Annotated in this window: 81 protein-coding genes and 1 riboswitch (2 of these 82 cut by a window edge); of the genes, 40 read left to right on the top strand and 41 right to left on the bottom strand. The window is 70.7% G+C overall.

What is annotated here, in order from left to right; genetic code table 11:
• From KGD87_RS32125 to KGD87_RS32105, 5 genes are all read right to left on the bottom strand, one after another.
• Window positions 1-1,020: the 5' portion of an LTA synthase family protein gene (locus tag KGD87_RS32125; protein ID WP_284664763.1), read on the bottom strand. 882 nt of this gene lie to the left of the window's left edge; the window shows 1,020 of its 1,902 coding nt (coding positions 1-1,020); its start codon is at window positions 1,018-1,020; the stop codon falls past the left edge of the window.
• Window positions 1,021-1,181: 161 nt separating this feature from the next.
• On the bottom strand, window positions 1,182-2,204 hold the full coding sequence (locus KGD87_RS32120; protein WP_284664762.1) for an ROK family protein: 1,023 nt from the start codon (window positions 2,202-2,204) through the stop codon (window positions 1,182-1,184).
• 118 nt (window positions 2,205-2,322) lie between these two features.
• Window positions 2,323-3,240, bottom strand: a complete 918-nt coding sequence (locus tag KGD87_RS32115) for a glycosyltransferase family 2 protein (protein WP_284664761.1) — start codon at window positions 3,238-3,240, stop codon at window positions 2,323-2,325.
• Window position 3,241: 1 nt separating this feature from the next.
• Entirely contained in the window at window positions 3,242-4,192 is a 951-nt protein-coding gene (locus KGD87_RS32110; RefSeq protein WP_284664760.1) for a glycosyltransferase family 2 protein, read from the bottom strand.
• Window positions 4,193-4,211: 19 nt separating this feature from the next.
• Entirely contained in the window at window positions 4,212-5,732 is a 1,521-nt protein-coding gene (locus KGD87_RS32105) for an oligosaccharide flippase family protein (RefSeq protein ID WP_284664759.1), read from the bottom strand.
• Between the two features lie 168 nt (window positions 5,733-5,900).
• Between KGD87_RS32105 and KGD87_RS32100 the strand changes: the two genes are divergently transcribed.
• The 5 genes from KGD87_RS32100 (at window position 5,901) to KGD87_RS32080 (ending at window position 11,461) form a co-directional block, all read left to right on the top strand.
• Complete coding sequence (locus KGD87_RS32100) at window positions 5,901-6,569, top strand: class I SAM-dependent methyltransferase (protein WP_284664758.1); 669 nt, start codon at window positions 5,901-5,903, stop codon at window positions 6,567-6,569.
• A gap of 9 nt (window positions 6,570-6,578) precedes the next feature.
• Window positions 6,579-7,727, top strand: coding sequence for a glycosyltransferase (locus KGD87_RS32095; protein WP_284664757.1), 1,149 nt, complete (start codon window positions 6,579-6,581; stop codon window positions 7,725-7,727).
• Window positions 7,724-8,914, top strand: a complete 1,191-nt coding sequence (locus KGD87_RS32090; RefSeq protein ID WP_284664756.1) for a glycosyltransferase family 4 protein — start codon at window positions 7,724-7,726, stop codon at window positions 8,912-8,914. The genes KGD87_RS32095 and KGD87_RS32090 overlap by 4 nt, the downstream gene beginning before the upstream one ends.
• A 139-nt stretch (window positions 8,915-9,053) precedes the next feature.
• A complete protein-coding gene (locus tag KGD87_RS32085) occupies window positions 9,054-10,313 on the top strand; it encodes a glycosyltransferase family 4 protein (protein ID WP_284668720.1) in 1,260 nt (419 codons plus the stop codon).
• Complete coding sequence (locus KGD87_RS32080; protein WP_284664755.1) at window positions 10,310-11,461, top strand: glycosyltransferase family 4 protein; 1,152 nt, start codon at window positions 10,310-10,312, stop codon at window positions 11,459-11,461. The genes KGD87_RS32085 and KGD87_RS32080 overlap by 4 nt, the downstream gene beginning before the upstream one ends.
• Window positions 11,462-11,474: 13 nt before the next feature.
• On the opposite strand, the gene KGD87_RS32075 is transcribed toward KGD87_RS32080, so the two are convergent.
• Genes KGD87_RS32075 through KGD87_RS32055 form a run of 5 tightly spaced genes read right to left on the bottom strand, consistent with a single transcriptional unit; the run spans window position 11,475 to window position 18,609 of the window.
• Window positions 11,475-12,617, bottom strand: a complete 1,143-nt coding sequence (locus KGD87_RS32075; protein ID WP_284664754.1) for a glycosyltransferase family 4 protein — start codon at window positions 12,615-12,617, stop codon at window positions 11,475-11,477.
• Complete coding sequence (locus KGD87_RS32070; protein ID WP_284664753.1) at window positions 12,586-14,046, bottom strand: hypothetical protein; 1,461 nt, start codon at window positions 14,044-14,046, stop codon at window positions 12,586-12,588. Before KGD87_RS32070 ends, KGD87_RS32075 begins: the two co-directional genes overlap by 32 nt.
• Window positions 14,043-15,179: a glycosyltransferase family 4 protein gene (locus KGD87_RS32065; RefSeq protein WP_284664752.1), complete on the bottom strand. Its 1,137-nt coding sequence runs from the start codon at window positions 15,177-15,179 to the stop codon at window positions 14,043-14,045. The genes KGD87_RS32070 and KGD87_RS32065 overlap by 4 nt, the downstream gene beginning before the upstream one ends.
• Entirely contained in the window at window positions 15,176-16,420 is a 1,245-nt protein-coding gene (locus KGD87_RS32060) for a glycosyltransferase (protein ID WP_284664751.1), read from the bottom strand. Before KGD87_RS32060 ends, KGD87_RS32065 begins: the two co-directional genes overlap by 4 nt.
• Entirely contained in the window at window positions 16,417-18,609 is a 2,193-nt protein-coding gene (locus tag KGD87_RS32055; RefSeq protein ID WP_284664750.1) for a GumC family protein, read from the bottom strand. Before KGD87_RS32055 ends, KGD87_RS32060 begins: the two co-directional genes overlap by 4 nt.
• Window positions 18,610-18,814: 205 nt before the next feature.
• On the opposite strand from KGD87_RS32055, the gene KGD87_RS32050 reads away from it, so the two are divergent.
• From KGD87_RS32050 to KGD87_RS32010, 9 genes are all read left to right on the top strand, one after another.
• Complete coding sequence (locus KGD87_RS32050) at window positions 18,815-20,161, top strand: bifunctional glycosyltransferase/class I SAM-dependent methyltransferase (protein ID WP_284664749.1); 1,347 nt, start codon at window positions 18,815-18,817, stop codon at window positions 20,159-20,161.
• Window positions 20,162-20,255: 94 nt separating this feature from the next.
• The gene (locus tag KGD87_RS32045) at window positions 20,256-21,962 is read left to right on the top strand and encodes a glycosyltransferase family protein (RefSeq protein WP_284664748.1); all 1,707 of its coding nucleotides are present in this window, start codon (window positions 20,256-20,258) and stop codon (window positions 21,960-21,962) included.
• A gap of 264 nt (window positions 21,963-22,226) precedes the next feature.
• Window positions 22,227-22,949 carry a hypothetical protein gene (locus tag KGD87_RS32040; RefSeq protein WP_284664747.1) on the top strand — a complete coding sequence of 241 codons (723 nt, stop codon included), beginning with the start codon at window positions 22,227-22,229 and terminating at the stop codon, window positions 22,947-22,949.
• Window positions 22,950-23,023: 74 nt separating this feature from the next.
• Window positions 23,024-27,397, top strand: coding sequence for a pilus assembly protein (locus KGD87_RS32035; RefSeq protein WP_284664746.1), 4,374 nt, complete (start codon window positions 23,024-23,026; stop codon window positions 27,395-27,397).
• Window positions 27,394-27,930, top strand: a complete 537-nt coding sequence (locus KGD87_RS32030; protein ID WP_284664745.1) for a type IV pilus modification PilV family protein — start codon at window positions 27,394-27,396, stop codon at window positions 27,928-27,930. Before KGD87_RS32035 ends, KGD87_RS32030 begins: the two co-directional genes overlap by 4 nt.
• Window positions 27,927-29,132: a PilW family protein gene (locus tag KGD87_RS32025; RefSeq protein ID WP_284664744.1), complete on the top strand. Its 1,206-nt coding sequence runs from the start codon at window positions 27,927-27,929 to the stop codon at window positions 29,130-29,132. The genes KGD87_RS32030 and KGD87_RS32025 overlap by 4 nt, the downstream gene beginning before the upstream one ends.
• A gap of 1 nt (window position 29,133) precedes the next feature.
• Window positions 29,134-29,778, top strand: coding sequence for a pilus assembly FimT family protein (locus tag KGD87_RS32020; protein WP_284664743.1), 645 nt, complete (start codon window positions 29,134-29,136; stop codon window positions 29,776-29,778).
• Between the two features lie 92 nt (window positions 29,779-29,870).
• A complete protein-coding gene (locus KGD87_RS32015; RefSeq protein WP_284664742.1) occupies window positions 29,871-30,200 on the top strand; it encodes a c-type cytochrome in 330 nt (109 codons plus the stop codon).
• 52 nt (window positions 30,201-30,252) lie between these two features.
• Window positions 30,253-30,570 carry a hypothetical protein gene (locus KGD87_RS32010; RefSeq protein WP_284664741.1) on the top strand — a complete coding sequence of 106 codons (318 nt, stop codon included), beginning with the start codon at window positions 30,253-30,255 and terminating at the stop codon, window positions 30,568-30,570.
• 18 nt (window positions 30,571-30,588) lie between these two features.
• On the opposite strand, the gene KGD87_RS32005 is transcribed toward KGD87_RS32010, so the two are convergent.
• Entirely contained in the window at window positions 30,589-32,028 is a 1,440-nt protein-coding gene (locus KGD87_RS32005; protein WP_350100547.1) for a PAS domain-containing sensor histidine kinase, read from the bottom strand.
• Between the two features lie 271 nt (window positions 32,029-32,299).
• Between KGD87_RS32005 and mfd the strand changes: the two genes are divergently transcribed.
• A complete protein-coding gene (gene mfd, locus KGD87_RS32000; RefSeq protein WP_284664739.1) occupies window positions 32,300-35,866 on the top strand; it encodes a transcription-repair coupling factor in 3,567 nt (1,188 codons plus the stop codon).
• Between the two features lie 105 nt (window positions 35,867-35,971).
• Here the strand turns inward: mfd and argE are convergent, their stop codons facing one another.
• The 12 genes from argE to KGD87_RS31940 form a co-directional block, all read right to left on the bottom strand.
• Window positions 35,972-37,108: an acetylornithine deacetylase gene (argE, locus tag KGD87_RS31995; protein WP_284664738.1), complete on the bottom strand. Its 1,137-nt coding sequence runs from the start codon at window positions 37,106-37,108 to the stop codon at window positions 35,972-35,974.
• Between the two features lie 74 nt (window positions 37,109-37,182).
• Window positions 37,183-38,715 (bottom strand): hypothetical protein, encoded by a 1,533-nt coding sequence (locus tag KGD87_RS31990; protein WP_502887975.1) that lies wholly within the window; start codon window positions 38,713-38,715, stop codon window positions 37,183-37,185.
• A gap of 74 nt (window positions 38,716-38,789) precedes the next feature.
• Entirely contained in the window at window positions 38,790-40,178 is a 1,389-nt protein-coding gene (gene hutF / locus KGD87_RS31985) for a formimidoylglutamate deiminase (protein WP_284664737.1), read from the bottom strand.
• Window positions 40,179-40,245: 67 nt separating this feature from the next.
• Complete coding sequence (locus KGD87_RS31980) at window positions 40,246-41,730, bottom strand: TraB/GumN family protein (RefSeq protein WP_284664736.1); 1,485 nt, start codon at window positions 41,728-41,730, stop codon at window positions 40,246-40,248.
• Between the two features lie 77 nt (window positions 41,731-41,807).
• On the bottom strand, window positions 41,808-42,293 hold the full coding sequence (locus tag KGD87_RS31975) for a DUF2383 domain-containing protein (RefSeq protein ID WP_163781447.1): 486 nt from the start codon (window positions 42,291-42,293) through the stop codon (window positions 41,808-41,810).
• Between the two features lie 121 nt (window positions 42,294-42,414).
• The gene (locus tag KGD87_RS31970; protein WP_284664735.1) at window positions 42,415-42,726 is read right to left on the bottom strand and encodes a PQ-loop repeat-containing protein; all 312 of its coding nucleotides are present in this window, start codon (window positions 42,724-42,726) and stop codon (window positions 42,415-42,417) included.
• 81 nt (window positions 42,727-42,807) lie between these two features.
• Complete coding sequence (locus KGD87_RS31965) at window positions 42,808-43,218, bottom strand: hypothetical protein (RefSeq protein WP_284664734.1); 411 nt, start codon at window positions 43,216-43,218, stop codon at window positions 42,808-42,810.
• Between the two features lie 76 nt (window positions 43,219-43,294).
• Complete coding sequence (locus tag KGD87_RS31960; protein ID WP_284664733.1) at window positions 43,295-47,032, bottom strand: FG-GAP-like repeat-containing protein; 3,738 nt, start codon at window positions 47,030-47,032, stop codon at window positions 43,295-43,297.
• Window positions 47,033-47,064: 32 nt separating this feature from the next.
• The gene (locus KGD87_RS31955; protein ID WP_284664732.1) at window positions 47,065-48,594 is read right to left on the bottom strand and encodes a hypothetical protein; all 1,530 of its coding nucleotides are present in this window, start codon (window positions 48,592-48,594) and stop codon (window positions 47,065-47,067) included.
• 14 nt (window positions 48,595-48,608) lie between these two features.
• The gene (locus tag KGD87_RS31950) at window positions 48,609-50,039 is read right to left on the bottom strand and encodes a DUF1501 domain-containing protein (RefSeq protein WP_284664731.1); all 1,431 of its coding nucleotides are present in this window, start codon (window positions 50,037-50,039) and stop codon (window positions 48,609-48,611) included.
• A gap of 17 nt (window positions 50,040-50,056) precedes the next feature.
• On the bottom strand, window positions 50,057-50,716 hold the full coding sequence (locus tag KGD87_RS31945) for a hypothetical protein (RefSeq protein ID WP_284664730.1): 660 nt from the start codon (window positions 50,714-50,716) through the stop codon (window positions 50,057-50,059).
• A complete protein-coding gene (locus tag KGD87_RS31940) occupies window positions 50,716-52,740 on the bottom strand; it encodes a DUF1585 domain-containing protein (RefSeq protein ID WP_284664729.1) in 2,025 nt (674 codons plus the stop codon). The genes KGD87_RS31945 and KGD87_RS31940 overlap by 1 nt, the downstream gene beginning before the upstream one ends.
• A gap of 170 nt (window positions 52,741-52,910) precedes the next feature.
• Here KGD87_RS31940 and KGD87_RS31935 point away from each other — a divergent pair, with 170 nt between their 5' ends.
• Window positions 52,911-53,474, top strand: a complete 564-nt coding sequence (locus KGD87_RS31935) for a DUF420 domain-containing protein (RefSeq protein WP_284664728.1) — start codon at window positions 52,911-52,913, stop codon at window positions 53,472-53,474.
• 9 nt (window positions 53,475-53,483) lie between these two features.
• Here KGD87_RS31935 and KGD87_RS31930 read toward each other — a convergent pair whose 3' ends face one another.
• The 3 genes from KGD87_RS31930 to KGD87_RS31920 form a co-directional block, all read right to left on the bottom strand.
• Complete coding sequence (locus KGD87_RS31930) at window positions 53,484-54,692, bottom strand: hybrid sensor histidine kinase/response regulator (RefSeq protein WP_284664727.1); 1,209 nt, start codon at window positions 54,690-54,692, stop codon at window positions 53,484-53,486.
• A 109-nt stretch (window positions 54,693-54,801) separates the two neighbouring features.
• The gene (locus tag KGD87_RS31925) at window positions 54,802-57,075 is read right to left on the bottom strand and encodes an ATP-binding protein (protein WP_284664726.1); all 2,274 of its coding nucleotides are present in this window, start codon (window positions 57,073-57,075) and stop codon (window positions 54,802-54,804) included.
• Complete coding sequence (locus KGD87_RS31920; RefSeq protein WP_284664725.1) at window positions 57,056-57,658, bottom strand: biliverdin-producing heme oxygenase; 603 nt, start codon at window positions 57,656-57,658, stop codon at window positions 57,056-57,058. Before KGD87_RS31920 ends, KGD87_RS31925 begins: the two co-directional genes overlap by 20 nt.
• A gap of 175 nt (window positions 57,659-57,833) precedes the next feature.
• Here KGD87_RS31920 and sitA6 point away from each other — a divergent pair, with 175 nt between their 5' ends.
• Entirely contained in the window at window positions 57,834-58,532 is a 699-nt protein-coding gene (gene sitA6, locus KGD87_RS31915; protein WP_284664724.1) for a SitA6 family polymorphic toxin lipoprotein, read from the top strand.
• A 33-nt stretch (window positions 58,533-58,565) separates the two neighbouring features.
• Window positions 58,566-59,288: a SitI6 family double-CXXCG motif immunity protein gene (gene sitI6 / locus KGD87_RS31910; RefSeq protein WP_284668718.1), complete on the top strand. Its 723-nt coding sequence runs from the start codon at window positions 58,566-58,568 to the stop codon at window positions 59,286-59,288.
• Between the two features lie 12 nt (window positions 59,289-59,300).
• On the opposite strand, the gene KGD87_RS31905 is transcribed toward sitI6, so the two are convergent.
• Both KGD87_RS31905 and KGD87_RS31900 read right to left on the bottom strand, forming a co-directional pair.
• Complete coding sequence (locus KGD87_RS31905; RefSeq protein WP_284664723.1) at window positions 59,301-61,865, bottom strand: S8 family peptidase; 2,565 nt, start codon at window positions 61,863-61,865, stop codon at window positions 59,301-59,303.
• A 70-nt stretch (window positions 61,866-61,935) separates the two neighbouring features.
• Window positions 61,936-66,276 (bottom strand): DEAD/DEAH box helicase, encoded by a 4,341-nt coding sequence (locus KGD87_RS31900; RefSeq protein ID WP_284664722.1) that lies wholly within the window; start codon window positions 66,274-66,276, stop codon window positions 61,936-61,938.
• 302 nt (window positions 66,277-66,578) lie between these two features.
• On the opposite strand from KGD87_RS31900, the gene KGD87_RS31895 reads away from it, so the two are divergent.
• The 3 genes from KGD87_RS31895 to KGD87_RS31885 are packed head-to-tail and all read left to right on the top strand — an operon-like array spanning window position 66,579 to window position 72,912.
• Window positions 66,579-68,615 (top strand): LodA/GoxA family CTQ-dependent oxidase, encoded by a 2,037-nt coding sequence (locus KGD87_RS31895; protein WP_284664721.1) that lies wholly within the window; start codon window positions 66,579-66,581, stop codon window positions 68,613-68,615.
• Window positions 68,612-69,778 (top strand): tryptophan 7-halogenase, encoded by a 1,167-nt coding sequence (locus KGD87_RS31890; RefSeq protein ID WP_284664720.1) that lies wholly within the window; start codon window positions 68,612-68,614, stop codon window positions 69,776-69,778. Before KGD87_RS31895 ends, KGD87_RS31890 begins: the two co-directional genes overlap by 4 nt.
• Complete coding sequence (locus KGD87_RS31885) at window positions 69,775-72,912, top strand: hypothetical protein (RefSeq protein ID WP_284664719.1); 3,138 nt, start codon at window positions 69,775-69,777, stop codon at window positions 72,910-72,912. Before KGD87_RS31890 ends, KGD87_RS31885 begins: the two co-directional genes overlap by 4 nt.
• Window positions 72,913-73,028: 116 nt before the next feature.
• Here KGD87_RS31885 and KGD87_RS31880 read toward each other — a convergent pair whose 3' ends face one another.
• The 4 genes from KGD87_RS31880 to KGD87_RS31865 form a co-directional block, all read right to left on the bottom strand.
• The gene (locus KGD87_RS31880; protein WP_284664718.1) at window positions 73,029-74,045 is read right to left on the bottom strand and encodes a hypothetical protein; all 1,017 of its coding nucleotides are present in this window, start codon (window positions 74,043-74,045) and stop codon (window positions 73,029-73,031) included.
• A 168-nt stretch (window positions 74,046-74,213) separates the two neighbouring features.
• On the bottom strand, window positions 74,214-75,269 hold the full coding sequence (locus KGD87_RS31875) for an ABC transporter ATP-binding protein (protein WP_284664717.1): 1,056 nt from the start codon (window positions 75,267-75,269) through the stop codon (window positions 74,214-74,216).
• Between the two features lie 66 nt (window positions 75,270-75,335).
• Entirely contained in the window at window positions 75,336-75,935 is a 600-nt protein-coding gene (locus KGD87_RS31870; RefSeq protein WP_284664716.1) for a DUF2378 family protein, read from the bottom strand.
• 66 nt (window positions 75,936-76,001) lie between these two features.
• A complete protein-coding gene (locus KGD87_RS31865) occupies window positions 76,002-77,462 on the bottom strand; it encodes an ATP-binding protein (RefSeq protein ID WP_284664715.1) in 1,461 nt (486 codons plus the stop codon).
• 176 nt (window positions 77,463-77,638) lie between these two features.
• On the opposite strand from KGD87_RS31865, the gene KGD87_RS31860 reads away from it, so the two are divergent.
• The 10 genes from KGD87_RS31860 (at window position 77,639) to KGD87_RS31815 (ending at window position 92,572) form a co-directional block, all read left to right on the top strand.
• On the top strand, window positions 77,639-78,604 hold the full coding sequence (locus KGD87_RS31860) for a PLP-dependent cysteine synthase family protein (RefSeq protein WP_284664714.1): 966 nt from the start codon (window positions 77,639-77,641) through the stop codon (window positions 78,602-78,604).
• Between the two features lie 78 nt (window positions 78,605-78,682).
• Window positions 78,683-79,090 (top strand): hypothetical protein, encoded by a 408-nt coding sequence (locus tag KGD87_RS31855; protein ID WP_284664713.1) that lies wholly within the window; start codon window positions 78,683-78,685, stop codon window positions 79,088-79,090.
• 127 nt (window positions 79,091-79,217) lie between these two features.
• Window positions 79,218-80,588 carry a TolC family protein gene (locus KGD87_RS31850; RefSeq protein ID WP_284664712.1) on the top strand — a complete coding sequence of 457 codons (1,371 nt, stop codon included), beginning with the start codon at window positions 79,218-79,220 and terminating at the stop codon, window positions 80,586-80,588.
• A complete protein-coding gene (locus KGD87_RS31845) occupies window positions 80,585-82,318 on the top strand; it encodes an efflux RND transporter periplasmic adaptor subunit (protein ID WP_284664711.1) in 1,734 nt (577 codons plus the stop codon). The genes KGD87_RS31850 and KGD87_RS31845 overlap by 4 nt, the downstream gene beginning before the upstream one ends.
• Window positions 82,305-85,505: an efflux RND transporter permease subunit gene (locus KGD87_RS31840; protein ID WP_284664710.1), complete on the top strand. Its 3,201-nt coding sequence runs from the start codon at window positions 82,305-82,307 to the stop codon at window positions 85,503-85,505. Before KGD87_RS31845 ends, KGD87_RS31840 begins: the two co-directional genes overlap by 14 nt.
• Window positions 85,506-85,624: 119 nt before the next feature.
• Window positions 85,625-86,461 carry a peptidoglycan recognition protein family protein gene (locus tag KGD87_RS31835; RefSeq protein ID WP_284664709.1) on the top strand — a complete coding sequence of 279 codons (837 nt, stop codon included), beginning with the start codon at window positions 85,625-85,627 and terminating at the stop codon, window positions 86,459-86,461.
• Between the two features lie 89 nt (window positions 86,462-86,550).
• Window positions 86,551-86,865 (top strand): hypothetical protein, encoded by a 315-nt coding sequence (locus KGD87_RS31830; RefSeq protein ID WP_284664708.1) that lies wholly within the window; start codon window positions 86,551-86,553, stop codon window positions 86,863-86,865.
• Between the two features lie 109 nt (window positions 86,866-86,974).
• Entirely contained in the window at window positions 86,975-88,237 is a 1,263-nt protein-coding gene (locus tag KGD87_RS31825; RefSeq protein ID WP_284664707.1) for a TolC family protein, read from the top strand.
• Window positions 88,234-89,433: an efflux RND transporter periplasmic adaptor subunit gene (locus tag KGD87_RS31820; protein ID WP_284664706.1), complete on the top strand. Its 1,200-nt coding sequence runs from the start codon at window positions 88,234-88,236 to the stop codon at window positions 89,431-89,433. The genes KGD87_RS31825 and KGD87_RS31820 overlap by 4 nt, the downstream gene beginning before the upstream one ends.
• Window positions 89,423-92,572 (top strand): efflux RND transporter permease subunit, encoded by a 3,150-nt coding sequence (locus tag KGD87_RS31815; protein ID WP_284664705.1) that lies wholly within the window; start codon window positions 89,423-89,425, stop codon window positions 92,570-92,572. The genes KGD87_RS31820 and KGD87_RS31815 overlap by 11 nt, the downstream gene beginning before the upstream one ends.
• A gap of 60 nt (window positions 92,573-92,632) precedes the next feature.
• Here KGD87_RS31815 and KGD87_RS31810 read toward each other — a convergent pair whose 3' ends face one another.
• From KGD87_RS31810 to KGD87_RS31795, 4 genes are all read right to left on the bottom strand, one after another.
• On the bottom strand, window positions 92,633-93,514 hold the full coding sequence (locus KGD87_RS31810; protein ID WP_284664704.1) for a hypothetical protein: 882 nt from the start codon (window positions 93,512-93,514) through the stop codon (window positions 92,633-92,635).
• Between the two features lie 152 nt (window positions 93,515-93,666).
• A complete protein-coding gene (locus tag KGD87_RS31805; protein WP_284664703.1) occupies window positions 93,667-94,758 on the bottom strand; it encodes a Rieske 2Fe-2S domain-containing protein in 1,092 nt (363 codons plus the stop codon).
• A gap of 88 nt (window positions 94,759-94,846) precedes the next feature.
• On the bottom strand, window positions 94,847-95,260 hold the full coding sequence (locus tag KGD87_RS31800; protein ID WP_284664702.1) for a four-helix bundle copper-binding protein: 414 nt from the start codon (window positions 95,258-95,260) through the stop codon (window positions 94,847-94,849).
• A gap of 126 nt (window positions 95,261-95,386) precedes the next feature.
• On the bottom strand, window positions 95,387-97,870 hold the full coding sequence (locus KGD87_RS31795) for a heavy metal translocating P-type ATPase (protein WP_284664701.1): 2,484 nt from the start codon (window positions 97,868-97,870) through the stop codon (window positions 95,387-95,389).
• A gap of 131 nt (window positions 97,871-98,001) precedes the next feature.
• Here KGD87_RS31795 and KGD87_RS31790 point away from each other — a divergent pair, with 131 nt between their 5' ends.
• Window positions 98,002-99,396, top strand: a complete 1,395-nt coding sequence (locus KGD87_RS31790) for a chloride channel protein (protein WP_284664700.1) — start codon at window positions 98,002-98,004, stop codon at window positions 99,394-99,396.
• A gap of 71 nt (window positions 99,397-99,467) precedes the next feature.
• On the opposite strand, the gene KGD87_RS31785 is transcribed toward KGD87_RS31790, so the two are convergent.
• Window positions 99,468-100,895: an ISKra4 family transposase gene (locus tag KGD87_RS31785; protein ID WP_350100530.1), complete on the bottom strand. Its 1,428-nt coding sequence runs from the start codon at window positions 100,893-100,895 to the stop codon at window positions 99,468-99,470.
• Window positions 100,896-101,105: 210 nt separating this feature from the next.
• On the opposite strand from KGD87_RS31785, the gene KGD87_RS31780 reads away from it, so the two are divergent.
• From KGD87_RS31780 to KGD87_RS31770, 3 genes are all read left to right on the top strand, one after another.
• Window positions 101,106-101,576, top strand: coding sequence for a hypothetical protein (locus KGD87_RS31780; protein ID WP_284664699.1), 471 nt, complete (start codon window positions 101,106-101,108; stop codon window positions 101,574-101,576).
• A gap of 349 nt (window positions 101,577-101,925) precedes the next feature.
• Entirely contained in the window at window positions 101,926-103,014 is a 1,089-nt protein-coding gene (locus KGD87_RS31775) for an MbnP family protein (RefSeq protein WP_284664698.1), read from the top strand.
• Window positions 103,011-104,087, top strand: a complete 1,077-nt coding sequence (locus KGD87_RS31770) for a cytochrome-c peroxidase (protein ID WP_284664697.1) — start codon at window positions 103,011-103,013, stop codon at window positions 104,085-104,087. The genes KGD87_RS31775 and KGD87_RS31770 overlap by 4 nt, the downstream gene beginning before the upstream one ends.
• A gap of 12 nt (window positions 104,088-104,099) precedes the next feature.
• Here KGD87_RS31770 and KGD87_RS31765 read toward each other — a convergent pair whose 3' ends face one another.
• From KGD87_RS31765 to KGD87_RS31750, 4 genes are all read right to left on the bottom strand, one after another.
• The gene (locus KGD87_RS31765; protein WP_284664696.1) at window positions 104,100-105,239 is read right to left on the bottom strand and encodes a methanobactin export MATE transporter MbnM; all 1,140 of its coding nucleotides are present in this window, start codon (window positions 105,237-105,239) and stop codon (window positions 104,100-104,102) included.
• Window positions 105,240-105,251: 12 nt separating this feature from the next.
• Entirely contained in the window at window positions 105,252-106,076 is an 825-nt protein-coding gene (locus KGD87_RS31760) for an MbnP family copper-binding protein (protein ID WP_284664695.1), read from the bottom strand.
• Window positions 106,077-106,221: 145 nt separating this feature from the next.
• Window positions 106,222-107,145, bottom strand: a complete 924-nt coding sequence (locus KGD87_RS31755; RefSeq protein ID WP_284664694.1) for a GIY-YIG nuclease family protein — start codon at window positions 107,143-107,145, stop codon at window positions 106,222-106,224.
• A 167-nt stretch (window positions 107,146-107,312) separates the two neighbouring features.
• Complete coding sequence (locus KGD87_RS31750; protein WP_284664693.1) at window positions 107,313-107,909, bottom strand: RNA polymerase sigma factor; 597 nt, start codon at window positions 107,907-107,909, stop codon at window positions 107,313-107,315.
• A 181-nt stretch (window positions 107,910-108,090) separates the two neighbouring features.
• A riboswitch (SAM-I-IV-variant riboswitch) is annotated at window positions 108,091-108,213 on the top strand.
• A gap of 294 nt (window positions 108,214-108,507) precedes the next feature.
• Between KGD87_RS31750 and thrA the strand changes: the two genes are divergently transcribed.
• From thrA to KGD87_RS31725, 5 genes are all read left to right on the top strand, one after another.
• Entirely contained in the window at window positions 108,508-110,994 is a 2,487-nt protein-coding gene (gene thrA / locus KGD87_RS31745) for a bifunctional aspartate kinase/homoserine dehydrogenase I (RefSeq protein WP_284664692.1), read from the top strand.
• 14 nt (window positions 110,995-111,008) lie between these two features.
• Entirely contained in the window at window positions 111,009-112,109 is a 1,101-nt protein-coding gene (locus KGD87_RS31740) for an aminotransferase class I/II-fold pyridoxal phosphate-dependent enzyme (RefSeq protein ID WP_284664691.1), read from the top strand.
• Window positions 112,048-113,178 (top strand): trans-sulfuration enzyme family protein, encoded by a 1,131-nt coding sequence (locus KGD87_RS31735; protein WP_284664690.1) that lies wholly within the window; start codon window positions 112,048-112,050, stop codon window positions 113,176-113,178. The genes KGD87_RS31740 and KGD87_RS31735 overlap by 62 nt, the downstream gene beginning before the upstream one ends.
• Before the next feature lie 108 nt (window positions 113,179-113,286).
• Window positions 113,287-114,222 carry an MBL fold metallo-hydrolase gene (locus KGD87_RS31730; protein ID WP_284664689.1) on the top strand — a complete coding sequence of 312 codons (936 nt, stop codon included), beginning with the start codon at window positions 113,287-113,289 and terminating at the stop codon, window positions 114,220-114,222.
• A gap of 31 nt (window positions 114,223-114,253) precedes the next feature.
• Window positions 114,254-115,343 carry the 5' portion of a M14 family metallopeptidase gene (locus KGD87_RS31725; RefSeq protein WP_284664688.1) on the top strand. 686 nt of this gene lie beyond the right edge of the window, so the window shows 1,090 of its 1,776 coding nt (coding positions 1-1,090); its start codon is at window positions 114,254-114,256; its stop codon lies beyond the right edge, outside the window.

The following is a 115,343-nucleotide window of genomic DNA, read 5'->3' as shown; positions in this document are numbered from 1 at the left end:
GTCCACGGGCCGGAGCACGTAGTGCTGGTAGGGAAACGCGCCATCCGGGGCGAACGACGAGGACATGCCCGTCAGGAGCTCGAACTCCGCGTTGGCCGTGCCGCCGCCGAAGGCGGGGCTGATGAGGTTGCCCGAGCTGTGGCCCCCCATGAGCGACCGCACGAAGGGCAGCGGGTCCTCGCTGAAGGGGATGCCCAGCCGCGTCGGGTCCCAGAGCGATTCGGCCATGAAGACGACGACGTCGACGGGCTCCTGGGGCGCGGTGGGCACCACCCCCGGAGGGACGCCCAGCGCCGCGTGCACCTGCGCCTGGGAGTACTCACTGCCCGGCTTCAGCCGCAGCCCCTCCCAGTTCCAGAGCATCATCAGCGTGAGCCCGTTCATCTGGAAGTTGGAGCGCTGGTCCCACACCTGGTCGTAGATGCCGAAGCGGTTGAAGACACGCCGCACGGGCAGGTGCTGCTGGAAGATGATGACCAGCAGGTACGCCACCGCCGCCAGCGCCAGGTTGCGGCGTCCGGACTTGGGCAACGGGTACCGGGGCGTGCCGCGCGCCACCGCGCGCCACATGACGGCGAGCATGGCCACCAGCAGCAGGCACGAACCGATGGCCGCCACCGCGCCGCCGCCGGGCAGCAGCGTGGGCGCCAGCGACGTCACCTGCCGCCACTCCAGGAAGTCCCAGGGCATCAGCGGCCGGTCGATGAGCTGCACCTTCCGGATGTGCAGGGTGACGGTGAAGAGCATCGCCGCCGCCACCAGGGCCCCCGAGATTCCCACCCGGTTCGTCACCGCCCACAGCAGGCCCGTCACCGCGGAGATGACCCCCACGCTGAGGAGCATGGAGTAGGTGTTGCGCTGGGTGATGCCCTCCAGTCCGGCGGACGAGAAGACGGCGATGGTCAGCTCCATGGCCCCGACGAGCACCGCCGAGGCCAGGATGACGCCCACCAGCGGCCACAGGTTGGAGGGCGGCTGCTGGAAGAACAAAGTCTGGGGAATCCGTGTGCGGAGTGCCAACGACAGGTGCCTCCAGTAGTCGACCAGGGAGCGGGAAGGCGCGGAGCCTACCTGACAGGCCCCCGGGCATTCCATGCGCCTGGGGTCGGGGTTTCCGCAGCCTGCCACGCTGCGTGTGGGCGGGCGTCCAGCGGAGCGCCCCAGGCCTCGTGTCCCGCGGCTCACTTCATGGGCGGCTGGGCCAGCAGCGCGGCGCCAATGGCACCGGAAAGTTCTCCCAGTTCCGCGACACGCACGGGCGGCTGACGCTCGGGGACGAAGAGGTGCGGGCGCATGGCCTCGTGGATGCGGCCGGCGAACTCGGGGCCCAGCCGCGTGCCCAGACCTCCGCCCAGGACGACGGCCTCCACGTCCAGCAGGTTGATGGCGGAGGCCAGCCCCGCGCCCAGCATCCGCACCGCGCGGCCGATGAGCCAGGTGGCCAGCGTGTCCTCCCGCGCCAGCGCCCCGGCCCAGACGCTGCTGGTCAACCGGGTGCGGCCCCGCTTCCGCATCAAATCGAAGAGGACCGTCGTCTCGCCCTGGCGCACGGCCTTGTGCGCCCGGCGCTCCATGGACGCACGGCCCGCGTAGGCCTCCAGGCAGCCGCGCCGGCCACAACCACAGCGGGCCCCGCCCGGCTTCACCACCATGTGGCCCACCTCGCCCGCCGCGCCCCGGCCCCGCCAGGGCACACCGTCCAGCACCAGCCCGCCGCCCACGCCCGTCCCCCACCAGACGCCCAGCAGGGAGCGGTAGGCGCGGCCCGCGCCCAGCCGGTACTCCGCCGCCACCGCCACCTGGACGTCGTTGCCCAGCACCACGGGCCGGCCCACCCGAGCGCCCAGGTCCCCCGCCACCGGGTAGGGTGTCTTCCAACCCCGGCCCACGTTGCTGACATGTCCCAGCGTGCCCTCGTTGGCGTTCACCGCGCCGGGCGCGCCCACGCCCACCCCCAGGAGCTGACGGGACGTCAGGCCCGCCGCGTGCGCCGCGCCCTCCAGCGTGTCGTGGATGGCGCGCACCACGTCGCCGGGCTCACCGTCGGCGGGCGTGGGCTGGCGCAGTGTCCCCAGGACGGCGCCAGCGCGGTCCACCACCACGGCCTCGATTTTCGTCCCGCCCAGGTCGACGCCGCCCCAGCACTCCCGGGCGTCGCGCTCCGCCGCCTTCCTTCGCGAGCCCACCGCGTTTGTTTCCCGCATGGCACGCCTCCCCAGCGAAGATGCGCAGTCCGCCAGGGACCGGGCGGAGGCGGCGGGAGGGCAAGGGAGCGACTGGCGCGCTAGAAAGGCGCTCCACACGGACGCTGAAACCGCGCCGTCAGCGGCCCGACACGCGCTGGCGCACGGTGGTGGCCAGCGCCCACGGCGGGAAGCCCAGCATGTAGCGCCAGCGCGGCGCCGCCAGGTGGAGCGGCAGGCCGCGCCGGTACAGGTCCAGCGCCAGGTCCACGCGGCGCTGGGACAACAACCAGTGCGTCACGTGGCGCAGGCTGTAGAGCAGCATCTCCAGCCGCTCGCGCCTGCGGGCCGTGCCTCCCGGGTAGCGCCCCAGGCGCTCCTGCTCCAATTGATACCGCGTGCCCTGGTAGCCGGACTCCAGCGCCGTGGACGTGGAGCCCGCGTGCTGGCGGTAGCCCACCACCGAGGGCGCGCGCACCCAGGCGAAGCCCGGCTCCGTGCCCAGCCGGTACAGCAAGTCGTAGTCCTCGCCGCTGATGCGCAGCGAGGTGAAGCCGCCCACGCGCCGCAGCGCCTGGGTGCGCACCGCCAGCACGCACGCGGTGCGCGGCGTCCGGTCCTCCGCGCTCGACAGGTAGTCCGCGAAGCGCAGCACCTGGAGCGGCTCGCGGACCACGGACGCCAGGGACTCGGCCCGGGAGAACAGCACCGCCGTGCCCAGCACCAGCGACGTCCCCGCTTCCGCCTCGAGCACCCGCCGGTACGTGGCCAGCGTCCAGGGGAACCACAGGTCGTCACTGTCCAGGAAGGCCACGTAGGTGCCTCGGGCCTCCTGGATGCCCAGGTTGCGCGCGGCGCCAGGGCCCGCGTTGCGCTGGCGCAAGACGCGCACCCGGTCGCCGTAGCGGGCCAGCGTCTCCAGCGTGTCGTCGGTGGAGCCGTCATCCACGACGAGCACCTCGAAGTCACGCTCCTCCTGCGCGAACACGGACGCGAGCGCCGCATCCAAGAGCCGCGCCCGGTTGTACGTGGGGATGATGACGGAGAAGAGCGGCATGTCACACGCGGGCGCGCAGGCCCATCTCGGAGATGCCCAGGAAGGTGGCCAGTTGCTTGCGGTACTCCGGCAGGCTCATGCGCCCGCGCAGCAGCGTCTGCGTCAGCACCGCCGAGTTGTACGGCAACGTCCCCACCAGGATGGCCCGCACGGCCGCCTCGTGCAGCCGGCCGTGGTGCTTGCGGAAGTACGCCAGTCGCGTGCGCCACAGCTCGATGCGCACCTTGTCCGCCCCGGTGTCGGACGGCCGGAACGAGCGGCTCGTCAGGTGCGTAATCACCGCCTCCGGACAGAAGGCCACCTCCCAGCCCGCCTTCCAGGCCCGCACGCACCAGTCGGTGTCCTCGGTGTTGCCCAGCGGGGACATCTGCTCGTCGAGCAGGCCCACCTCCGCGAGCGCCTCCTCGCGCACCACGATGCAGGCCCCCAGCACCCAGCTCACGCGGGCCTCGTCGTGGCCGTACTGCGCCGGGTCGATGGCCATCGCCTTGAGGAAGTGGAGGGGACGCGGCAGGAAGACGATGTCGAAGAGCTGCCCGGCCAGCGACATGGGCCGGAAGGTGCAGTTCTGGACAGTGCCGTCCGCGTTCAACAGCCGCGCGCCCGCCATGCCCACGCGCGGGTTCTCATCCATGAAGCGCACCAGCGCGTCGAAGGCGCCCTCGTGGACGATGGTGTCGTCATTGAAGATGCAGAAGTGGCGGCCCCGGGCCTGACGCAGCACCTGGTTGTGGTTGGCGGAGAAGCCCTTGCGCTCCGTGTTGAAGAGCCAACGCACCTGGGGAAAATCGCGCCGCATGGCGTCCACGCCGCGCCCGCCCGTGGCGTTGTCGACAATCCAGACCTCGAAGGAGCTGTCGCGCGTCGTCGCATGCAGCGTGCGCAGACAGTCGTGCAGCAGCTCCGGATTGCTGTGATTGACGATGGAGATGACCAGGTCGGGCTTCTTCATCGGGCCCCTCGCTTTCCGCTCACGTCGACGCCGGACTCACCGGAGCCGGCCTCGCGGCCCTCCGTGCCCGGACGAATTCGAGAATCTGCCTCAGCTCGCCCAGGAGTGGCAGCGTTCCCGGCAACCGTTCACGGCCCCACACCAGGATGGTGAACAGCGCCGCGCCCACCAGCGCCTGCGCCACCACACCCTCCTCCACCAGCCGCGGCGCCGCCAGACACGCGCCCAGCAGCAACACCCCCAGGGTGACGAAGGGCTCCACCACCTGCCGCGCCAGCCCTCGCATCGACGGGTTGAGCCGCTCCACCAGCCACGCCGTCACCCACACCTCGGCCAGCCCCACCCCCACGCCCACGGGCCCCATGCCCTCCAGGCCGAAGCGGTGGATGGCCCACGTCCCCAGCCCCCACTTCGCCGCGCCCACGCCCACGACGACGGCCAGCCGCTCCCAGGGCCTGCCGCCCGCGTTCTGCGCCGTGGCCAGCAGGCCCACCAGCGTGGTGAGGATGCACTCCATGCTGAACCACTGCACCAGCACCACGGCGGGCAGCCACCGCGCGCCGAAGAAGAGGGGCACCGCCACCGGCACGGCCAGCACCGCCAGGGGAATGGCGAGCAGCAGCACCGCGGACAGCCGGCGCAGCGACGTGCGCAGGTACTCGGCGAAGCCCTCCGGGTCATCCTGCAGTCGGCAGTAGGCGGGGAAGGCCACGCGGTTGAGCACCACGCTCAGCATCATCGGCGTGGAGGCCAGCGCCCAGGCCCAGTTGACCAGGCCCACCGCCTCCTTGCCCAGCACGTGCCCCACCACCAGCGGCACCCAGCCCGCCACCATCGCCGCCACCAGGGGCGGAAGCTGGAACGCCAAGCCAAAGCCCAGCAGCCGCCGCAGCACGTCCACGCGGAAGCGCCCCAGGGGACGCCAGGGGGACGCCCACCAGATGCACCCCAGCCCCACCCCGCCGCGCACCAGCCCGCCCAACGCCAGCGCCCACGCGCCGAAGCCCAGCGCCGCCAGGGAGATGGTGGTGATGACCTGCACCACGTTCTCAATCAACTCCGCGCGGGCGATGACGGAGAAGGCCAGCTGGCGCTCCAGCGCCATCAACGGAATCACGCGCAGCGAGGACAGGAACAGCCCCAGCGCCAGCGCCCACACCATGGGCACCGCGCCGTCTCCCAGCGCGTAGCCTCGCGTCAGCTGGGGGGCCAGCAGACAGACGGAGGCCACCACGACGGCGGTGAGCGCCTGGTGGCACCAGAAGATGGTGAAGGTCTCATCCCGCGTGGGCTCATGCGGCTGGCGGACCAACGCCGCGCTCAGGCCCAGGTCGCCCAGGAACACGCCCAGGGAGGCCGCGTAGGACACGATTCCGAACAGACCGTAGTCCGACGGGAAGAGCAGCCGGGACAGGAACAGCGCGCTCACCACGCGCAGCCCCTGGGACGCCGCGGTCCGGGCCGCCAGGACGAACATGCCCTTCAGGGCACGCGCCTTCACTTCGACGGAGGTGGCTTCAGGCGCTGCGGTCGCGTTCATGGGGCGGGGCGGCCCGCTCCGGGCAGCATGGGCAGGGGAAATGCTACCGACAGCGCCCAGGGCCTACAAGCAACGCGCGTTCCCCGCACGGCGGGAGGTCCCGCTCGCCTGCCTGGGCACCGCGCCAGGGTTGCCCTTCCCGAAGCGCCAGGGCTACGGTCCGACCACATGCGCCCCGGTGGAAACATCCTCCAGTTCCTGAAGCGCGAAGTCCTCGTGGGAGAGCACGAGGTGCTTCACCGCACCTTGAAGGAGGCGCTGGTCGGCACCTGCGACAGCGTGCTGGACATCGGCTGTGGCTCGCGCTCGCCGCTCCACAGCTTCTCGCACCTGCTCCCGCACACGGTGGGCGTGGATGGCCACCCCACCAGCATCGAGCGCAGCCGGGCCGCGGGCATCCACCGCGAGTACCACTGCATGGACCTGATGGAAGCGGGCCAGCGCTTTGGTCCGAAGAGCTTTGACGCCGTCGTCGCGCTGGACGTCATCGAGCACTTCGACAAGCCAGACGGCTTCCGGCTGCTGGAGATGATGGAGTCGCTGGCGCGCAAGCGCGTCATCATCTTCACGCCCAATGGCTTCCTGCCCCAGGACGAGTGGGACGACAACGTCCACCAGGTGCACCGCTCGGGCTGGGAGGTCTACGACTTCGAGCTGCGCGGCTACCGCGTCACCGGCATGAGCGGCTGGAAGCCCCTGCGCGGCGACTACGCGCTGCCGAGCATCCGGCCCTTCCGCCTGGGCAGCCGCCTGTCCATCCTCACCGAGCCCTTCGCCACGCGCTGGCCCCGTCACGCCTTCCAGCTCCTCGCCATCCGCGACATGGACGTGTCCTGACGCCGCGCCATGCCTCCTTCGCGCACCGCTCCCGCGTGGCACGTCCTCACCGGCGAATACCCGCCGCGGCCCGGCGGCGTCGGTGACTACACCCGGCAGCTGAGCCGCGCGCTGGCTGGCACCGGGCAGGAGGTCCACGTCTGGACGCCCGGAGAAGGCGGTGTCCGCGACGAGGACGGCGTCACCGTGCACCGTGCCCCGGGCCTCCTGACGCCCAAGGGGCTGCCCGGCCTGTCACGCGGGCTGGATGCGTGCCCCGGGCCTCGGCGCCTGCTGCTCCAGTACGTCCCCCATGCCCTGGGGCTGCGGGCGATGAACGTCCCCTTCTGCGCGTGGTTCGCCGCGCGGCGGCACGACGCGCGCTGGGTCTACATCCACGAGGCGGTGCATCCGTGGAGCCCGCGCGCCCCCTGGCGCCACCACGTCCTGGCGGGCGCCACGCGGCTGATGGTGCGCCTGGTGGCGAGCGCCGCGGACCGCGTCTTCCTGTCCATTCCTCAGTGGGCGGAGCACCTGCCCGCTCGCGCCCGGCCCCATGCGGCCTGGCTACCGGTTCCCAGCAATCTGCCCGTCGACGTCTCCAGCGACGCCGTGGACGCGCTCCGCGCGCAGTTGGGTGGGGGGCCCTGGCTGGGACACTTCGGCACCTTCGGGCGTCTCACCGCTGAATCCCTGGAGGCCTCGCTGGTGCCCCTGCTGCGTCGCGATGAAACGCGCAAGGCGATGCTGCTGGGACGGGGCAGCCGCGCCTTCGTCGAAGGCCTGGAGACACGCCATCCCGAGCTGCGAGGCCGGCTCGTGGCCAGGGACTCGCTCGCGCTCGACGACGTGGCGGTGCACATGGCGGCGTGTGACGCACTCCTGCAACCCTATCCGGACGGCGTGAGCACGCGGCGCACCACGGTGATGGCGGGGCTGGCACTCGGGCGCCCCGTCGTCACGAACACGGGGCACCTCACGGAGCCCCTGTGGCGCGAGCAGGGCGCGGTCGCCCTGGCGGAGGGCACGGCGCCCGCCGCCCTGGTGGAGCGCGCCGAGGCGGTGTTGTCGCTCGCGGACGCCGGGTGGGAGCTGGGCCAGCACGCCGCACGAATCTACCGCGAGCACTTCGCGCTGGAGCGCACGGTGGAAGCGCTGCTGCGCGCCGACCCGATATGACGCCCCGCCACGCGACGACGCGGACCGCGGCCCGGCTGGCGCTGCTCATGGACCCACGCGAGGAGGGCTGGCCCAGCATGGACCTGGTGGGCGAGGCCCTTCTGGGTGGACTGGCCACGCATCCCTCCAAGGTCCACGCGACGGCCGTGCGACCCGCCATGCCCGCGGTGCTGCGGCGACTTCCCCGCGTCGGCGCGCGCAACGCGGCGTTCAACGCGGACCGGCTCCTCACCCGCTTCGGCCTCTACCCGGGACGCGCGCTGCTTGCTCGGGGCCAGTACGACGCCTTCCACGTCGTGGACCACACCTACGCGCAGCTCGTCCACGCCCTGCCCGCGTCGCGCACCGGGGTCTACTGTCATGACCTGGATGCGTTCCGCTCCGTGCTGGAACCCCACCGCGAGCCGCGCCCCGCGTGGTTCCGCGCCATGGCCCGCGCCCAGCTCGCGGGGCTGGAGCGCGCGGCCATCGTGTTCCACAGCACCCAGGCGGTGCGCACGGAGCTGCTCGCGCACGGCGTGGTGCCGGAGTCGCGGCTCGTCTGGGCGCCATATGGCGTCTCGCCCGAGTACCGCCCGGGGCCCACGCCCGGGCTCGCGTCTGGAGCGCCCGACGCGAGCGAAACCGTGCTCTCACCGCTGGGGGGGCGGCCCTACCTGCTCCACGTCGGCAGCGCGATTCCTCGCAAACGCCTGGATGTACTCTTCGCCGTGTTCGCAGCGCTTCGCGCGCGCTACCCGGAGCTTCGGCTGGTGCAGCAGGGTGGTGCGCTGAACGACACGCAGCGCGCGCAGGTGGAAGCGCTGGGCATTGGCGATGCGCTGCTTCAGCCTCCCCCACAGGCGCGGTCCACGCTCGCGGGCCTCTACCGGCGCGCGTCGGCCGTGCTGGTGACGAGCGAGGCGGAGGGCTTCGGCCTCCCCGTCATCGAGGCGCTGGCCTGTGGCGCGCCCGTGGTGGCCAGCGACCTGCCAGTGCTTCGGGAGGTCGGAGCAGAAGCCTGCACCTACTGCCCCGTGGGGGACGTCCCCGCATGGGTGGACGCCGTGGCGTCGCTGCTCGCCGGCCACGGCGCGCAGCCCTCGCGCGAGGCACGGCTGTCACGCGCCGCGCGCTTCACCTGGGCCGCGCATGCCCGCACGGTGCTGGACGCCTACCTGCGGTTGCTGGGGGGCTCCACGCCTTGAGGCCGGCGCCCCCAGCCAGACGACGTGGACATGCCCGCGTTCACCACGAGAACATGGTGTGCAGCGGCGTCGGATGTCCTTCAAGCCCCCCGTGACGCGCCTTGACCCGGGAAGAGGTGTTTGCTTCGGTCCGTCCGCCGTGCGCGTCCTCTTCCTCAATCCCGTGGGCATCCTTGGCGGAGCCGAGCGCGCGCTCCTGGATTTGATGGCGTGCCTGAAGCAGCAGGACGCGACGCTGTCACTCCACCTGCTGGCGGGGACGGCGGGGCCGCTGCTCGACGAGGCGCGCGCCCTGGGCGTGGACGCGCGGCTGCTGCCGCTGCCGGAGCACCTGTCCACCCTGGGTGACAGCGCGCTCCGAGGACACGGTCCGCTGGAGGCGCTGCGCTTCGCCCGCCGCCTGGCACCCGCGCCCGGCCACCTCGCGGACCATGGACGCGCGCTCCGTCGCGACGTGGCCGAGGTAGGCCCCGACCTGGTGCATTCCAACGGCATCAAGACGCACCTGCTCAGCGCCGCCACCGCCGGGCTGCCCCTGAAGCGGGTGTGGCACATCCATGACTTCCTGGGCGAGCGGCCCCTGGTGCGCCGCGCGCTGAGGCTCCTGTCGCCGCTCGCGTCGGCGGCCATCGCCAACTCGCGGGCGGTGGGCGACGACACGCGCGACGTGCTGTTCCGGGTGCCCGTGCACGTCGTCTACAACGGCGTGGACACCGCGCACTTCTCCCCCGGGCGCGCGGACGGCGCGAAGTTGGACCTGCTGGCCGGGCTGCCCGTGGCCCCCGACGGCACCCTCCGCGTGGGGCTGGTGTCCACGTATGCCCGCTGGAAGGGGCAGGATGTCTTCCTCGAAGCCGCGGCGACGCTGACGCGCCTGCACCCCGCCCTGCCCGCGCGCTTCTACCTGGTGGGCGCGCCGCTGTACCAGACGCCCGGCTCGCAGTTCTCCGAGGACGAGCTGCGCAGGCTCATCGCTTCGCGAGGGATGTCCGAGCGCGTGGGCCTGGTGCCGTTCCAGTCCCATCCGGCCTCCGTGTACCGGGCCCTGGACGTCTTCGTCCACGCCAGCACCCGCCGGGAGCCCTTCGGACTCACCATCGCGGAGGCGCTCGCCTGCGGGCGGCCCGCCATCGTCTCCAGCGCGAGCGGCGCGGCGGAGGTGCTCACGAACGGCGTGGACGCGCTGCTGATACCTCCGGGCGACGTCCACGCGCTGGTCCAGGCGATGCGCGCCCTGCTGGAGGACTCGGCGTTGCGAGCACGGCTGGGCACGGCCGCGCGCGGCACCGCGGCGGCGCGGTTCTCACGTGAACGCTATGCCGGCGAGGTGCTCACCCTGTATCGAGCGCTCGCGCGGAGCACCCCCCTCCCTGAAGGCCGTGGAGCCCCCATCCCTTGAAGCAGTCACGCCGGCTCATCACGCTCTCCCACTCCTACGTCGTCGGCCTCAATCGGCGCCTCGCCAACGAGCTGGCGCGCGTGGGCGCGGGTGACTGGGACGTCACCACGGTGGCGCCCCGCTTCTTCCACGGAGACCTGAGCCCGCTCGCCTTGCGGCTCGAAGCGGACGAGCCCGCCAGGACGGAAGCCGTGCGCGCGTTCTTCAGCCGCTCGCTCCACGCCTTCCTCTATGGCCCGGAGGTGCGCGCCCACCTCGCGCGCGGCGCGGACCTGGTGCATGTCTGGGAGGAGCCCTACGTGCTGGCCGGCCTGGAGCTGGCGTTGCTCACGCCGCGTCGGGTCCCGCTCGTCTTCTGCACCGCGCAGAACCTGCCCAAGCGTTACCCGCCGCCCTTCGCCCAGGCGGAGCGCTTCGTCGTCCAGCGGTCCGCGGGCTGGGTGGCGTGGGGTGAAACCGTGAGGGACAACCTCCTCACCCGGCCTGGCTACGCGGAGCGTCCCGCGCGCGCCATTCCCATGGGCGTGGACGTAGACCTGTTCCATCCAAACCGCGCCGAGGGGGAGTCCTTGCGGCGCGAGCTCGGATGGGAGACATCGGGCCCGCCCGTGGTGGGCTTTCTCGGCCGCTTCGTCCCGGAGAAGGGTGTCCGTCTGCTGATGGCCGCGCTGGACGCGCTCGACACGCCCTGGCGCGCGCTCTTCGCGGGCGGAGGCCCCATGGAAGGCGTCCTGCGCGACTGGGCGGCGCGACATGGAGACGCGGTGCGCGTTCTCACCGGCGTCCCACACTCGGGCGTGCCACGCGTGCTCAACGCCATGGAGGTGCTCTGCGCCCCCAGTCAGACGACGCCCAGGTGGAGGGAGCAGTTCGGCCGCATGCTGGCGGAGGGCTTCGCGTGTGGCGTCCCCGTGCTCGGCAGTGACTCGGGAGAGGTGCCACGCACCCTGGGCGACGCGGGCCTCGTGCTGCCGGAGGCGTCCGTGTCCGCCTGGACGCAGGCGCTCGCGAGCCTGCTGGAGAGCCCCCAGCGCAGAGAGGAGCTGGCCACACGCGGAAGGGAGCGCGCCGTCACCCGTTTCTCGTGGTCCGTGGTGGCCAAGGCCCACCTGGACTTCTTCACCGAGGTGCTGGAGCGGCGCGGCTAGCGAGGCAGGCGCTTCAGCCCTCGCGCTCCACCACGTCCACGATGGCCTGGGCCATGGTGTCCCACGTCCGCGCCCGGAGCGCCTCCGACAGCGCGGCCACATGGGGCGCCCAGCTTGCCGCGTGCTCGCGCCAGGCCTCCAGGCGCCGCACCAACGCCTCCACGTCATCCGGCGCGTCCAGCAGCAAGCCCGCCAGCGTCTCTGGGTAGCGCTCCGCCACGCCCGCCGAGCGGCTCACCAGCGCGGGCAGCCCGGCGCACAGCGCCTCGTGGACGTTCAGCCCATACGCGTCATAGCGCGTGGGTGACACCAGCACGTCCGCGGCCGACAGCAGCAGCGGCACGTCGTCACGGAAGCCGAGGAACTGGATGCGCGTCCCCAGCCCCTTGGCCGCCGCTTCGCGTTCCCACGCCTCGCGCTCCGCGCCCGAGCCCACCACCTTGAGGTCCACGCCCCAGTCCGGCCGTGCGCACAGCCGCGCCCAGGCCTGGAAGAGGGTGTCGAAGCCCTTGCGGCGGTCCCCCAACGCGCCCACGAAGAGCGCCACGGGCCGGGACTCCGGCCAGCCCAGGGCCGCGCGGGTCGCGCGTCGCGCCTCGGGTGAGGCGGGGCGAAAGCGCTCCACATCGCCGCCGAGGTAGATGACGCGCACCCGGGACGCAGGAACGCCCGTGGCCGCCACCACGTCCTCCCGCGTGCGCTCCGAGTTGGCGATGATGACGCGCGCGCGCCGCAGCGCCTGCCGCTCCGAGCGCACGTAGTACCGGTGACTCACGTGGCCCTTGAGCTGGCGCAGCACGCCGCCCGTGGGCTCGGAGGAATAAGCGCCGTGGACGTAGTGGACCCAGTTGGCCGAGGCCACCGGGCAGTTGCCACCATTGGCCACGACACGCCCTCCCTCGGCGCGGGTGCGCAGCGCCCAGGCGCGCCCCACGGCGCTCAGTATCGGCTCGCCGAGCAGATAGGCATTGGCCGGCTTGGGCACGCGCACGAAGCGCACGTTGGGATGGCGCAGCAGGACGTCCGCCACCCGGTGCGCCACCAGCCGCACGGGGTGCCCCTGCTTCGCCAGCCAGAGCGCCAGCGCCAGGTTCGCCCGGTCCATGCCTCCGGTGTCCACGAAGTCACCGGCGATGAGCGTGTACGTTCTTCGCATGGGACAGGGCGCCGAAGAGCGCCGCGTTGAGCAACCAGAACTCCATGCCCGTCTGGCTCATGAAGAACGAATAGCTGAAGGTGAGCGCCAGGGCGCCCAGGTTGTACGCGAAGAGGACGCTGCCCCACAGCCAGAACTCGCTCCGCGGCCCATCCCGGCTGCGCGCGACCTGGAAGGCCCACCCCAGCGACATCAGCACGCCCAGCGGGTAGAACAACACACCCAGGATGCCGCCGTCGTAGACCCAGGCCGTCCACTGGATTTCCGCCCACAGTGGCGGGCGCTCGCGGTCGCTGTTGTCGCCGAAGTAGGCATTCATCATGCCGTAGCGGCCCAGGCCCGCGCCCAGCGGATATTCGGGCAGCACGTCCACGAAGGTGCCCGTCAGGAAGTAGCCGCGGTTGCGGTTGTACACCTCGTCGGGGCTCGACTCGAAGAGCGAGGACCAGCGATTCACCACCGCGTCGCCGCCCACCGCCACGGCCCAACCGAAGGTGGCCACGCCCGCGGTGCCCATCACCGCCAGCAGCGCCAGGAACCGCCCCACGCGGCCACTCACCAGGAGCACCGCCGCCAGGGCCACCAGGCACACCACCAGCATGACGGCGGTGGCGCGCACCTGGGACAGGTAGATGCCGAAGAGCCCCACCAGGATGCCGCCCACGCTCAGCGCGCGCGTCAGCCCCCGCCGGGACGACAGCAGGAAGCCGCCGCCCAGCAGCACCGCGTAGAAGCCGCCAGTGGAGGCGCCGCCCGGAAAGTCCGTCAGGCCCATGGGCCGGAACACGCGCACGCCGTCCGCGGTCTCGAACTGGAGGCTGCTCACATAACCTTCGCCCTGGCCCTGCACCGCGGACGACAGCGCGGGCTGGAAGCGCCCGGGGAAGTAGACCTGCAGCACGCCCACGCCCGCGCTGGCCGCGTTGAAGAAGAAGAGCAGCGCGAGCGTGCGACGAAACGTCTTCGGGTCGATGGCCAGCCGGGTTACCCACAGCAGCGGCGCGACGATGGCGAGTTGGAGACCCAACTGCGCCAGCGCCGCCAGCGGGGCGCCGGTGCCAGGATTGAGGAACTGGAGCGTGCTGACGCCCAGCGCGGTCAGGACGAAGGGAAGCGCCGGATGCTTCAGGCTCCGCCCCCGCACCAACGCCAGCAGCGCCAGGCTGACGCCGAAGGCCAGCACCCGCACCGCCACGCGCAGCGGCGCGATGGCCTCCACCAGCAGCGCGAGCTGGCAGCAGATGAGCAGACCGACGAAGAGCGGCACCAGTTGGGCTGAGGCCAGCAGGCCGCCGCCCATGCGCGCACCTCGCGCGACGGGAGGGGTGGGTGCGCCCCCCTCCGGGAGCGCCTCCAGCACGGCCCCCGGTGCGCGGCGCACGTACCGGCGCTTCAGCACGCCGGGGCCCTGGAGCTGGGGCGCCCTCACACCGGCACCGCCTGCTCGGCCAGCGCGCGCAGCGCCTCCTCCATTCCGCGAAGGAAGCCCCCCGCATCACTCAGCGCCGCGGCACGCGCGGGCCCCGCCGCGCCCAGCCGGACACGCGTCTGGGGGTCCTCGATGAGCCGCCCCAGGGCCAGCGCCAGTGGCTCCGGCTCCGGGTGGACGAACACCCCGCAGGAGGCATCCACGATTTCCAGCGCGCCCCCCATTGGCGTGGTCACCACGGGCAGGCCCGCCTGGAGCGCCTCCACGAAGACCAGACCGAACGCCTCTGGCAGCAAGTTGGGATGGCAGTGGATGTCCGCGGCGCGCAGCAACCGTGACACGTCCGAGCGCTGCCCCAGGAACCGCAGCCGTCCCTCGAGGCCCAGGTGCCTCGCCTGCGCCCGCAGCCCCTCCAGATAGACTTCCTCATCCAGACGCTGCGCGCCGCCAGCGAACCAGGCGCGCCAGCCCGGCACCGCCCGCAGCCGGCCCAACGCCTCCAGCAACAAGCGCTGGCCCTTCCGCTCCTGTATCCGGCTGGCGTGGAAGATGACGACGTCCCCTTCGGCGGCTCCCAGCTCCTCGCGCACGCGCGCGCGCTCGGGCGCCTCCAGCATGGGCGGCGGCAGGGGCAACGGACAGTGCGTCACGCGCCAGGGCACCTGGGGATAGACGGACACCAGCGTGCCCGCGGTGAAGCGACTGTTGGCCAGCACCAGGTCGGGCGGCGTGACGCGTGCCCACCGGTCCAACCAGTGTCGGCCGGACAGCGCGTCATGCTGGAAGAGGACCAGGGGAACGCCCACCGCGCGAACCGCCGGCCCGAACAACGCCTGGGGCCAGAGAGAATGGCAGATGACCGCGTCAAAGCGCCCCGAGCGCAGCAGCGCACGCAGCACACGCCGCGCGCGCCACACGGACCAGGGACGGCGGGTCCGCACGGGGCCCAGCAGGTGAAGCTCCGCGCCAGCGTCACGCAGCTCCGCCGCCAGCCGGCCCTCGAAGCAGAGCGCGAAGGCGTGCGACAGCGGCGGGTGCAGGCCCTGCTCGCGCGCCACCGTGTGCAGCAACGTCTCGATGCCGCCGTAGAGGTTTCCGCTGGAGAGGTGCAGCACGCGCAGGGGGCGGCTCATGCATTCCCCGCCAGGCGCTGAGGCGCCACGTCGGGCGCCGTCCCCGGCGCGGGCCGGCCCAGCGCCTCCGCGTACAGCGACAGGCTGCGCCAGGCCATGACGTCATCCCGGAACTCCGCCACCGCCCGCGCCCGGGCCTCACGCCCCAGCCGCTGCGCCAGCCCGGGCTCCTCCACGAGCCGCCGCGCCGCCGCCGCCAGCGCCGCCGCGTCGCCGACCGGCACCGTCAGCCCCGTCTGCTCGTGCAGGCTTACCCACGCGACACCCGAGTGCGCAATCGCCGTGTTCAGCACGGGCCGCCCGCTGGCCATGGCCTCCACCTGAGACAGCCCATACGCCTCGCTGCGGGCGTTGCCACAGAACCAGAGCGCGGTGGCCGCGTGCAGCGCGCCGACCAGCGCATCCGGAGGCAGATAGCCCGCCCACGTCACCCGGTCCGCGACGCCCAGCGCGCGCGCCCGGCGTCGGGCCTCCGCCTCCAGCGGCCCCTGCCCCACCACCACCAGCCGCCCGGACACCCGGCGCAGGGCCTCCAACGCGGTGAACAGGCCCTTGTAGTAGACGAGCCGCCCCACCATGAGCCACAGCGGCGCGCCCGCGGCCTGCGTCCGCCAGTGGGCCTCCGCCTCACGCGCGGCGGCGGAGGGCTGGAGGTACGGCGCCAGGTCGAGCCCCAGCGGCAGCGCCCGCACCTTGCCGCGAAAGGCGCGCAGCAGCGGCGAGCCCGGGACATAGGCCTCGCTGGTGGCCAGCACCCGCCGGGCCCGCGCATAGAGCAGCGCCTCGAAGGGCTTGAAGAGCGCGCCCGCCACCCTCTGCCGGATGACGTCGCTGTGGTGGGTGATGAAGACGGGAGGCAGCCGGCGCACCACGTCCAGGGCCAGCACCCAGGTCGGATTGGGCGTGTGCAGGTGCACGATGTCCACGCCCCGCGACAACGCGCGGCCCAGCATGCGCGGCAGGTCCGGCATCGCGTCCATGCGCGCGACGGAGGCCAGCCGGCCCAGGCGCGTCACTCGCACCGGCCCGTCCCACGTCTCGCGCGTGGGGCTGCGGCCCTGGAACTCGTGGCTGGTGCCCGCGCCGTCCGCGGTGTGGTTGGCGCACAGCACCTCCACCTGCGCGCCGAGCGCCGCCTGGGCCCGCGCCAGCGTCCGCACGTGGGCCTCCATGCCACCCGACGCGGGAGGATAGAACTTGCCCAGGTGCAGCACGCGCGGGCCCGCGGCTGGCGCGTTCACGACTGCGCCACCCCATCCTTGGCGTCTTCCGCGTACTGCCCGTAGCCCTGGTAGGCCAGATACGAGTCACCGTAGCGCGGCGCCGACAGGTCCACGTCGTTGAGGATGGCGCCGTACATGCGCGCCTGCACGTCCGCCAGCGAGCGCAGCGCGCGCCGCGCCGACTCACGGTTCGTCTTGGCCGCCTTCAGCACCAGCACCACGCCGTCGCACTTCGTGGCCAGCACCGCCGCGTCCGCCACCGCGTTGATGGGCGGGCTGTCCAGGATGACGCGGTCGAAGCGCTCGGAGGCGGCCTTCAGCAGGTCCGTGAAGGCCTGGGTGTGCAGCAGCTCCGCCGGGTTGGGTGGCAGCGGTCCGCACGGCAGCACGAAGAGACCCGGCACCTCGGTGCTCTTCGCCGCCGCGTCCAGCGTGCCCTCGCCCACCACCAGCGAGGAGATGCCCAGCTCGTTGGGCACGCCGAAGGCGCGGTGCAGACGCGGCCTTCGCATGTCGGTGTCCAGCAGCAGCACCCGGTTGCCGCTCTGGGCCATGGCCACGCCCAGGCTGACGCAGGTGGTGGACTTGCCTTCCTGCGGCCCGCTGGACGTCACCACCAGCGTCTTGAACGGGTTGTCCGGCGACATGAACAGCAGGTTCGTGCGGATGGCGCGGCAGCACTCCGCCGCCGTCGATTTGGGTTCGCGGTGGACGTGCAAATCCCTGTCGCGCTGCGCCTTGCTGGCGTCCAGCTGCGGCATCACGCCCAGGAAGGCCAGCCCCAGCCGCTCCTCCACGTCCGCCTGCGTGGTCACGCTGTTCTCCAGGAGCTCCAGCAGCACCACCACGCCCAGGCCGGCCAGCAGCCCCATCACCAGCCCCACCGCCAGGTTGCGGCGCACGTGGGGCTTCACCGGCACCACGACGGGCCGCGCCGGGTCCAGCACGCGCACGTTGCTGGTGCGCAGCATGCCCGACAGCTCGATGTCCTTCAGGCGCCTGGCCACCAGCTCGTAGAGGCGCTGGTTGTTGTCGGAGTCGCGCTTGAGCCGGTCGAACTCGATGGCCTTCTTGTTCACCAGGAAGGCCTCCGACTTCTCCGCGTCCAGCAGGCGCACCAGGTTCTTCTCCTGCGCCACCGACTCCGCCAGCGACGTCTCCGCGCCGCGCACCACGTTGTTCAGGCTCTTGAGGAAGTCCTCGCGCACCACCGACAGCTTGCGGTTGCACTCCAGGAGCTTCGGGTGCTCGGACAGGTAGCGCTCTCCCAGCTCCGCGCACGCCACGCGCAGCTCGGTGTAGCTGCGCCGCAGGTCCTGGATGGGCCCCTCCGAGGCGCCCGACAGCGCCTCCGCCCACGTCTCATCCTCCGGAGACGCCTTGCGCAGCCGGTGGATGGCCTCCACCCGCGCCTGCTGGGCGGCCATCTGGATGCGCACCTCGGTCAGCTTCAGGTTGAAGCTGTTGATGCGCTCACTGACGATGCTCATCCGCGACTCGAGCGACGTGGACAGCATGTCCGCGTCCTTCTTGAAGTCGTAGACGGCCAGCTCGCTCGACTTGGACTGCGACTCCAGCTCGGACAGGCGAGTCTCCAACCAGTCACGCGCGTCCTCCGTCGTCCGGAGCTTGAGGGCCAGGTTCTCCGCCATGTACGCGGTGGCCACCTCGTTGGCCAGCAGCGCCGCGCGCTTCGCGTCGAAGTCATCCACCGCGACGTTCATCACCCGCGAGTCCCGCGCGGGAATCACCCGGATGCGCGACTGGAGCAGCGCCACCGCGTCCGCGCCCTGCATCGCCTGCAGGCGCGTCTTCTCGTCGGTGACGTGCGCCAGGCCCAGGAAGTCCGCGTCCGTGGACAGGCCCAGCTTGTCCACCACCCGGCCCGCCACCGCGCGCGAGGTGATGATCTGGCTCTGGGTGGCGTAGTACTCCTTGTTGAACCAGTAGTTGCTGCGCTCCTCGCCCATCACCTCCTTCACTTCCCCATCCAGGAAGCGCGGCGCCATCACGTCGATGATGAGCGAGGCACTGGCCGAGTACACCTTGGGCTGGCGCAACGTGTGGGCGGCCGTGAGCGCCAACACCACCACCGCCACGCCAAGGACGACCCACTTGCGGCGCCACACCGCGCGCACGTGCTGCATGAGGCCCGCGGGCGTCAGGCCACCGGCGCCGCCGGCCGGGTCGAAACCGGTTCCATCCACGTCGCGTCTCCCTGCCGTCCCCAGAGCGATTCCACGGCCTGGCGGCACTCCGCCGACCTTCACCCACACGCGAGGGGACCGTGACGAGCGTGCCGTGTCCCCGCGGGGTTGTCCATCGTTCCGCGGTCGCCTGGATGCCCTCCATCCACGCTTCTTCGCGGGCGCTGACGCGCATGGCCGGGCCGCCTGTGCTAGTCAGCCCGGCGTGACGCCACCGCTTTCCTTCGTCCTCCCGTTCTCGCCCGACACCGCGGCGGCCGCTTCCCGCTTCGCCCACGCGTTGCCGCCCGGCGCGGAGGTCGTCCTCGCGGGAGAGGGCACCGTCGACGCCGCCTCCTCGCCCAACGTGCACGTCCTCACGGTGCCGGGCGGCAAGGGCGCCGCCATCCGCGCCGCGCTGGCGAAGGTGTCGGGCGCGGTGACGGTGCTGCAGGACCCGGACACCTCGTATTCGCAGGACGTCTATGACGCGCTGGTGCGCCCCATCCAGGCGGACACCGCGGACGCCGTCTTCGGTCTGCGCACGGCGCGGGGGCTGACGCCGGAGCTGCTGGCGGACAGGGCCCTGGGCCACGTCACCCGGTTCGTCACCGACGTGCCGCTGACGGACCCGCTCACCGGCCTGCGCGCCTTCCGCACCGAGGCGCTGCGCTCCGTCACGCTCACCAGCGACGACGACGCGGTGGACGCGGAGCTGGTGGTGAAGCTGGCCGCGCAGCTGTTCCGCCTCACCGAGGTGACGCTGCCGCCTGGCGAGGTGCCGCGCCGGACGCCCGCGGCGCACCTGTCCCGGCTCAAGACGCTGGTCCGCTACGCCACGGTGCGCGACGACGCGGACAACCAGCACGAGGGCTACACCACGCTGGAGCGCATGGACGGCGCCGTCCACTACAACCAGTGGCTGGGCCGCCGCTTCCGCGAGCACCTGGGCCGCCGGGTGCTGGAGATTGGCGCCGGCATCGGCACGATTACGCGTGAGCTGGAGTCGGGCCTGGAGCTGCTCATCGCGCTGGAGGTGGACCGCTTCTACGTGGACCGCCTGAAGAACCTCTTCCGCGGCAAGCCGCACATCCGGCCGTACCTGTCCGACGTGGCCCTGGCGGACTGGGAGTCGCTCAAGACGGAGCAGTTGGACACCATCGTCCTCTCCAACGTGCTGGAGCACATCCCGGATGACGCGTCCGCCGTCCGGCGCTTCAAGCAGATTCTGGCGCCCGGGGGCCGGGTGGTCATCCTGGTGCCCGCGCTCCAGCAGCTCTTCGGCGCCATCGACGAGGCCGTGGGCCACTACCGCCGCTACACGCCCTCCACGCTGCGCGCGGTGCTGGAGGAGAACGGCTTCCAGGTGGAGACCCTGGAGTGGATGAACCTGGCGGGCCTGCCGGGCTGGTTCGTCAACAGCCGCCTGCTGCGCCGCCGCTCGGTGCCCAAGCTCCAGCTCAAGCTCTACGACACGCTGGCGCCCCTGATTGCGCGGGCGGAGTCGCACGTGAAGCTGCCGGTGGGCATGAGCCTCTTCGCCGTGGCCCGCGCCACCGGGGGCGATGCGTAAGGCCGCTCCCCCGCGCGTGCCCCCCGGCTGTCCATCGCATGAATCGCAGCCGCCTTCCCGAGGCGGCCTCGCCCCAGAGCAGGGCCCCGCCGCCATGAACCCCACGCCCTTGCCCGCCGACTCGCCCCTGGAGCCCACCTCAAAGCCCCCTCCGGCCCCCACCCCCGAGCGCCAGGCCCTGCCATCCCGAGGCGCGCCGCGCGCGGTGTGGGCCGCCCTGGCGGCGCTGTACGTGTTGCTGTTCCCGTATCACCCGGGCCTGCGCTCGCCCAACGAGCTGTGCCGGCTGTGGCAGACGCGCGCGCTGGTGGAGTACGGCACCCTGCACATCAACCAGGCGCTGCACGACTACGGCAAGGTCGGTGACCTGTCCGTGAAGGACGGGAAGTACTACCCCAGCAAGGCGCCGCTGCTGTCGTTCGCCGCCGTGCCCCTCTACGCCGTGCTGCGCGCGGTGGGCGGCGGCCACCGGCATGCCGTGCCCGAAGTGCCCCTGGTCTTCTTCTCGCGCCTGCTGCTCACCGTGCTGCCCACGCTGGGCCTGCTGTGGCTGGTGCGTCGCTACCTGCGCGCGTCCCTGGAGCCGCTGGTCGCCGACGCGCTCACCGTGACGTACGGGCTGGGCTCGCTGGCCTTCAGCTACTCGCTGCTCTTCATGAGCCACCAGACGACGGCGGTGCTGCTCTTCGCCAGCTTCTACGCGCTGTGGCGCTGCGCGCGTGGCGAATGGCGCGAGCGGGGCTACGTCCTGGCGGGCGCCTTCGCGGGCGCCACCGTGGCCGCCGAGTACACCGGCGCGATGGGCGTGCTCGGCCTGGTGCTGTACGCGGTGCTCACCTTCGCCTTCCAGGACGCGCCCGCGCGTGTTCGCTGGGTGCGCCTGGGCCGGGCCGCGGGGCTGGCCACGCTGGGCGCCCTGCCCTTCCTGGTGGCGCTGATGGCCTACCACCAGGTGACGTTCGGCCACCCGCTGACGAGCGGCTACAAGTACCTCAACGACGCGGGCTACCAGCCCTGGCACCTGGGCGGCTTCCTGGGCATCCGCACGCCGGACCCGCGCGCCTTCGCCCTGTCCTTCTTCTCCCCGCTGCGGGGCCTGTTCACCCTGGCCCCCTTCCTCCTGCTGGCGCTGCCGGGGCTGGTGCTCGTGTGGCGCCGCCGGGGGCAGTCGTCGGAGGCCCGCGCGCTGGCGTGGCTGAGCGTGGCCCTGCTGGTGGGCTACACGTACTTCACCTCGTCGTTCTCCTACGACTCGTGGGGCTGGACGACGGGGCCGCGCCACCTCACCGGCCTGGTGCCCTTCCTCCTGCTGCCCGCCGGCCTCTTCCTGGAGCGCCAGCGCTCGACCGGACAGGGCGCGTGGGCCCTGGGCGTGGCCGCGCTCCTGTGCGCGGTGTCCATCATCGCCACCGGCGTGGCCACCTTCATCAACTACATCCCCGACGATGTCTCCAACGCCGTGGGCGCCCTGGCGCTGCCGCTGCTGCGCGCGGGCTACTTCCCGCCCGGCGTGCTGACCTTCCTGGGGCTGCCGGCGGGACTGGCGGGCGGGGTGATGGGGGCGCTGCTGCTGGGCACCGCCGCCTGGGTCTTCGTCAGCCTGGCGCGGAAGCCCGGCCAGCCGTGGCCCGCGGCGCCCGCGCTGGGGGCCGCCCTGGCGGTGCTGCTGCTGCTGGGCGCGGCGCATGGCTTCACCAGCCGGCATGACACCGCGGACCGCAACGCCGTGCGCTTCCTCAAATCCGTCTGGTTGAATGCCCCGGAGCGCGACGTGACGTTCTGGCCCCGAGGGCGCGGCTGAGACACGACGCTCCGTGTGACTGTCACGGAGCCACCACGCGTCTCGCCCTCTGGAACGAGCCCCACGGTCCGTCCCACTTTGTCGCTGACTCGCAACTTTTGCGAGGTCCGCAATCCGTGTCGCCTGAATCCGTGTCAGGCCTCACCCAGGGCTTGGGCCAAGCGGCTGGATGCATTGACATGGATGCGCCGCGAAAGCGGGCCTGGGGATTGCTGAGACAGACACCTGCGCTTCCCTGCTGCCCTCCAGGGCAAGGAGTCCCCGGTGCGCTGTCATCCGACCCGCAAGCCCGCACACGCCCCTGGCGCGCGGAGAGGCTTCACGCTGCTGCTGGCGCTGGGGCTCATCGCGCTCGTCACCGCGGGCGTGCTCGTGTCCCTCCGCGCGGTGACCACGGAGAGCGCGCTCCAATCCCATGAGCGCCGCTCGCGGGAAGCCCTGTTCGCCGCCGAGGCGGGCATGGCCGAGGGGCGCGCCGTCGTCCTGGCGATGATGAACAACCCCGTCTCGGGAGGCCTTGGCAGCTACAACCAGGACGTCCTGCCACGCCTGCAAGTCGTGTCCGAGCAGGGCTTGCCCGACGTCGCGGCGGGCGGCGTGCCCTGGCGGGAGCTCATTCCCCAGACGCCCTACACGCTGGCGCGGGGCACGGCCATCGACGACGCCGTGACGGGCGCCTCCGTTGAAATCAACGACGTGGAGGGCGAGCCCATCCGCGCCTATCCGGAGGCCCGCGGCGTCTCCTTCCGCGTCTTCGTCGTGGAGGACGACGACGACGACGCCGACCGCAACGCCGACGCCAACGGTCGCATCTGGCTGGTGTCCGTGGGCGAGGTCCAGCCCCCGGGCCCGGGCCTCCCCTACCGCACCATCGTCCGCTCACTCCTGGAGCACAGCAGCACCCAGGGAGGGCTCGCGTGCAGCTACGGCACGAAGATGGGGTGCCGGGGCACCGGCACCTCTACCAGCGGCCTCCCCACATTCTGACTTCCACGCCTTCAACCGCAATCCGTTGCACCTGAATCGGGCGGCCCTGAAGCACCGGCCGCCAGGGGGACATCATGCGCTGGACTCGAACCTGGATGGCCGCGGTGGCCGTGGCCGCCGCGGGAGCCGTGCTCGCCCAAAGTCCCGGCGGCGACACGGGCAGTGGCGGCGCGGATGGCGGCGCCAGCAGCCTCGCGCTGTGCATCGACACCACGGACCAGGACAAGCAACCCGACTTCAGCAGGGACGCGGGCATCCCCAGCGCCATCATCGTCACGGACGACGACCCGCCCAAGCTGCGGCTCAACACCAACCTCAACGTCCTGGACCCGGAGAAAATCATCCTGCCCTTCGAGCAGGAGCTCACCGCGCTCATCGTCGATGACCGCGCGGGCAGCGGCGCCTCCAGCACGCTGGGCTGGTTCTATTACGACGAGCTCATCGACGCCGAGTACATCGACGACAACGGCACGCGCGAGAACTCCGACGACGACCGGCTGCTGGACAAGAACAACAACGGCGTGCCCGACTTTCACGAGGACCTCTACAACCTCAACCCCACGCGCTACATCGGCAGCGAGGGCCCTCGCTGCAACCGTCCGTTCACCCACCGCCGCTTTGGGGACGCCGGCACGGTGACGCTGCGCGAGCCCGACCTGTTGACGGGCCGGTGCACCAGCGCGTCCAGCTACCTCGCCAATCAAGGGCCTCGGCGCTGGGAGAGTCTGGCGGACTATCCCGCGCAGCCAAGGACGGGCGGCGTGGTGGGTCAGCGCGTCCGGGACTTCGAAGCGGACCTGCTCCTCAACGAGCGGATGAACGACGGCTTCGACTACCTCAACCTCCGGGCCACCGCGATTCCAGAGCGGGTCGACACGTACTTCAGCGACCGGGGCCTGTTCCCGCACATCCCCAACCTGCTGGAGCCACGGCACTCGCTCAACGACAACCGAGGCATCGGCAACCTCATCTTCCTGTCCACGGACGATGACTCGAACCAATGCCGCCAGTCGGAGACCGCCGAGTGCTTTGCCCCCCGTCAGGGCTGGACGCTCGACGCCCAGGGGACCTTCACGCGCGTCACCGGCACCTGGGACAAATCCAGCGCTGCCGACGGCATCCCTGACTACAAGGCCAGCGCGTTCGACAGCGCGGGGCGGCTCATCACCGGCAGGGACCCGGGCGCGCCCATCACCAAGGCGGAGGACCAGATTGTCCCCATGGGACGGCTCGCGGGCGGCCGCGAAATCGTCTTCTTCCTCGTCACCTACGTGGAGCAGATCTACGGCCCCGCCACGGACTCCTGCTTCATCACCCGGCCCACCACGGACGGCCGGGAGGTGCAGTGCGACCTGTGGATGCACGGCGACATCAACGTCTTCTTCAGCAAGACGCCGCTCAACATGGACCTGCACCAGAGCCTCAACCCGCTGGTGGTGGACCGGAAGAACCTGAGCACCTGGCTGGGCGGTGGCGCCTATGCCCGCCTGCGAGACGACCCGGCCTATGGCCGCGTCGTCTTCCCGAACAACCAGACGCAGGACGTCCGCTCCGTGAACCGCCGCGCGGCGCACACGATTGTGGGCGCGCCGCGTGACAATCCCCTGGTCTGGATTCTGGGCTGGGAAGACCAGAACGCGGGCGGTGACCGCACGTACAGCGACATCGTCATCCTCATCAACAAGCAGAACAACGGCTCCTACCGCTCCGACGTGGTGTCGGACATCTCTCCGGACATCTCCCTGGACTTCACCATCACCGAGGTGACGTTCACCGTGGAGGACCAGCCCTACTACGCGGCGGACGGCGGCGGACTCGCGCCCTGCGCCATCTCCGTCCAACTGCCGGACGGCGGCACGGGCCAGCGCAGGCCGGACATCACCTATGAGGTGGCGCTGGACTGCAAGGTCTGCCAGGAGCCCTGCAACACCTCCAACCCCACGTATGTCGTCAACGACACGCCGAACTGGCTCCGGGTCCCCATCCCGGACAGCGACGGCGGCGTGCGCAACGAGACGGCGGTCCTCCAGGACTTCCTGGAGCAGGGCCGCGTGGGAACACAGCTGTGCTGGCGCGCGGTGCTGGAGAGCCCGGGTGAGTCCTGCCAGCCCACCATCCACAACATCAACGTCTCCTACAAAGCGCAGCGCAGCGGCGAATACGGCCGCGCGTCGCTCATCCCCATGGCCAACGCCGTCATCCACGGCGTCTATGAAACGCCCGGGCGCACCTGGGTGGCCGACGGAGGCGTGGACCAGGTCTCCATCCGCACCTACGACAACCGCCCGGACACCATCGACCGGGGCCACATCTACCTGAAGAAGCTCTACGAGCCCGCCACGCTGGCGCCCTATGAGCCCACGCAGGAGGTCTGGGACTCCGGCAAGTGGATGCGCGACCTGATGCGCGCGCTGGAGACCCGTCCCGGCGAGCCGCTCGACACGCGCAGGCTCATCACGCTCAATCCAGCGAACCAGCAGGCCATCGCCGTGAAGGACCTGATGGCGCGCGGCGACACCACCAGCCCCGTCTTCCCAGACACCTACTGCACGCGGCGCAACGGCAGCGTGTATCTGTATGACCTGGACGGCCGCAACGGCTGCACCGCGGATGACCGGGTGGCGCTGCGCGACTGGCTCTACGGCTGGGAGGACCGTCAGGCCTCGCTCGCTCGCAACCGGATGCGGACCTGGCCGCTGGGCGGAGTGAACCTGTCCACCGCGGCCGTCATCGGGCCGCCCAACGTGCCCGCGTGGCTGCTCGAAGGCCGCAACCTGGACACGGAGCGCCGCAAGTTCACGGAGAACTTCAGCACGGCCAACACGGGCCGCCCCACGGTGACGTATGTGGGCACCACGCAGGGCTATCTGCACGCGCTGGGCACGGGCGTCTTCCAAACGGGGGATGACCCCTGCACGCCAGGCCGCGTGGAGTATCAGGGTTACTTCGGCCGGGACGGCGGCTGCGCCAGCGGGCACGACTACGGCGAAGGCGACGAGCTGTTCGCCTACCTGCCGTTCAAGATGCTGCCCTACTACGTGGAGAACTACCGCCGCGCCAACGACGCGTACTCCACCGAGCGCGCCACCATGGACGCCACGCCCTCCGTGGCGGACGTGGACCTGCGGGGCAACGACTACCGCCCGGACACCGGCCATGACCCGCGGCAGACCGACGAGGCCTGGCGTCCCCGCTCGGCCCGGAACGAGGGCGCCAAGACGGTGCTGGCCAGCGCCACCGGCCCCAAGCAGAGCATCTTCTTCGCGCTCGACGTCACCAACCCCACGGCCTCGGGCTACCCCACGCCCCTGTGGGAGTTCGACATGAAGCGGGACCGCTTCACGTCCGCGGGCGCTCCGTGCGCAAACAACGGCAACGGCTGCAACCCGCTGCCGGCGCTCTTCACCGGCGCCACGCCCAGGCCCGACACACGCGGCTCGCGCCACGCGCCCTCGCTGGTGCGCATGGACTTCGGCCAGAATGGCGGCAAGAAGTGGGTGTCCATGTTCGGCACGGACTACTCGCCGGAGCCCGGAACGGTGGGCACCGTCTACCTGATGGACCTCAAGACGGGTCTGCCCGCGCAGGTGCCGGGCAACAGCGCGAAGGCGCGGCTGGCGGGCGTCGTCACGCTGGGCACCACCGCTGACGCGGACGAAGGCATCGGCGGAGAGCCCATTCCGCTGGACGTGAACGGCGACGGCAGCGTCGACGTCATCTACGTCCCGTCCACCTCGGGAAAAATCTACCGCATCAACCCCACCTACTCGAACACCGGGACGAACACGCCGCTGGGCAAGGTGCTGGCCGCCTGTGTCGTCGCGGACGCGCAGGCCGTGCCCGGCATCCGCAACCCCACCAGCCAGCGCATCTTCTCCACCATCTCCGCGTCGGTGGTGCCGGACAGCGGCTCACGCCGGGTGCGGCTGTACTTCGGCACCGCCAACAACCCGGACATCGCCAACGAGCCGGACGACACCGCCAGCCCGCGGCCCCGCTATCACCTGATGGCCTTCGAGGACCGCGACCCGGTGCCCACCGCGCGGCCCGGCGCCACCTGCCCCGCGCAACTCGAATGGGCACGCGAGCTGGGCGAGGGACAGGTCGTCTGGGGCGGCGTCTCCACCACCCAGGACGGGGTCTTCACCACCAGCGCCGTGGGCCGCGCCGCCAGCGCGTGCGACCTGGACAGCACCACCAGCGGCAGGGTCTACGCCTACAGCACCGCGGGCAACGCGCTCGCGGGCAACGACACCGCCATCGACGGCCACGGCACGCACGCGCCCGTGCTCTATGACAACCACCTGCTCATCGTGAAGAACGGGCAGGTGCGCGCGCTGGGAAGCGGGACGTACAACAACCCCACCTCGGAGTCGCCGCGAAGCAGCTCCCGGGTGCTCATCTGGGACGTGCAGTCCGGCTCACGCGTCCAGGAGGTGGTGCCATGAACCGGCGCCTGCTCCACGCCCATCCACGCGGCCTCAGCATCCTGGAGACCCTCGCCACCGCCGCGGTGCTCATGCTCGGCATCCTGGGCATCATGCTCACGCTGAGCACCGCGTCCCGTCACAACCGCCGCAACAACAACCTGGGCCAGGCGAACCTCATCGCCGAACAGGAGCTGGAGCGCGTGGTCAACCTCCGCTGCGTGGGCGAGCCGCTGAACGACCCCTGCGTCAACATCAAGCAGCTCGACAACACGGGGCGCGACGTGTGGTGGTCCGCCAATGGCCGCATGACGGAGACGCCGCCCCTCCCGGGCGCGACGCCGCGGATGGCCTACACGCTGACGCTGGACGTGGACCCGCCCTTCGAGGGCTCCGAGACAGGCGAGCCCGCGCTGAGCCGTGCCATTCCACTGCCCCACGCCAGCAGCCTGGCCCTGCACCAGGTCATCAACGTCCGCGTCACCGTGAGCTGGGCGGAGGAGCCCGGTGCTCCCCGCCGCGCGGTGGCCCTGCAGACCCGGATGGCGCCATGAAGCGACTTCGTTCGACGACGCCGCGCGGCTTCACGCTCATCGAGCTGATGGTGGCCGCCTCGATGTCCATGGTGCTGCTCGCCACCGCCATTGGCGTGAGCGTCCAGCTCCAGCGCCGGGGCCTGCTGGAAGAGCGCATCATGGAGACGCAGAACAAGGGCCGGGCCGCGCGGGACTTGATGGCGTTCGGCGTGCAGCGGGCGGGCGCGGGCATTGGCAGCGTCTCCCTCACCGGCGGCCGGATTCCCTCTGGCGAAGCGGACCTGTTCTACGCCGTGTGGGCCCGCCCCCAGGCCACGTTCCCGGATGACGCCACCTTCGTCCCCCCCGCCGATGCCGCGCTGCTGTCGGATGCCTTGGAGGTCTGGGAGACGGACCCGGCGCGCATGGTGCTGCTGGACCAGTGTCCCCTGCCGGCGACCGCGGCCTGGTTCGAGGACACGCTGTGCGTCGGAGGCCTGCCTCCCGCCTACCTGGACAACGCGGTCATCGCCGTCGTGTTCCCGGGCACGGAAGACGAGCGGGGCTGGGCCTGCGTGGGACAGGTGACGAACCTCGTGGCGGAGGGCGTGGAGTGGACCCCCGCCCTCCCAGGCCGGCCCGCGCCCGCTGATGGCCACTGTCATCCCGACGCCGTGACGCTCCCCGAGTCACCCTGGCTTGGCACACGGGCACCTCGCGAAGGCGGCATGTACCTGCTCCCGCTCACCAGCCGCGGCTACCGGGTGAACTGGCCCGAAGGCACGCCCGTGCTGGAGGTGGACCCGGATGGCCCCACGGGGCCCGCGGGCTACACCGCGGTGTCCCAGGACATCGAGCAGTTGCAGGTCCGGCTGGGCGTGGTGGCCCCCGACGCGCTCCCCGGCGCCCCCGTGCGCTTCTTCCCGGACGCGGAGGCCGGGCGCCCCTCATTGGCCACCTGCACCCAGGCCACCTGCGCCACGCACATCTCCTGGGCCTGGGATTCCGGCGTGCCCGCTGCGCCGGACCGCGGCCCGGGCAGCGCGGGTGACGAGCTGATGCGCCACCTGCGCGTGGTGGAGCTGTCCATCACCGCGCGCTCGCAGCGGGCCGAGCTGACGGGGAACGAAGCGCCCGGAGCGCGAGACGACGATGGCAATCCCCGGGATGGCTTCAAGCGCCGGCACAGCGTCGTCCGCCTGGCGCCTCGCAACTTCGCGTTCGTGGGAACGGGGGGCTGACATGCGGCCACGCAACCGAGGCATGACGCTGCTGGAGGTGATGGTCGTGGTGGCCCTGGTCGGCCTCTTCACCACCCTTTCCGTGTCCAGCTTCCAGGGCATGACGGAGCGCCAGCGCCTGGGCGCCGCGCAGCGCGAGCTGGTGCTGATGATGCAGGAGGCCCGTCAGAAAGCACGCGCGACCCACCAGCCCGTGCGGCTGGGCACTCGCGTCACGGATGAGCAGGGCGTCCAGGTGACGCGCATGCGCTGGGAGGCACTGGCCTGCAGTGATGCCTGGGGCACGGTGTGTCCCATGCCCGCGTGCCAGGACAACGCCTGCGGCGTGGGCGGCTGCGAGTGCCCGGAGCTGGGGCCGGAGCGGGTCATCCCGCCGAAGCTCGACGTGGACCTGCTGGTGGGCCTGTGCTGGCGGGGCAACCCCGGCGTCGGCGCGCCCGTCGTGGCCCCGCTGGCGCCTGGCGGAAGGGTGTGCGAGCAGGACGCCCCGCTGCCCACGACGCAGCGGCTCGTCCTCCTGCGCAACGGCGGGACGCTGGAAGCGCCGGACTGGAGACCGGAGCTGGTGTTCCAGGCGGACGGCCTGACGGCGGCCGTACGCCCCGTGGATTGTGACAAGCACGCCTCCACCCCAGGCTGCCAGTAGCCGCCGCCGCGCGTGCACACGGGCTGCTTCGGCGTATGCTCGGGGGTCCCGGGCCCAGGGCCCGGCGTGCCGTCCTCGAGGAGCCCCCGACGATGATGAAGCGGCTTGTCCTGGTCCTCAGCCTGGGTGGGGCCACCAGCGCCCACGCGGACGCCGTGGCCGACGTGTGGAAGGCGAAGTGCACCGTGTGTCACGGCGGTGACGGCAAGGCGCGGACGAAGATGGGCCAGAAGGAGTCCATCGGCGACATGAGCCGGCCCGACTGGCAGCGGGCACGGACGGACGCGGACCTCCGCGAGGTGATTGCCAACGGAGATCCAAGCAACCGCAAGATGAAGCCCTTCAAGGACAAGCTCACCCCGGCGCAGATTGACGCACTGGTGGGATACATCCGCACCATGAAGGCGCCCGCGGCCCCTTGAATTTCCCTTCGAAGCCGCGCGTCATCCCCCTCAAGAGAAACGGAGCCCCCCCATGAAGAACCTCACCGTCGCCGTCGTCTTCTGCCTCTCCATGGCCAGCCTGTTCACCTCCCTGCGCGCGGACGCGCTCTCATCGGTGCACATCGAGAAGGGATTGTCCCCGGCACCCTCGCTGTCCCTGCGCCCGGATGATGGCAAGGGCGGCGGTGACGACAAGGGCGACAAGGGCGGCGGTGAAGAGGACGAGGAGGAGTACCGCAAGCGCCGGTACGCCGGCCTGTCCCAGCAGGCCGCGATGGAGCTGGTGGACCCGGGCTCGCTGACGGACGTCCTCCGTCTGCGGGCCGCCGTGAAGTTCGGCCAGCGCTAGCAGGCCAGGGGCCGGGCCTCAGGCACTCTTGCCTGGCGGCCCCCCCAGCGGCCGGGTGACGCGAGGCAGCGTCACGGAAAAGCAGGTCCCCGTGTCCACCGACGACGCCACGTCCAGCCAGCCCCCGTGCGCGGTCACGATTTGCGACACGATGTAGAGCCCCAACCCCAGGCCCTGGTGCTTCGGCTTCGGCTGCCCCGGCTCGGGGGGCACCCCGTGGAACGGCGAGAAGAGCCGCGGGCGCAACGACTCGGGGATGGGCGGCCCCCCGTTGTGGACCTCCACGCGCTGGAAGAACGGGTCCTTCGCCGCCAGCCGCACCCGCACCGAGCTCCCCTCCGGACTGTGTTGAAGCGCGTTGCCCAGCAGGTTCGACAGCACCTGCCCCAGGCGCTCCTCGTCCCAGACGCCGCGTGATTCGCCGTCCACCTCCAGGCAGACACCGCACGCCGGATGCGCGGGCTCCAGCTCGGAGATGATGCGCCGGCACACGTCCTCCATGGACACCTCGTGGGGACGCAGCGGGATGCCGCCGGCCATGCGGGCGCGCGTGAAGTCGAGCAACTGTTTCACCAGCCGCGCCATCCGCTCGGCGCTGCCGTCGATTCGGGTCACCACGCGCCGGATTTCCGGGGGCAGCGTGTCCCGGGCCAGGAGGGCCGCGGAGGACAGCCGCACCGCGGCCAGGGGGTTGCCCAAATCATGGCCCAGCACGCCAATGAAGCGCTCCTGGAAGCGCGCCTCCTCCTCGCGCTCCAGCTCCTGGCGGCGCCGCGCGGTGACGTCCCGGCAGATGGCGAACAGGCCGTACACGGTGCCATCACCGCGGCGAAGCACGCCCTTCGTCGTGTGCCAGATGCGGTCCGTCCCCGGGCCGCCTTCCGCCCCTTCGTACGTGGCCGTCTGCCCGGAGCTCATCACCTCACGGTCGTGCGCCAGCGTCGGCGCGGCCCTCTCGGCGCCCAGCAGCTCCGCGTCCGTGCGGCCGAGGATTTCGCGCGGGGCCCGGTGGAAGGCGCTCGCGGTGGCGGGGTTGATGAGGATGTAGCGGCCCGACACGTCCTTCACGTAGATGGCGTCGGTGGCGCTCTGGATGACGGCGTGCAGCAGGTCATGGTCGCGCCGCAGGGCCTCCTCCGCGGCCATGCGCTCGGTGAGGTCCTCCAGGAAGAGCACCACGCCGTCGTCACACGGTGACACGCGCGCCTGGAGCCACACGGTGCCCATGGGCGACTGCCGGGACACCCGCGCGACGTCTGGCGCGCGGCGTGTCACCGCGCGGACACATGCACTGAAGAGGCCGCTGTCCCACGCCCACGGCGCTTCTTCCAGCAGCCGGTGGTGCACCAGGCGGCCCTCTTCTCCGCCGAGCCAGCGCTCCGCCTGCACGTTGGCGGAGACACACTCGAAGTCGACGATGCCGCCGACCGCGGAGCGCACGCTCCGCAAGACGGCCACCGCCTCGGAAAGAGGTTCGTCCCCTTCGGTGCCCAGGCACCTGTTGATTCCACGGCCAGATGACATGTCGGCGTGGCCCCCGATGCTGCCGTTGTGAGCCACCCTAACCCCGCAGACAGGGGCGGGGCCAACCGGTCCCCGGGGTGGCTGAACAGTGCCCGAGCTAACCAGAGCTTCCGATTTCTCCTGTTTCGCTCGACACCTGCGACGCTCCGTCGTTGACCTGACAGGGTGAGACTTCTAATTACCCTGGGGCCCTCAGGGTCCACTCATGGACACTCCCTTCAAACAGACGCAGGACGGCGGCGCGGCGGGTGACCCCTTCGCTCAGGTGGTTGACGGACTTCGGGCGGGGCAGCGCGTCCGGACGCAGGGGCTCAAGGGGGCCGCGCGCGGGCATGTGCTCGCCCGCCTGCATGGCGCGTTGAAAGCGCCGCTCGTCTGCGTGGCGGTGGACGAGGAAGCCGCCGACGCACTCGCGGCCGACCTGTCCTTCTTCCTGGGCGGCCAGGGCAGCCTGCTGGCGCCGCGCGTGCTGCGGCTGCCCGCGGACGAGGTGCTGCCCTACGACGAGGTGTCTCCCGACGCGGCGGCCGTCACGGAGCGGCTGGGCGCCCTCTTCCACCTGGGCCAGGGCACGCGCTTCCCCGCGCTGGTGCTGTCGGTGCGCGCGCTGCACCGCAGGGTGCTGCCGCTGTCGGTGATGCGCGCGCTGGCCGCGCGGGTGGCCGCGGGTCAGGACTTCGACCGCGACTCGCTGGCGCGCCGGCTGGTGCACATGGGCTACCAGAACAGCCCCTTGGTGGAGGACGTGGGCACGTTCAGCGTGCGCGGCGACCTGCTGGATGTCTTCAGCCCCCTCTACGACAAGCCCGTCCGCCTGGAGTTCTTCGGCGACACCATCGAGTCCCTCCGCGCCTTCGACCCGCAGTCCCAGCGCACGGTGGACGCGCTGAAGGAAGTGGACCTGGTCCCCGCGCGCGAGGTGCTGCTCACCGACGAGACGCGCCCGCGCGCCGAGTCCGCCGCCCGCGCGGTGGCCGACCGTATCAACCTGCCCACCATCAGGCTGCGCGAGCAGCTGGACGCCCTGCGCGAGGGCCTGCCCGGCTTCGGGATGGAGGGCCTGCTGCCCGGCTTCTTCGAGGGCGGGCTGTCCACGGTGTTCGACTTCCTGCGCGACTGGAGCCCTGAGGCGCCCGTCATCTACCTGGACGACCCGCTGGGCCAGGACCGCGCGGCGGACACGCTGTGGGAGGAGCTGGAGCGCTCGCACAGCGCGGCCGAGGCCCGGCAGGAGCTCATCTGTCCGCCGCTGGAGCACTTCCTCTCCCGTGAGGACGTGAATCAGCGGCTGCGGTCCTTCCGCGTGCTGGAGGGCGGTGGCCTGTCGCTGGCGCAGTCGGAGCGCCCGCCGGTGCACTTCAGCTTCGGCGGCACCCAGGATTTGCGCGAGGCCATCCTGGCGCACCACGGTGAAGAAGGCGCGCTGTCCCCGCTGGTGGAGCGGCTGGAGCGCTGGCGCGAGCTGCGCGTGGCCTGCGTGGTGGCGTGTGGCACGCTGAGCCAGGCGGACCGGCTGAAGCGGCTGCTGCTGGACCGCAACGTGGCGGTGAAGGTCCACACGGAGCCGCTGGAGGACGCGGTGGCGCTGTACGAGCCGTCCATCCGCGCGCACCTCTTCACGGGCGAGGTGAGCCACGGCTTCGTGGATGGACCGGGCGGGCTCGCGGTGCTGGCGGACGAGGAGATTTTCGGCGTGCGCGCGCGCCGGCGTCCCCGGCGCAGCAAGAAGCTGGACGCGTTCGGCTCCGGCTTCGGGGACCTGAAGGAAGGCGACCTCATCGTCCATACCGACTTCGGCATTGGCCGCTATGCGGGCCTGACGAAGATGGAGGTCAACGGCGTGCCCGGGGACTTCCTCGTCCTGGAGTACGCGGGCCGGGACAAAATCTACCTGCCGGTGGGCCGCATGCGGCTCATCCAGAAGTTCTCCGGCGGCGACCCCACGCAGGTGCAGCTGGACAAGCTGGGCACCACGAGCTGGGAGAAGACGAAGAAGCGCGTCAAGGAGCAGCTGCTCAAGATGGCGGCGGAGCTCCTCCAGATTGCCGCCGCGCGCAAGGCGCACCCCGGCCATGCCTTCAGCGCGCCGGACCGGTACTTCGCCCAGTTCGAAGCGGACTTCGAGTTCGAGGAGACGCCGGACCAGGCCAAGGCGATTGAAGACGTGCTGGCGGACATGCAGAAGCCGGAGCCCATGGACCGGCTCGTCTGCGGTGACGTGGGCTACGGCAAGACGGAGGTGGCCATGCGGGCCGCCTTCAAGGCCGCGCTGGACCGCAAGCAGGTGGCGGTGCTGGTGCCCACCACCGTGCTGGCGCAGCAGCACTACCTGTCCTTCAAGAAGCGCTTCGCTGACTACCCCGTCACGGTGGAGGTCATCTCCGGGATGAGGAAGGCGCCGGAGGTGCGGGAGGCCCTCAAGCGCGCCAAGGAGGGCAAGGTCGACATCCTCATCGGCACGCACAAGCTGCTGGGCGGCGAGGTGGCCTTCAAGGAACTGGGCCTGATGATTGTCGACGAGGAGCAGCGCTTCGGCGTGAAGCAGAAGGAGTCGCTGAAGAAGTGGCGCTCCCAGATTGACGTGCTCACGCTGACGGCCACGCCCATTCCCCGCACGCTGCACATGAGCATGTCGGGCGTGCGTGACATGAGCATCATCGCCACGCCGCCGCAGGACCGCCGGGCCATCCGCACCTTCGTGATGAAGCACGAGGACACGGTGGTGAAGGAGGCGATTGAGCGCGAGGTGGCGCGCGGCGGACAGGTGTTCTTCGTCCACAACCGCGTGGAGTCCCTGCCCTCCATCGAGACGCAGCTGCGCGCGCTGGTTCCCCAAATCAGCATCGGCGTGGCGCACGGGCAGATGGGCGAAGGGCAGTTGGAGAAGGTGATGCTCGCCTTCACGGAGAAGAAGTACCAGGTGCTGCTGTGCACCAGCATCATCGAGAGCGGCATCGACATCTCCAGCGCCAACACGATGATTGTGAACCGGGCGGACCAGTTCGGCCTGGCGCAGCTCTACCAGCTCCGGGGCCGCGTGGGCCGCTCCAAGGAGCGCGCGTATGCGTACCTGCTGGTGCCGTCGCGGCGCGCGGTGACGAAGGACGCGCAGCGGCGCCTGGAGGTGCTCCAGAACTTCACCGAGCTGGGCGCGGGCTTCTCCATCGCCAGTCATGACCTGGAGATTCGCGGCGCGGGCAACCTGCTGGGCGACAAGCAGTCGGGCGCCATCGCCGAGATTGGCTTCGACATGTACGCGCAGCTGCTGGAGGAGGCCGTCGCGGAGATGCAGGGCCAGCCGCCCAAGCTGCAAATCGAGCCGGACGTCACGCTGCCCATGCCGGCGCTCATCCCGGACGACTACGTCAGCGACGTCCACCAGCGGCTCGTCTTCTACAAGCGCTTCAGCCAGGCCAGCCACCCGGACGAAGTCACGGACCTGCGCGCGGAGCTGGTGGACCGGTACGGCGAAGCCCCGGACGAGGTGGACCACCTGTCCGAGCTGACGCTGCTGAAAATCGACATGCGCGACCTGCGCCTGCGCGGGCTGGAGGTGGGCACCACCCGGCTGGTGGTGACGCTGGGCGCGGACGCGCTGCTGGATGGCCCCAAGGTGGCGGGGCTGGTGCAGCGCTCCAAGGGCGTCTACCGCCTCACGCCGGACATGAAGCTCATCGCCCGCGCGCCGCAGGGCGCCAGCGGCCACGACCTCATCACCGAGGCCAAGAAGGTGCTGAGGGACTTGGGCCACTGCGCGCTGCCGCAGGCCTAGGCCTCTCGAAACGCCCGTGGCCCCGGCCGTCACCCGCCGCGGCCTCACCGCCGCGGCGAGCAAGCCTCGCAGGCGCCGCGCATCGTGGCGCGTGCGCTCGCGGGCTCAGCGCCCCCCGCAGAAGTGGGCCACGGCGCGCGCCAGGACGGCCTCGCAGCGCACCAGGTCTTCCACGGGCACGTATTCGCCCGTCTGGTGCGCCACGCGGATGTCGCCGGGGCCGAACACCACCGCCTCCGCGCCCAGCTCCGTCATCTGCGGCGCCTCCGTCCCGAAGGACACCGTCTCCGGCGCGTTGCCGCTGGCCTCCGCGAGGAAGCGCACCACCTCCGCGTCCGCCCGCGTATTCACACCCCGGTCCGTGCGCACCACGCGAATCTCAGCCTCGAAGGCGGGCTCATCCCGCACCAGCTCCTGGCGGATGGTCTCCAGCAGCTGCGACACGCGCTCCGGCGGCTGCCCGGGGATGGGCCGCCACTCCACGACGAAGCGGCAGGCGCCGGGGATGACATTCTTGGCCTTGCCACCCTGGATGACGCCCACGTTGACGGTGGTGAAGGGTGGCTGGAAGCCTTCGTCGACGTCCTCGCGCAGCACCGTCAGCGCCAGGTGCTCCAGGCGCTGGAGGAAGCGGCCCGCGCGGAAGATGGCTGACGCACCCGAGTCCGGATACGCGCTGTGCCCTTCCTTCCCCCGCACCTCCACCTCCGCCAGGCAGTAGCCCTTGTTGGCGCGCACCGGGATGAGGCGCGTGGGCTCGCCGACAATCGCGTGCCGCGCGCGGCCCAGCCCCGCCTCCACCAGCTTCTTCGCGCCCGTCAGGCCGACTTCCTCGTCCGCGGTGAGGACCACCATCAGCGGGGCCTTCAACTGCTCGGCGTTCAGCGCCGCGTGCAGCGCGCAGGCGATGAAGCCCTTGGTGTCACACGCGCCGCGCCCGTAGAGCCGTCCGTCCTTCTCCGTCAACCGCAGCGCGTCCGTCCAGGCGGCGTCGTACGGCACGCAGTCGGAGTGCCCCACCAGGGCCAGCGCGGCGCGGCCGGAGCCGCCCTTCACCGCGACGAGGTTCACCTTCTCCACACCCGCGTCGTCCAGGAACTTCTGGCGCTCCGCGCTGAAGCCCGCGGCCTCCAGTCGCGCCTGCGCGTAGTCGATGAGCGGAACGTTGGGACGGAAGGACGTGGTGTCCATCGCCACCAACTCCGTCAGGGTGGCCCGCAGCGCGGGCAGCGTGTCACGCATGGGTAAGACCTCCAGGGGGTGGTCATGCCACGGCACGCCAGCCCCCGGAAGGCCCTTCCCTCCTCCATGTCCGCTCAGCGAACGGACGCCACCTGGGGCTCGGCCTCCTCCAGCGGAGACGCCGAGTTATCCCCGGCCCCAGGCCGTCCCAGGCCCTTGTGCACCGCGGGCGCCGCCGCGTTCACCGACCCCACGTAGAAGACGCCGTGGTAGCCGTCATCGTTCGTTCCGCCCCACGTGTGCACGAAGAAGCGGTCGCCGTTGTCACGCCCCTTTGCCTCGCGGATGCCGCAATCCAGCCGGTCCTTCGCGCCCTTGCTGTCCACCGCGCAAATCCACGCCGAACCGCTGGCGTAGGCCATGTCCAGCGCCACCACGCTGTCGAGCGCGTCCTTCAAGAGCAGCCCCATGGGCCTGAAGGACTTGTCCCAGGGCAGCCCCTTCTTCGTGCGCGTGTGGATGTTGCCGGACAGGACGATATGGAAGCGCTTGGGACCCGACTCCACGTGGTGCCGGACCGTCGCAGCCATCGCATCCTCCCTCGCCTGTCCCTGCATCGTCGGGTGGTCGAAGACGAAGGCGTCCACGTCCAGACCGCGCGAGCGGAGCTGACGCAGCTGCTCCAGCATGTTCGCCATCGCCTCGCTGCTGCGGCCGTCCGGGTACGGGCTGCGCCAGAATGGGGCCTCCATCAGCTTCAGCCAGTCATCCTCCGCCCCCGCGCTCTCCAGGAACGCCTCCACGCGCGTCTGGCTCTCCAGCGGCAGCTCCAGCCCCACCGTCACCGGCATGCCGGCCACCGCCGCCTGGCACGACGCCTGCGCGACGAAGCGCGGCACCTCCTGCGTGCCGTGCATCTCCCCCAGCAGCAGCACCCCGCCCGGCTTCACCTGCTTGCCCAGGCCCAGAATCGGCAGGCCACACTCGAAGGCCATCGCGGCCGCGGCGCCCTTGGTGTTGGGCGCCTGCGCCACCTGCACCGGCTGGGGCGCGTTCTCCTCCTTCATCAGCTTGGGGGAGATGGAGCGGAACACCCGCCACTCCATGACGAGGTCTCGCGACCCCTGCCCCGAGCCCGCGAAGAAGGAGTTCTCTCCCTGCGGCGCGTCCATGCGGTCCTCCCAGTCCTCCACGCTGAGCATGGGGTCGGAGGAGACAGCACCTGAGCCCGCGTTGACGTCTCCGACGCGATCCCCATTGCCCATCCGTCCCCCCACGACACGGCTGGGCCCCCAATCCACTTCACGGCCCGGAGGGCTCAACGCGGTGCTGGAGCTCTTGGTGATGCGGATGATCCACAGCTTGCTCTTTGTCGGCGTCTCCCGCTTTCCCAGCACCATGTACCGGTGCCAGAAGCTCGAAATCTTCGACCCGCCGAACTCCTGGCGCCAGTCCGTCTCCAGCACCCGGCTCCCCTTGTCCTCCTTGAAGGGCAGCTTGTTCTCCGTGAAGAACTGCCGCACCTCCGGCCAGACCTCTTCCAGGGGCCGCTCGTAGATGGCCTCTCCATCCGGGATGAACAAGTCACTGTAGGTGCTCCCCTGCCGGGCCGCGCAGCCCACCTGGAAGCACATCAACGTCACCACCGCGAACCACTTCGCGCGCATCGGCCCCTCCGGGAATGAACTCCCGGGGCGTGAACGCGCCGCGCCTCAGTGCCATATCGGCGGAGAACTGCCGCTCAGGCGTACAGCGCGCGAGACAACACCTGGAACGCGCGGCCGCTCTCCTCCGCGAGCGCATGCCGGCCTTCACGGACGACCTCGCGTCCGCCCACCACCACGTCACGCACCGCCGCCTTCTCCGCGCCCAATACGACGGCGGGCAGCAGCGACGCCGGCAAGGCGCCCACGAGCGAAGGATGGTTCAGGTCCACCGTGAAGAAGTCCGCGGGCGCGCCGGCCTCCAGGACGCCGGTGGCGAGCCCCAGGCTCCGCGCACCGTCCACGGTGGCCATACCCAGCAGCCGCGCCGCCAGTCCATCCATGGCGCCGCCGCCCGGGTCCAGCACGGCGCGCCGCAGCCGCGCCAGCCGCAGGTGCCCTTCCAGTTGCCGGGCCTCGTCCAGCAGGTCCACCGTGGCCTGACTGTCCGAGCCCAGGCTGATGCGCGCGCCCGCCTTCACCAGCGCATCCGCGGGCACGATGCCGTCTCCCAGGTTCCGCTCCGTGGAAGGACACGCGCACACCGTGGCCTCGGCCCGCCCCAGCAGCGACACCTCCGCGTCCGTCAGGTGGACGCCGTGCACCGCCGTGAAGCCGGGCCCCAGCAGGCCCAGGTCCGCCAGCAACTCCACGGGCCTGCGGCCATGCTCCGCCAGACAGGCCTCGATTTCCTTCGGCTGCTCCGCCACGTGCATGTGGACGGGCAGGCGCCGCACGGACGAGCCCGCGAGCGCCGCCAGCCACTCCCGCGTCACGGCGCGCACGCTGTGCGGTGCGAGCCCCACGCTGACCGCCGCGTCGGAGCGCACCTCGCGGGCCAGGGCCTCGACCGAGCAGAGGAACGACTCCACGTCCGGGTCGATGAAGCGACGCTGCCGCGGATTCGCCGCCACGCCGAAGCCCGCTCGGGCGTATCCCACGCGCAGCAGGCAGATGCGCAGCCCCACGTCCCGCGCGGCGCGAATCACCGCGTTCGCCAGCGCGTTGCGGTCCGCATACGGCGTCCCGTCGGCCTGATGGTGGACGTAGTGAAACTCCCCCACCGTGGTGATGCCCGCGAGCGCCATCTCCACGAAGGCCTGTCGCGAGGCGACGTAGAGGTCCTCGGGGCTCAGTGACTCGGCGGCGCGGTACATCGCCTCGCGCCAGCTCCAGAAGTCGTCCGCCTCCCGGCCCGATGCCACGTACTCCGTGCGTCCGCGGATGAGCCGCTGGAACGCGTGGGAGTGTCCGTTGACGAGCCCCGGCAGCAAGGCCCTTCCCGGCAGCGCGACGGTGCGCGCGCCAACGGGCACGGAGTCCGGGGCCATGACGCGGCCGTCGGCGCTCACCGCGAGGCCGCGCCCTTCGAGAAACCGGCCGCCCGTGTAGAGGAGCTCCGGCTGATAGACGGTGATGTCGCTCACGCCGGCAACTTACGCCAGCGCCACATGGCGCGCAGCAGCCGCCGCGCGCCACGTGGAATGCCAGACGTCAGTGGAACGCGAGCGTCGGAGTCCGGTCTTCCACCGGAGCACCGGAGTTGTCGCCCGCGCCCGGCCGTCCCAGCCCCTTGTGCACCGCGGGCGCGGAAGCGTTCACCGGCCCCACGTAGAAGACGCCGTGGTAGCCGTCATCGTTCGTTCCGCCCCAGGTGTGCAGGAAGAAGCGGTCGCCGTTGTCACGGCCCTTCGCCTCGCGGATGCCGCAGTCCAGCCGGTCCTTCACGCCCTTGCTGTCCACCGCGCAAATCCACGCCGACCCGCTGTTGTACGCCATGTCCAGCGCCACCACGCTGTCGAGTTCGTCCTTCAAGAGCAGCCCCATGGGCCTGAAGGACTTGTCCCATGGCAGGCCCTTCTTCGTGCGCGAGTGGATGTTGCCCGACAGGATGACGTGGAAGCGCCCCGGGCCCGACTCCACCTGGTGCCGGACCGTGGCCGCCATCGCGTCCTCGCGCGCCTGCCCCTGGGACTTCGGGTGGTCGAAGACGAAGATGTCCACGTCCAGCCCACGCGAGCGGAGCTGGCGCAGCTGCTCCAGCATGTTCGCCACCGCCTCGCTGCTGCGGCCATCCGGGTACGGGCTGCGCCAGAACGGCGCCTCCATCAGCTTCAGCCAGTCATCCTCCGTCCCCGCGCTGTCCAGGAAGGTGTCCACCCGCGTCTGGCTCTCCAGCGGCAGCTCCAGCCCCACCGTCACTGGCGTGCCGGCCACCGCCGTCTGGCAGGACGCCTGCGCGATGAAGCGCGGCACCTCCTGCGTGCCGTGCATCTCCCCCAGCAGCAGCACCCCGCCCGGCTTCACCTGCTTGCCCAGTCCCAGAATCGGCAGGCCGCATTCGAAGTCCGTGGCCGCCGCGCCCCCCTGCGCGTTGGGCGCCATCGCCACCTTCACCGGCTTGGGCGCGTTCTCCTCCTTCATCAGCGTGGGGGAGATGGCGCGGAACACCCGCCACTCCATGACGAGGTCCCGCGAGCCCTGCCCCGACTCCGCGAAGAAGGAGTTCTCCCCCACCGGCGCGTCCAGGTACTCCTCGAAGTCTTCGGGAGAGAGTCCCGGAACAGCGACATCGCCCCCCGCGTCGCCAGCGATTCGGGACACACCCCAGTCCAGCTCACGGCCCGGCGGGGCCAGCGCCTTGTTGCGGCTCTTGGTGATGCGGATGATCCACAGCTTGCTCTGGGTCGGGGACTCGCGCTTGCCCATCACCATGTAGCGGTGGAAGAAGCCGGACACCTTCGAGCCGCCGAACTCCTGGCGCCAGTCCGTCTCCAGCACCATGCTGCCCCGGTCCTCGCGGAAGGGCAACCGGGCCTCCGTGAAGTACTTGCGAACCTCCGGCCACATCTCCTCTACAGGCCGTTCGTAGATGGCCTCCCCGTCCGGGATGAAGAGGTCGCTATAGGTGCTGGACTGATGGGCACAGCCCGTCATCAGGCCCACCAACACAACCGCCGCGTAGACCACCGAGCGCATTTGTCCCGTCTCCTCGTCAAGCCCCAGCGGAGCGTAAACGAGGACCGCTCCCCGGCATATCGGCCCGGCAGGGCGGCTCAGGCGGGGGCTTCGGAGCCTTCCTCGGCGGCGGCGCGTGCCCGCTCCCAGGGGCGCGTCCGGACGGCGGCACGAATCCACATCACGTGGCGCCGCTCGTCCTCCCGGTGCTTTTCGATCAGCGCCCGGACCTCGGGACGCCAGTCGAAGCGCAGGGCCACGTCGTAGGCGCGGTTGGAGAACTCCTCGTTGCCGAGCATGGCCACCAACGCGGCCTCGGTGCCCATCATGCTGGACACCGCCGTCAGGCCCACCATCGCCGTTCCCTTGAGGTCCAGGCGCAGCTCCAGCGGCGTCCCGCCGGCCTCGTGGATGAGGGCGTTCAGGTCCTGGACGTGCCGGACGTGGTCAATGCGGAATCCGTTGAGCCGCTCGCGGACCAACGGCTCCGGAATCCGTGCCAGGGCCGCGTCATAGGCACCCACGGCATCCGCGTCGAGCTGAGCCAGGCTGCGCAGCCGGGCCACTTCCGATTTGTCGGCCATGTCGAACTCCTGCGCTAAGGGGCTCGGGCAATGTGAGAAGGCTGTTCCCGCAAACCAACCCACCTCCTGGACGCGCTGTCCGCCCGCCCCTGGGGCAGGCGGACAGCCAGGGCCCAGGTCCTCAGGCATGCGCGGCGCCAGAGGGAGCGCGCGGCTGCGACGCGTGCTTCCGGCGCGCGGCCCGGCGGTGCTTGAGGACAATCACGGCCCCCAGCACCGCGCTCACGAGCATCAGCGCGTTCGTCACCACGAAGACCCAGTTGCCGACCTTCCAACTGTAGAGGGTGAACCCCATGGAGGCCGTCATCTGCCCGACGAAGAGCCACTTGGACACCCCCTCGCTCGAGCCTGACTTCCACTGCTTGTGGACCTGGACGCCAATGGTCAACAGCAGGACGAATGAGCTGAACCACCCCAGGGCTTCGGCCCCCATGCACCCTCCTGGCCACAGACGATGTGCATGCGCCCTGTCGTGTGCAGCACGCCCGTCACCCCAGCGGACCGCCCACCGCGCTCAGCCCGTCCGCGCCGCCGCCTCGCGGTGTCGCGCAATCCAGGCCCGCGCCTCCTCGGCCGAGTCCACGTAGGCCGTGTCGAGCCGCGTCCCGCCGCTCAGCATGGCCCCCACCATGAGGCTCTTGGTGGTGGCCTTCTGCTCTATCGCCGCGCCGATGTAGACGACTCCCAGGAACCAGCCCGCCTTCGCGTGGTCCACCAGGTAGCGGCGTGACTCCGGACTGAGGTGCGAGCCGGTGATGTCCGCGGCCAGGTAGAAGCGCTGCGCGTCCGCCAGCTCCCGGTACACGCCACACGACCAGACCGACGTCTCCAGGGTGATGGCGCCCCGGAAGCGCGCCCAGAGGATGTCCGGCGCTTCGAACGACGCTTGCTGCTCGCCGTGACGCCACTCCCGCTTCAGCCTCATGGGCCTCCCACGCTGAGACAGGCGCCAGGATAGCCCCAGCCTCAGCGTGGACCCAACAGCCTCCCGGTGCGGACCGTCAGAAGCCGAGCGGCAACACGAAGGCCGTGCCGTTCTGCGTCCCCGACCGGTAGCTGCGCGGCGCGCCGATGACGAGCATGGGCGGCGAGCTGCCACTGCCCGGCATCATCGACAGGGCCTGCCCCAACGCCGACCGCTCCGAGCCATCTCCCACCACCATGAGGAACGGTGAAAGCGCGCCCTGCTGGCCAACCCCGCCAGCATAGAGAAACACCGCGCCGCCGCCGTCGGAGGCCTCGGAGGCCCCTGGCGCGCTCACCAGCAGGTCGGGGATGTTGTCGCCCGTGAGGTCCGTGCCGCCCACCAGCCGCGCGCCGAAGTTCACCGCGCGGTGGCGATGGACCAGGACAACGGGGTTGAGCCCGTCGCCCAGCGCGCCCACCACCAGCGGCGAGCCCGTGGACTGGAGCGCCTGCATCCTGTTCACCAGCACCGCCTTGTCGAAGAGCAGCACCACCGGCTGCGTCACGCCGTTGAAGGGCACGCTGGTGGCGCTGATGGCCACGAAGTCGCGCGTGTCCCCCAGGAAACGGCCCGCGCGCGTCATGCTCAGGCCCAGGCCCATGTTGGTGAGCTGCACCTCGCTGTCACCGGCGATGCGCCACACGGTGGCCGTCCTGCGCCCACCGCAGCGCGAACCGCTCGCGTCGAAGCCCAGCAGGATGGACACGCCCGACCGGGAACCTTCCGCGTAGCGCCAGGCCAGCTCGTCACAGCCGTCGCCGTTGAGGTCGCCCAGCGACGTCGGCGCGGACGTTTGAATGTCCATGGACGGCATCGTGTAGACGGACTCACACACCATGCTCAGCTTCGCCAGCGACGTGTCCTCGGGCGCGCGGCCCAGGAACACCTCCATGCCGTCATTGCGCAGCAGGCCCACGTCCTCGCGGCCATCGCCGTTCAAGTCGAACCCGCCCACCACGCCGCGCCCCAGGCCGGTGCGCCGGCACCTGGCGTCCGTCTCCGGCTCGCAGCCCTGGATTTGATACGTCGCGAAGAGCCGGTACGCCGGCTTGAACGTCCCGTCCGCCTGCCCCAGAGAGACCAGGGCGCCGCCCACTGACTGGGTGCCGCTGGTGACACACGCGGCGGGCACCGACATGTACGTGTTGTTGAGCTCGTTGTTCGAGCTCGTGGTGCCCGTGCCCGGCACGTAGAAGTTGGAGGCGCCCACCACCAGGTCCGGACGCCCGTCGCCATTGAAGTCGGAGAAGGCCACGTCCACGCCCACGTTGCGGCCCGCCTGGTGCGGCGAGGGCAGCCCCTCCTCCACCACGGTGGCCCGCGCGGGCGCCATCACGTCGTGCACATAGGCACGGCCAATGGCCAGGGCGTTGCCGTCATTGCTGGTGCCAGGGCCGGACCAGCCCGGCGCGCCCGTGAGCACCAGCGGACGGCCCTGCGGGCCCTGCGCAATCGCCACCGCCTCACCGAAGCGCTCCACGCTCGGCTTCGCCGGCACCCGGACGCTGGTGCGCGTCCACTCCGTCACCGACGCGCCCTGACGGTGGTACAGCTCCACGCTGCCGGTGAAGGCCCCCTGCTCCGACGAGGACCGGCCCGCGAAGGCCACCAGCGACGGGTTCGCCGCGGAGCCCCAGGTCGCCAGGCCCGAGCCCAGCGTGTCCGACACCGCCGTCCCGTTGATGACCGTCAGCGGCCGGTTGAGGACGCTGCCCTGCGTGAGCGCTGCCAGGGGATAGACGAGAATCTTGCCGCTCCAGCGCAGCGTGCCGCTCCCCACCCCCGAAGGCGCGGACGAATAGGGCGCGCCCAGGAGCAGCTCCAGTCCCGGCTCGCCGTCCACGTCCATCACCGCCCAGCTCCGGCCCGCGTTGATGCCGCTGGCCTCGCCGTAGATGCGGGCGAAGGCCGCCTCGCGCGTCACCTGGGGCGGCCGGTTGGCGGGCTCGCCCGTGGCGGAGTAGCCCGTCAAATCGAACAGCAGCGCGCCGCCTGAATCACCGCCGGACTGCAGGCCGCCGCTCGAGCGCAGGTCCGGCGAGTCCGCCCGGTCCGCCACCGCCAGCAGCAGCAGGGGCCGCGTGCCTTCAGCGGGGATGACGCCCAGCCGCCATGTGCCCTCGTTGCTGTCCGCCGTGTTGGCCGGCAGCACGTACACGTCCGGCGAGGCCCGGAAGCGAGCGCCCTCGGCGCGCGCGAGGAAGACGGAGATGGCCATCTGCGCGCCCGACACCGCCCCGGCCGCGTTGTACCGGGACACCCGGCTCAGCGCCGCCAGGTCCTCCAGGCCGTCCCCGTTGAGGTCGCCCGTCACCAGCGCCCGGCCCAGCTCGGTGTTGCTGCGCGACACCAGGGCGCCGTCCTGCGTCAAATCCCAGCCGCCCAGCCGCACCGTGGGGAGGTCCGGCACCGGCGAGCCCCGCGTCGACGCGTAGATGTCCACCGTGCCGCGGTTGCGGATGGCGTTGGTGGGCGCCAGGTCGCCCAGCGGCGAGCCCACCACCACGTCCAGGTCGCCGTCGCCCTCGAAGTCCGCGACGGCCATGCCCGAGCCGAACGCCGCGTTGCGGAGCAGGCCGGTGAGCTGTTGGCGCAGCGGCGCCGGCGCCCCACTTCGGAAGGTGTAGAGGTACACCGCGCCGGCGTTGGTGACGGCCACGTCCGCGCCCGGCGAGGACACCAGCAGCTCCGCGCGCCCGTCCCCATCCAGGTCGCCCGCGGCCAGCGCGTCACCGAACTGCGCCGTCTCCGTGGCGCCGGTGAGCACCCACGTGGGCTCCGCCGGCAGGCCGCCGCCGCCGCCCTTGAAGATGAACACGGCGCCGCCCGTGGGCTCGTTCAGGTCGCTCTCGCGCCGCCCCACCGCCAGGTCCAGGTGGCCGTCACCGTCGAAGTCCGCCGTCACCAGGGTGGCCACGTCGGACAGGCGGCCGTGCGGCAGTCCCGGCCGCGTCAGCTCGTCCAGCACGCGCACCGACACCCGCGCCGTATCCCCGGTAAAGGGGTCCGCCGCGTTGAGCACCGCCACGCCGGTGGCGCCGGGCCCGAAGGTCAGCCGGCCGCCCGCCAGCGTCCCGGGACCTGACTCCTTCGTCCAGTTCACCCGGTCGCTGCCGCCGCGCGTGGCCAGCGGCACGGACGAACCCGAGGGCACGGCGAGGAAGGCCGGCGCGCCGGTCAGCCGGGCGTTGGCGCGGACCTCGTACTGGAGCACCGCCTCGTCACCCGACTGGGTGTCGCGTACGGTGATGACGTCCAGGCCCTCGCGCGTGCCGGCCGTGTAGAGGCCACCCGGCGTCAGCGTGGCGCCGGAGCCGTCGGCCGACAGCAGGTACATGGCCGAGCCCAGCACGCCGTCCGTCGCCACCTGGAAGGAGGTGCCCGGCCGCAGCTCCGCGCGCACGGGCGCGACGTTGAACGTCGCCGTCACGTTGACCTGCGTGGTGGCACTCACGCCCGGACAGCGCGCGTCCTCCACCACCAGCGTGTCCGAGCCCGGCGTGCGCCCCGCCAGGAAGCGGCTGCCCACCAGCTCACCCGAAGAGCCTCCCGGCTCCAGCAGGTACGTGTAATGACCGCTGCCGCCGGTGGCCACCAGGGCCACGGGGCTCGACACGCGCACGCGCGCGGGCTCCGCGGTGAGCGTCAGCGCGGCCAGGCCCGTGCACAGGTCCGTCTGGTGAGGGTCCGCCACGCGGGCGGGCGCAGGCTCATCCGAGCAGGCCGCGGCAAGGAGCGCGAGGAGGGGGGCCGCGCGGGTCAGTCGGGTCATGTCAGGTACCTCGGGGGAGACTGCGCGTTGCTTCAGGGCCTGGCGCCAGAGGAGGCCCAGCGCTGGATGCGGGAGATGAGCTCGGGGTCCATGGGACCGTCGGCGGGCATCCGCTGGTCTCTCACGGCGTCGGTGATGATGGGCGCGTTGGCCCGCCACAGCTCATAGCTGTCGAGCGAGCGCGCCGCGCTGGAGCTGTTGTGGCAGTTGCGGCACCGCGCCTCGTGGATGGGGCGGATGTCCTTGTCCCAGCTCAGCGGCCCCGAGGCCAGGGGCGCGTAGTCGAATGGCACCGCGCGCCGCGCCTCCGAACCATCCGCGTAGCGCGCCACCACCGACAGGACGTAGCGGCCGGCCTCCAGCGACGCGAAGGAGTAGGCGCGGTGCGTCCCGTCGGCCTCCAGGCCTCCCAGGCTGTAGTCCGGCCCCTCCGTGGGAATCTGCGCGTTGCCCAGCATGTAGACGACGCGCTCGGGCGCTCCGCCCGGCGGCATCACCGCGCGCACCACCAGGCCGTCATTCACCAGTTGCATGCCCTGGTAGAGCCCCCGGAGGCGCGGCACCAGCACGGGGCTCAGCGCGGCGGACACCCCGCCCTGCTGCACCCACACGCTGCCGCTCTCGTCCGCGGCGAGGAACTGGAAGTCCCCGGCACCGGCGTCCGTGGCCGCGCGCCAGACGTCCGCGTCCGCGTCGTACTGGAGCAGCGAGCCGCCCGTCTTCGCCCACAGGAAGCGGCCCGAGGCGATCAGCTGCTGCGGCTGCTGCGGCAGCTCCACGCGGCGCCAGCCGTCCTTGCCCCGGCGCAGCAGGGCCTGGTTGGTGAGCGCCCACAGCTCACCGGCGGTGCCCACCGCGGGCCCGATGCCCGCCAGCGCCTGCAGCGACTCACCCTCCGCCAGGGGCGCGCTCGTCGTGTGCACCCGGTAGTTCGTGGTGCTGAGGGCCACCGCGACGCTCAGCCCGCCTTCATGCAGGAACCACACGCCGGGCAGGTTCTCCGGTGAGGGCGCCGCCGCCAGCGAGGTGATGGCCTTCACCGACGCGCCGTCCACCTTCAGCTCCGCCAGCGTGCCTACCTGCAGGCGGAACAGGCCGCGCGTGTGCGCCAGCCACACCGCGCCGTCCGCGGACTGCGCGGTGGCGATGACGCCCTGCCCCAGCGCGTCCCGCCAGGGCGGCGCGATGAGCCACCCCGACTCCGCCATGAAGAGCCCGTTCTGCGTCTCCACCAGGGCGCTGTGGGGCCCCAGCCGGAACACGCCGAGCGTGCCGCCCGCCGCCACCTCATTGCCCGGGTGCGGCTCCAGCGCCCCGTACGTGCCGTCCAGCCGCAGCCGGACGAGCTCGCGCGAGGCGGTGGCGAAGACGCCCCCGCCCGACTGGTCCGCGAAGCCAGGGACGGGCGCCAGGGCCGTGATGGCTGGGACCTGGACCGGCTGGAAGGGCACCGGCTCGGGCTTGTCGAGCGGAAGCGAACGGTCCTCCCCGCATGCCCCCAAGACGACGAGCGAGAGCAGGGAGAGGACGGCGGAGGCGGAAGCCCGCGGATGGATGCGCATGCGAAGTGGACGGCTCAGGCGAGGATGGGACGCAGCGGTTCGACGCGGGTGATGCTGTAGTCCAGCCCCGCGGACGCCAGCACCGTGGCGATGACGTGCTCGGGGAGGATGTTCTCGCCGTTCGGGTCCGACGCGCCGTTGCGCAGGTCGAAGGTGCCCGGCGCCATGCCAATGTCGCCGCTGCGGCCGAACACGAAGTTGTGCTTGATGCCGGCCCCCATCAGCAGCGCGGAGTTGCTCAGGTGGTGGTCACGGCCACCGGCGCTGTTGATGAGCGGCGTGCGGGAGAACTCGGAGAACACCATGATGGTGGTGTGGTCCATGAAGGTGCCACCCGCGGGATGGTCGCTCTCACGCAGGTCCTTCACCAGCATGGCCAGGGCGTCGAAGCCGCGCCGCTGGTTGTTGGCGTGCGTGAGCTGGCTGCCGAAGTGGGTGTCCAGGCCGCCCGTGAGGTTGATGGTGACACACTGGGCAATGCCCTTCTTCAGCGCGGTGGCCACCGTGGCGGCACGGCCGCGCTCGCCGTTCACATCGTTGATGTTGGTCAGGTTGTACTTCGACCGGATGGCCGCCATCTCCGGGCCATGCGGCTGGTTGGCCGCGGCGAGGAAGTCGAACGACTTGTCCAGTCCCTGGGACTGGATGAGCCGCATCTGCTCCTGGCTGTTGGCGTAGGTGGTGCCCACCCCACGCGCGCCATAGGCCGCCTGCTCGCAGTTGACGGGCTGACCGCGGAAGTCGAGCAGCTGCTTCTCGATTTCGCTGTCCAGCATGTCCGTGCTGCCCTTCAGCGTCAGGAGCAGGTCGTCCCGGCGGCTGACGCGCAGCGCGTTGGCGTAGCCGCCGTACCGGTCGTTGTACGACTCCACGTTGTAGGAGATGGAGGCGATGGGCACGCGCGGCTTCATCTGCCCCACGATTTCAGTCGCCGTGGAGGAGCCACGCGCCGCGCTGCCGATGGGCATCTTCCCGGTGAGGAAGTAGCGGTAGCCCACCTCGTGGCCCAGCGTGTTCATGTTGATGCCGCGCACCACGGTCATCAAGTCGTAGTGCCTGGCCAGCTCGTTGCCCACCGCGGGCCCGAAGTCGATGTTCGACCGGCCCACGCCCGAAAGCTCGGCGGGGATGAGCGGCCGGGACTCGAAGCGGGCGTCGTTGATCTGGTCGTAGCCCGGGAGGATTTTCGTCTCCGAGGCCCGGTCCGCGGTGAACTCGGTCGGGTCCCGCGGGTCGAAGGCCAACAGCTGGTCCCATCCCCCGCTGAAGTAGACGAAGACGAAGCAGCGGTCCGCTGGCGCCAGCTCCGCCGCCTGGGCGAAGGCGCGGAAGGGCAGCCCCCCCAGCAGGGTGGAGCCCATGAAGCCGGCGGTGGCCTTGAGGAAGGTGCGGCGCCCGTGGGCGCAGCCCTGGGAGCAATTCTCGTCGTGGCGGTTCTTCTTCATCGCAATCACTCCGAGCGTCAGTAGGTGATGAAGCGCGGGTCCGTCAGCATGGCGATACACACCACGGCCAACGTCTCATGGCGCTTGGAAGAGGCCAGGGTCTGCACCCGGGCCGCGGCCTGGGTGAAGAAGGACGTCCACTTCGTGAGCTCTTCGCCCGCCAGCGGCGCGCCCCAGAAGCGGGTGGACATGTAGACGAGCTGCGCGCGCACCTCCGCGTCGGTCAGCTTCGTCAAATCATCCCACTTCTCCGGCAGCAGCCGCCCCATGGAGCGGGCCGCCGGGTCCGTCATGCGCAGCTCCGCGGACGCCTGGCTGAGGCACACCTTGCGCGCGCCGTCTTCCAGGAACTTGGCGAACACCAGGTTGGGCTCGGTGTTCTCGCTCACCACCAGGGCGTAGTCCGCGCGCCCCATGGACGTGGCGCGCGAGTCCAGCTCGCTCCAGCGCTGGCCCACCGCCCCGACGATGGCGGCGTCCAGCTGGGCCACGGTGAGGCGGCGCGGGGCGCGGCCCACGCTGCCGTCCTGGACCTCCGGGTCCGGCAGCGGCGTGAAGTCGCCGGGCTGATGCGGGTTGGGGATGGGCTCGATGATGCCGTCCGCGGACTGCGTGTCATCCTTCGTGCAACCGGTGGCCAGCGCGAGCAGCGCGGCCGTCAAGACGAAGCGGCGCATCAGTCAATCCTCCGGTAGGCGTCGGACGTCACCACGCGCTCGATGAGCGCCTTGAGGCGGTGGCCGCTGCGCGCGAAGTCCTGCGCGAAGGGCACCAGGTACATGCGCTGCTCCTCCGCCGTCATCGGGCGGCCGAGGAACTCCGTCCACACGCGCCGCACCGTGCAGCGCTCCAAATCCCCGGACTGGAGCATCTTCTGCACCAGCAGCGCGGGGCCGGCCTCGATGTTCTGCTCCTCGTCCGCCGTGCGGTACAGGTACGTCTTGAGCATGCCCAGGCTGCTGGCGCCGTCACCGTCGTACGCCTGCATGATGTACTGGCTGCACTCGCCGCCGCAGTTGGTGTCGCCGTTGAGGGCGCAGTCGCGGCACTTCGGGTCGTAGCGGGGGAACTGGTCGGGCGCCAGGAACTGCGCGGAGCGCTCCGCGTAGCGGCCCCAGTGCGCGCCCGTGGGCTCAATGGTGGCGTGGCAGTAGTTGCAGCCGCAGCGCACCGCCAGGTTGTTCTCGCGGTTGCACGCGTCCTCCGGCGCGGGAGACGAGGCCCCCGTCGGCGGCGCGAACGTCTTGCAGAGGAAGGCTTCGTAGAAGTGGCTCACCCGCGCGCGGTGCGTGGGGAAGCGGTAGAGGTAGGACGGCGTGGTGAGCACGCCCGCGTGCCCCTCGTCACGCGTGTACTCCGTCCACGCCTCCGTGTCGTTGTAGGCCACCACCGGCACGGCGCCCGGCGCGGCCGGCGTCGTCACGTTGAAGACGCCCACGCCCTGCTGGTTGCGGAAGTATGCGGACAGGGTGCCGTTCACGAACGAGCGGCGCGTGGTGAGGATGTTGAAGTAGGGCTCGTCGCGCTGCACCACCGATTCGGCGATGCGCAGCGGCTCGTCGTTGAAGGCGGCCACGCGCAGGCTGTGCACGTCCCGGATGTCCTGCGCGGCGATGGCGGGCACCTCGCAGCGGCGCATGCCCACGCCGCAGCCGCAGCTGCGGTCGGCGGAGAAGCGGGACGTCTCACAGGACGCCATGTTCCAGGGGTTGTGGGTGCGCTCCTGCGCGTCGATGGCGCACACCTTGACGCTCTCCGGCGTCTTGTCCGTGGCCCAGTAGGGCGCCGCCTTGTTCACGAAGCCCTCGCGCAGCACACAGCCGCGCTGCACCCCGTAGTTGCCCTTGAGGCCGTTGCGCAGCTCCAGGTCCAGCGTGCAGCGCTTCAGCTCGGTGAGCGCCGGCCTGGAGTCTGGGTCCGGGTGCCGGAACGCACGGATCTTGGTCCCATCCATCTCCTCCACCGTCAGCGCCCTGGTCGTGTTCTTGCCAGGGTCCGGCATGCAGATGAAGGCCCCGGCGCTGCTGCCCGAGCCGCGCTGGTCACAGAAGAAGAGGTACTTGTGCTGCGGGTGGCTGGTGCTCAGCAGGTCCGAGCACTTCGCCGTCCCCCCCGTCGTGGTCGGCGCGAGCGGCGTGCACGCGTAGTAGTTCGTGTCGTAGTCGTAGCTGACCGCCAGCGGCACGCCCTCGTCGTCGTGGCACTTCGTCCGGGGCTGCGCGGTGAGCGGCGCCGCGTGCGCGTCCGGCTGCGCCGCCGTGAGGCACTGGTCCTGCGCGATGTCGGAGTTACACGTCGCGCCATTCGCGCCGCGCAGCGTCGTGGCGGGATTGCCAGCCACGCCATAGGCGGTGGTGATGCCGTTACCCGTCATCCGCGAGTTCTGGTTGTTGTTGAGGCTCCCGGAGAGGTTCGAGCGCAGCAACGAGCGGTGATAGTGGCGGATGCGCGCGTTGAACTCGTCCTTCGTCATCATCGCGCGGATGTCTTCCACGCTGATGGAGCCCTTGGCCTGGGCCGCCTGGTACTCCTCATAGGTGGGGGGGCGGCCGAGCAGGTCCAGCGACAGCTGACGGAGGTGCCGTTCCAGGGGCACCTTCGCGACGACTGGTGAACAGACAGCCTCCTCTTGAGCGGAGGCTGGCGGGGCCAGCAGCAAGGCGGCACCAGCCAAGCAGGCAAGGTAACGCACACGGAGCACGGGGGACCTCCGGAAGGGGGGTCGGGGGGGACCGCTCTCAGTATGCAGGAATTACCGTTTCAAGATCCAGTAACGCCTCATGAAACACTTCATCCCACATGTACTCCCTAATAGTGTCAACCAGTTAGCAAGGGTTGCAACGAAGCCCGCCGCGCGAGACATAGGGCCCCATGTCGAACGCCGCCCAAGCCGCGCTGCCGTCCCGGGTGAGTGACCGGGCCTTCTTCATCTTCACCGCCGTGGTGTCCGCGCTGGCGTTGGCGTTCATCGGCTGGATTCTGCTGGTGCGTGGCGGCGGCCCGGTGGACGGGGTGAACCTGCGCTTCCTCCCGGCGGTGAACGCGGGCCTCAACGCCACGGCCGCGGCGCTGCTCATCGGCGGGTGGGTGGCGATCAAACGAGGCGCGCGGCAGGTCCACCAGTACCTGATGGTGTCGGCCTTCACCGCGTCCGCGCTCTTCCTGGTCTGCTACCTGTCCTACCACTTCGTGCATGGCGACACGCGTTACGTGGGGGACTGGCGCGGGCTGTATCTGTGCATCCTGGCCAGCCACGTGCTGCTGTCCATGCCCGTGGTACCCATGGCACTGGTGGCCTTCTACTTCACGTGGCGCAAGGACTTCACCCGGCACCGCAAGGTGACGCGGTGGCTGGCGCCCATCTGGGTCTACGTGTCGGTGACGGGCGTCGTCGTGTACTTCATGCTGCGTGGCAGTGCGCCCGCTGTCCTGTGACGCGCTGAATCAGGGCGTTGACGAAGCAGTCTGGACGCATGGCCGCGCGTCGGCGTCCTTGCCCGCCAGCCGCGCCGCGCCGCGCGGAAGCGTCACGATGAAGGTCGCGCCGTGGCCCTCCTGGCTCTCCACATGGATGGTGCCGCCGTGCAGTTGCACCAGGTGGCGCGCGCTGGCCAGCCCCACCCCGCTGCCCGTGACGCCCGGCGCCACGTTGCGGCCGCGCCGGAAGCGTTCGAAGACGAAGGGCAGGTCCTCGGCGAGAATCCCCATGCCCTGGTCCGCCACCTGAAGCCGCACGCGCGACTCCGAGCCGTCCGCCTCCACCGACAGCGTCACCGCGACGGTGGTGTCCGCGGCGCTGTACTTCACCGCGTTGCCCAGCAGGTTCTCCAGCACGCGCTCCAAGGCGCGGGGGTCCCATTGGCCGCTGAAGTCCGTGCCCTCCGCATGCAGCACGAAGTGGTTCCGCCCGGAGGCCTCCATGGCATGCACCTTGGAACGCACCAGCGCCAGCAGGTCCATGGGCTCCCGGTCCATGGGCGGCTCGTCGGTGCGCGTGGTTCCCAGGAAGTCGTCAATGAGCTCACCCATGCGCTGCGTGGCGCGGATGATGTGCTCCAACCGTGACGCCTGCGCGCCCCCCAGCTCGCTCTTCGAAAGCTGGCGCCGCAGCAACTGGGCGTTGAGGGCCACGATTTGCAGCGGCCCCTTGAGGTCATGCGTGGCCAGGGCGGCCAGCTCGTCGCGCAAGGCCAGCGCCTCGCACGCGGCCCGCTCCGCGCGCTCGGTCTGCGCCCTGCTCTCCTCCAGCTCGCGCGCCATGCGCACCGTGTCCACCGCGGCCCGAAGACTGCGGCGCAGCCGCTCCGCGCTGTACGCATCCTTGACCAGGTAGTCCTGCGCCCCCGCCTTTATCGCCTCCACCGCGACACGCTCGTTGCCACTGCCGGTGAGCATCACCATCGCGGGCAGCGGGCCGCCGCCACGGGCGTGCAGTTCGCGCAGCAGCTCCAGCCCCGTCATTCCGGGGAGGTGGAAGTCCACGAGCGCCACGTCCAGCAGTGGCTCGGCGGCGATGCGCGCCAGGGCGTCTTCCGCCGACGACACGGCATCCAGGACCCAGGTCTGCTCGTCGTCGCGCTCCAGGGCACGCCGCACGGCGAAGCGGTCCGCGGGGTTGTCGTCCACCAGCAGGGCGCGCAAGACGGGCGTCATGTCGCCTCCGCCTCGAGCCGCGCGCCCGGCTCATGCAGGGCCCGCACGAGCCTGGACGCACGCGGGTCCGCATCGCTGTCTTCCACCAGGAGCAGTGAGCGGAGCGCTGTCATGCCGGACCTCTTCCTAACGTGAAGTAGAAGGTGGAGCCTTGTCCCGGCGAGGAGTCGACCCAGAGCTCGCCGCCGTGCAACCTCACCAGCCGCCGCGCGATGGCCAGCCCCGCGCCCGTGCCGCCGCCGTACGCCTGCACGGAGTGCAGCCGGCGGAACATGTTGAAGATGGCCTCGTGGAACCGTGAGGCGATGCCGATACCCGGGTCTTTCACAAAGAAAACGTAGGGCGCGTCATGCTGTGCCGCTGCAGGCGGACGCGCCTCGCCGGGCCCGTGGTAGCCCAGCTCCACCCAGTGTGGAGGGGCAGCCTGGTACTTGGCGGCGTTGGCCAGCAGATTCTCCCAGACCTGGCGGATGCGGACGGCATCACAGGCGACGCGGGGCAGGCGGCGAGGCATGCGCACCTCGACCTTCCTGTCCTGGAGCCGAGGGGCCACCACGGCCACGGCCTCCTCCACCAGTGCATGCATGTCCACGTCGCGCCAGGCCAGCTCGACGCGGCCCAGTCGGCTGTACTCGAAGAGGTCTTCCAACAGCGACTGCGCCCGGCGGGCGAGCCACACCACGGACTGGAGCTGGTCGCGGCTCTCTCCCGTGAGCGACGCGCCGTGGTCCTCCAGGAAGAAGGACGTGTACTGCTGGATGCCGCGCAGCGGCTCGCGCAGGTCGTGCCCCACCGTGCCGCTGAAGGACTCCAGCTCCTCGTTGGAGCGAGCCAGCGCGCGCGACAGCCGGGCCAGCTCCCCGGCATGGCGCAGCACCACGCCTACCAGGGCGCCCCGGAAGGACTCCGCCGCGTCCACATCCGCCTGCGTCCAGGGCGTGCTGGCGCCTCGCACGTCTTCGCGCCACGCATCGAATGAGGCCCGGGGATGCAGGCGCGCATGACCGGGCTCGGGCTGGACGGGTTTGTGCGGGTTGCCAGCCCAGGTGACGGTGCGCGCCACCTCTGGCCGGAACCAGAGGACGAAGCGAGGCGCTTTAGGATCCAGGCGGACGGACAGCACGCCCGCCGCCACGTCCGCGCGTCCGGCCAGGGGTGGATGCCAGGTGCCCAGTCGCTCGGTGTGCAGGGTGCCGCTCGCGGAGGGCATGCCCGCCAGCCGCGTGGCCAGCGCCTGGACTTCCTCCGGGGTGGGCGTCTGGCCCACGAGCAACGGCGCTTCGACCTGCTCCGGGTCAAGCCGCTCGCCCAGCAGGAGCGCCACACCGGTGGCGCCGGTGAGCGCCATCAACTGCGCACCGCGGGTTTCGAGCGCGACGGGCAGCGACGCGCCATCCCCCAAGCCCTCGACGAGCTGTCCCAGGAGCGCCGCACGATGCGCGCGCGAGGCCGCGTCCGCGCCGCGCTCCTCCGTGGCGAGCTGAAGCGCCAGCAGCCGCGACAGCACCTCACAGGCCTGCCTCCGCGCGGCGGAGACGTGACGCGGTGACGAATGGTGGCAGGCCATGAGGCCCCACAGCTCGCCGTCCTTCAGCAACGACACGGAGAAGGAAGCACCCACCCCCATGTTGCGCAGATATTCGAGGTGGACCTCGGACACGCTGCGAAGCGCGGCGCCGGACAGGTCCAGCGGCTGGCCCGTGTCCGGCAACGTCGGCGGCACCAGGCCCACGGGCTTCGCCTGGACGTCCGCGATGAGGCGCAGCGGATTGCGGCGGTAGAGCGCCCGGGCCTGGACGGGAATGTCACTGGCCGGGAAGTGCATCCCCATGAAGCTGTCCATGTCCTCGGCCCGGCTCTCCGCCACCACCTCGCCGTGCCAGTCCGCATGGAAGCGGTACACCATGACGCGGTCGAAGCCGCTGAGCGACCGCACGCCGTCCGCCGCGGCCTGGAGCAGCGAGGACGTCCCCCGCCCCTGCCCCAGCGGCGACACCAGCGCGTGGATGGCGGACAGCGCGGCCTCGTCGGCGAGGGCGTCGTCCGCCGTGAGGGGCTCCAGCTCCAGCACCGACAGGTCGCCGCTGACATGCAGCAGCGCGGAGCAGGCACGCCCTCCGGCCTCCACCACCACGGGCCCGGAGACAGAGCCCGCATGCACGCGCCGCAGCGTCTCCTCGTCCAGGACGGTGGTGATGGGCCGCCCTCGCAGCGCGGAGGGCGCCGCGCCCAGCAGGGCCTCCGCGTTGGCGCTCACCACCTCGATTCGGGACGACGCCGCTTGGAAGGCCACCAGCACGCCGTGAGGCTGGACGCCTCCCAGCAGGTGGATGGGCTCCCGGTCGCACTGGCCCAGGTCGATGTCAGGCGGAGACGGAGGCATGTGCCTGTTCCCGCCGCAGCCAGACAGCGAAGGCGTCAAAGGTGTCCTGAGCGCCCTTCACCACGCGGTCATCGAAGGTGTCACCCGCGGCGGAGACGGAGGCCTGGTTGACGGCGTCACCGAAGGCACGCCACCGGGGCCCGACGTCAGCTCCGTACGCGCGGAAGAAGGCGAAGTCGCCCAGGGACGGCACGCCGTCGAAGTGGCGGCGCAGGTGCCGGAGGATGAGCTGGCCGCCCAGCGTGGAGCCCTCCAGGACGTAGAGGCAGCCCAGGGCTTCGGGCACGCCTGCCAGTGGGGGCAACTCCCCGCAGCGAGGCAGCCGTTCTAGCGAGGCGTCGTCATGGCCGAGCGCGCGGAGGTCCTCCTTCAAAAGGGGCACCTTCCAGCGCGCGTGGATGGACAGGCCTGCAACCGTTTCGAGCCCCAGTCCGGCGAGCCGGGCCTCCAGCGGGACGTAGAAGCCGTGAAGCGCTTCCAGGTGGCGGCGATACGCCCTGGGCGTCAGGTCCGCATCCATCAAACGAACCTGGGCCTCGGTGCGCTCGTGGTGCCGGCGCGTCTCGGTCTTCAGTCGCTGCATCAAGGACAAGGTGCCTGCACGATGCCGCCGTGGCTGCCCCGTGGGAACCGGGAATGGTGGACAAGTGTCCACCGCCCTACCCCTCGGGCGTCCAGGACACGGGCTCCCGAGCGGCCTCCAGCTGTCACGGCCAGCGGCAAGCAGGCCTCCCTGCTGTCAGATAGCATCGAACGCCATGCCATTCTTCCCGCGCTTGGCCATGGCGCTACTGCCACTGCTCGTCCTCTGTGCGTGCGCGGCGATTCCAACCGCGGCGCACGACGTGGAGGACGATGAACAAGCGGAGTCGTGTGCAACCACCAACGACGGTCTTTGCATCGTGCTCGCGTGCGAAGGGGGACTGTGCGGCATCTTCGAATGTGGGGATGTTGATGCCAACACGGTGGCGCATTCATCTACAGCGCCTGTCGTAGAGCTGGCTCGGAACTACCGCCCTCCCGCCTTCCGCAATTGGCGAAACATGGGCATCCGTCCGGGCGCACGGCCGCGAATGACGTTCCACTTTCGCTACCGCCAGGGATTTCTTCCCGCCATCCCCCGCGTACCGGGCAAGCTCGTGAAGCATCACCTGTTTCCCCAACAGAGGGAGCTTGCACAGTGGTTCACGCAGAATGGCGTGGACATCCACAAGTTCACCATGCTGATTCCAGAACACATCCACCGCCAGATTCACAGCGGCACGGGTCGAGGCGGCATGTGGAATCAAGCCTGGCGCGACTTCATGAGGGCCAAACGAAGCGGGCCCCTTCCTCCCGAAGTGTTTCACCGCAAAGCCGTCGAACTCATCTTCCAGTTCGAGCTGACCGGCCCTGTGGTGCCGTACAATACGTCCGTTGCGCCGTACCAGCACGGCCCCCAATTCCAGGCCCCCTGACCGCCTCAGGAAGACTCCATCCCAGGAATGCTCGTGAAGGTATTTGAAGTCGAGGAAGATACGGCCGCTGGTTACACGGGCAGCATTGACGCCATTCACCGCTGGGGGCTACCGGGCGTACAGCCCTGCCCGACATGCCGCGCGGGAGGCGGCTCCCCCGCCCTTGCCTATCCCTGCGTCGACCTTTCCACCCTCTCTACCAGGGAGCAACAAGCCCTCTCCGACCCCAGGCCCGTGCCGCGCGAGGCAGTGCTGAGACTCGTGGAGCGGGTACGGCCCTTTGCTCCGGCGTGGGCACGACTCGAGCCAGGGGCACAATTCGGTCCGCTGACAGGCCCTGGCATGGGCCGCTTCGGTTCGTTCTACATGCAAAACCCTTGGACCTTCCTGCTCCGGCGCGAAGCCTTGGAGGCGTTGCAATCCCACGGAGTGCGAGGACTCACGGGTCAGGCGGTCGACGTCCGCTTCCGTGGCAAGAACCCGCCGGACCTGATGGAACTGCAACTGGAACTGCACGGGCGACTCAATCCCGACTGCCTCCCGGCAAACCAGAAGCTCCCCTGCCCGACCTGCGGTAACGAGCCGTTCGACCTGCCCCAGCCCATCATCCTCCAGGCATCCTCCCTGCCCGCGGACGCGGACCTCTTCCGCATGGAAGACGCATGGACGGTCATCCTCGCCACGGAACGCTTCGTCGACGCGGCGGCGCGACTGAAGTTGGACGGCGTGGTGTTCCGGGAGCGGGAGCGCCGCTGATGGGCCCAACCCTCAGCCGCAGAAGCCGTTGGCCAGGCACGTCCGTCCCAGCCCACACGTCAGGCCGGAGGTGCGGCAGTTGGGCTGGCAGGCCCCCGAACCCGTGCCGTCGCGGTAGCAGACGTACCCGGAGCGGCAGTCCCCCTGCCCCGTCCCCACCTGCAGCGTGCACGTCGCCAGACAGGCCTTGAGGCCCGAGGCGGAATCCACGATGTAGCACCGCGAGCCCGCTGGACACGCGGAGTTGGTGCAATCCAGGGAGCAGTACCCACCCGGATAGTCCGTCACGCACACGCCCCCGGGACAGTCCACGTTGGAGCCGCACGCACTGCCCACCACCAGCGCCGGGGCATCATCGATGGGCGCCAGGGGAAGCAGGTCGAAGCTCACATTCTCGATGCGGTCGCCCTCCTCCACCTCCAGCGGCTCGAAGGAGTCCACGTTGCGCCAGTAGCCGGTGCGCTCACCGTCTTCGAAGAAGTTGCCATCCTGGTCGTCGTCGATGGTGGCCAGCGCGTAGTACGTCCGCGGCGCCAGGGAGATGCTGTACGCGTAGTTCGCCGACGCACGCGCGACGGCGATGGCGTCCTCCGAGGCCTGCCACGCCCCTCGCGCGTCCTGCCACACGAACGCAATGAGGGCGTCCAGGTCATTGGAAGCCCCCGCCACGCCAATCTTCACCGCCACCGTCGCCGAGCCCGCCGCCCCCGAGCCCACCAGGCTCAGCGTCACCACGGTGTCACCTCCGGCCAGCCCGGATGCATCCACCGCCACACTCAGCGAGGCCGAACCGAAGGCGGACACCCGCACCGTGTTGCCCTGCGGGAACGTCACCGCCGAGGCATTGGGCCCGCTGACGCTGGCCGACACCGTCAAATCGCCCCCCCGGTTGCCGCCCGCGTTGCTGACGGTGAGCTGCTGCGTGCCGCTGCCCCGGAAGAACAGCGTGGACGTCGTCACGTTGAGCTGAGGGTCCAACGTGCCGGGGTCCACGTTGGCGATGCGGGCCAGCGCCGCGCTCGCGTTGACGAGCCCCGCGCCGCAGCCCTCCGGGCACTGCTCGTTGGTGAGCGGCGTGGCGGTTTCCTTCAGGATGGTCTCCGCCAGCGCGGCCGTCAGGTCCGGCCGCGACGCCGCCATCAGCGCCACCACGCCCGCGACGTGAGGCGCCGCCATGCTGGTGCCCTGCGAAAAGGCATAGGCCGGCTGCCCGGTCTCATCCAGCACCGTGGACAGCACACCGTCCGGATAACCATCGCCGTTCAGGTCCTCGCGCATCTCTCCGCCAGAAGCCACCACGTCCACGTCCACGCCGAAGTTGGAGAAGCTGCTGCGCTGGCCCGCCAGACTGGTGGAGCCCACGCAGATGACGTTCCGCTGGTTGCATGGCGTGCTGTTGCGCGCATCCACGTCCTCATTGCCCGCGGCGACGACGATGATGGCCCCGCGTCCCAAGGCCGCGTCGATGGCGTCCTGGTACAGCGCCTGCGGCGGCGCGCGGCCCCCCAGGCTCATGTTCACCACCTTCGCGGGATTGAGATTGGGGGGCACACCCGGCACGTCGCCGCCCGTGGCCCAGGTGAGGGCCGCCGCGATGTCGAAGCTGGTGCCGCCCTTCCTCCCCAGCACCCGCACCGGCAGCAACCGGGCATTCCAGGCCACGCCCGCGACACCCACCTGGTTGTTCGTGTCCGCGGAGATGGTGCCCGCCACGTGCGAGCCGTGCCACGACGAGCCGCCGCTGGGCGTGTCCCCACCTTCGTCCCGCGGATCGCTGTCCCGGCCGTCGCCGTCACCCGCGTTCTCCGGGTCCGAAATCATGTCGTAACCCGGCAACACCCTCGTCAGGTCCGGGTGCGGAACGATGCCGCTGTCGAGGACGGCCACCACCACGCTGGAAGCGTCCGGCACCAGGTCCCACGCGGCCGGCAGGTTGAGCGTGGGGTAGTGCCACTGAAGGCTGTAGCCCAGGTCATTCGGCGCCGCCGTCGCCCGCATCCGCTCGTTGCGCACCGCGTACGTCACGCCCGGCACCCGGGCGAGCTCCGCCGCCCACTCCTGCGTCTTCGCGGCCGTCACCGCCTTGCCGTCCAACGGCTCGTAGCCCACCAGGTGCACGTACTCGCTGGCGTAGCCCTTGTGCACCGCGCGGAGGCCCGGGCGCCGCACCGCCGCCAGCACGCGCTCCGGCGACAGGCCCGCTTCCTCGAAGCGGAGGATGACGTCCCCCGGAATCGTGGGGTCCTCGCGGGAGGCCCGCTCGAGCGGCGCGGCGACCGGCTGCGAAGGGACAATGGGGAGCCCCGTCACGGCCTTTGGCGCCACCCGCGATTCGAGCGAGCGCCCCGCGTGCATTCCCCGCAGCGTCGCCTTCAGCTTCTCCAGCGCACCCGCGCGAAACGGCGAGCGCACCGTCTGGGAGACACCGTCACCGGTGGACTGTTCGCTGCTCCGGAAAGGCGTCAGCGTCCCCTGGATGCGCCCGGTCTGGGAGGGCTGCTTCCCCGGGTCTTCGTCGTCGCCAGAGCAGGAGGTGGCGGAGAGCAGCAACAGTCCCATCAACAACAGGCGAGGCATTCGGACGACCCCTCGAAAGAAACGAAAGGGGCAGCACCCTAGCATCCACTGCCCGACGGGGCCGCGCCGCTCAGCTCGCCATGGCCTCGCCGCCGTCTTCCGTGTCCTCTCCAACGTTGCCGTCGGCCGTATCGTCCAGTGCGCCGACATCTCGCGGCACACCGTCCACGTACGTCACCACGTTGCCCGGCATCGCCGGCACTCGCGGCCCGGGCGTCACCACGCCCGTGAGGTTGAGCGGGTCCACCCCGGACAACTGCACCCGCACACCGGACGGTGGCTGACGGCGCACCGAGCGCGCCATGTCCACCGCCTCCGGCAGCGCGAACTGCTCGCCCACGAAGCCCGACACGAAGCGGCCGCCACGCACCTCGCCGCGCGCCTCCATGCGGCGGTACACGAAGAGCAGCTCGCGCCACGTGGGCGCCAGCGCCTCGCGCATCACCAGGTCGCGCCAGACGATGCCGTAGCGCTGAAGGAAGAGGCGCGCCAGCGAGTCCAGCACCTCGTCCTGCGACTTCGGCTCCGCGGGCGCCAGCAGGCTCCAGCGGCCCGGGCCACCGCGCTGGAGCAGCTTCTGCCGCTTGCGGTGCGCCGGACTCTGGAGCACGCGCAGGTTCTGCACCGCGTCCGCCGTCACCAGCCCGCGCGCCACCAACTCCCACAGCGCGTCCTCGATTTCGGCGGGCAGCCTGCGCGCGCGCGACACCAGGTCCTGGAAGAAGCAGGCCCCGCGCCGCTCCAGCACCGCGACCACGTCCCTGGCGGGCGCGCTCAAGTCCGGCGGCGTCCACACGTCCCCATCCGCCAGCACCGCGTGAGGCCGCGCCGCGGTGAGCATCCACTCCAGGTCCTCGCGCAAGGTGAAGGTCAACGACGCGTTGCGCGTGGGCGACGCCCGCGAGCGCGTGGGCGCGGGCTCCGGCGGCATTACCGGCGCGCCCCGGCGTGGCCCTGGCGTGGGCTTCGCCTCCTTCGTCGTCAGCCGCCCCCAGGCCACCTCACCCGCGTAGCAAGCCCGCTCCAGCAGGTCCGGCGTGTAGCCCCGCATGCGCGCGGGCAGCAGGAAGCGCTCCCACGCGGACGCCGGCGCCTCATAGCCCTGCAGCAGCCGCACCGCCTTGAGCAGCCCCGTGGAGCCGCGCAGCGCGTCCAGTTCCTCCAGGTGGTGCCAGCGAAAGAGGAAGCGCATGAAGTCCTGCGCGCTCAGCGGCTCGATTTCCTTGCGCAGCCGTCCCACCGTCAGCCGGTGGATGCGCTGGAGCAGGCGCCGGTCGCACCACTCCAGCGGCGCGCTGGCCCCACCCGCCGGTGGGACTTCCAGCGGGCGGAAGCGGCCACGCAGCACGTTGCCCTGGGCCTCCAACTGGTGCATGGCCGCGTTGACGGAGTCCTCGTCCAGCACGACGAGCCGGGCCAGCTCCGCCACCGTCGTGGGCCCCAGCATCTCCATGCGTCCGCGCACCACCTGGAGCACGGCGGCGTCCCGCTCCACGGGCCGGTCATGCGCCAGCACCGGCAGCGGCGGCTGCATGGGCGCGTCCGGGAAGAGCACCCGCAGCGCGCTGCCCCGCTCCGCCGACACCAGGAAGCGGCCCGCGGGCAGGTCCATCCACGCCACCCGGCCCTGCTCGAACAGGGGCGTCGCAAGGCCGGGCGGCACCTCCGCGGCGGGCAGCAGAATCAGCTGCAACAGCGCGTCGTGCAGCTCGTCCTCATCGCGCATGGGCGGGGCGGCGTCCTCCACCACCGTGGCGATCGCCGTCGCGTCCAGCGCGCCGAAGGCCGTCACGTCCTCGGCGGGCATGGCGCGGCGCAGGGCCACGTTGCGCACGCGGCGCTCCTCGGCGGGCGCGTCATCCAGGAAGGTGTAGGGCTGGCTGTGAATCATCGCGTGCGCGAAGAGGCTGGGCTCCGGCACGTCACGCGCCAGCAGGCGGATGCGGCCATCCCGCATGCCGCGCAGCACCTCGCGCAGGCCGTCCACGTCCATGGCCTCGCGCAGGCAGTCATCCATGGTCTGCTTCACCAGCGGATGGTCCGGCAGCTCCAGGTCGCCGCCGCCGTGGTTGTCCTGGCAGCCCACCTGCTCCGGGAACACCGACGCCAGCAGGTCCTCGCTGCGGGCGCGCTGGAGGTTGGGCGCCACGCGCTTGCCTCCCATCATCCGGTGCAGCGCGAGCGACCGCGTGGCCACCCACCGGAAGCGCGTGCCGAAAATCGGCGCCTGGAGCACCGCCTGCACCAGCACCTCCTCCACATGGTCCGGGTGGAGGAAGTCGAAAATCTCCGCCAGCGGGAAGGAGTGCTGCTCGCCCAGCGCCAGGAGGATGCCGTCCTCCGTCGCCGCCGCCTGGAGCTCGAAGTCGAACGAGCGGCAGAAGCGCTTTCGCAGCGCCAGACCCCACGCGCGGTTGATGCGGCTGCCGAAGGGCGCGTGGATGATGAGCTGCATGCCGCCCGCCTCGTCGAAGAAGCGCTCGGCCACCACCGTGGTGTGGCTGGGCACCGCGTCGAGCATCTTCTGCCCCGTGCGCAGGTAGCCCATCAGCGCATCCACCGCGGGCGGCGGCATGCGCAGCTCCTTCTGGAGGAACGCCGGCGCATCCTCGCGTGACGTGAGCTCCTCGCGCAGGCGGCCCACCTGGAGCGACAGCTCGTCCGTGCGGCCCGGCGCCTCGCCGCGCCAGAAGGGCACGTTGGGCGGCGCGCCGCGCGCGTCCTCCACCTGCACCGTGCTGCCCGACACGCGCTGGATGCGCCACGCGGTGCTGCCCAGGAGGAAGATGTCCCCGGGCGACGACTCCACCGCGAAGTCCTCGTCCAGCGTGCCCACCACCTTGCCCTCCGGCTCCGCGGTGACGTTGAAGGTGAAGGTGTCCGGGATGGCGCCGCCATTGGTGAGCGCGGTGATGCGCACGCCACGCCGGCCCTTGAGGCGCTGGTTCACCCTGTCCCGGTGGAGGTGGATGCCCGCGCGGCCCCGGCGCGCCGCCACGCCTTCGGACAGCAGCTCCAGCACGCCCTGGTACTCCTCCCAGGTGAGGTTCCGGTATGAGTAGGCGCGCTGGAAGAGGCTGAAGAGCGCGCGCTCGTCCCACTCCTCACAGGCACACGCGGCGACTATCTGCTGCGCCAGCACGTCCAGCGGCTTCTCTGGAATCCGCACCGCGTCCAAATCACCTTCGCGCACGGCGTTGAGGAGCGCGGTGCACTCCATCAGCTCGTCGCGCGTCATCGCGAAGAGGATGCCCTTGGAGATGGCCGCCTTGTGGTGGCCCGCGCGGCCCACGCGCTGGAGCAGCACGGAGATGGCGCGCGTGCTGCCCAGTTGCACCACCAGGTCCACGTTGCCCACGTCGATGCCCAGCTCCAGCGACGCGGTGGCCACCATGGCCCGCAGCTGCCCGGACTTCAGCTTCTCCTCCGCGGCCAGCCGGATTTCGCGCGACATGCTGCCGTGGTGCGCCGCCACGGTGCCCTCGCCCAGGCGCTCACCCAGGTCATGCGCCACGCGCTCCGCCATCTTCCGCGTGTTGACGAAGACGAGCGTCGTGCGGTGCGCCCCCGTCAGCGCCACCAGCCTGTCATAGACCTGCCCCCACATCTCATGGCTGGCCAGCGACGACAGCTCCGCGTCCGGAATCTCCAGCGTCAAATCCCACGGGCGCAGGTGGCCCACCTCCACCCGCTTGCACTCCCGGTGGGAGGCGCCAGTGAGGAACCCGGCGATGGCCTCCAGCGGCTTCTGCGTCGCCGACAGGCCGATGAGCTGGGGCCGCGCGTCCGTGAGCGCCTTGAGCCGCTCCAGCGACAGCGCGAAGTGGCTGCCCCGCTTGTCGCGCGCCAGGGCGTGGATTTCGTCCACGATGACGGTGCGCACCGCGCGCAGCGTGGCGCGGGCCTTCTCCGCCGTGAGGTAGAGGTAGAAGGACTCCGGCGTGGTGATGAGGATGTGCGGCGGACGGCGCACCATCTGCGCGCGCTCGGACGCCGGCGTGTCTCCGCTGCGCACCTGGACGCGCAGCTCCTGGGGCTGGAAGCCCTCCGCGCGAGCCCGGGCGAGCAGCTCCTCCAGCGGCTGGAGCAGGTTCTTCTGCACGTCGTTGCCCAGCGCCTTGAGCGGTGACACGTAGAGCACCTGCGTGCAGTCCGGCAGCGTGCCCTCCAGCGCCAGCCGGAACAGCGAATCCAGCGCGGCGAGGAACGCCGTCAGCGTCTTGCCGCTGCCGGTGGGCGCGGCGATGAGCACGTCATGCCCTGCCTGGATGAGCGGCCAGCCCTCCACCTGGGGACGACTGGGCTCGCCCAGGCGCTCCGCGAACCAGCGGCGCACCACCGGGTGGAAGGGCGCCAGCGCCGGGTGCGCCGCGTACTCCGTGGCGAAGTCGAGGCTGATTTGCGGGGCCATGGGAACCTCCAGCCCCAGCCTGAACACAGGTACAGCCCGGCGTCAACGCGATGAAACTCCGTGAGTAGTCCCCCCTCATGGGTGCGACATGCGCCGGACGAGGCCCTGGTGGGACGCAGGCCCTGCGTGCGGGCAGGACACTGACGCGTCACCCCCCATGCATGACACGTCAGCCGCAATGCCTGACAGCCCCCAAAGCCAGTCTTCGCGCGCAAAAAGCACACGCCACCTGGAATCCCCACACAAGCCTTTCGGGGAATGTGCCTTGCACCCCCTCCCGGGACACCGCGAGGAGCGAAGGCATGAGCCCAACCTATAAGATTCACCCGGCGATTGGCGTGGCCCGCGTCGGAGACAGCGAGGAGTACTACCTGGGCCCGGAGGAGGCGGGTGGCCTTCCGCAGGAGGTGAGTGGCGGGGATGTCACCGTCTTCCGCGATGGACAACAGGCCATGCGGAGGCAGGCGGCGCGTTTTCAAATCCACGCCTACGACTCGCCCGGTGCGAACGGGCGCCGCATCCAGCCCGGTGAAGGCGGCGTCAAGGACATCCGCTGGACGGTCCACCTCGCCAACAAGAAGGCCGCCTGGTACGAGTTCCAGCAGCAGCTGGGCGCAGACGGGAACTATCAGCCCCAGGGCACGCCGCCCACGCCGCACCCGCTGAGAAACCCGCGCGTCGAGGGCGCCGCGCGCGCCAGCCTCATCATCGACCCGGGGCCGCGCACCGTCGCCTGCCGGGGCAGCCAGGGCCTGCCCACCACCGCCGACTTCGGGAAGGACGCGCCTGGCGGCTACGCCACCTCCTTCCCCCCCGCGAACCTCCTCCCCGAGAACAGCGACATCACCACGCTGGGCCAGCTCATCGTGGATGGCCAAGGCGCTCTCCACGCGCTGGGCGGCTACGGCAAGTCCGGCGCCTCCACGCACTACGACCTGACCTCCGGGCTGCTTGAGAACTGGAGCGACGCCGGCACGCTCAACCTGAAGGGCGCGACGCAGTCCATGGTAAAGGACCTCCTGGACGCGCTGAAGAGCATCGCGGACATCGGCTACGACACCCAGCAGGACTTCGACGCCGCCGTGGACGGCGTGCTCGCGAACCCGGCGCTGAAGCTATCAACGGACCAGGTCGCCCAGGCCCGGTGCATCATCCGGAAGGAGGCCCACGCCCAGCCACGGCTGGATGTCTACGCCAACAATCCCTTCTGGTGGGACGACGTCTCGGACGGGCCCGTCACCGCGACGCTGGTCATGGATGACGACAGCGAGCACGAGGTCGACTTCCCGGCCTGGATGTTCGTGGGGCCCCCCGCCTACGCCCCCCAGCTCCTCAACATCATCAGCCTCTACGACACGCTCTTCGACACGTTCGTCCGGGAGCGGAACCTCCGCCCCGACATCTGCCAGGGCGGGACGTTCAACGACACGTACACGCCCAACTTCCAGGCGGACATCCTCCCCATCCTGAGCCGGCCCGCCGCCTACGAGTGGGTCTCCGACGTCGGCCCCCTGGGCAATAGCAAGCACGATGCCTTCGAGGCGGGAAAGCTGCCGCCGCGCTTCATGCAGCACATCCGGAAGCCCTCGGACGTCAACGTGCCCACGCCCGACCTGATGCCGAAGATGGCCGGAGACAACCCCCTCACGGACTACGTCCCCCGGACGTTCCTGTCCCTCACGCAGACGCAGTACTTCTTCCTCCAGCAGTACAGCCAGGGGCGCGTCGACCACGGCCCCCCGCCGCCTCCCGCGTCCGACGGCGCGCGGCTGGACCGCGCGGTGCTGGACAACTGCGTGGGCGGCGCCTTCTGCCCAGGCATCGAAGTGACGTGGATTGCCCGGGACGCGAACTTCTTCATGGAGGACCCGGCCGCGGGCATCCGCTTCAAACACCGCGCCCTGAGCGGACACGGACTCCAGTGGGACACCAACCCGCATGACGGCCTGGGCCTGGAGCCCGGTGATGCCAGCAAGTACATGGCGCAGCCCTGGCAGGCCGACTTCAACGAGTGCTCCAACCAGCCAGTCCAGGGGACGTCGCTGTGGTGGTGGCCCGCGCAGCGGCCCTACTACGTCAACTACCTGGACGAGTCCGGACAGTGGCAACAGGGCTACTGGACGCGGCCCGAAGACAGCAACTTCGTGAAGGACGAGGACATGGTCTTCCACTGGAAGAGCCTGGGCTTCATCCTCCGGAGGTCGGATGCGCCGCAGGCAGCCCGGGGGCCGGAGTCCGGCCCGGGCATGCCCCCCCCGCCCCAGTTCATCGAGGTGGAGCGGACGTACAAGCCCGGCGCCACCCCGTCTCCCAGCGCGCCGAAAGCGGGCGCCGCGTGAGCGAGCCCACTTGCGACGTGGCCATCATCGGCGGTGGACCCGCCGGCACCGCGATGGCCATCGCCCTGAGAGACCGTGCGCCGTACCTCTCCGTGACGGTGCTCGAGCGCACCACCTACGACACACCCCGGCTTGGCGAGACGCTGCCGCCGGACGTGCGTGTTCCCCTGTCGCGGCTGGGCGCCTGGAGCTCCTTCCTCCGCGATGGACACCTCGCGTCGCGAGGCACCTCCTCGTGCTGGGGCCACCCGGAGCCGAGCTTCAACGACACCCTGATGTCGCCGTGGGGCTCCGCCTGGCACCTGGACCGGACGCGCTTCGACGAACGGCTGAGCCTCGAAGCCATCCAGCAGGGCGCGCACGTCCAGCGCGCGACGACGCTGCTGAGCGCGGAGCGCCTGGGACGAGATGGCTACCGGCTCATCCTCTCCCGGCGTCACGTGGGGCCCTGCACCCTGCGGGCGCGCTTCGTCGTGGATGCCACGGGGTGGAAGGCCCCCTTCGCCACGGCCCAGGAGGCGAAGCGCTGCGTGGCGGACCGCTGCTTCGCCGTGTTTGGCGCCTTCCAGGTCCAGGACGGCGAGACGTTCTCCACCCACGCGATGGTGGAGTCCTGCGCGGAGGGCTGGTGGTACTCGGCGCTGCTCCCCGGCGGGCGCGTCGTCGTCGCCATGGTGGGAGACGGAGACTCCCTGCGCGGCCTGCGCTGGGCCACGCCCGAGCCCTGGATGTCCCTGCTGCGGCAGGCCCCGGCCACCCTGGCCCGGCTCCAGGCGTGTGACTTCACCGGCGACGCGCTCACCGCGGTGCCCGTCCTCGTCAGCGAGCTGGACCGGATGCATGGCGAGCACTGGCTCGCCGTGGGTGACGCGGCCTGCACCTATGACCCGCTGTCCTCCCAGGGCATCACCAAGGCACTGGACAGCGCGCTGCTGGCCGCCGACGCCCTGGAGCAGCACCTGCGCGGCGCCCCCCATGCGCTGCGAGCCTACGAGGCCACGCTGCACGAGCGCTTCCAGGAGCACCAGCGCACGCGCGGCCACTACTACCGCCAGGAGCAGCGGTGGCCTGACGCCCCCTTCTGGAAGAACCGGTGCGCGGCCCTCCCCCACCCCCTCCCCTCCGTCCCACCGTCACGCCATGTCCCCGAGGTGAACCCATGAAGACACAGTCTCCACGCCACGTGAGGGCCATCGGCGGTGCCGTGGGCCTGGTCGCGGTGGCCGTCGCCGTCTGGCATTGGGGTGGCGGCGCCACGACGGAGCCGCCCGTGCGAGCCACCGCTGACGCCTCCGCCGACGCCGCCACCAGCGCCGTCACGTCAGACGGGCTCGTCCCGCCGCCGTACCCCGTGTTTCCTCGCGGGAATGTGCTGACGCGCCCGCTGGACGAGTCCAGCCCCGAGGCGCAGGCGTTCCTCGACTTCTACACGAAGCAACTGGGCGTCCAGCTCCCCCGCATCAGCAGCAAGGACCTGCTCAAGCTCCCCAACCGGAGCCTGGACATCGCCCACAACGGCCTGGAGCTCGGCAGCGGGCAGTTCAACTCCTCGCTCGTCTGTCAGTCCTGCCATGACACGGACTGGAAGGCCCAGGGCCTGGACCTGCCGGAGATGGCGTTCTGGCAGCAGCATGGGGTCGACAGCCTCTGGGAGGAGGGCAGCCCCAACGCCATGAAGCTGGCCGCCAACTGGTCCCTGTTCGGCGACTGGAGCGGCTCCATCAAGGCCCTGGCCGGCAGGGACCCTGTCTTCCTCGCGCAGGTGGAGACGACGCGCGGCCTCTCCCCCCACGCGCCCGCCAGCGTGGACAACCTCTGCTTCCGGTGCCACTCGCCCCCGGCCCAGCGGGAGGCCAATGGCAACAACCTCTCGTTCGACCACCGCTTCCTCTATTCAACCCCGGAGGGCTCGGCCTACGACAACACGCAGCCAGGCGACCCCTACACCCAGGCGAAATACGCGACCTACGGCGCGCTGGGGCGCGACGGGCTGTCATGCAGCGTCTGCCACTCCATGGCGCCGACGCAGGGGCAGCCCTGGAACGGCACCGACTACACCCTCTTCTACGGGGATGGCGACAACTCCATCTACGGCAGCGGCGTCGCGGGCCGGCTGGTGAACCAGAGCGACAAGGGCACCGTCACGCCGCCGCCCTACCCGTTCACCTCCTCCATGAACCTGCGCCCGGGCGCCGTCGTCGGACCAGACACCCAGTTGAACACGACGCCCATGGCGGCGGCGGGCCTCAGCCTGGAGACGGCCGCGAGCGTGAGCGGCCACACCTACCTGCGCGACTCCACCGTCTGCGGCGCCTGCCACGTCGTCATCTTGCCCAAGGTCCCCAGCAACTACCGGCCGGGCATGCTCATCTCCGAGGCGAAGAGCGGCTACGAGCGCCCCGTGAGCTGTCCGCCCGGCCAGAAGACCTTCGACCCGAAGGGAGACTTCCTCAACGACCCCTGCGTCGCGCTGGCCTACGAGCAGACGACGTACTTCGAATGGCTCAACAGCGACTACCCGGAGGGCAACACCACCTGCCAGAGCTGCCACATGCCGCTCACGGCGCCCGCCTCGCCCCACGACAAGCGGGTGTTCGTGGCGCAGTACAACGACGACCTCGCGCCCTACTTCGTCGGCAGCCCCGACGCGGTCTCTCGTGACTACAACCGGCACACGCTGCTGGGCATCAACCTGTTCGTCCACGAGATGTTCCAGCAGTTCCCGGACGTGCTCGGCCTGGACTTCTACCTGGCGCCGGACTCGCGCGTGCCGCCCTTCCTTCAGTCCCCGGAGATTCGCAACCGCACGCCCAACCTGGTCCTCAATCCCGGGGCGGAGCAGCAGCCGCTCGTGGGCTGGAGCCCCAGCGGCGCCATCACCGCCGTGCAGTCGCTCACGGGCGCCCAGGGGCAGCCCGTCCACCCGAGCCATGGCCAGTACTTCTTCCAGCTCGGGGAGGGCCAGGCGACGCTGGACCTCACCCTGTCCGGAGACCAGGCCCGCTGGGTGGACCAGGCGGGCGCGAAGGCCCACGTCGTCTGGGGCTCCACCGCGTACTGCGACCGCCTCTCCTGCGGACAGTTGACCCTCCAGGCGCTCGATGCGCAGGGCGTCACGGTGGCCACGTCCGCGCCGCTCCAGGCACCCGCGGGGACGTCAAGCTGGCTGCCCCTCCGCGCCACGCAGCCCCTGGCCACGGGCGTCCGGAAGCTGCGGCTGACCTACAGCGCGCGAAAGGGCGAGGCGCTGATGCTGGATGACCTCTTCCTCTTCGTGCAGCTCCCGGATGGAATCACCGCTCCACTCACGGACGCGCCCCGCGACTACGTGTTCGCCAACAACCTGCTCAACGCCGAGCAGTCCATCCTGGACCTCGCCTATGGCACGGCGCAGGGCACCTACAACCCGGAGCTCCCCGCGGCGCAGCTCCTGCCCGGCGCCTACACCACGGACGCCACGACGCTGACGGTGCCCGTCCAGGTCCTCAACAACGCGGGCCACAAGTTCCCCAGCGGCGCCGGCTTCCGCAGGGCCTTCATCCAGTTCGAGGTCCTGGACGCGCAAGGCCAGGTGCTCTGGGCCTCTGGACAGCCCAACGCCCAGGGCGCCATCTGCGACGGGGCCTGCACACAGGATGGGAACAACATCCTCGCCAGTGAGTTCACGAGCGACCCCTCCCAGCTCCAGCCCCACTACCAGCGCATCCAGCGGCAGGACCAGGTGCAAATCTACGAGGTCCGCGCCATTGACGACGCGAAGCAGGTCACCAGCCTGGAGCTCCAGCAGTTCAAGGAGGTGAAGGACAACCGCATCCTCCCCGTGGGCTGGAAGCCCCCGAGCCTCCGCCAGGACGGGGACGTGCGGTTTGGCTTGAGCCTCCAGCAGCTCGCCCGGCTCACGGAGCCCTTGAGCACCATCCTCGGCCCTGATGACGACAGCATCAAGAGCGACCCGGACTACCCCAATGACACGAAGGCCCGCGCCGCCGAGGGCGAGGACAACCTGGTGTACCAGGTCCCCCTGTCCGAGATTCCCAACTGGGCGTCCATCCGGCTCCGCCTGAACTACCAGAGCATCCCCCCGGGCTACCTCGGCGCGCGGTTCAAGAACGCGCTCCAGGACGACCAGGGCGCGCAGCAGGAGCCGGGCCCCGCGATGAAGCGGCTCATCTACATGAGCAGCCACCTCAACATGAAGACGAACCCCGGTGAGAAGACCTACGGCCCCAACCAGCCCACCGAGGTCCTGACGAACTGGTCCCTGGTGCTCAGCGAGACGCGCGTACCGAAACGCTGAATCCAGGCGCGGCGTGGCCGGTGTGGCTCCACGGGTCCACGGCCGCCGCGCGAAAAGAAGCGGCCACCGGCGGGAGTGCCGGTGGCCGCGAGGACAACGCCGCGCTGAGCCCTGGCTCAGCGGAACAGCAGGGTGTGAGAGCCCAGGACGACGCCCCGCTTACCGTCCAGCTCCTCGCAGCGCTTCGGAGACAGCTTCAACTGCTGGGGCGTGAAGAGCCGGTGATACAGGCGGTGGTCCTCGGAGACGAACTGCGTCGCCTTGAGGGTGATGCTCATCCCCGGCAGGGCCGACTTGCCGTTCGGCCAGTAGGAGTAGTCGATGTCCGTCTTGTAGTTGGCGGGCACGAAGCAATCGATGCCGGTGTGCCAGTTGTAATTGCCCTGGTCGTCCTGCAACGACTGCCCCACGTCCTGCTTCGGCAGGGCGATGAGGGGCGAAGGGCCGGGGGTCCCCGCCGAGAAGGCCACGCTCGCGCCCTGCGGGACGTTCGTGCAGAAGATGTCGAAGGAAATCGTCGCGGCTTCGGTCCCCTGCGCGTACTTCAGCCCCAGCGTCGTGTAGTCCGGGCTGCCCGCATCCACGATGGTGACGTTCCGCCAGCCGAACCCCGGGTTGTTGATGATGAACTCCGACAGGTCCGTGACGCTTGACGCATCTGGAATGTCACTGGGGTGCTCGCTCGTCACCACCCGCGAGACGAGGCAGTGGTGGTCCGCCGAGTCCGGACGCCAGACGAAGGGGTTGTCCGTCACCGCAATCCCGCCGCCGTCCGCCTGGATGACATTGAGCCTGTGATTGTCGACGTTCTTGTCGCTGGTCTGCAGCTCGTTGTCCTTCCACAGAAAGGGATACAGGAGCAGGTTGGCCGGCAACGCGTACAGGCACACGCTCCCGGAGTTGCTGGCACCCGCCAGGTTCTTCGCGCGCAGGTAGATGTAGTTGTCGGCATCCTTCACCAGGTTCTGCCCCACATCGTTCGCGTAGTTCTCAGCGAAGAACTGCTTCGGATTCCGCGTGGGGAGGGTGCCGTAGGGGATGATGTCCGGCGACGTATACGCCGGCAGCGGCGAGGGCATCTGCCCTACGTCCTCGAGGTTGGTCCGGAAGAACAAGTCGTCGTAGTTGCTCATCTTGGCGGGTCCTTGGCTTGGGTGGCATTCGCGCGACAGCGCGACAGCGCGCAATGCACCGCCCAAGCCAGCCCCCGGAAACCCTATCCGCCCCAAAACACTGCGCGGCCACGCCTGGCTCCGGCGGCGCCAGGTGTCATTGACGCAGCCCACGCGCCTCCTGACGCGTCAGAAAATCCAGAGGCGCTCTTTCGGGAACGCGAGCGTGTACGCGCCAGGCGCCAGTGCTTCGCGCGTGCTGGCGCGCAGCGTCTGCCCTTCGACCTGGAACTGGTGCTCCCAGCGCCCGCCCACGTAGAGGGAGCTCGCCAACGTGGCGGGGAGCCGGTTCTCCCCGGGCCCGGAGGCCAACTGGAGCGCCTCCACGCGGATGACGCCCGTGGCCGTGTCGTCACCAGGGCCGTCTCCCCGCGGCTGCCCCCACAGCGACTGGCCGCCCACTTGAAGGCGCGCCTCGCCGCCGCGCCGCTCCACCACGCGGCCTGACAGCGTGTTGTTCACGCCCATGAAGTCGGCGGCGAAGAGGCTCCACGGCTCCGTGTAGAGCTGCTCGGGCGTCCCGTCCTGCACCATCCGCCCACCGTCCAGCAGCATGATGCGGTCGGCGATGGCCATGGCCTCCACCTGGTCATGGGTGACGAAGAGCGCGGTGAGCCCCAGCCGCTTGATGAGCGCGCGAATCCACACGCGCGCCTCCTCCCGCAGCTTCGCGTCCAGGTTGGACAGCGGCTCGTCCAGGAGCACCAGCGGCGGCCCGTAGACGAGCGCCCGCGCCAGCGCCACGCGCTGCTGCTGCCCACCGGAGAGCTGGCTGGGGAAACGGTCGGCGTAGCCCTCCAGGCCCACGCCCTGGAGCACCTCGCGCACGGCCCGGTCCACCTGCGCCCGGGACTGCCTGCGCAGCCGCAGGCCGTAGGCCACGTTGTCGAACACCGTCTTGTGCGGCCACAACGCGTAGGATTGGAAGACGAGCCCCAGGTCACGCCGCTCCGGCGGCAGGTTCACCTTCGCCGCCGCGTCGAACACCGTGCGCTCACCGATGTGGATGCGCCCGCGCACCGGCGTCTCCAAGCCGGCCACGGAGCGCAGCAGCGTGGACTTGCCACTGCCGGAGCGTCCCAGCAGCGCCACCACCTCTCCGTCCCGGAAGTCGGCGGTGATGCCCTTCAGGATGTCATTCGCGCCGAGCCGGACGTGGACGTCCTCGACAAGCAACCGGGCCATGCCGTGACTTTCCTTCCGGACGGGGAGCGCGTCCAGCCCGGGGTCCGTCGTGGCGGCGCGCCCGCCTCAGTGAACGCCACGAGGACCGGCACCGGCCACGGGCGCCCGGCTGGCGGCCTTCGTCCAGGTGACGCGGAAGGTGGCCGCCGTGCCGTCGAAGGCGATGGGCTTCACGTCCACCTGCCCCGCGCCCGCCGACCGCAGCGTCTCCGCCAGGAAGCCCGCCGCGAAGTCCGGCGTGTCCGCCGTGACGTCCTTCATCCACAGCGTGGCGCTGTCCTGCGTGGACTCTTCCACGCGGACCTCGTTGAAGTTGTTGCCGGCGCGGATGTTGTACGGCACCCGCTCCAGCGTGCGCCGCGGCCCCAACTGGGTGACGAGCGACAGGCTGGCCCGGCCCACCGACGTCTGCCGGAAGCCCTGGAGGAAGCGCGCGCCCAGCGCGAAGCTGGCCTCGTGCGGAGGCAGGGCCGGGAAGACATCCTGCCCCGCCACGCGCAGGAAGGCGCGCCACTGCTCCAAGGTGTACTGGGGGCGCAGCGGCTCCGACAGGTCGAGCCCCGCCGCCTTCAGGCGCTGCCGCCCTTCACGGGTGAGGTACGGCCCGAGCGCTCGTACGAAGAGGGCTTCCACGGACTGAGCGAAGATGAGCTTCTCTGACGCCATGCACGGAAGGTGGTGGCGGCAACCCCCAAGCGGGAGTCATGAGGTGCGCCAAACGTCAGCTGGTCATCATCGTGGCAACCGGATGAGGAAGGTCGTGCCTTCCGTCGCACTGGAGGCCACCTGCGCGTCCCCGTCGTGCGCCCGGACAATCTGCCGGGTGATGTAGAGGCCCAGCCCCAGGCCACCCGGCGCGCCCTCGTCACCGGCGGCGCGCCGGCCCCGGCGCCAGGCACCGAAGACGTGGGGCAGGTCCTCGGTGGGGATGGGCGTGCCGCGGTTGTGGATGCGCAGCACCACTTCGCGCTCGGAGCCCTCGGCGCCTACCCACACGGCGCTCTCCGCGGGGCTGTACTTCAGCGCGTTGGCCACCAGGTTGCCCACGGCCTGCTCCAGGCGGTCGGCGTCCCACTTCCCCAGGCCCTCGCCGCGGCACTCCAGCCGCACCACCCGGCCCGGATGGCTGGCGCGCAGCTCGTCCACGGTGCGGCGCACCACCCCGAACACGTCGCACGGCGAGCGCACCACCGGAATGCCGCCGCCCAGCCGCGAGCGCGCGAAGTCCAGCAGCTGGCGAATCATCCGGTCCATGCGCTCGGCGCTGGTGAGGATGCGCTCGGTGAGCATGCCCTGGCGCTCGTCCAACGTGCCCTTGCGCCGGAGCTGCTGCGCGGACATGGACAACGCGTTGAGCGGGTTGCGCAGGTCATGCCCCAGCATGCCGATGAACTGCTCGCGGAACTCTTCCGCGCTGCGCGACTCCGTGACGTCCCGCAGGGAGGACATCACCGCCAGCACCTCGCCGCCGGCCCCCAGCGCGGGCGACAACACATAGTCGAAGTACCGCGGGCCCCGGTCCGACTCCAAGGCGATGGTGCCTCGCTGCACCTGCCCCGTGCGCAAGGCCATCCGCACCTGTTCGATGTACGGCGTCAGCGCCGAGTCCGCGGCCTGCATCTCATCCAGCGTCCTCCCCGGTGCATGCACGACGTGGCTGCCCCGCGCCGCATACAGGGACTGGTTGGCCGACAGGACGCGCCCCGTCTCGTCATAGAGCGCGATGGGGTCCGCCGCGCAGGAGATGGCCAACTCCAGGAGCTGGCGCTGGTGCGCCACCTCGCGGGACAGCACCTTCACCTCGCGCTCGGCCTGGCGCAGCCGGAGCAGCGCGTGAACCTGGGCCACCAGCTCCTCCGGATCCACCGGCGCCACCAGGTAGCCGTCCGCGCCGCGCTCCAAGCCCTGCGCCCGGTCCCCCGGCCCCACGGCCTGTGCGGACAGGTGGAGCACCAGGACACCCTGGGTGCGAGGCTTCTCCTTCAACTTCCGGCACACCTCCAGGCCGCTGATGTCCGGCAGCCGCACGTCCAGGATGACGAGGTCCGTCTCCTCGTTCGCCAGCGCGAGCGCCTCCATCCCGGAAGCGGCGTCCACGACGCGGAAGCCCGCGAGCCCCAGCACGCGAGAGGTGACGTAGCGGCTGGCCGCGTCGTCGTTGACGTTGAGGATGAGCGCGGAAGTGGGAGGCATACGGGGGGTGTGCGAACCAGGCTCTTTCGTAGCCGCGCCTCCGCCTGAATGCCAGATGTTACGGACGCCCCCAGGGGGACTGGCGGGGCGGGCAGACAAGCGACTGACTGTCCAGGAACTCAGCAAAAAGTTCATGGCCGGTGCCGGACGCGCCGTTTCGCGATAGGGAAGGCCCCATGCGCCCTCCCTGTCGCCCTCTTCCCGCGGACGGCCGCTTCCTCCAGGCCGTGGGTCCCACTCCGCTCGTCCCCGTGCGTCTCCACGAGGAGGGCCCCACCATCTGGTGCAAGCTGGAGTTCCTCAACCCCAGCGGCTCCACCAAGGACCGCATCGCGCGCTACATGTTGGAGAAGGCCTGGCGCCAGGGAGAGCTGGTCTCCGGCGGCGAGGTCATCGAGGCGTCCAGCGGCTCCACGAGCATCGCTCTGGCGCTGGCCTGCGCCCAGATGGGCCTGCGCTTCACGGCGGTGATGCCGGAGGGCGTCACCGGGGAGCGCATCCTCACCATCCGCGCCTATGGCGGTGACGTGATTCTGGTGCCGCGCGACGCCGGCGTGCATGGCGCCATCGTGAAGGCGGCCGAACTGGCGCGTGAGCGCGAGGCCTTCGCGCCCCGCCAGTTCGAGAACCCGGACAACGCCGAGGCCCACCGGGTGTGGACGGGCCAGGAGATTCTGTCGCAAATCCCGGGCGGGCTGGTGCACGGCGTGGTCAGCGGCGTGGGCACGGGCGGCACCGTGGTGGGCCTGTACCAGGCCTTCGCGGAAGCAGGCTGTCCGGTGACGGCCTTCGTGGCGCGCCCCATCGCCGGGCTGGGTTGCGACATCGAGTGTTGCAGCTTCAGCCCCCGCGTGCCGGGTGTGGTGGATGGCATGTCCCGGCTGTACCGCGAGGCGGACATGCCGGGCCGCGTGGAAATCGACGTGTCGGACGACGTGGCCATGAGCACCGCCAGGGCGCTCATCCGCCGCGGCTTCCCGGTGGGGCCGTCGTCCGGCCTCAACTACGTGGCCGCGGTGGAAGCCGCGAAGCGACTGGGTCCAGGCGCGCAGGTGGTGACGGTGTTCCCTGACCGCATGGAGCGCTACTTCTCCACCGAGCTCATCCAGCCCAAGCCCGTGCCAGCACGCGGCGCGGCATGAGTTGAACGGGAATGGCGTGACGCGCGCGGAGTTGCATGCTCCGTCCCGCCGCGCTATCTGCCTGGCAAGCCCACGGTCATGCTCCTCCGAGTCCTGACATTGCTGGTGGTCCTGGGGCTGCCTCCCATCGCGGGGGCGGCCGAGGGGCTGTTCCATCTCTGCCAGGGCACGGTGAAGCTGGACCTGACGTGCGCCTGCCACCAGGCGAAGCGGGCGAAGGCCGCGAAGGCCGCCCCGGAAGCGGGCATCCATGCCGACCACCGCGACTGCTGCGGCGAGCTCGCCGTGCGGCTCCCGGCGCCGGAGCCCGTCACCTCGAGCTCCGGACCTTCGTGGACGCTGACGCCGCTGGCGGTGCTTCCCCAGGCCGTCGCGGTGGTGCCACCGGCGCCCGAGTCCCTGCCCACGTCGTGGGTGCGCATCCGGGGCGTGCACCGCGCCACCGCGCCACCGCTGTACCTGCGGCACTGCTCCTACCTCATTTGAGACGTCCGGCCCGCATGCGCTGAGGCCTGGCGGGTGGACGTGTGTCCACCGGCCGGATTCCGCCCGCCGCCGGTGACGTCCTTCTCCCGGCGACAGGCTCGTATCCCGTCATCTGGAGCAGGAAGTCATGTCGTCCCATGGAACCTGGAGGCGGTCCGCCACGCGGGCCGTGCTCGCCACCGGCGCCGCCGTGTGGCTGGGCCCCGGCGCGGCCGGAGCCAATGAGCAGCGGTATCAATCCCAACTCGAAGCCGTTGCCCGGCAGGCACCGGAGGCCCAGGCACCAGCGCCCTTCACGCGTGTGAGTGTGCTGGAGCGCGCGGAGCTGGTGCGGCAGGTGCTCGCGCGCAACCCCTCGCTGGAGGCGGCGCGTGAGGCCTGGCGCGCCAGCCTCGAACGCTACCCGCGTGAGACGGCGCTCGAAGACCCGAGGCTGTCCTACGGCGTCGCGCCGCTGAGCATCACCGGCAGCGCGCGCTTCGGGCAGTCCGTGGAGCTGAGCCAGCAGCTCCCCTTCCCCGGCAAGCGCGGCCTGCGGGGCGAGATGGCCCTGGCGGAAGCGCAGGCGATGCGCGAGGACCGTGAGGCCCTGCGCCTGCGCCTGGCCCTCATGGCGTCCACGCTCTTCGATGACTTGTTCGTCGTGGAGCGCTCGCTCGCCGTCACCGAGGAGCACCTGCGGCTGCTCGAGCAGCTCAAGAAGAGCGCGGAGGCCCAGTACGTCACCGGCCGCGCCTCGCAGCAGGACCCGCTCCAGGCGGAGGTGGAGCTGAGCGAGGTGCTGCGCGAACAGGTGATGTTCGAAGCCGAGCGCGAGCGGCTGCGTGCCCAGCTCAACGGCCTGCTCCACCGCTCGCCCCAGGCCCCGCTGCCGCCGCTGCCGGAGGTACTGCCCGCGCAGGCCGCGGAGTCCATGCCCGCCGAACGGCTGCAAGACGAAGCGCTGCGCCTGCGGCCGGAGCTGGAGGGCCTCCGGGCCCGGCTCGGTGGAGGCGAGGCCGCCGTCCAGCTCGCGAAGCGAGACTACTACCCGGATGTCATGGTGATGGGTGAGTACAACTCCATGTGGATGGACACGCCCCACCAGTTCATGGCGGGCGTCACCCTCAACATCCCGCTCGACTTCGGCAAGCGGAAGGCCGCGGTGCGAGAGGCCGAGTCCGGCCTGAAGCGCCTGCGCCGGGAGGAGGAGCAGCTCATCTCCGACATCCGCGTCGAGGTGGAGCAGGCGCGCTCGCGTGCCGAGGAGACGCGGCGCGTGGTGGCGCTCTTCCAGGAGCGGCTCGTCCCCGCGGCGAAGGACCAGGTGGCCGCCGCCCGCGCGGGCTTCGAGAGCGGCAAGAACAGCTTCCAGGTCCTCATCGAGGCGGAGCGCGGCCTGCGCCGCGTGGAGCTGCGTGAACAGATGGCCCTGGCGGACGTGCAGCGCCGCCGGGCGGAGCTGGACAGGGCCATGGGCCACACCCCGGGATTGCCCCGGAACGGAGAGACGCGATGAGCCCCCCGAACCGCCGCCGCATCGCCCCCTGGCTGGGAATGCTGGCGCTCGCAGCGCTCGCCGTCGTGGCCTGGAGGCCCCTCGTGAGCTGGTTCTCCGGCGCCACGTCCCACACCGGCACCGCGCCCGCCACGCATGACGCTCACGGTGGCGCGGGCACGCCCCTGCCCGACGCCGCCTTGGAGTACACGCGCGCGGCCTTCGAGTCCTACGAAGCCGCGCGGGCCCTGCTCGCGCAGGACGCCATGGACGGCCTCGCGGCCAGGGCCGGAGAGCTGAAGGCCGCGCTCCAGCAAGCCGCCGAGGCCGCGCAAGGTGACGGCACGCCGCTGACGGCCTGGCTCCAGCAGGGCGTGGACGCCGCCTCGCACCTGGCTTCAGCGAAGGACGCCGAGGCGGCGCGCCAGCACTTCGCGCGCGTGAGTGAGGCGCTCATCGCCCTGGCGTCCGCCGACCCGCGACTCCAGGAAGGCTGGCACGTCTTCGAATGCCCCATGGTGGACGGGGTGAACCAGTGGCTCCAGCGCGAGCCGAAGCTGGAGAACCCGTACATGGGCCGGCGCATGCTGGCGTGTGGCACCCCCAGCGAGTGGCGCGCGTCCGCGCCCACTGGTGCGCACGGCGAGGGCGACATCGCGCACTACACCTGCCCCATGCACCCGTCCGTGAAGCAGCACGGGCCGGGCGCTTGCCCCATCTGCGGCATGGACCTGACGCCCGTCAGCCGCGCCGAGCTGGAGAGCGGCATCATCCGGGTGGACGACCTGCGGCGGCAGCGCATCGGCGTGAAGACGGCGACAGTGGCGGAGGCCCCCATGGACCTGTCCCTGCGCGCGCTGGGCCGCGTCACCTTCGACGAGAAGTCCTTGGTGGACGTCACCCTCAAGCTGGACGGCTACATCCACGAGCTGCGCGTCAACGCCACGGGCGAGCCGGTGAAGAAGGAGGACGTCCTCTTCACGCTCTACAGCCCGGAGCTCTACGCCGCGCAGCAGGAGTACCTGCTGGCGCTTCAGAGCCAGAGCGCGGCCAACGCGTCCCTCGTGGGCGCGGCGCGCAAGCGGCTGGCGCTGTGGGGCCTGTCCTCGGCCCAAATCGAGCGCGTCGCCCAGCGAGGCCAGCCGGTGGAGAACATGCCCTTCCTGGCGCCCGCCAGCGGCTACGTGCTGGAGAAGAACGTGGTGGAGGGCGCGGCGGTGAAGGCCGGTGAGCGCCTGTTCCGCATCGCTCCGCTGGCGAAGGTGTGGGTGGAGGCGGACGTGTACGAGCAGGACCTGGCGCGCGTGAAGCCGGGCCAGCCGGTGGAGGTCACCCTGCCCTACCTGCCTGGAAAGAAGTACCCGGGCCGCGTCGGCTACGTGTACCCATCCCTGCAAGGCGCCACGCGCACGGGGCGCATCCGCATCGAGCTGCCCAACCCGGAGCTGGAGCTGAAGCCGGACATGTACGCGGACGTCCGCTTCCTCCTGCAGGGCGGCGCCCGGCTCCAGATTCCCGACTCGGCCGTCATCTACACCGGCCCGCGCCGGCTGGTGTTCGTGGACCTGGGCGAGGGACGGCTGCGGCCCCAGGAGGTGAAGCTCGGCCTCAAGGGACAGGGCACCTACGAGGTGCTGGAGGGCCTGTCGCCCGGCGACGTCGTCGTCACCAGCGGCAACTTCCTCATCGCGGCGGAGAGCCGCATCCGCTCCGCCACGGACTCGTTCGGAGGAAGCCATGCAGCCCACTGAGCACGGTGAGCAGGGCCCCATCGGCCGCCTCATCAGCGCGTGCGCGCGCAACCCGTTCCTCACCGTCCTGCTGGTGGGGGCGCTGGCGGCGTGGGCCGTCCACGCGGTCCGCGGCACCCGGCTGGACGCCATCCCTGACCTGTCCGACACGCAAGTCATCGTCTTCACGGAATGGATGGGGCGCGGTCCCGACCTGGTCGAGGACCAGATTACCTACCCCATCTCCTCCTCCCTGCTGTCGGCGCCGAAGGTGAAGGCCGTGCGGGGCCAGTCCATGTTCGGCATGTCCTTCGTCTACGTCATCTTCGAGGACGGCACGGACATGTACTGGGCGCGCAGCCGCGTGCTCGAATACATGGAGACGGCGCGCGGCCGCTTGCCCGCGGGCGTGACGCCCACGCTGGGACCGGACGCCACCGGCGTGGGCTGGGTGTTCGAGTACGCGCTCGTGGACGAAAGCGGCAAGCACTCCCTGGCCGACCTGCGCAGCCTCCAGGACTGGAACGTGCGCTACGCGCTGTCCAGCGTGCCGGGCGTGGCGGAGGTCGCCAGCGTGGGCGGCATCGTGAAGCAGTACCAGGTGCAGGTGGACCCCCACCAACTGCGCGCCTACGGCGTGACGCTGGGCGAGGTGACGCGCGCCGTCCGCGAATCCAACGAGGACGTGGGCGGCCGGGTGCTGGAAATCGCCGGCCACGAGCACATCATCCGCGGGCGCGGCTACATCCGCTCCACGCAGGACATCGAGACCATCCCGCTGAAGGTGAGCGAGGACGGCACGCCGGTGCTGGTGCGCAACGTGGCCATGGTGAGCCTGGGGCCGGACATCCGCCGGGGCGTGGCGGAGCTGGACGGCAAGGGCGAGGTGGCCGGCGGCATCGTCGTCATGCGCTACGGGGAGAACGCGCTCACCGTCATCGAGGCGGTGAAGGAGCGCCTGGAAGAGGTGCGCGCGGGCCTGCCGGAGGGCGTGGAGCTGGTCGTCACCTATGACCGCTCGGGACTCATCGAGGAGTCCATCGCCACGCTCAGCCGGGCGCTGGTGGAGGAGATGCTGGTGGTCAGCCTCATCATCTTCCTCTTCCTGATGCATGCGCGCAGCGCGCTGGTCACCATCCTCACGCTGCCGGTGGCGGTGCTGCTCGCCTTCATCCCCATGTACTACCAAGGGCTCACCGCCAACATCATGAGCCTGGGCGGCATCATCGTCGCCATTGGCGCCATGGTGGATGCCTCCATCATCATCGTGGAGAACATCCACAAGAAGCTGGAGACGTGGGAGGAGGAAGGCCGCCCCGGTGAGCGGCGCGAGGTCATCATCTCCGCGATGCAGGAGGTGGGCCCCTCCATCTTCGGCACGCTGCTGGTGCTCACCGTCGCCTTCCTCCCTGTCTTCACGCTGGAGGCCACCGAAGGCCGGCTCTTCAAGCCGCTGGCGTACACCAAGACGTACTCCATGGGCTTCGCCGCGGTGCTGGCGGTGACGCTGACGCCCGCGCTGGCGGTGCTCTTCATCCGCGGGCGCATCCGTCGGGAGGACGAGAACCCCATCAACCGCTGGCTGGTGGCCCTCTACGCGCCGGTGGTGCGCTTCGTGGTGCGGCACGCGAAGGCCGTGGTGGCGCTGTCCGTGGTGGCCATGGCGCTGACGGTGCCGGCCTTCATGCGGCTGGGCCATGAGTTCATGCCGCCGCTCAACGAGGGCGCCATCCTCTACATGCCCACCTCGCCGCCGGGCATGTCCATCACCGAGGCCACGCGCATCCTCCAGTCCATGGACGCGCAGCTCAAGCGCCTTCCAGAGGTGGTCAGCGTCTTCGGCAAGGCGGGCCGCGCGGAGACGCCCACGGACCCGGCGCCGTTGTCCATGTTCGAGACGACGGTGGTGCTCAAGCCGAAGTCCGAGTGGCGCAAGGGCCTCACCTGGGAAGCCCTGCTGGCGGAGATGGACGAGACGCTCCAGTACCCCGGCATGCCCAACATCTTCTGGATGCCCATCCAGACGCGCACGGAGATGCTGGCCACCGGCATCCGCAGTCCGCTGGGCATCCAGGTGTTCGGGGATGACCTGGGCACGCTGGAGCAGACGGCGGTGGCGATTGAGAAGGCGGTGGCCCAGGTGCCCGGCACGCGCAGCGCGTTCGCGGACCGCGCCACGGGCGGCTTCTACGTGGACATCGAGGTGAAGCGGGAAGCGGCCGCGCGCCTGGGCCTGGGAGTGAAGGACATCAACGAGGTGGTGCTGGGCGCCATCGGCGGGGAGAACGTCTCCCAGACGGTGGAGGGCCGCGAGCGCTACCCCATCAGCGTGCGCTACGCGCGTGAGTACCGCGACAGCCCCGAGCTGCTGAAGGAGGTGCTGGTCCCCACGCCGGGCGGCGCGCAGGTGCCGCTGGCCCAGGTGGCGGACGTGCGCTTCGTGCAGGGCCCGCCCATGATTCGCAGCGAGGGCGGCAAGCTCGTCACCTACGTCTTCGTGGACACGGGGCGGCCCATCGCGGACTACGTGAAGGACGCGAAGGCCGCGGTGGCGCGCGAGGTGAAGACCCCCACCGGCGTGCGCGTGGAGTGGAGCGGCCAGTTCAAGTACTTCGAGCGCGCCACCGAGAAGCTCAAGGTGGTGATTCCCGTCACCCTGCTGCTGGTGTGCCTGCTCTTGTACTTCAGCACGAAGTCCGTGGTGGAGACGGGCATCGTCCTGCTGGCGGTGCCCTTCAGCCTGATTGGCGCGGTGTGGCTGCTGTACCTGCTCGACTACAACATGAGCATCGCCGTGTGGGTGGGGCTCATCGCGCTGGCCGGGCTCGACGCGGAGACGGGCGTGGTGATGCTGCTCTACCTCACCCTGGCCCATAAGAAAGCGGACCAGGCGGGCCGGCTGCGCTCCATGGCGGACCTGACGGAGACCATCGTCGATGGCGCGGCGCGGCGCATCCGTCCCAAGCTGATGACGGTGATGACGGACATGATTGGCCTGCTCCCCGTGCTGTGGAGCACCGGCACGGGCGCGGACGTGATGAAGCGCATCGCCGCGCCGCTCGTGGGCGGACTCGTGACGTCCTTCCTGCTCGAGCTGACCGTGTATCCAGCCCTCTTCGCCCTCTGGAAGCGGCGCCACCTTCCCCAGGAGCAGCCCGAGGAAGGCACGGGTGAGCCGCCTCTGCCCGCCAACCCTCAAGCAGCCTGAAAAGTTGCAACACGACTGAATCAAATCAGTCAGGTTCGACCCCGGGAGTCACGCAACTCCCGGGGATTGGGCGCCGATAATCGGGGCAGATTCACGCAGCCCTCCCCCCGGAAGCCCTCATGAGCCTTCGCCTGCCCCCGCTCTCCTCCGTGTTCCGCGCCACTCAGGCGCAGGCCCCTCGCACCGCCGCCGCCGCGGCCGCCACGGTCTCCGCGCCGCCCGCGGGCCTGCGCAAGGGCGACTCCGGGCCCAAGGTGAGGCAGCTGCAGGACGCGCTCGTGAAGGTGGGCTACATGACGAAGGCCCAGGTGACCACCGGTCCCGGCACCTTCGGCCCGCAGACGGAGGCGGCGGTGAAGAAGTTTCAGGCGGACCACAAGCTGCCCACCACCGGCTTCTACGGCGACCTCACACACGCGGCGCTGAAGAAGGCGCTGGGCACCAGCGGCCCCACCACGCCGGGCGGCACGTTCACCAAGCCCGCGGTCATCAACGCGCCCTCGCCGAACCAGAACTCACGCGGCGGGACGAAGATTGACACCATCGTCATGCACCACACCGCGACCAACAACGGCGCGGGTGACCTGGCGTGGATGCGCAATCCGCAGAGCAAGGTGTCCGCACACTACATGGTGGACCGCGACGGGAAGATTTATCAGCTCGTCGGCGACGACAAGCGCGCCTGGCACGCGGGCAAGGGCGAGCTGCACGGCGTGCCCTCGGACATCAACAGCCGCTCCATTGGCATCGAGCTCGTCAACGACGGCAGCGGCAAGACGCCCTTCACCGAGGCGCAGTACAAGTCGCTCACCCAGCTCACCGGCTACCTGAAGCAGCAGCACAACATCCCGATGAAAAACATCGTGGGCCACGCCGACGTGGCGGTGCCCAAGGGCCGCAAGAACGACCCGGCGCCCAACTTCGACTGGAACCGGCTGCGCAAGGGAATCTCCTGACAGTCGTCTTCCCCAGCGGGCGAGGAGACCCACTCCGTGTGAGTCCCTCGCACGCATCGCGCTTGGAAACGTGGTAGAAGGCCGCCAGCGTGCTCCGAATCTGGCTCCTCGTCTGCCTGTTCCTGTTCGCCCCGGGCCTGGGGGGCTTGATGCCCACCCTCACTGGCGCGGTGGGCGAGGTCTGCACGCAGCGCTGCCCGGACGATGATGACCAGGGGCAGTGCGCCCCGGACTGCATCGACTGCACCTGCTGTGGCCACGTGCGCTCCGTGGCCGCGCATGCCCCGCCGCCTCCCTTCGTGCTGCTCGTGTCGCGGCCCTTGCGCGTCGCCTACGAGAAGTCCGAGCCGCTGTCCGCCGACGTGGGCGACATCCTCCACGTCCCCATAGCGCCCCTCGCGTAGGTCGCGTCCGCCGTCTCGTTCGCTCGCGTCCGCCAGGACAGGTGTGCCCGTGTGTCATCGCGGGGCACGCTCCACCTGACGCGCGCCTCCCTTTCGCGAGGTCATCGCCGTGCCCCTTCCACTCGCGGTGGCAGCCTTCGGGCTCGCCGCCGCACTCCTCCTCCCGCGTGTCGCCGCGGCCCAGCCGGGCTCCGCCGACGCCGCGCTGTCTCTTGAAGAAACCCTGGCCCTGGCCCGCCAGCGCGCGCCCGCGCTGCGGGATGCCGCGGGCCGCGCCGCCGAGGCCCAGGGCCCCGTGACGGCCGCCGCGTCGCTGCTGAACGACAACCCCACCTTCCAGCTCCAGGCGGGCCCACGCAGCGACCCTGGCTCGCCGGGACACCCCGCCATGCGTGGGGTGGACTTGAGCGTGGGCATCAGCCAGTCCTTCGAGCTGGGCGGAAAGCGTGGCGCCCGCCGGGAGTCCGCGCGCGCCGGGCTGGAACTGGAGACGGCCCACCAGCGCGACGCCGAGCGCCGGGTGCTGGGCGACGTCGCCGCGCGCTTCCTCCAGGCGCTGCATGCGCGGGAGCGGCTGAGCCTCGCGCGAGAAGCCGAGGCCGCCGCCCGGGAGACCGCGAGCTCCGCCCAGCGGCGCTTCGAGGCCGGGGATGTGCCCGTGGTGGACGTCAACGTGGCGCGCGTGTCCCTGGCCCGCATGCGCGCGGAGGTGGCCACCGCGGAGGGGGACGAGGCCGTCCAACTCCACCAGTTGCGCGCGATGTTGGGCCTTCCGCTCACGCACCCGCTGGCCATCCGCGGTGAGCTGCGGTTGCTCGCGCTCCAGCCTGCCACGGAGGCCAGGACAGACACTGTCGCCGCGCGGCCCGACATCGCCGCGCTGGAGGCGGAGTTGGCGCAGGCGGATGCCGACCGCCGCATGGGCCAGGCCGGCGCCTGGCCGGACGTCACCGCGGGGTTCATGTACCAGCGGGAGATTGATGAGGTCTCCTACCTCGGCACGTTGAGCGTGCCGCTGCCGCTCTTCGCCCGGGGCGACAGTGCCCGGGTGACGGGCGAGGCCCGCGTGCGCCGGCTCCAGTCCCTGCTGGCCGCGGCCCGGTCGGAAGTGGACGTCCAGGTGGAGGCCGCGCGCGTGCGGCACCGCAAGCGGCTGGAGGCCGTGACGCTGCTGGAGGCCGACGCCCTGCCGCTGCTCAACGACAACGAAAGTCTCGCGCGCCGCTCCTACGACGCCGGAGAGATGGGCCTCGCCGAATTCCTCCTCGTTCGCCGCGACACGCTGGAAGCGCGTGCCGCCTACCTCGACAGCCTTCTCCAGGCAGCCCTCGCCCGCGTCCAGCTGGCCGTGGAGACCGGAGCCCTTCCATGAAGCCCCTCCACGCCGCGGTGGCCACCCTCCTCCTGCTCACCGCATGCAAGCGCGAGACGCCACATGACGAGCACGCGCACGGGCAGGACGAGCACGCCGCCCAGGAAGGTGCCCCGCATGACGACCATGGCGAGCCCCACGTCCGCGTCGCTTCGGAGATGTTGAGAGACTTGCGCATCACCACCGCGCCCGTGGGCGTGCGGCCGGGCGGTGAGACTGTCACCGTCCTGGGAGAGCTCACCTTCAGCGAGGACGCCTACGCGGAGGTGGCCTCCCCCATCACCGCCCGCGTGAGCGCCGTCTTCGTCACCACCGGTCAGGAGGTGAAGCAGGGCGACAAGCTCGCGGACCTGCGCAGTCCGGAGCTGGGCAAGGCGCGCGCGTCGCTGCAAGCGGCCCAGGCCCAGGCCACCGCCGCGCGACAGGCCGCCGAGCGCAAGCGCACGCTCGCCGACGAGCGCATCATCGCGCGCAAGGACGTGCAGGCCGCCGAAGCGGAGGCCGCCGCCGCAGAAGCCTCGGTCGCCGCCGCGCGCGCGGAGCTGGTGGCGCTGGGCGTGAGTGAAGCGGAGCCGCGGGGGGGAAACGTCCCCCCGGGCTTCGTCCTGCGCGCGCCCCTGTCCGGCACCGTCGTCGAGCGCACCGCGCGGCTGGGGCAGATGGCGGACCCCAACCAGCCGCTCTTTTGCATTGGGGATGTGTCCTCGCTGTGGCTGGTGGTGCACGCCTTCGAGCGGGACGCCGTGCGCATCCAGCGTGGCACGCAGGCTCGCATCACCTTCGCGGCCTTTCCGGGCCAGGAGTTCATGGCGAAGGTGGGCCACGTGGGGCAGCGCGTGGACGCGACTTCCCGCACCATCCCCGTGCGGCTGGAGCTGGACAACGCCGACGGGCACCTGCGGCCCGGCATGTCCGCGTCGGCCTACATCCCCCTGGGAGACCCGGGCGCGCCCATCACCGCCGTGCCCGCCGCGGCGCTCCAGCGGCTGGAGGGCGGCTGGGTGGCCTTCCTCCCCACGGAGACGCGCGGCGTCTTCGAGCGTCGCGAGGTGGGCCGGGGCCGCACGCTGGGCGGCGACGTGGAGGTCCTCACCGGACTGAAGCCCGGAGAGCAGGTGGTGGTGGAGGGCGCGTTCCTGCTCAAGGCGGAGGCGGAGAAGCTGAGCGGCGGAGGGAGTGACGGCCATGCGCACTGAGGCCCCCGACTCCCTGATGAACCGCATCCTGCGGGCCTCCTTCGCGCGGCCCGGCCTCACCGTGTTGCTGGCCCTGGCGCTCTCCGCCTTCGGCGCGGTGGCGCTCCAGGGGCTGACGCGAGACGTGTTCCCGGACCTGTCCGCGCCCATCTTCAACGTCATCGTCCAGAACCCGGCGATGGGCGCGCAGGAGCTGGAGACGGCCGTGGCCATCCCCATGGAGGTGGCGCTCGCGGGCCTGCCCGAGGTGCGCCGCATCCGCTCGACCTCGCAACTGGGCGTCACCCAGCTCACGGTGGAGTTCGAACCAGACGCCGACTACTTCCGCAGCCGGCAGTACGTCGTCGAGCGCGTGGCCCAGGCGCAGAGCGAGCTCCCCCCCGGCACGGACGCGCCGCTGATCTCCAGCCTCACCGGGCGGCTCAACGAGGTGTTCGAGTTCACCCTGGAAGCGGAGCCCGGCGCGGCGGAGCTGATGACGCTGCGGGATTTGGCCGAGTTCGAGGTGAAGAACCGGCTGCTCGCCGTTCCCGGTGTCGCCGGGGTGGAGCGACTGGGCGGTTACCTGCGCCAGTTCCAGGTGCAGCTCGACCCGGACCAGATGGTGGCGCGTGGCATCACCCTGAACCAGGTGGAGCACGCGCTGGAAGGCGCCAACCTCAACGCCTCGGGCGGCTTCGTGGTGCAGGGCCCCATGGAGTGGACGGTGCGCGCGGTGGGGCGCGCGGAGTCGGTGGAGGACCTGCGCGACACCGTGGTCGCCGTGCGCGACAGCACGCCCGTGCTGCTGGGCGACGTGGCCGACATCCGCGAGGCCCCCGCCGTGCGCCGGGGCATCGCCCACCGGCTGAAGGGCGAGGTGGTGAGCTGCCGGGTCATCAAGCAGTTCGGCGCGGACACGCAGCGGGTGACGGCGGGCATCCGCGTCGCCATCCAGGAGCTGCGACAGGGCCTGCCGCCCGGCGTGCAGCTCCGCATCGTGTATGACCAGTCGGTGCTGGTGGACTCCGCGCTGGGCGGCGTCAGCCGGGCCATCCTGCTGGGCGCGGTGCTGGTGGTGCTCGTCCTCTTCCTGCTCCTGGGGGACTGGCGCGCGGCGCTCATCGTCACGCTCACCCTGCCCCTGTCCCTGGCGTTGGCGGGCGTGCTGCTCAAGGTCGCGAACATCGGCATCAACACGATGACGCTGGGCGGACTGGCCATCGCCGTGGGCCTGCTGGTGGACGCGGCCATCATCGTCACGGAGAACATTGTCCACGGCCTGCGGGAAGCGAAGGGCCAGCGCTCCCGTCGTGACGTGGCGCTGGCGGCGTCCATGGAGATGGCCCGGCCCATCGCCTTCGCCACGCTCATCGTCGTGTCCGTGTTCATCCCCCTGTTCGCCATGACGGGCATCGAGGGGCGCATGTACCAGCCGCTCGCCGCGGCCGTGGTGGCCTGCCTGACGGCGTCGCTGGGGCTGGCCCTCACGCTGGTGCCGGTGGCGTCCGGGCTCTTCCTGCGCGCGCCCCGCGAAGGACAGCCCGAGGACGTGTGGCTCATCCGCGAAATCAAACACGTCTACGCGCCCCTGCTGGAGGCGTGCATGCGCCACGCGGGGCTGGTGCGGCTGGTGGCCCTGGCCGTCACCGTGCCCGCGCTGTCACTGGCCTTCGTGGTGGGCAGCGACTTCATGCCGAAGCTGGATGAAGGCGCGCTGCTGCTCCAGACGGTGCTGCCCCCGGAGGCCTCGCTGGAGGAGGTGGACCGGCTCAACCACCTGGTGGAGGACGCGCTGCTGAAGTTCCCGGAGGTGGAGGACGTGGTGCGCCGCACGGGTCGCGCCGAGCGCACGGAGGACCCGATGCCGCACACGCTGTCGGACGTGCTCGTCGTCCTCAAGCCGGAGCGAGGGCGCTCGATGGAGGACCTGGAGGCCGCGATGCGCGAGGCGGTGGGGCAGGTCCCCGGCGTGACGACGCTGTTCACCACGCCGCTGGGCATGCGCATCGATGAAGGGCTCGGCGGCAGCCCGGCGGACCTCTCCGTGCGCATCTTCGGGCCGGAGCTGGAGACGCTGGCCGGGCTGGCGGAGCGGGCGCACGCCATCATGGCGAAGGTGGAGAGCGTGGAGGACCTGCGGGCGGAGAAGCTGACCGGCCTGCCCCAGCTCCGCGTCACCGTGAATCGCGCCGCGGTGGCCCGCGTGGGCCTGACGCCCGGAGACGTCATCCACGCCGTGCAGGTGGGACTGGTGGGCAAGGAGTTCGCCCAGGTGTGGAAGGGCCAGCGCCGCTATGACTTGTTGCTGCGGCTGGCGGACCACCGCCGGGGAGACGCCACCGCCATCCGGGGCCTGCTGGTGGACGGACATGACGGCACGCGCATCCCGTTGAGCCAGCTGGCCACCATCGAGGAGACGTTCGGCGCGGGCAGCATCCGCCGTGAGGCGGGCAGCCGGCGCATCGCCGTGGAGGCCAGCGTCGCGGGTCGGGATTTGGGCAGCACGGCGGCCGAGGTGCGCGAGCGGCTGGCGGCGGAGCTGAAGCTGCCCACCGGCTACTTCCTGGACGTGGGCGGCCGGGTGGAGAGCCAGCAGCGCGCCGCGCAGGCGATGACGGTCGCCATCGCGGTGGCCCTGCTCGCGGTGTTCATCCTGCTGTACCTGGCGCTGGGCTCACTTGCGGAGTCACTGGTCATCATCGCCACCCTGCCGGACGCCTTCGTCGGCGGCATCCTCGCGCTGCTCATCGCCGGGGAGACGTGGAACGTGTCCAGCCTGGTGGGCCTCATCGGCCTGTTTGGCATCGCCGTCCAGAATGGCCTGGTGCTGGTGGCGCAGACGAAGCTGCTCATGCAGCACGGCAAGCCCTTCGAGGAGGCCATTCGGGAGGCGAGCATCGGCCGCGTCCGCCCCAAGCTGATGACGGCGGGCACCGCCATCCTGGGCCTGCTGCCGCTGCTGGTGTTGCCACTGCACGGCACGGAGGTGGAGCGCCCCCTGGCCGTCGTCATGGTGGGCGGGCTCGTCACCTCCACGCTGTTCACCCTGCTGGTGCTGCCCACCTTCTACGCCTTCGTGCACGGGTGGCAGGCGCGGGTGACGCAGCGGCTGGCGGCCCGGAAGGCGGCTCGGACGCAGACGCCAGCGGAGCCCTGAGACGACGTCCCGCATGAGGCGCCGCCGCCCAGTTCTCCCAGGGCGGCGGCGAACCCGCGCCTACTTCGCGTTGGTGACCATGTCGGCGCGCACCTTGCCGACGATGCCCTCCCACTTCCCGTTGGCGCCGTGGCCGTGGGACTCGCCGTCGTCGCGGAACTTCACGAAGTGGTTGGTCCACTTGGCCCGGCCGCCCTCACAGGCGTTGGAGCCCAGCGTCAAGTCATTGCAGAACCAGTCGGACGTGTTGCAGTAGGCCCCACCCGCGCTGCCCGACACGCCACCCGTGGAGTGGTAGGACACCGCGTCGTCGTCCTGGCCCGGGAGCAGCCCCGAGTACACCTTGCCCTTGGCGCCCGCGAACATGTTGAAGCGGATGCCGCGCGTGGTGTTGTGGTTGTACATGGCGCGCGCGGTGGTCGTCACGAGGTCGCCGACGATGGGGTCCTTCACCGCCCACTCCCCCATGTCCGCCAGCTCGCTCCCACCGCCGGCGCCCGACGCCACGTTCACCCACTTGATGTTCCACCCCGTCTGCGTCTTCCCGTCGGTGTTTCCACACACACCGCTGGAGTTGGGCGTCGCGTTCTTCTTGTAGCGCGCCGAGCCGCCATACAGCGCCAGCGCGTAGCCAATCTGGAGGTTCCCCGCGCTGTGCACGGCGATGTAGCACCAGTTGTTTCCGGTGCAGTAGCAGTCGAGCGCATCCCGGATGCGCGCGTTCTGCCCGCCAATCCGCTGCCGCCCATCCCAGTTGACGGCCTTCTTGTTCACCCCGGCCGCCGTGGACGCGGGGCCCCAGGCGGAGAAGTCGGCGTAGTTGCCCGGCTTCGTGCCTCCGGAGTTCTTCCCGTGAATCCACAGGGTGTAGTTGGTGGCCAGCGCCTGGGGCGCGAACAACAGCGCAGCGCCTGCCAGCGCCGCGCGAACGGGAAACCGCATGGGGGACTCCGGGGGGATTGCGAGGGGACGCCACGCTAACAGCGTGCGAGTGTTTCAGCCCATGGCTCCCTTCAGACACATGGAGCTGACCCAGGTATCGTGAGACCCGGTGTCTCCACCGTGTTTCACGACACACCGCGTCGCAATGCCTCTCAGGTCCGCATCTTCAGTCGTGTTTCATGCACCGCGTCCCCTACGGCGCCGGGCTTCTCGCGCTCGGCGGCGCGCAGCAGGCGGAGGATGCCGGGCCCGAGCACGTCGATTTCGGTGGAGGCATAGGCCTCCGTTCCGAAGCGGCGGATGGTCTCCGTCTGCTGCCGGAGGATGCGCGCGTCCTGCCCGAAGATGTGGAGCGCCACGGGCATGATGAGCGGGAGCGCCGCGCGCACCAACCAGCGGGGCAACGGCAGACGGAACGTCACCACCGCGTACACCAACGTGTCCCAGTCCGACACGGGCGTCATCGCGGAGGTCACCAGGATGTGGCTGGTGTCACCGATGCGGTACTCCACCTGGGCGATGGAGGGCATCAGGAAGCGGTCGAAGTGCTGCACCATCCCGCCCCCCGGCGCGAGCAGCCGGCCCACGAGCCCGCTGGGACGCGGCTCGCCGATGTACTCCGCCTCCACCTTGTCCGCGCTCCGGCGCACCACCACGTCGATTTCGTTCCGCTTCTCCTCGGTGCGGAACAGCCCGCCGTGGAGGTACGCGGTGTGGGGCACGTCCAGCGTGTTCTCCAGCGTGGAGTGCAGCGACCCGGGGGCCCGCAGCGCGCGGCGCACGGTGGTGTATTCACGCGCCTCCAGCAGCGGGAAGCGGTAGGGCTCCGTGGTGGGCTCGACGCCCGGCGTGGAGTAGACCCAGACGAAGCCATCCTGCTCGCGCGTGGCGTGCGCCGTGGCGCAGCGGGCGCGCGCGCCGGGCTCGCCCAGGAAGCCAGGGATGGCGCGGCACTGCCCCGCGCCGTCGAAGCGCCAGCCGTGGTAGCCGCACTGGAGCTGGCCTTCCTTCACCCGCCCCAGCGACAGCGGCACGTTGCGGTGCGGGCAGCGGTCCACCAGGGCCGCGGGCTTGCCGCCCTCGCCCCGGAAGAGCACCAGGGGCGAGCCCTGGAGCGTGCGAGCCAGGGGCTTGTCTCCCAGCTCGCTCGAAGCGCAGAGGATGAACCAGGCGTTGGGCAGGTGGACGACGGAGATATGTCCAGCGGGCGTACCGGAGGTGCGCCCCTCCTCGCGAGAGCTCATAGAGCGCACTCTAATCGGCCTCGACGGCGAGTGAAGGGCTCCGCGACAGGGCCGTTCCGGCTTGCCTGGACTCTTCTGGGCGGACACCTCACGCGGGGAGGTCGGCGGCGCGCTGGGCGGCCTCCGGGTTGGGCGTCTGCGGCATGACCCCGCCGCCCATCCTCCAGCACGACTCCGAGCACTGGGCGCACATGTCCGCGCAGGCCTTCATCACCACGTCCTCGCCCATGCGCGCGCAGGACTCCTCGCAGCGCCCAGAGACCTCCGAACAGGCGAAACAGGTGCGGCTGTGCAGCTCCGAGCCACGCAGCATGAAGTTCGCGCTCGTCTGGCAGATTTCCGCGCAGTCCATCAGCAAGCGCAGGTGTCTGGCCTCCGCATGCTTGCCGCCCTTTCCCAGACAATACGTCAGCGTCTCCATGCAGACGCGGTGACAGGCCAGGCAATCCTCGATGCACTGGCGCAGGTCGCTGTCGGCGTTCGTCACTTCGGCTGAGGCCATGGTGTCCACCTCTCCCGGGGCGCGGTGCGTTCGATTTCAAGGGTGGACATCCCCGCGCCGCTCCGCGGCGCCCCGGCGGGCCGCCGCCCGGTACACAGGCGGCCTCCCACGCAGCGGGGCCTACCGCTACAGCTTCAGCTTCCGCAGCCGGAGCGCGTTGCCGATGACGGACACCGACGAGAGGCTCATCGCGGCGCTGGCGAAGATGGGGCTGAGGAGCAGCCCGAAGACGGGGTACAGCACACCCGCCGCCACCGGCACACCCACGGCGTTGTAGACGAAGGCGAAGAAGAGGTTCTGCCGGATGTTGCGCAGCGTGCCCTGACTCAAGCGGCGTGCCCGAGCGATGGCCCGCAGGTCCCCCTTCACCAGCGTCACGGCCGCGCTCTCCATCGCGATGTCCGTCCCCGTGCCCATGGCGATGCCCACGTCCGCTTGCGCCAGCGCGGGCGCGTCGTTGACGCCGTCCCCCGCCATGGCCACCACCCGCCCCTCCTGCTGGAGCTTCCGGACGGCGTCCCCTTTCGCCTCCGGCAGCACCCCGGCGATGACCTCCGTGATGCCCAGCCGTCGCGCCACCGCGTCCGCCGTCGTCTGGCTGTCGCCCGTGAGCATCACCACGCGAAGGCCTTCCTCGCGCAGCAACGCCAGGGCCTCCGGCGTGGAGGACTTCACCGGGTCCTCGACGCCGAGCAACCCCGCGGCCTGCCCCTCCACCGCCACCAGCACCACTGTCTGGCCGTCGGCCCGCAGCGCCTCTGCGCGGGCGGTCAGGTCCCCCCCATGCACCTGGAGCGCGTCCGTCAGGGCCGCGTTGCCCAGGGCCACCTCGACGCCCTCTACCCGGCCCACGACACCCTTGCCCGTGAGCGAGCGGAAGTCCTCCACGGGCGCCAGCGTCACGCCGCGCTCCCTCGCGCCCGCGACGATGGCCGCGGCCAGCGGGTGCTCACTGCCGCGCTCCAGGCTCGCGGCCAGTCGCAGCAGTCGCGCCTCCTCGAAGCCCGGCGCGGGCACCACCGTCACGAGGCGCGGCTTGCCCTCGGTGAGCGTGCCCGTCTTGTCCACCACCAGCGTGTCCACCGCCTCCAGCCGCTCCAGCGCCGCCGCGTCGCGGATGAGGACGCCCGCCTGGGCGCCGCGCCCGGTGCCCACCATGACGGACATGGGCGTGGCCAGCCCCAGCGCACAGGGGCAGGCGATGATGAGCACCGCCACCGCGTTGACCACCGCGTGCGCCAATCGAGGCTCGGGGCCCCAGAGGGCCCACACACCCGCCGTCACCACCGCCACCGCGATGACCACCGGCACGAAGACGGCCGCCACCTTGTCGGCGAGCCGCTGAATCGGCGCGCGGGTGCGCTGCGCTTCACTCACCCGCTGGACGATGCGGGCGAGCAGCGTGTCCTGGCCCACGCGCTCGGCGCGCATCACCAGGGAGCCCGTGCCATTCACCGTGCCGCCCGTCACCTGCGCGTCCGGGCCCTTCTCCACGGGCAGCGACTCGCCCGTCACCATGGACTCGTCCACCGCGCTGGTGCCCTGGAGCACCACGCCGTCCACGGGCACCTTCTCTCCGGGACGCACGCGCAACGTGTCCCCAGACTGGACGCTCGCGAGCGGCACATCCTCCTCGTGCCCGCCCGCTCCGATTCGCCGCGCCACCGGCGGCGCGAGGCTCAGCAGCGCCCGCAGTGCCCCGGAGGTCGCATGCCGGGCGCGCAACTCCAACACCTGGCCCAGCGCGACCAGGGTGACGATGACGGCGGCGGCCTCGAAGTAGAGGGGCGCGGAGCCGCCATGCCCCGTGCGCAGCCCCTGTGGCAGGGCCCGCGGCAGCAGCGTGGCGAAGACGCTGAACAGATACGCCGCGCCCGTCCCCAGGGCGATGAGGGTGAACATGTTGAGGTGCCGGTTGCGCACCGACGCCCAGCCGCGCTGGAAGAAGGGCCAGCCCACCCAGAGCACCACGGGCGTGGCCAGGACGAGCTGCGCCCAGGCCAGCACGCCCGCGGACACCGCGTGTTGCACCGGCTGCCCCGGGAGCATGTCCGACATGGCCAGCACGAGCAGCGGCGCCGTGAGCGCCAGTCCCACGCGGAAGCGCAGCCGCATGGATTGCAGCTCCGGGTCCGGCGGCTCCTCCGCCAGCACCGTGCGCGGCTCCAGCGCCATGCCGCACTTGGGGCAGCTCCCCGGGCCGTCCTTCACCACCTCCGGGTGCATGGGGCACACGTACTCCACGCGGGACGCCTGGACGGGGAGCGTCTCGGGCTCCAACGCCATGCCGCACTTGGGGCAGGCGCCGGGATGCGACTGACGGACCTCCGGGTCCATGGGGCAGACGTACAGGGCGCCCGGCGCCGGTGTCGGCTCCGGAGCGGTCTCCGCAGGCAAGAGGTAGCGCTCCGGGTCCGCGCGAAACCGCTCCCGGCACCGGGGATTGCAGAAGGCGTAGGTCAGCCCGGCGTGCTCCAGGTGGCCGCCCTTCGGGGCGCTCGGGTCGACCTTCATTCCGCAGACGGGGTCGATGGCGGGCGGCTCCCCGTCCGGAGAGGGAGGAGGCGTGTGGGAATGTGGCGCGTGCGGGTGCGAATGGGATTGGGACATGGCGCTTCGAGGCTCCTTTCGTCCAGGCCAACGAAGCACCCGGCCGGCTCTTACAGGGTGTCCCTCCAGAGGTAAGCGCTCCTCCGCCCACGGACATTTACTTTGGTCTCAAACAACGTAGCCTCCCGCCCATGGCAGGTCGTCGCGAACCCCTGGATGAGGAGCAGCGAGCCCTTCACGACTCCTGGGACACGGTGCTCCGCACGGTGGGCCGGGTGGTGCTGAGCACGGTGCTCATCTGGGGGGTGTGCTCGGCGCTGCGGTATGGCGTCCACGCCACCAGTGACACGCTGCTGGCGTTCGCGTCGGGGCGGAGCCTCTGGTGGGCGCCGCTGGTGCTCGCGGGCGTGCTGCTGCTGGGCGGGCTGCTGCGCGGCCTGCTCAACCGCCAGCCCGGCTGGAGCGACGTGGCCTCGGACGGGGTGAACGTCGCGCTCCACAACTACCACATCACCTACGAGGACCCGGCGGACGACCCGCGCCCGCGCTACTCGCTGCCCGCCATCCGGCTGGCCCTGCGCAAGGCGGTGGCCACGCTGCTGACGCTGGGCAGCGGCGCGTCGGGCGGGCTGGAGGGTCCGGTGGTGCTGGTGGGGGAGTCCCTGGGCGCGGGCGTGGCCCGCCTCACCCGCGCCCGCTCCGAGCACACGCTGCGCACCTGCCAGTTGGCGGGAATCGCCGCGGCGGTGGGGACGCTGCTCAACGCGCCATTCGCCGCCGCGCTCTTCGCGCTGGAGGTCGTGTACGGCAACCGCATCGTCTACCGGAAGCTGGCGTACTGCCTGCTGGCGGGAATCATCGCGTACGCGCTCAACAATCGCTTCCTCGGCTTCAAGCCCATCTTCGTGGCGCCGCCGCACGCGCATACGTACACGCTGGGGGAGTACGGACTCACCGCGCTGGTGGCCGTGGCGGTGTCCGCGCCCATCGCGCTGCTGTTCGGCCTGGCCATGAAGCACACGCGACAGGTGGTGGAGCGCGCCAGCCCCGTGCTGCGCGGCGCCATGGGCGCGCTGTGCACCGTCCTGGTCGCCGGAGGGCTCTACTACGGCGTGGGCATGGACTTCCGGCACGTGCTGGGCATGGGCGAGTACACCATCGCCCAACTGTTCACGGGCGCGCCGGGGCCACTGTCGCTGTGGTGGTACCTGCTGCTCATCGTGGGCGGAAAGCTGCTCACGACCAGCTTCACGGTGCAGTCGGGTGGCTCGGCGGGCATGCTCATTCCGTCCATGGTGCTGGGCGGGGTGTCCGGCGCGGCCACGGCGCAGCTCCTCGCGTCGGTGACGGGCACGGGGCCCGCGGACGTGACGGTGTTCGTGGTGGTGGGCATCGCCTCCGCGCTGGTGGCCGTGGTCGGCGTGCCGCTGGCGGCCATCGCGCTGGTGCTGGAGGTGTTCGGCTCCGCGTACGGACCGCCCGCCGTCCTCGCCTGCTGCGTCACGTATGTGCTGACGCTGCGGCTGTCCGTCTACAACGAGCAGCGCCGCGTGCAGGCGGTGGCGGAGCCTGTCGCGAGCGCTTGAGCGTCAGGCGCCGCTTCCAGCGGCCCCGGCTCGCGAAACCTCGCTCCAGCCGGGTGTGGCTCCCATCCTGATCATGCTGCGCGCCGCACCTCGGCCCTCTGCGGCGCAAGCGTGAGGTGCATGGCAGCGTCCCACCGTTCCGAGAGCACCAGGGCGCGCAAGTCCAGGATGTGCTGGCCAGACGCCTCCTTCCAGCGGGCGCCAGGGCGCTTCATGCGCAGGGTGACGAGAGACTTGCAGGTGGCCTCCACGTTGCCGCTGCCAATGGGGAGTCCCCGTGCTCGGGCCTCGGCATAGTGCATTCGCTCGCCGTGGTTCTCCAGGTAGGTGAGGGCCTCGTGCACCGGCTGGCAGTCACCGAGGACGACATGCCGCTTGCCGCTTGCGTGCAACGCCATGGCAATCGTCCACGACGCTCCGGGCGTATTGAGCAAAGACAGCTTCCACTTCTCACGCAGCGCGGAGGCCTTCTCTCCCCCAGCCACCACGCGAGCCGCACGCCCGAGCTTCTCCATGAGGTGCCAGAAGTCCACCAGGCGCACCGGTTTCTTGGCCGAGGGGGCATGGGTGGCGAGCGCCTCGTCCAGCAAGGCGTGCAACTCGGGAGCGCCATCGGTGAGGACGGCGACGTACAGGCCGCGCCGTCTGGAAACCAGGGCCTGGACGTCGAGGGCCAGGCGCTCGGCCAACCCGCGGGCCTCGCCCCGCGACATCCGCCCGTAGCGCAGGGTGCCCAGCGCTTCGCCGTGGGCGTCATGGAAGGTGAGGCAGGCCGCGTAGGCCATGCGCCAGACGACGTCCACCGGGCGCGTGGGGGCGCCCTTGCGAGGACGGCCCACTGGCCGCCGCTTCGGCTCCTCCATCGGCACGGCCACCCTGTCCATGCTGACGCTCACGCCGCGAGTGCCTCGGGGCACTCTCAGCTCCCGGGCCAGCGCCGCCTCCACCCGAGGCCGCTGGCCGCCATACAGCGCTCCCACCGCATGCCCCACCCGCTCGAAGGAGGCTCGGCAATAGGGCAGCACACCCACCTGACGCGCCGTCGCCTCTGCCTCTCGCGACGTGCCTCGCGCCAGCAGGTACGCCATGGGCACCGCCGCCTCCGGTAACCAGCCGTCAGCCACGCACCCGGCTTGGACGCTGACGGTGTCCACCGTGGGGCCATTGCGCTCGCCCACCCGCCGATAAAGGCTTCTCTCTATTTCGACGGGCCCTTGCCGCGTCTTGTACGTCGCCGGGTACCGTCCGACTCGGACGTAGGGCTGGCCTTCGATGAGGACCTGGGCCGTGTCGAGGTCGAGCCCTCGAAGCAACCTCCGCTTCATCAACCGCTCCGTCTTCTCCGCTCCGGCATTCACCTCCTGCCACGCGGCGTCGAACGCGGCCAGGTCCCCTCTGCTCGCACCCTCCACCCCTCGGTGGGCGCGCTTCAGCGTCTCCTCCAGCGCCTTGACGCTGTCCTCGAACCCTTCCGCCACTTCGATGGTGACCTTCGGCATCGTCTGATGTCCTCCGGTGGCACAACCCGCCAGAAGCCTCTCATTCTGCCGACCACCAGGCACCCGGCGAGCCCCCTGCCTGGTTGCTCACTCGTTGCTCAGTTCCAGAGCCACACCCCTCCAGCCATACTTGTGACGCCATGCATGCGCCAACGCCCATGGGGCACCGGACAGCCCCCATGCCAGTCATCGCCCCAAACAAGTCACACCATGGCAACGACTTACACCGTCCTTGAAAAAATACACCACAACAAAACAACCCACCAAAAAGAAACAAATCCAAAACAAAACTCAAATCCAAACCCCTCAACTTGCCCCACCACGAAAGACGAGATAAACAACTCACATCCGCAACACAGCGGACCCGCCAAGCCACAAACGCCAAAGGACAACATACAAATGAAGCGCACAACCATCTCACTGATTCTGGCACTCTCAACAACACTCGGCCTGACTGCTTGCGGCACCGACCAGTCTGACATGCCGGAGCCCAGCGCCATTGAAGACAACGTGAGCGCTCAGGCCTGCCCCAATCCAGATGGATACTACTACTGCGTTAGTCAGCCAGGGATCCAGGTCTATTTCTATCCGTCTGCATGCGGGATTACGGGCATTACCGCCAGAAACGAGTGCAGAGAGCGCTGCGAGGAGGACCTGAACTGCGAGCGCGTCGATTTCTAAGACAGCGCACCACTTGCCAGCAACCATCTCTCTTCGAAACACATAAGAGGCGTCATGCACCGGGAATGCGGAGCAAAAGCCCCGCTGCACCCATCTGCCTTTGACGCCTTCAAAACAAGGAGAGACGGAGCCATCGCGTTCCATCTCTCCTTGTACCTTTCCAAGCAGAACCGACTCAACCAGCCAGCTTCTCAACGATTCCCGTTGCCCATCCCGACGAACTGGCCGAGTCCGCAAGGCACGGGCCGACAGAAATTCCGTGTCGGCGAGCACTGTCCCTGGCGAAATATTGCCGCGCGACAAAACGCCACAGCGCCGCCCGGGCGTGCTCCGGGCACAGTGCCGTGCCATGAAAAAGCACGCCTTCCTTTCGCTTCCAGCCCTGGGCCGGATGCTGGCCCTGACCACCGTGGCACTCCTAGCGCTGCCCGCTTGCGGCGATGACGGCGCGAGTGACGAGCAGCTCCAGGCCTCGGAGGACCAACGCCGCCAGCTCGAGCAGCAGGTCGCGGATCTCGAGGCAGAGGTCACCCGGCTCGAAGCCCAGGTTGCACAGCAGCAGCAAGACTCGGAAGCCGCCCAGGCGGAGCTGGCCGACATCACCCTGCAGCTCGACGAGGCACGGGAGCTGCTGGCTTCGCAGGATTGGGAGGGCGTCTATCAACAGCTCACCCAGGTGCGCGCGGAGCTCGCGGCGCTGCGGGCCCAATTGGCCGCCACGGACGGCAGGCTGGAGCTGAACGCCGCCTTCGTCTTCGGCACCTCGCCGTTCGCCCTGGGCCAGACGTACACCACCGTGGGCGGAGACACCGTCACCTTCTCCCAGGTGCGTTACTGGCTCTCCAACGTGACGCTGCTCAAGCAGGACGGCACCACGACGGCGCTGGCCGACAGCTACCACCTCATGGAGGTCATCAACGCGCAGGAGCTGGAAGGCACCTCGAACCCCGTGACGCTTCCCGCCAGCCGCCGCGAGCGCGTCCAGACCCGAGCGGTCCCCGCGGGCAGCTACACGGGCATCCGGTTCAGCATCGGCGTGGACCCCTCCTACAACGATGACCTGAGCCGTCATGCGGGCGAACTGCACGTCCTCCAGAACATGGCCTCCGTGAGCTGGATGTGGTTCACCAGCTACATCTTCACCAAGACGCACGGCACCTACGTGACGGCCGAGGACACACAGAGCGACTTCACCTGGGACACCGGCACCAACGCCAACTACCGCACGGTGGAGTTCTCGTTCCCCGCCGCCGTCACCGTCAATTCCCAGAAGCAGCTGGCGGTGAACCTGCATGCGAACGTGGAGGCCCTGTTCACGTCGCTCAGCCCGCGCAGCACGCCCAGCATTGGTGCCACGCAGAGCGCCGAGAGCGCCACGCTGTCGGACGGCTTCGCCAACATGTTCTCCCTGGTGTCGGTGGAGAACGCCGACCGATGAGCCCCGCGGCGCCGCGGGGGCTTGCCGCGCCGTTGCTGGCCCTGCTCCTCCTGGGCGCGTGCGGAGAAGGCCCCTCCTCGCCAGTCGAGGAGGGCCCCTTCCCGCGGCACCTCCCCATGGGGATGACCGCCATCCCCTCCCCTCCACACAACCCGCTCACGGCCGAGGGCATTGCCCTGGGCCGCTGGCTGTTCCACTCGCCGCGGCTGTCCTCCAATGGCCAGGTGTCCTGCGCCACCTGCCATGAGCAGGCGCGGGCCTTCGCGGACGACGCGGCCCTCACCCGGCGCGGCGTCAGCGGGCGTCCCCTGGTGCGACACGCCCCCGCGCTCATCAACCTGGCGTGGATGGAGGGACTCTTCTGGGATGGTGGCGCGAAGAACCTGGAGTCCCTGTCGCTGGCGCCCCTCACGCACCCGGACGAGATGGGCAACAGCCAGCTCCCGTCCATGTTGGCGCGCTTGTCCTCGGAGCCGGAGTTCGTCGAGCGCTTCGAGAGCGCCTTCGGCCCAGACAGCCACACCATGAGCAACCTGCTGCGCGCCCTGGCGCAATTCCAACGGACGCTCGTCTCCGCGGACTCCCGCTATGACAGGTGGCGCCGGGGCGAACCGGGAGCGGACCTGAGCCCCCAGGAGCAGCATGGGCTGGCGCTCGTCCAACAACACTGCGCCACGTGCCACGCCACGGAGCTCTTCACCGACAACGCCTACCACAACAACGGGTTGGATTCGGATGCGGCCTTTGGTGAAGGCGAGGCGGAGTCACGAGGCAGGGGACGCGTCACGCAGCGCCCCGAGGACGCGGGACGCTTCAAGACGCCCACCCTTCGCAACGTGGCCGTCACCGCGCCCTACATGCATGACGGACGGCTCGTGACCCTGGAGGACGTCCTGGAGCACTACCGCGGAGGCCTCGTGGCCTCCACGACGCTCGACGCCGTATTCCTGCACGAAGGACAGGCGCCCGGGCTGTCGCTGGATGACGCGGAGAAAGACGCCATCCTCGCCTTCCTCCACGCCCTGACAGATGAGCCGTTCCTCACCACGAGGGACCTGGCGCCCCCTCCGTGAGCACTGCGGTCCTCACGGTACGTTGAACGGGTCCGAGAAGCGCGGGTCCGTCAGGAACGCCGTGTCGGTGAGCGACTCGAGGAACGCCAGCACGTCTTCCTTCTCCTGCGCCGTCAAGGTGAAGCCTCGAACGAAGCCGCTCTGCAGCGGACTGGCCTCGCCGCCACTCACCAGCCGCGCGTGCCCGCCCGCGGCGTAGTGGTCCAGCACGTCCGACAGCGTGGCCAGACTGCCGTCATGCATGTACGGCGCGGTGACGGCCACGTTGCGCAGCGACGGCGCGCGGAAGCGCCCCATGTCCTCGGGACGGCCCGTCAGCTCGATGAGACCCGGATCCTCCGCCGGATATGTCCCCTGCCCGTCCACGTTGTACAGGCCCGTGTTGTGGAAGGGCAGGATGGGCTCGAACGTCGACTCGTGCACCGTGGCGTCCTGGAAGTTGAAGCCGGAGTGGCAGTGGTCACACTCCAGCCGCTCCGAGAAGAACAACTCCATGCCCCGCTTCTGCTGCCGCGTCATGGCCTCCACTTCATCGCCATACACATAGCGGTCATACGCGGAGCCGCCGGAGATGAGGCTGCGCTGGAACGACGCCAGTGCCCGCGTCAGCGTGGCCACGGACACGGGCTGCACGGCCTCCGGAAACGCGCGCTGGAACTCCGCCTCCAACTCCGGGACCGCGCGCAGCCGGCCGAGCAGCTCCTCTTCCCTGTCCCCGAAGCCCAGCTCCACCGGCTCCTTGCCGAACAAGGGCACCAACGCCTGCGCCTCCAGCGTCGTGAGCGAGGGGTTCGCCCAGGTGAGGCTCGTGGCATAGGCCACGTTGGCCAGCCCCTGGGAGTTGCGGCGGTGCGTCTCGCCCGTGCTGCCCTGCGAAGTCACCAGGGGCTCGGTGAAGGCGCGCGCCGGGTCATGGCAGGACGCGCAGGACTGCGTCTCGTTCCGTGACAGGCGCACGTCGAAGAAGAGCCTCCGCCCCAACTGCACCTTCTCCTCCGTCATCGGGTTGTCCGCGGGCACTCGCGGCGTGGGAAACCCCGCGGGCAGGTTCCACACGTAGGCCTCCGCCTCGCCAGCCTTGTCGCCACAGCCCGCTGCCAGCCAGGCCAACACCGCCAGCCCCCCTGCTCGTCTGCCCACGCGCCACGCCATGACGTCCCTCTCCTACTCCGCCTTGATGAACGCCTGAGGCCCCGGTGCCCCCTCCTGGCTCCGGTGCGTCAGCCCCATCCGGCTGAACACGGGCGCGCAGTCCGGGTCCGTCTGCTGCGACATGCACCCCACGGAGGTGTTGGGCACCGCCGCGTTCTCATCCAGGTTCGAGCCCGAGAAGAGCGCCCCCAAATCCAGCACCACCTTGCCAGACGCCAGGTTGAACGAGTCCAGGGCCACCTCCGGACGGTTGCCGAACGTACACCCCGCGGTGCCGTGCGTCTGGCCCTCCGGCGGCGGTGCACAGTCCGTGCTCCCCAGGTGCATGACGTGCCCTCCGGGCAGTCCCGTCGTCCGGCCCTCGATGCGCGTGAAGAGATAACCCGAGCGCCAGCTCCAGTAGAGGCTCGTGTCGTTCAGCGGCGGGGGCGCCGTGGACACGTCGAGGTGGTTCTGCGTCTCCGGCACGCCCAGCTTGAAGCGCAGGCCGGTGTAGTTGCCCTCGGGCGCCGTGCCGGTGATTCGCAGGTTCGTCGCCTGCGTGCCGTTGGTGCACTGTCCCGTCTTGTCCGCGAAGTCGAGCAGCGCCGTGCCTTCGACCTGCCACCGCTCGTCTTGGTCGAGCTCCAGCGACACCTCGGTGCCCTCCGCCGTGACGAGCCGGACGTCGTGCAGGTACACGCGCAGGTCCATGGGCTCGTACGTCGTCCCCGTTGTCCCCACCCCGGTGTAGGAGCGGCCACATGCGAAGGGCTCGCTGCCCACCCGGGCCTCGAAAGGGATGGCGAACTCCTTGCCATCACAGCCAAGGGCGCCCAGCAGCGCGAAGGGAAGCATACGGACGGCACGACGACGAGCGGACACCATGGCGGACTCCCTTGGAATGGAGTCTTCGGCGTAACGCAATCCCGCCGGGTGGAGAACGTGGCAAGTTGCCACAGGCCGAAGTCCTTGCCCCATGGAGGGCAGCAGGCGGCCAGCCTCAGTCGCCTCGCACGTTGTAGCCCGCGTCGCCGTAGGGCTTGAGCCGGTCCAACCAGAGCGCCTCCAGCACCTTCAGCTCCTCCTGCGGCGCCACCACGGGCTCGTCGGAGGGCTTCAGCACGTCGAGCACCTCGAAGGTGAACTGCTCCGCCCCGTAGCGCCTCCAGTCCTCCAGCAGTGTGGGCAGGCGGTCCATGCCCGTGGACAGCTCGAAGCGGATGCGGTTGAGCATGCCCTGGACGTTGGCGCTCACGCCCACCAGCACCTTGCCGTTGGCGAGGCAGCGCACGGCGTACACGCCCATGGGCGGCGGTGCCTCCTTGTAGGAACGCTTCAGCTCGGAGCGGCGGGAGTCAGCGGACATGGGAGACCTCGTGTCTGGAGAAGTTGAAGCGTGGGAGGGCGAATGCCGGGTGAACCGCTGGGCGAGCCGGGCCTGCGCGGCCCCGTCCCTTGGCGCCATCCAGTCGCGGCCCGCGCGCGCCCAGTCCGCATCCGCGGGGTCGGCACCCAGCGCCTCGACGAGGCTGGCCTCGCAGACGAAGAACTGCTCGCGGAACGGAAACAGGAAGCCGCCCTGCATCCGCAGGGAGTCGGCGGCCTCCGGATAGGAAGAGAACCAGCGGTTGAGGTGGGCGCCGCCCACGAGGGCGAGCAGGTGCTCGAAGTCGACCTCGCGCACCTGCTTCAGCTCGACCCAGGTGGCGTACCCCTGCTCACGCGCGATGACGGCCAGCGCATGCTTGCGCTGAACCGCTGCCTTCCGCGCGAGCACCTCGCCCAGGGGCAGTCCCGCGAAGCCGGGCAGGACGCGGAGTCGCTCCGCTGCATGGGCCGCGCGCGACGCCTCCGTCGAGGCCAGCTCCTTGAGCAGGAGCGACGCGCGGACCTTGCATTCGTGGAGGGAGACGACGGTTCGCATGAAAAGTCCCTTGGCGTCGGCCCTCACCCGTTCGTGGGCCGTGGAAGGAACTCAGCTGGAACTGTCGAGCGGCGGAGCGAAGCGAGGGTGACGTCGTCTTTTCGGGCAGGCGCCCCTCGGCACCCGGGCGGGAGTTAACGAGGCGGACCGTCCCCGCGCAAGCGCTTTCAGATGTCCGTCGAGCCGGGCACCGAGGCCCCGCCTGCCCGGTGGGACGGCTTGCACGAGCAGTCCAGACACCCGTGCGCGGCGCAACTGCCGCAGCTTCGCTCCAACTGCTTCTTCAGCGCCTGGCGGGCCCGGTGGAGCCGCACACCCGCGTTGTTCGCTGTGATGCCCGCCTCGCGCGCCACGTCGGGAACACCGCGCTCCTCCAGGTCCACCTGCCGCAGGATGTCGGCGTACTCCGGCTTGAGCGTGGGCACCAGCTCACCTACGCACGCGCAGATGGCCTGCTTCAGCTCCGTGTCCACCGTGGCCTCCGCCGCCTCCTGGGCCTCGCGCTCCAGCGCGCGCCCCTCCGCCGCCTGGCGCCGGTAGTGGTCCACCAGCGCGTTGCGCAGCAGCCGGTAGAACCACGCCACCGCGCCCTCGCCCTCCTTCAGCGCGCCGCCCTTCTCCAGTGTCCTCACGAAGGCCGCCTGGAGGAGCTCCTCCGCGGTGGCGCGGCTGCCCACGCGCCGCTCCAGGAAGGCGAGGAACTGGCGGTGGTTGTCCACCAGCGCACGCGCCACCTCGTCACTCAGTGCTCCGGTCTCCGTCACGCCGCGCTCCTTTCCCACCCATCATCTGCACATTCCGGCCCCGTGTTTTCAACGCGTTGACGCCGGCCTCCGCCCCGGGCACCGGGCATTTCCACTAAATCCTGACGTGAGCGGAAGCTGCCGTGACGGAAGTGAAGCCACGCGAGGCATTGACAGACACCGGGGTCCACGCTTATTTCGTCCGCAGCATCAAGAGCGGCCTCCGCCTCGCGCGGTGGCCCGACAACCTGGAGACGGACCTCCAAGGTGTCCAAACGATGCGGTTCGAGGAGCAAGGGCTCCCCGAGCAATCCAAGCGTCCGAGGCCGGAGGGCTCCCTCCCGCTTCGGTGAGAGAGGACCTCCGTGGTTCCATCCACCTGCTCCGCCCCCGCACCGTTGACCACCGCGCGCCCCGTGTTCTGCCGCGTCGTCGCCACGCATCGAATGCGCTGGCCCGGCGGCACGCGCTAGTCCGCCAGGGCTCCGACTCCCTCCTCTGTCTTCCTTCCCTCCGTGGGCGCTCGCGCGCCGCGTCTGGCCGGCGTGTGTCCGGCACAGGGCGCCGCGGCGGCCCTTCCCTTTCGCATCAAGGCCACTGGCCCCTTCGAGGTTCCCCGATGAGCAGCACGTCCCTGCAGGTGATGAAGTTCGGTGGCACATCCGTGGGCTCGCCCACGCGGCTCCACCAGGTGGTGGAGCTGATTGGCAAGCACGCGCGGCAAGGCCCGCTGGCGGTGGTCGTCTCCGCGATGGGCGACACCACGGACTGGCTGCTGGACGCGGCCCGCCTCGCCACCGAGGGTGACCTGGAAGGCGCGCTCGCGGTGGCCACGCGCATCGCCGACCTGGCGAAGGCCAACGCCGCGGCGCTGGCGCCCGGACAGGCCGCCGCGCTGGCGGAGCGTGTCGACGGGCTCCTCGCGCCGCTGCGGCAGTTGCTCCAGGGCGTCTGCCTCACGCGAGAATGCTCCGCCCCCACGAGAGACCGGGTGCTGTCGTTCGGTGAGCAGGTGTCCGCCACGCTGCTGGCGGAGCTGCTCACGGCCCATCGCACGTCCGCCGCCTTCCGCGACGCGCGCCAGCTCCTGGTGACGGATGACCGCTTCGGCGCGGCGCGCGTGGACCTCGTCCGGACGCGGGAGCGCCTCCAGGCCGCGCGGGAGACGTGGGGCCACGAGGTGTCCGTCATCCCCGGCTTCATCGCCGCCACGCCGGATGGACGCACCACCACGCTGGGCCGCAACGGCTCCGACTACACCGCGGCGCTGGTGGCCCAGGGCCTGGGCGCGTCGGAAGTCACGGTGTGGACGGACGTGCTCGGCCTGCACACCGCCGACCCGGACCTGGTCACCGACGCCTATCCCGTGGCGCACCTCACCCACGGCGAGGGCCTGGAGCTGGCCGCGGTGGGCGCCCGCATGCTGCACCCGCGCACGATGATTCCGCTCATCGAGTCCGGAATCTCCCTGCGCATCCGCAACACCATGGAGCCGGAGCACCCGGGCACGCTCATCGACGCCATCGGCTCGCGCGACGGCCAGCGCCCCGCCTGCATCGCGACGCGCGAGGACCTGGCGCTGCTCGGCATCGAGGTGCGCAAGCTGTCCGACCAGTTCCAGCTGGGCGAGCGCGTGCTGGCCGCGCTGCGCGAAGCGCGCGTCACGGTGTGGATGACCGCGCAGTCCGCCAATGGCCAGTCGCTGGCCGTCGTCGTGCCCCGCCCCGACGCGGAGCACGCGCGGTCCGTGCTCGCCGCCGAGCTGGCGCAGGAGCTGTCACGCCGCGAAGTGGAACCGCTGGAGGCCCGCCAGCCGGTGACGCTGCTGACGCTGGTGGCGGAGACCATGGGCCACGGCGTCAACGTGGCCGGACGCTTCTTCAGCGCCCTGGGCGCGGTGGGCGTCAACGTGCGCGCCAGCGCCCAGGGTGCCAGCTCCCGCTCCCTCTCCTGCGTCGTCGACGCGGCGGACACCGCCATCGCCGCGCGCACCACCCACGCGGCCTTCAATCTGGCCCATCAGCAGGTCAGCCTCTTCGTCCTCGGCCGGGGCACGGTGGGCGGACAACTGCTGGCCCAACTGCGCGCACAGCAGGCGCTGCTCCGGGACAAGCACGGCATCGCGCTGCGCGTCGTGGGACTCGCGGACAGCAAGCGCGCGCTCTTCGACGCGGCGGGCCTCGCGCTCGACGGCGTGGAGACGCGGCTCGAAGGCGCGGCGCCCCAGGCGCGCACCCTGGTCCCCTTGCTGGACGCGCTCCGTCGCCTGCCTGTCCCCATCCTGGTCGACTGCACCGCCGCGGGCGGACTGGAGGCGCTCTACACGGAGGCCTTTCAGCGCGGCATCCACGTGGTGGCGGCCAACAAGAAGCCCCTGGCGCTGCCGTGGGAGGCCCGCGAAGCGTTGGTGGACACGGCGCGCCGCAACCACGTCGCGTACCACTACGAGACGACGGTGGCGTCCAGCCTGCCCGTCATCGACACGCTGGCGAACCTGGTGCGCACTGGTGACACCGTGCGCCTCATCACCGCGTCCCTGTCCGGCAGCCTGGGCTTCATCTGCAACGAGCTGACGGCCGGCGTGCCGCTGTCCCGAGCCGTCCGCACCGCCCGGGAGCGCGGCTTCACGGAGCCGGACCCTCGCGAGGACCTGAGCGGCACGGACGTCGCACGCAAGGCGCTCATCCTCGCCCGGGAGCTGGGCCTGCCGCTCTCCCTGTCGGACGTGGCGCTGGAACCCTTCGTCGCCACGGATGCGTGCGCCAGCGTGGAGTCGTTCTTCCAGGTGCTCGCCACGAAGGACGCGGCCTACGCGGAGCGCGTGGCCCGCTGCCGCCACGCCGGCACCGTGCTGCGCTACCTGGCGCGCATCGACCCGTCAAAGGCGGGCACGGGCAGCCCCGTCATCCGCGTGGGCCCCGTGGGCGTCGAAGCGGGCCACCCCGCGGCGGACCTCCGCGGCTCCGAGTCCTTCGTCTCCTTCACCACCACCCGCCACAGCGACTTCCCGCTCACCGTTCGAGGCGCGGGCGCGGGCGGCGCCGTCACCGCGTCCGGCGTGCTGGCGGACATCCTCCGCATCTCCCAGACACTGCGCGGACGCTGAAAAGGACTCCTGCCATGAAACTCGCCACTGCCCTCGTCCACGCCGGCGTGCGCCGCGACCCCACCACCGGCGCGGTCGCCGTCCCCATCTACCAATCCGCCACCTTCCAGCACCCCGCGCTCGGGCAGTCCACCGGCTACGACTACTCGCGCACGCGCAACCCCACCCGCTCCGCGCTGGAGGATGCGCTGGCGCAACTAGAGGGCGGCAGCCGGGGCCTGGCCTTCAGCTCCGGCATGGCGGCGCTGCACTGCGCCCTCCAGCTCTTCGGGCCTGAGGACCACGTCCTCCTCACCGAGGACCTCTACGGCGGCACCTACCGGCTGGTGGACCGCATCCTCCACGTCCCCTGCACCTTCGTGGACACCTCGCGGCCTGGCGCCGTGCGGGACGCGCTGCGCCCCAACACCCGCGCCATCGTCGTGGAGACGCCCACCAACCCGATGATGCGCACGGCCGACCTCTCCGAACTGGCGGCCATCGCCCACAAGGCCGGGGTGCTGCTCATCGTCGACAACACCTTCCTCACGCCGTGGCTCCAGCGTCCGCTGGAGTTGGGCGCGGACATCGTCGTGCACAGCGCGACGAAGTACCTGGCCGGGCACAACGACGTCGTCGCGGGCGCGCTGGTGGTCAAGGACGCGGCGCTGGGCGAGCGGCTCGCGTACCTCCAGAATGGCATCGGCGCGATTCTCGGTCCGCAGGACGCGTACCTGGTGATTCGCGGCTTGAAGACGCTGGCCCTGCGCATGGAGCGGCACCAGGCCAACGCGCGGGAGGTGGCCGCGTGGCTGCGTGCTCACCCCGGCGTGGAGCGCGTCTTCTATCCCGGCGTGGGCGGGATGCTGTCCTTCACCGTCGCCCACGCGGCCCTGGTGCCCCAGGTGCTCGCGTCCGTGCAGCTGTGTCTCTTCGCCGAGTCGCTCGGCGGCGTGGAGACGCTCATCACCTACCCCACCACGCAGACCCACGCTGACATCCCCGCCGAGCGCCGGGAGGCGCTGGGCATCTCCGACCGGCTGCTCCGGCTCTCCGTAGGAATCGAGGACTCCCATGACATCATCGCCGACCTGGCCCACGCGCTTCGCGACCCGGCTGCTGCACACGGGGCATGAGCAGGACCCCGCCACGGGCGCCGCCGCCGTTCCCATCTACCAGGTGTCCATGTTCGACCAGCCGGGCCTGGAGACGCCCGGCGAGTTCGACTACGCGCGCTCCGGCAACCCCACGCGCAAGGCCCTGGAGGGCGTGCTCGCTGCGCTGGATGAAGGCCACGCGGCGTTTGCCTTCGGCTCAGGCATGGCCGCCGTGTCCAACGTGCTGATGCTCTTCAGCGCGAGCGACCACGTCGTGGTGACGGACGACTGTTACGGCGGCACCTACCGGGTGCTCACCCGCGTCTTCAGCCGCTTCGGCCTGCAAGCCACCTTCGTGGACACCAGCGACCCGGACGCCGTTCGCGCCGCCCTCCGCCCCAACACACGAGCGCTGCTGGTGGAGAGCGTGAGCAATCCCTTCCTCAAGCGCACCGACATCCCCGCGATGGCACAGGTGGCCCAGGCGCATGGGGCGCTGCTCCTCGTGGACAACACGTTCCTGTCTCCGGCCCTCTCGCGCCCGCTGACCGAGGGCGCGGACATCGTCATCCACTCCGCCACCAAGTACCTGGGCGGCCACAGCGACGTCGTCGCCGGGGCCGTGGTGGTGAAGACGCCCGCGCTCGCACAGGAGCTCGGCTTCCTCCAGAACGCGGTGGGCGCGGTGCCAGGCCCCCAGGACTGCTTCCTCCTCCAGCGAGGCATCAAGACGCTGCACGTCCGCCTGGAGCGGCAGGTGCGCACGGCGGGGTCCCTGGCGAGGTGGCTCGCCGCGCGGCCCGAGGTGCGGCAGGTCTTCTACCCGGGCACGGGCGCGGTGGTGTCGTTCTTGCTGGCCCAGGACACACTGGCGGCGCCCTTCGTGGAGTCGCTCCAGCTCCCCCTGCTGGGCGTGTCGCTGGGCGCGGTGGAGAGCATCGTCACCGTCCCGGCGCGGCACTCCCACGCCGCCGTCCCCGCCGCCGAGCGGGAGCGCCGGGGCATCACCGACGGGCTCATCCGCTTCTCGGTGGGACTGGAGGACCTGGAGGACCTGCAAGAGGACCTCGAGCGGGCCTTCACGCAGGCAGGCCGCGTGGCGGCGTAGGCCACCCGCTGATTCCTGACGTGCTCCTTGCGCGCCGTGCCCGGTCCGAGCATGACAGGAGCACGCGCGCGGGGCCCTCCCAGCCCCGCCAGCCGAGGGAGTGCGCACATGGCCTTGCGGTTCAAGAACCTCGATGGCAGCGGGCCGCAGCCGTTCAGCAGCGTCTTCAAGTGGGCCGTGGCCGACAAGCTCGCCGGCCGCCGTCGCAAGTCCCCTGCCCGCGCCGAGGTCCCCCGCGTGGAGCCCGACCTCGCGCTGCTCGCCACGCCGCCCGCGCCGGGAGAGGGCGCCCGGTTGACGTGGCTGGGACATGCGAGCTGGCTCGTGCAGTTGGACGGACTGTCCCTGCTCATCGACCCGGTGCTGCGCGACGCCATCAGCGGCGTCATCCGCCGCAACGTCCCGCCAGGCGTCCCGGTGGAGAAGCTGCCGCCCATCACCGCCAGCCTCGTCTCCCACAACCACTACGACCACCTGGACCTGCCCACGCTGGAGCAGGTGGGCGCGCCCATCGTCACCGGCCTGGGCCATGCGCCGGTGTTCCGGGGCTCGGGCCTGGGCGTCACGGAGCTTGACTGGTGGCGCTCCACGCAGGTGGGCGCCGTCACGGTGCACTTCGTGCCCTCGCAGCACTGGAGCCGCCGCGGCCTCAACGACGTCAACGAGATGCTCTGGGGCGGCTTCGTCATCGAAGGCTCCAGCGCCCGCGTCTTCCACTCCGGCGACACCGCCTACTTCGAGGGCTTCAAGGAGATTGGCCAGCGCTACCCGGGCATCGACGCCGCGATGCTGCCCATTGGCGCGTATGACCCGGCCTGGTTCATGCGCCGCCAGCACATGAACCCCGAGGAAGCCGTGCAGGCCTTCGAGGATTTGGGCGCCGCACGCTTCCTGGCCATGCACTGGGGGACGTTCAAGCTCACCGACGAGCCGCTCGACGAGCCGCCCCGCCGCCTGGACGCGGAGTGGACCCGGCGGGGCCTGGCGCGTGAGCGCGTCGAAGTGCTTCCGGTAGGTGGAACTCTCACCGTGCGCCACGGTTGAAACCCACCAGGGGCTATGTTGTGGGAAGGGCATGCTCCTGCCCACCCTCCTCGCCCTGACGCTGCATCAGGCACCGTCGTCCCTCACCACCGTCTCCGAACAGAGCGGCTGGAAGCGCACGGGCCGCTACCCGGAAGTGGAGGCCCTCTGCCGCGCCTTCCCCAAGGCGTTCCCCGGCAAGGTCCGCTGCGACACGCTCGGCACCACGCCGGAGGGCCGGCCGCTGCTCGCGCTCGTCGCCAGCGCGGATGGCACCCTCACGCCCGCCGCCGCGGCGCGCAAGCAGCGCCCCGTCGTCTTCTTCCAGGGCGGCATCCACTCCGGCGAGATTGACGGCAAGGACGCCGGCTTCTGGCTGCTGCGCGACTTGCTCGCCGGGAAGGAGCAGCCCGGCGTCCTCAAGCGCGTCACCGCCGTCTTCGTCCCCGTCTTCAACGTGGACGGCCACGAGCGCTTCGGCCCCAACCACCGGCCCAACCAGAATGGCCCCGAGGAGATGGGCTGGCGCGCCACCGCGCAGAACCTCAACCTCAACCGCGACTACGCCAAGGCGGAGGCCCCGGAGATGGTGGCCCTGCTGAAGTACCTCCACGCGTGGGACCCGCTCGTCTACGCCGACCTGCACGCCACCAACGGCGCCAAGTTCGAGCATGACGTGTCCGTGGGCCTCGAACCGCAGAAGTCCGGGCCGGCCCCGCTGCGCGCGCTGGGCGTGAAGCTGCGCGAGGCGCTCTTCACCGAGTTGGAGTCCCAGCAGCACCTGCCCGTGCCCTTCTACCCGTCCTTCATCGAGGACGATGACCCCCGCTCCGGCTTCGCCTACGGCGTTCCGCCGCCGCGCTTCAGCCACGCCTACTGGGCCGCGCACCGCCGCTTCGGCGTGCTGGTGGAGACGCACTCGTGGAAGCCCTATGCGGAGCGCGTGAAGGCCACGCGGAATGTCGTGGCGAGCCTGCTGCGCCTGGTGGCCCGCGACGGCGCGACCCTGCGCGCGGCGGTGAAGGCGGCGGACGCGGAGGACGCGGCCGGCAAGACGCGCGAGGTGGTGCTCGCGTGGAAGAACACCGAGCAGCAGCGGACCATCGACTTTCGGGGCTATGCCTATGAGCGAGGCGCCTCCG

This window comes from Myxococcus sp. SDU36, assembly GCF_030168875.1.
GTDB lineage: Bacteria > Myxococcota > Myxococcia > Myxococcales > Myxococcaceae > Myxococcus > Myxococcus vastator.
This window is presented reverse-complemented; position numbering and strand designations above follow the sequence as displayed.

Bases quoted from the DNA above. Each gene is read 5' to 3' on its own strand.
- KGD87_RS32065 (WP_284664752.1), bottom strand. From the start codon at position 15,179: ATGAGCCGCCCCCTGCGCGTGCTGCACCTCTCCAGCGGAAACCTCTAC.
- KGD87_RS31980 (WP_284664736.1), bottom strand. From the start codon at position 41,730: ATGCGCTCGGTGGTCTACGCGGCGGTTGTGTTGGTGGGCCTGATGACG.
- KGD87_RS31805 (WP_284664703.1), bottom strand. From the start codon at position 94,758: ATGAGCTCTCGCGAGGAGGGGCGCACCTCCGGTACGCCCGCTGGACAT.
- KGD87_RS31735 (WP_284664690.1), top strand. From the start codon at position 112,048: ATGACATCATCGCCGACCTGGCCCACGCGCTTCGCGACCCGGCTGCTG.
- thrA (WP_284664692.1), top strand. From the start codon at position 108,508: ATGAGCAGCACGTCCCTGCAGGTGATGAAGTTCGGTGGCACATCCGTG.
- KGD87_RS32105 (WP_284664759.1), bottom strand. From the start codon at position 5,732: ATGAACGCGACCGCAGCGCCTGAAGCCACCTCCGTCGAAGTGAAGGCG.
- KGD87_RS31740 (WP_284664691.1), top strand. From the start codon at position 111,009: ATGAAACTCGCCACTGCCCTCGTCCACGCCGGCGTGCGCCGCGACCCC.
- KGD87_RS31955 (WP_284664732.1), bottom strand. From the start codon at position 48,594: ATGCGCATCCATCCGCGGGCTTCCGCCTCCGCCGTCCTCTCCCTGCTC.
- KGD87_RS31835 (WP_284664709.1), top strand. From the start codon at position 85,625: ATGAGCCTTCGCCTGCCCCCGCTCTCCTCCGTGTTCCGCGCCACTCAG.
- argE (WP_284664738.1), bottom strand. From the start codon at position 37,108: ATGCGTGACACGCTGCCCGCGCTGCGGGCCACCCTGACGGAGTTGGTG.
- KGD87_RS31785 (WP_350100530.1), bottom strand. From the start codon at position 100,895: ATGCCGAAGGTCACCATCGAAGTGGCGGAAGGGTTCGAGGACAGCGTC.
- KGD87_RS31770 (WP_284664697.1), top strand. From the start codon at position 103,011: ATGAGCCCCGCGGCGCCGCGGGGGCTTGCCGCGCCGTTGCTGGCCCTG.
- KGD87_RS31765 (WP_284664696.1), bottom strand. From the start codon at position 105,239: ATGGCGTGGCGCGTGGGCAGACGAGCAGGGGGGCTGGCGGTGTTGGCC.
- KGD87_RS31730 (WP_284664689.1), top strand. From the start codon at position 113,287: ATGGCCTTGCGGTTCAAGAACCTCGATGGCAGCGGGCCGCAGCCGTTC.
- KGD87_RS31790 (WP_284664700.1), top strand. From the start codon at position 98,002: ATGGCAGGTCGTCGCGAACCCCTGGATGAGGAGCAGCGAGCCCTTCAC.
- KGD87_RS31895 (WP_284664721.1), top strand. From the start codon at position 66,579: ATGAGCCCAACCTATAAGATTCACCCGGCGATTGGCGTGGCCCGCGTC.
- KGD87_RS31960 (WP_284664733.1), bottom strand. From the start codon at position 47,032: ATGACCCGACTGACCCGCGCGGCCCCCCTCCTCGCGCTCCTTGCCGCG.
- KGD87_RS31975 (WP_163781447.1), bottom strand. From the start codon at position 42,293: ATGGCCGACAAATCGGAAGTGGCCCGGCTGCGCAGCCTGGCTCAGCTC.
- KGD87_RS31870 (WP_284664716.1), bottom strand. From the start codon at position 75,935: ATGGCGTCAGAGAAGCTCATCTTCGCTCAGTCCGTGGAAGCCCTCTTC.
- KGD87_RS31815 (WP_284664705.1), top strand. From the start codon at position 89,423: ATGCGCACTGAGGCCCCCGACTCCCTGATGAACCGCATCCTGCGGGCC.
- KGD87_RS31885 (WP_284664719.1), top strand. From the start codon at position 69,775: ATGAAGACACAGTCTCCACGCCACGTGAGGGCCATCGGCGGTGCCGTG.
- KGD87_RS31810 (WP_284664704.1), bottom strand. From the start codon at position 93,514: ATGCGGTTTCCCGTTCGCGCGGCGCTGGCAGGCGCTGCGCTGTTGTTC.
- KGD87_RS32100 (WP_284664758.1), top strand. From the start codon at position 5,901: ATGCGCCCCGGTGGAAACATCCTCCAGTTCCTGAAGCGCGAAGTCCTC.
- KGD87_RS32015 (WP_284664742.1), top strand. From the start codon at position 29,871: ATGATGAAGCGGCTTGTCCTGGTCCTCAGCCTGGGTGGGGCCACCAGC.
- KGD87_RS31780 (WP_284664699.1), top strand. From the start codon at position 101,106: ATGGCAACGACTTACACCGTCCTTGAAAAAATACACCACAACAAAACA.
- KGD87_RS31820 (WP_284664706.1), top strand. From the start codon at position 88,234: ATGAAGCCCCTCCACGCCGCGGTGGCCACCCTCCTCCTGCTCACCGCA.
- KGD87_RS31855 (WP_284664713.1), top strand. From the start codon at position 78,683: ATGCTCCTCCGAGTCCTGACATTGCTGGTGGTCCTGGGGCTGCCTCCC.
- KGD87_RS31880 (WP_284664718.1), bottom strand. From the start codon at position 74,045: ATGAGCAACTACGACGACTTGTTCTTCCGGACCAACCTCGAGGACGTA.
- KGD87_RS31930 (WP_284664727.1), bottom strand. From the start codon at position 54,692: ATGACGCCCGTCTTGCGCGCCCTGCTGGTGGACGACAACCCCGCGGAC.
- sitA6 (WP_284664724.1), top strand. From the start codon at position 57,834: ATGCCATTCTTCCCGCGCTTGGCCATGGCGCTACTGCCACTGCTCGTC.
- KGD87_RS31845 (WP_284664711.1), top strand. From the start codon at position 80,585: ATGAGCCCCCCGAACCGCCGCCGCATCGCCCCCTGGCTGGGAATGCTG.
- KGD87_RS31970 (WP_284664735.1), bottom strand. From the start codon at position 42,726: ATGGGGGCCGAAGCCCTGGGGTGGTTCAGCTCATTCGTCCTGCTGTTG.
- KGD87_RS32075 (WP_284664754.1), bottom strand. From the start codon at position 12,617: ATGCGAAGAACGTACACGCTCATCGCCGGTGACTTCGTGGACACCGGA.
- KGD87_RS31800 (WP_284664702.1), bottom strand. From the start codon at position 95,260: ATGGCCTCAGCCGAAGTGACGAACGCCGACAGCGACCTGCGCCAGTGC.
- KGD87_RS32115 (WP_284664761.1), bottom strand. From the start codon at position 3,240: ATGCCGCTCTTCTCCGTCATCATCCCCACGTACAACCGGGCGCGGCTC.
- KGD87_RS31795 (WP_284664701.1), bottom strand. From the start codon at position 97,870: ATGTCCCAATCCCATTCGCACCCGCACGCGCCACATTCCCACACGCCT.
- KGD87_RS31945 (WP_284664730.1), bottom strand. From the start codon at position 50,716: ATGCGCCGCTTCGTCTTGACGGCCGCGCTGCTCGCGCTGGCCACCGGT.
- KGD87_RS32025 (WP_284664744.1), top strand. From the start codon at position 27,927: ATGAAGCGACTTCGTTCGACGACGCCGCGCGGCTTCACGCTCATCGAG.
- KGD87_RS31850 (WP_284664712.1), top strand. From the start codon at position 79,218: ATGTCGTCCCATGGAACCTGGAGGCGGTCCGCCACGCGGGCCGTGCTC.
- KGD87_RS31865 (WP_284664715.1), bottom strand. From the start codon at position 77,462: ATGCCTCCCACTTCCGCGCTCATCCTCAACGTCAACGACGACGCGGCC.
- KGD87_RS32030 (WP_284664745.1), top strand. From the start codon at position 27,394: ATGAACCGGCGCCTGCTCCACGCCCATCCACGCGGCCTCAGCATCCTG.
- KGD87_RS31860 (WP_284664714.1), top strand. From the start codon at position 77,639: ATGCGCCCTCCCTGTCGCCCTCTTCCCGCGGACGGCCGCTTCCTCCAG.
- KGD87_RS31950 (WP_284664731.1), bottom strand. From the start codon at position 50,039: ATGAAGAAGAACCGCCACGACGAGAATTGCTCCCAGGGCTGCGCCCAC.
- KGD87_RS32045 (WP_284664748.1), top strand. From the start codon at position 20,256: ATGAACCCCACGCCCTTGCCCGCCGACTCGCCCCTGGAGCCCACCTCA.
- KGD87_RS31920 (WP_284664725.1), bottom strand. From the start codon at position 57,658: ATGCAGCGACTGAAGACCGAGACGCGCCGGCACCACGAGCGCACCGAG.
- mfd (WP_284664739.1), top strand. From the start codon at position 32,300: ATGGACACTCCCTTCAAACAGACGCAGGACGGCGGCGCGGCGGGTGAC.
- KGD87_RS31760 (WP_284664695.1), bottom strand. From the start codon at position 106,076: ATGCTTCCCTTCGCGCTGCTGGGCGCCCTTGGCTGTGATGGCAAGGAG.
- KGD87_RS31925 (WP_284664726.1), bottom strand. From the start codon at position 57,075: ATGCCTCCGTCTCCGCCTGACATCGACCTGGGCCAGTGCGACCGGGAG.
- KGD87_RS31755 (WP_284664694.1), bottom strand. From the start codon at position 107,145: ATGCGAACCGTCGTCTCCCTCCACGAATGCAAGGTCCGCGCGTCGCTC.
- KGD87_RS32120 (WP_284664762.1), bottom strand. From the start codon at position 2,204: ATGCGGGAAACAAACGCGGTGGGCTCGCGAAGGAAGGCGGCGGAGCGC.
- KGD87_RS32095 (WP_284664757.1), top strand. From the start codon at position 6,579: ATGCCTCCTTCGCGCACCGCTCCCGCGTGGCACGTCCTCACCGGCGAA.
- KGD87_RS31900 (WP_284664722.1), bottom strand. From the start codon at position 66,276: ATGGCCCCGCAAATCAGCCTCGACTTCGCCACGGAGTACGCGGCGCAC.
- KGD87_RS31775 (WP_284664698.1), top strand. From the start codon at position 101,926: ATGAAAAAGCACGCCTTCCTTTCGCTTCCAGCCCTGGGCCGGATGCTG.
- KGD87_RS31935 (WP_284664728.1), top strand. From the start codon at position 52,911: ATGTCGAACGCCGCCCAAGCCGCGCTGCCGTCCCGGGTGAGTGACCGG.
- KGD87_RS31905 (WP_284664723.1), bottom strand. From the start codon at position 61,865: ATGCCTCGCCTGTTGTTGATGGGACTGTTGCTGCTCTCCGCCACCTCC.
- KGD87_RS31840 (WP_284664710.1), top strand. From the start codon at position 82,305: ATGCAGCCCACTGAGCACGGTGAGCAGGGCCCCATCGGCCGCCTCATC.
- KGD87_RS31990 (WP_502887975.1), bottom strand. From the start codon at position 38,715: ATGCGCGCGAAGTGGTTCGCGGTGGTGACGTTGATGTGCTTCCAGGTG.
- KGD87_RS32010 (WP_284664741.1), top strand. From the start codon at position 30,253: ATGAAGAACCTCACCGTCGCCGTCGTCTTCTGCCTCTCCATGGCCAGC.
- KGD87_RS32035 (WP_284664746.1), top strand. From the start codon at position 23,024: ATGCGCTGGACTCGAACCTGGATGGCCGCGGTGGCCGTGGCCGCCGCG.
- KGD87_RS31875 (WP_284664717.1), bottom strand. From the start codon at position 75,269: ATGGCCCGGTTGCTTGTCGAGGACGTCCACGTCCGGCTCGGCGCGAAT.
- KGD87_RS32110 (WP_284664760.1), bottom strand. From the start codon at position 4,192: ATGAAGAAGCCCGACCTGGTCATCTCCATCGTCAATCACAGCAATCCG.
- KGD87_RS32020 (WP_284664743.1), top strand. From the start codon at position 29,134: ATGCGGCCACGCAACCGAGGCATGACGCTGCTGGAGGTGATGGTCGTG.
- KGD87_RS32090 (WP_284664756.1), top strand. From the start codon at position 7,724: ATGACGCCCCGCCACGCGACGACGCGGACCGCGGCCCGGCTGGCGCTG.
- KGD87_RS31965 (WP_284664734.1), bottom strand. From the start codon at position 43,218: ATGAGGCTGAAGCGGGAGTGGCGTCACGGCGAGCAGCAAGCGTCGTTC.